The organism is Agromyces sp. NPDC004153 (assembly GCF_053603635.1).
Window position 1 is genome coordinate 2,023,660 of the sequence record NZ_JBSGFY010000001.1, and the last position, 111,050, is coordinate 2,134,709.

The 111,050-nt window shown below is 72.3% G+C and carries 114 protein-coding genes and 1 pseudogene (2 of these 115 only partly in view); 59 read left to right on the top strand and 56 right to left on the bottom strand.

Annotated features, from left to right (window positions below; all coding sequences use genetic code 11):
• The 4 genes in view from ACWEOH_RS09475 to fgd are tightly spaced (at most 25 nt apart) and all read left to right on the top strand, a layout consistent with a single transcriptional unit that may run on beyond the window.
• Nucleotides 1-381: the end of a coenzyme F420-0:L-glutamate ligase gene (locus tag ACWEOH_RS09475; RefSeq protein ID WP_452030329.1), read on the top strand. Its footprint begins 405 nt before the window's first position; 381 of the gene's 786 nt are visible here — the last part of the coding sequence; its start codon lies off the left edge, out of view; its stop codon occupies nt 379-381.
• 25 nt (nt 382-406) lie between these two features.
• The gene (locus tag ACWEOH_RS09480) at nt 407-1,405 is read left to right on the top strand and encodes a TIGR03557 family F420-dependent LLM class oxidoreductase (protein WP_452030330.1); all 999 of its coding nucleotides are present in this window, start codon (nt 407-409) and stop codon (nt 1,403-1,405) included.
• Complete coding sequence (gene cofC / locus ACWEOH_RS09485; RefSeq protein ID WP_452030332.1) at nt 1,402-2,079, top strand: 2-phospho-L-lactate guanylyltransferase; 678 nt, start codon at nt 1,402-1,404, stop codon at nt 2,077-2,079. The genes ACWEOH_RS09480 and cofC overlap by 4 nt, the downstream gene beginning before the upstream one ends.
• Complete coding sequence (gene fgd / locus ACWEOH_RS09490) at nt 2,076-3,092, top strand: glucose-6-phosphate dehydrogenase (coenzyme-F420) (RefSeq protein WP_452030334.1); 1,017 nt, start codon at nt 2,076-2,078, stop codon at nt 3,090-3,092. The genes cofC and fgd overlap by 4 nt, the downstream gene beginning before the upstream one ends.
• 63 nt (nt 3,093-3,155) lie before the next feature.
• Here fgd and ggt read toward each other — a convergent pair whose 3' ends face one another.
• On the bottom strand, nt 3,156-5,018 hold the full coding sequence (gene ggt / locus ACWEOH_RS09495) for a gamma-glutamyltransferase (protein ID WP_452030336.1): 1,863 nt from the start codon (nt 5,016-5,018) through the stop codon (nt 3,156-3,158).
• Nucleotides 5,019-5,189: 171 nt separating this feature from the next.
• Here ggt and ACWEOH_RS09500 point away from each other — a divergent pair, with 171 nt between their 5' ends.
• The 4 genes from ACWEOH_RS09500 (at nt 5,190) to ACWEOH_RS09515 (ending at nt 8,986) form a co-directional block, all read left to right on the top strand.
• The gene (locus ACWEOH_RS09500) at nt 5,190-5,792 is read left to right on the top strand and encodes a hypothetical protein (protein WP_452030338.1); all 603 of its coding nucleotides are present in this window, start codon (nt 5,190-5,192) and stop codon (nt 5,790-5,792) included.
• A 53-nt stretch (nt 5,793-5,845) separates the two neighbouring features.
• The gene (locus tag ACWEOH_RS09505; RefSeq protein WP_452030340.1) at nt 5,846-7,126 is read left to right on the top strand and encodes a LolA family protein; all 1,281 of its coding nucleotides are present in this window, start codon (nt 5,846-5,848) and stop codon (nt 7,124-7,126) included.
• An 11-nt stretch (nt 7,127-7,137) separates the two neighbouring features.
• Entirely contained in the window at nt 7,138-8,100 is a 963-nt protein-coding gene (locus tag ACWEOH_RS09510) for an ABC transporter ATP-binding protein (protein WP_452030342.1), read from the top strand.
• 85 nt (nt 8,101-8,185) lie between these two features.
• The gene (locus ACWEOH_RS09515; RefSeq protein ID WP_452031896.1) at nt 8,186-8,986 is read left to right on the top strand and encodes an ABC transporter permease; all 801 of its coding nucleotides are present in this window, start codon (nt 8,186-8,188) and stop codon (nt 8,984-8,986) included.
• A 25-nt stretch (nt 8,987-9,011) separates the two neighbouring features.
• Here ACWEOH_RS09515 and ACWEOH_RS09520 read toward each other — a convergent pair whose 3' ends face one another.
• From ACWEOH_RS09520 to cofD, 5 genes are all read right to left on the bottom strand, one after another.
• Nucleotides 9,012-9,521 carry a hypothetical protein gene (locus ACWEOH_RS09520; protein ID WP_452030344.1) on the bottom strand — a complete coding sequence of 170 codons (510 nt, stop codon included), beginning with the start codon at nt 9,519-9,521 and terminating at the stop codon, nt 9,012-9,014.
• 45 nt (nt 9,522-9,566) lie between these two features.
• Nucleotides 9,567-10,412 carry an ABC transporter ATP-binding protein gene (locus ACWEOH_RS09525; protein ID WP_452030345.1) on the bottom strand — a complete coding sequence of 282 codons (846 nt, stop codon included), beginning with the start codon at nt 10,410-10,412 and terminating at the stop codon, nt 9,567-9,569.
• A complete protein-coding gene (locus tag ACWEOH_RS09530; protein ID WP_452030347.1) occupies nt 10,409-11,569 on the bottom strand; it encodes a putative F420-0 ABC transporter permease subunit in 1,161 nt (386 codons plus the stop codon). Before ACWEOH_RS09530 ends, ACWEOH_RS09525 begins: the two co-directional genes overlap by 4 nt.
• Complete coding sequence (locus ACWEOH_RS09535; RefSeq protein WP_452030349.1) at nt 11,569-12,597, bottom strand: putative F420-0 ABC transporter substrate-binding protein; 1,029 nt, start codon at nt 12,595-12,597, stop codon at nt 11,569-11,571. The genes ACWEOH_RS09530 and ACWEOH_RS09535 overlap by 1 nt, the downstream gene beginning before the upstream one ends.
• 146 nt (nt 12,598-12,743) lie before the next feature.
• Entirely contained in the window at nt 12,744-13,808 is a 1,065-nt protein-coding gene (cofD, locus tag ACWEOH_RS09540; protein WP_452030351.1) for a 2-phospho-L-lactate transferase, read from the bottom strand.
• A gap of 227 nt (nt 13,809-14,035) precedes the next feature.
• On the opposite strand from cofD, the gene ACWEOH_RS09545 reads away from it, so the two are divergent.
• Complete coding sequence (locus ACWEOH_RS09545) at nt 14,036-16,123, top strand: elongation factor G (RefSeq protein ID WP_452030353.1); 2,088 nt, start codon at nt 14,036-14,038, stop codon at nt 16,121-16,123.
• Nucleotides 16,124-16,172: 49 nt separating this feature from the next.
• Here ACWEOH_RS09545 and ACWEOH_RS09550 read toward each other — a convergent pair whose 3' ends face one another.
• Nucleotides 16,173-17,582, bottom strand: coding sequence for an aminotransferase-like domain-containing protein (locus tag ACWEOH_RS09550; protein WP_452030354.1), 1,410 nt, complete (start codon nt 17,580-17,582; stop codon nt 16,173-16,175).
• Between the two features lie 261 nt (nt 17,583-17,843).
• On the opposite strand from ACWEOH_RS09550, the gene ACWEOH_RS09555 reads away from it, so the two are divergent.
• The 10 genes from ACWEOH_RS09555 to ACWEOH_RS09600 all read left to right on the top strand — a co-directional run bounded on the left by ACWEOH_RS09555 (nt 17,844) and on the right by ACWEOH_RS09600 (nt 28,743).
• Nucleotides 17,844-18,692 carry a nitrilase-related carbon-nitrogen hydrolase gene (locus ACWEOH_RS09555; RefSeq protein WP_452030356.1) on the top strand — a complete coding sequence of 283 codons (849 nt, stop codon included), beginning with the start codon at nt 17,844-17,846 and terminating at the stop codon, nt 18,690-18,692.
• A gap of 29 nt (nt 18,693-18,721) precedes the next feature.
• On the top strand, nt 18,722-20,158 hold the full coding sequence (gene hydA, locus ACWEOH_RS09560; RefSeq protein ID WP_452030358.1) for a dihydropyrimidinase: 1,437 nt from the start codon (nt 18,722-18,724) through the stop codon (nt 20,156-20,158).
• Between the two features lie 56 nt (nt 20,159-20,214).
• Entirely contained in the window at nt 20,215-21,231 is a 1,017-nt protein-coding gene (locus tag ACWEOH_RS09565) for a TIGR03842 family LLM class F420-dependent oxidoreductase (RefSeq protein WP_452030359.1), read from the top strand.
• Complete coding sequence (locus ACWEOH_RS09570) at nt 21,228-22,151, top strand: ABC transporter permease (protein ID WP_452030361.1); 924 nt, start codon at nt 21,228-21,230, stop codon at nt 22,149-22,151. Before ACWEOH_RS09565 ends, ACWEOH_RS09570 begins: the two co-directional genes overlap by 4 nt.
• Nucleotides 22,148-23,065, top strand: coding sequence for an ABC transporter ATP-binding protein (locus tag ACWEOH_RS09575; protein ID WP_452030363.1), 918 nt, complete (start codon nt 22,148-22,150; stop codon nt 23,063-23,065). Before ACWEOH_RS09570 ends, ACWEOH_RS09575 begins: the two co-directional genes overlap by 4 nt.
• The gene (locus tag ACWEOH_RS09580) at nt 23,062-23,904 is read left to right on the top strand and encodes an ABC transporter permease (protein ID WP_452030364.1); all 843 of its coding nucleotides are present in this window, start codon (nt 23,062-23,064) and stop codon (nt 23,902-23,904) included. Before ACWEOH_RS09575 ends, ACWEOH_RS09580 begins: the two co-directional genes overlap by 4 nt.
• 98 nt (nt 23,905-24,002) lie before the next feature.
• Nucleotides 24,003-25,145: an ABC transporter substrate-binding protein gene (locus ACWEOH_RS09585; protein ID WP_452030366.1), complete on the top strand. Its 1,143-nt coding sequence runs from the start codon at nt 24,003-24,005 to the stop codon at nt 25,143-25,145.
• Nucleotides 25,146-25,272: 127 nt separating this feature from the next.
• On the top strand, nt 25,273-26,601 hold the full coding sequence (locus ACWEOH_RS09590; RefSeq protein ID WP_452030368.1) for an aminotransferase class III-fold pyridoxal phosphate-dependent enzyme: 1,329 nt from the start codon (nt 25,273-25,275) through the stop codon (nt 26,599-26,601).
• A gap of 3 nt (nt 26,602-26,604) precedes the next feature.
• A complete protein-coding gene (locus tag ACWEOH_RS09595; RefSeq protein WP_452030370.1) occupies nt 26,605-28,137 on the top strand; it encodes a CoA-acylating methylmalonate-semialdehyde dehydrogenase in 1,533 nt (510 codons plus the stop codon).
• A gap of 72 nt (nt 28,138-28,209) precedes the next feature.
• Nucleotides 28,210-28,743, top strand: coding sequence for a hypothetical protein (locus ACWEOH_RS09600; RefSeq protein ID WP_452030372.1), 534 nt, complete (start codon nt 28,210-28,212; stop codon nt 28,741-28,743).
• A gap of 29 nt (nt 28,744-28,772) precedes the next feature.
• Here the strand turns inward: ACWEOH_RS09600 and ACWEOH_RS09605 are convergent, their stop codons facing one another.
• The 4 genes from ACWEOH_RS09605 to ACWEOH_RS09620 form a co-directional block, all read right to left on the bottom strand.
• A complete protein-coding gene (locus ACWEOH_RS09605; RefSeq protein ID WP_452030374.1) occupies nt 28,773-30,137 on the bottom strand; it encodes a hypothetical protein in 1,365 nt (454 codons plus the stop codon).
• 119 nt (nt 30,138-30,256) lie between these two features.
• Nucleotides 30,257-31,075, bottom strand: a complete 819-nt coding sequence (locus tag ACWEOH_RS09610) for an enoyl-CoA hydratase/isomerase family protein (RefSeq protein WP_452030376.1) — start codon at nt 31,073-31,075, stop codon at nt 30,257-30,259.
• A gap of 69 nt (nt 31,076-31,144) precedes the next feature.
• The gene (locus tag ACWEOH_RS09615; protein ID WP_452030378.1) at nt 31,145-31,858 is read right to left on the bottom strand and encodes a hypothetical protein; all 714 of its coding nucleotides are present in this window, start codon (nt 31,856-31,858) and stop codon (nt 31,145-31,147) included.
• 62 nt (nt 31,859-31,920) lie between these two features.
• Nucleotides 31,921-32,868: a LysR family transcriptional regulator gene (locus ACWEOH_RS09620; RefSeq protein WP_452030380.1), complete on the bottom strand. Its 948-nt coding sequence runs from the start codon at nt 32,866-32,868 to the stop codon at nt 31,921-31,923.
• 135 nt (nt 32,869-33,003) lie between these two features.
• Here ACWEOH_RS09620 and ACWEOH_RS09625 point away from each other — a divergent pair, with 135 nt between their 5' ends.
• The 5 genes from ACWEOH_RS09625 to ACWEOH_RS09645 all read left to right on the top strand — a co-directional run bounded on the left by ACWEOH_RS09625 (nt 33,004) and on the right by ACWEOH_RS09645 (nt 39,254).
• Complete coding sequence (locus ACWEOH_RS09625) at nt 33,004-33,126, top strand: hypothetical protein (protein ID WP_274379484.1); 123 nt, start codon at nt 33,004-33,006, stop codon at nt 33,124-33,126.
• Between the two features lie 144 nt (nt 33,127-33,270).
• On the top strand, nt 33,271-33,843 hold the full coding sequence (gene pyrE, locus ACWEOH_RS09630) for an orotate phosphoribosyltransferase (RefSeq protein ID WP_452030382.1): 573 nt from the start codon (nt 33,271-33,273) through the stop codon (nt 33,841-33,843).
• Nucleotides 33,843-37,352, top strand: a complete 3,510-nt coding sequence (locus ACWEOH_RS09635; RefSeq protein ID WP_452030384.1) for a hypothetical protein — start codon at nt 33,843-33,845, stop codon at nt 37,350-37,352. The genes pyrE and ACWEOH_RS09635 overlap by 1 nt, the downstream gene beginning before the upstream one ends.
• A 1-nt stretch (nt 37,353) precedes the next feature.
• Nucleotides 37,354-38,325 (top strand): ribokinase, encoded by a 972-nt coding sequence (locus ACWEOH_RS09640; protein ID WP_452030386.1) that lies wholly within the window; start codon nt 37,354-37,356, stop codon nt 38,323-38,325.
• The gene (locus tag ACWEOH_RS09645; RefSeq protein WP_452030388.1) at nt 38,322-39,254 is read left to right on the top strand and encodes a nucleoside hydrolase; all 933 of its coding nucleotides are present in this window, start codon (nt 38,322-38,324) and stop codon (nt 39,252-39,254) included. The genes ACWEOH_RS09640 and ACWEOH_RS09645 overlap by 4 nt, the downstream gene beginning before the upstream one ends.
• A 6-nt stretch (nt 39,255-39,260) precedes the next feature.
• On the opposite strand, the gene ACWEOH_RS09650 is transcribed toward ACWEOH_RS09645, so the two are convergent.
• The 4 genes from ACWEOH_RS09650 to ACWEOH_RS09665 form a co-directional block, all read right to left on the bottom strand.
• On the bottom strand, nt 39,261-40,055 hold the full coding sequence (locus tag ACWEOH_RS09650; RefSeq protein WP_452030390.1) for an HAD-IIA family hydrolase: 795 nt from the start codon (nt 40,053-40,055) through the stop codon (nt 39,261-39,263).
• 101 nt (nt 40,056-40,156) lie between these two features.
• Entirely contained in the window at nt 40,157-40,489 is a 333-nt protein-coding gene (locus tag ACWEOH_RS09655) for a UBP-type zinc finger domain-containing protein (RefSeq protein ID WP_452030392.1), read from the bottom strand.
• The gene (locus tag ACWEOH_RS09660) at nt 40,486-42,132 is read right to left on the bottom strand and encodes an FAD-dependent oxidoreductase (RefSeq protein WP_452030394.1); all 1,647 of its coding nucleotides are present in this window, start codon (nt 42,130-42,132) and stop codon (nt 40,486-40,488) included. Before ACWEOH_RS09660 ends, ACWEOH_RS09655 begins: the two co-directional genes overlap by 4 nt.
• 91 nt (nt 42,133-42,223) lie before the next feature.
• Nucleotides 42,224-42,877, bottom strand: a complete 654-nt coding sequence (locus ACWEOH_RS09665) for a metal-dependent transcriptional regulator (RefSeq protein WP_452030396.1) — start codon at nt 42,875-42,877, stop codon at nt 42,224-42,226.
• A gap of 112 nt (nt 42,878-42,989) precedes the next feature.
• Here ACWEOH_RS09665 and ACWEOH_RS09670 point away from each other — a divergent pair, with 112 nt between their 5' ends.
• Entirely contained in the window at nt 42,990-45,497 is a 2,508-nt protein-coding gene (locus ACWEOH_RS09670) for a rhamnogalacturonan lyase (protein WP_452030398.1), read from the top strand.
• A 162-nt stretch (nt 45,498-45,659) separates the two neighbouring features.
• On the opposite strand, the gene ACWEOH_RS09675 is transcribed toward ACWEOH_RS09670, so the two are convergent.
• Nucleotides 45,660-46,964 (bottom strand): Nramp family divalent metal transporter, encoded by a 1,305-nt coding sequence (locus ACWEOH_RS09675; protein WP_452030400.1) that lies wholly within the window; start codon nt 46,962-46,964, stop codon nt 45,660-45,662.
• Between the two features lie 354 nt (nt 46,965-47,318).
• On the opposite strand from ACWEOH_RS09675, the gene ACWEOH_RS09680 reads away from it, so the two are divergent.
• The 3 genes from ACWEOH_RS09680 (at nt 47,319) to ACWEOH_RS09690 (ending at nt 49,081) form a co-directional block, all read left to right on the top strand.
• Nucleotides 47,319-47,633 (top strand): hypothetical protein, encoded by a 315-nt coding sequence (locus ACWEOH_RS09680; RefSeq protein WP_452030402.1) that lies wholly within the window; start codon nt 47,319-47,321, stop codon nt 47,631-47,633.
• 121 nt (nt 47,634-47,754) lie between these two features.
• The gene (locus tag ACWEOH_RS09685) at nt 47,755-48,384 is read left to right on the top strand and encodes a TrmH family RNA methyltransferase (protein ID WP_452031898.1); all 630 of its coding nucleotides are present in this window, start codon (nt 47,755-47,757) and stop codon (nt 48,382-48,384) included.
• Nucleotides 48,385-48,454: 70 nt separating this feature from the next.
• Entirely contained in the window at nt 48,455-49,081 is a 627-nt protein-coding gene (locus ACWEOH_RS09690) for a hypothetical protein (RefSeq protein WP_452030404.1), read from the top strand.
• Between the two features lie 34 nt (nt 49,082-49,115).
• Here ACWEOH_RS09690 and ACWEOH_RS09695 read toward each other — a convergent pair whose 3' ends face one another.
• Nucleotides 49,116-50,507 (bottom strand): MFS transporter, encoded by a 1,392-nt coding sequence (locus ACWEOH_RS09695; RefSeq protein ID WP_452030406.1) that lies wholly within the window; start codon nt 50,505-50,507, stop codon nt 49,116-49,118.
• A gap of 54 nt (nt 50,508-50,561) precedes the next feature.
• Here ACWEOH_RS09695 and ACWEOH_RS09700 point away from each other — a divergent pair, with 54 nt between their 5' ends.
• The 3 genes from ACWEOH_RS09700 (at nt 50,562) to ACWEOH_RS09710 (ending at nt 52,709) form a co-directional block, all read left to right on the top strand.
• Complete coding sequence (locus ACWEOH_RS09700; RefSeq protein WP_148733275.1) at nt 50,562-51,200, top strand: TetR/AcrR family transcriptional regulator; 639 nt, start codon at nt 50,562-50,564, stop codon at nt 51,198-51,200.
• An 88-nt stretch (nt 51,201-51,288) separates the two neighbouring features.
• Nucleotides 51,289-52,305: a magnesium and cobalt transport protein CorA gene (locus tag ACWEOH_RS09705; RefSeq protein ID WP_452030409.1), complete on the top strand. Its 1,017-nt coding sequence runs from the start codon at nt 51,289-51,291 to the stop codon at nt 52,303-52,305.
• 35 nt (nt 52,306-52,340) lie between these two features.
• On the top strand, nt 52,341-52,709 hold the full coding sequence (locus tag ACWEOH_RS09710) for a nuclear transport factor 2 family protein (RefSeq protein WP_148733277.1): 369 nt from the start codon (nt 52,341-52,343) through the stop codon (nt 52,707-52,709).
• Between the two features lie 3 nt (nt 52,710-52,712).
• Here ACWEOH_RS09710 and ACWEOH_RS09715 read toward each other — a convergent pair whose 3' ends face one another.
• The 8 genes from ACWEOH_RS09715 to argG form a co-directional block, all read right to left on the bottom strand.
• Nucleotides 52,713-54,572 carry a YhgE/Pip family protein gene (locus ACWEOH_RS09715; RefSeq protein ID WP_452030411.1) on the bottom strand — a complete coding sequence of 620 codons (1,860 nt, stop codon included), beginning with the start codon at nt 54,570-54,572 and terminating at the stop codon, nt 52,713-52,715.
• Nucleotides 54,569-55,237 carry a hypothetical protein gene (locus ACWEOH_RS09720; RefSeq protein WP_452030413.1) on the bottom strand — a complete coding sequence of 223 codons (669 nt, stop codon included), beginning with the start codon at nt 55,235-55,237 and terminating at the stop codon, nt 54,569-54,571. The genes ACWEOH_RS09715 and ACWEOH_RS09720 overlap by 4 nt, the downstream gene beginning before the upstream one ends.
• Nucleotides 55,234-55,890 (bottom strand): TetR/AcrR family transcriptional regulator, encoded by a 657-nt coding sequence (locus tag ACWEOH_RS09725; RefSeq protein ID WP_452030415.1) that lies wholly within the window; start codon nt 55,888-55,890, stop codon nt 55,234-55,236. Before ACWEOH_RS09725 ends, ACWEOH_RS09720 begins: the two co-directional genes overlap by 4 nt.
• Nucleotides 55,891-55,940: 50 nt before the next feature.
• Entirely contained in the window at nt 55,941-56,609 is a 669-nt protein-coding gene (locus ACWEOH_RS09730) for a GAP family protein (protein WP_452030417.1), read from the bottom strand.
• 30 nt (nt 56,610-56,639) lie between these two features.
• Entirely contained in the window at nt 56,640-58,112 is a 1,473-nt protein-coding gene (gene cls, locus ACWEOH_RS09735) for a cardiolipin synthase (RefSeq protein WP_452030419.1), read from the bottom strand.
• Nucleotides 58,113-58,284: 172 nt separating this feature from the next.
• Nucleotides 58,285-59,586 carry an ABC transporter permease gene (locus tag ACWEOH_RS09740; RefSeq protein ID WP_452030421.1) on the bottom strand — a complete coding sequence of 434 codons (1,302 nt, stop codon included), beginning with the start codon at nt 59,584-59,586 and terminating at the stop codon, nt 58,285-58,287.
• Nucleotides 59,583-60,296 (bottom strand): ABC transporter ATP-binding protein, encoded by a 714-nt coding sequence (locus ACWEOH_RS09745; protein WP_452030423.1) that lies wholly within the window; start codon nt 60,294-60,296, stop codon nt 59,583-59,585. The genes ACWEOH_RS09740 and ACWEOH_RS09745 overlap by 4 nt, the downstream gene beginning before the upstream one ends.
• A gap of 127 nt (nt 60,297-60,423) precedes the next feature.
• Complete coding sequence (argG, locus tag ACWEOH_RS09750; RefSeq protein WP_452030425.1) at nt 60,424-61,851, bottom strand: argininosuccinate synthase; 1,428 nt, start codon at nt 61,849-61,851, stop codon at nt 60,424-60,426.
• A gap of 199 nt (nt 61,852-62,050) precedes the next feature.
• On the opposite strand from argG, the gene ACWEOH_RS09755 reads away from it, so the two are divergent.
• The 3 genes from ACWEOH_RS09755 (at nt 62,051) to ACWEOH_RS09765 (ending at nt 65,444) form a co-directional block, all read left to right on the top strand.
• Nucleotides 62,051-63,493 (top strand): S8 family peptidase, encoded by a 1,443-nt coding sequence (locus ACWEOH_RS09755; RefSeq protein ID WP_452030427.1) that lies wholly within the window; start codon nt 62,051-62,053, stop codon nt 63,491-63,493.
• 114 nt (nt 63,494-63,607) lie between these two features.
• Complete coding sequence (locus ACWEOH_RS09760; RefSeq protein WP_452030429.1) at nt 63,608-64,156, top strand: DUF3151 family protein; 549 nt, start codon at nt 63,608-63,610, stop codon at nt 64,154-64,156.
• Nucleotide 64,157: 1 nt separating this feature from the next.
• A complete protein-coding gene (locus tag ACWEOH_RS09765; RefSeq protein WP_452030431.1) occupies nt 64,158-65,444 on the top strand; it encodes an adenylosuccinate synthase in 1,287 nt (428 codons plus the stop codon).
• Here the strand turns inward: ACWEOH_RS09765 and ACWEOH_RS09770 are convergent.
• Complete coding sequence (locus ACWEOH_RS09770) at nt 65,441-65,887, bottom strand: SRPBCC family protein (RefSeq protein ID WP_452030433.1); 447 nt, start codon at nt 65,885-65,887, stop codon at nt 65,441-65,443. The genes ACWEOH_RS09765 and ACWEOH_RS09770 overlap by 4 nt on opposite strands.
• A 60-nt stretch (nt 65,888-65,947) precedes the next feature.
• Here ACWEOH_RS09770 and ACWEOH_RS09775 point away from each other — a divergent pair, with 60 nt between their 5' ends.
• A complete protein-coding gene (locus ACWEOH_RS09775; protein ID WP_452030435.1) occupies nt 65,948-66,763 on the top strand; it encodes a helix-turn-helix domain-containing protein in 816 nt (271 codons plus the stop codon).
• 70 nt (nt 66,764-66,833) lie between these two features.
• Here the strand turns inward: ACWEOH_RS09775 and ACWEOH_RS09780 are convergent, their stop codons facing one another.
• Nucleotides 66,834-67,055, bottom strand: a complete 222-nt coding sequence (locus ACWEOH_RS09780; protein WP_148733290.1) for an Rv0909 family putative TA system antitoxin — start codon at nt 67,053-67,055, stop codon at nt 66,834-66,836.
• Between the two features lie 99 nt (nt 67,056-67,154).
• On the opposite strand from ACWEOH_RS09780, the gene ACWEOH_RS09785 reads away from it, so the two are divergent.
• On the top strand, nt 67,155-67,793 hold the full coding sequence (locus ACWEOH_RS09785; RefSeq protein WP_452030438.1) for a GNAT family N-acetyltransferase: 639 nt from the start codon (nt 67,155-67,157) through the stop codon (nt 67,791-67,793).
• Between the two features lie 12 nt (nt 67,794-67,805).
• Here ACWEOH_RS09785 and ACWEOH_RS09790 read toward each other — a convergent pair whose 3' ends face one another.
• From ACWEOH_RS09790 to ACWEOH_RS09805, 4 genes are read right to left on the bottom strand one after another with little or no spacing between them, the layout of a single operon-like run.
• Nucleotides 67,806-69,287, bottom strand: coding sequence for a sodium/solute symporter (locus tag ACWEOH_RS09790; RefSeq protein WP_452030440.1), 1,482 nt, complete (start codon nt 69,285-69,287; stop codon nt 67,806-67,808).
• On the bottom strand, nt 69,284-69,667 hold the full coding sequence (locus tag ACWEOH_RS09795; protein WP_452030442.1) for a DUF485 domain-containing protein: 384 nt from the start codon (nt 69,665-69,667) through the stop codon (nt 69,284-69,286). The genes ACWEOH_RS09790 and ACWEOH_RS09795 overlap by 4 nt, the downstream gene beginning before the upstream one ends.
• The gene (locus ACWEOH_RS09800) at nt 69,664-70,407 is read right to left on the bottom strand and encodes a LytR/AlgR family response regulator transcription factor (RefSeq protein WP_452030444.1); all 744 of its coding nucleotides are present in this window, start codon (nt 70,405-70,407) and stop codon (nt 69,664-69,666) included. Before ACWEOH_RS09800 ends, ACWEOH_RS09795 begins: the two co-directional genes overlap by 4 nt.
• On the bottom strand, nt 70,404-71,651 hold the full coding sequence (locus tag ACWEOH_RS09805; protein ID WP_452030446.1) for a sensor histidine kinase: 1,248 nt from the start codon (nt 71,649-71,651) through the stop codon (nt 70,404-70,406). Before ACWEOH_RS09805 ends, ACWEOH_RS09800 begins: the two co-directional genes overlap by 4 nt.
• Before the next feature lie 204 nt (nt 71,652-71,855).
• On the opposite strand from ACWEOH_RS09805, the gene ACWEOH_RS09810 reads away from it, so the two are divergent.
• The 3 genes from ACWEOH_RS09810 to ACWEOH_RS09820 all read left to right on the top strand — a co-directional run bounded on the left by ACWEOH_RS09810 (nt 71,856) and on the right by ACWEOH_RS09820 (nt 74,408).
• Entirely contained in the window at nt 71,856-72,224 is a 369-nt protein-coding gene (locus ACWEOH_RS09810; protein WP_148733296.1) for a DUF485 domain-containing protein, read from the top strand.
• Entirely contained in the window at nt 72,224-73,837 is a 1,614-nt protein-coding gene (locus ACWEOH_RS09815) for a solute symporter family protein (protein ID WP_452030448.1), read from the top strand. The genes ACWEOH_RS09810 and ACWEOH_RS09815 overlap by 1 nt, the downstream gene beginning before the upstream one ends.
• Before the next feature lie 151 nt (nt 73,838-73,988).
• Nucleotides 73,989-74,408 carry a nuclear transport factor 2 family protein gene (locus ACWEOH_RS09820; RefSeq protein ID WP_452030450.1) on the top strand — a complete coding sequence of 140 codons (420 nt, stop codon included), beginning with the start codon at nt 73,989-73,991 and terminating at the stop codon, nt 74,406-74,408.
• A 25-nt stretch (nt 74,409-74,433) separates the two neighbouring features.
• On the opposite strand, the gene ACWEOH_RS09825 is transcribed toward ACWEOH_RS09820, so the two are convergent.
• The 3 genes from ACWEOH_RS09825 to helR all read right to left on the bottom strand — a co-directional run bounded on the left by ACWEOH_RS09825 (nt 74,434) and on the right by helR (nt 78,337).
• The gene (locus tag ACWEOH_RS09825; RefSeq protein ID WP_452030452.1) at nt 74,434-74,634 is read right to left on the bottom strand and encodes a hypothetical protein; all 201 of its coding nucleotides are present in this window, start codon (nt 74,632-74,634) and stop codon (nt 74,434-74,436) included.
• An 81-nt stretch (nt 74,635-74,715) separates the two neighbouring features.
• On the bottom strand, nt 74,716-76,116 hold the full coding sequence (gene lpdA, locus ACWEOH_RS09830) for a dihydrolipoyl dehydrogenase (RefSeq protein WP_452030454.1): 1,401 nt from the start codon (nt 76,114-76,116) through the stop codon (nt 74,716-74,718).
• Nucleotides 76,117-76,171: 55 nt separating this feature from the next.
• Nucleotides 76,172-78,337, bottom strand: a complete 2,166-nt coding sequence (gene helR, locus ACWEOH_RS09835) for an RNA polymerase recycling motor ATPase HelR (RefSeq protein WP_452030456.1) — start codon at nt 78,335-78,337, stop codon at nt 76,172-76,174.
• Between the two features lie 211 nt (nt 78,338-78,548).
• On the opposite strand from helR, the gene ACWEOH_RS09840 reads away from it, so the two are divergent.
• The 13 genes from ACWEOH_RS09840 (at nt 78,549) to ACWEOH_RS09900 (ending at nt 87,902) form a co-directional block, all read left to right on the top strand.
• Nucleotides 78,549-79,547 (top strand): DMT family transporter, encoded by a 999-nt coding sequence (locus ACWEOH_RS09840; RefSeq protein ID WP_452030458.1) that lies wholly within the window; start codon nt 78,549-78,551, stop codon nt 79,545-79,547.
• 111 nt (nt 79,548-79,658) lie between these two features.
• On the top strand, nt 79,659-80,018 hold the full coding sequence (locus ACWEOH_RS09845) for a GntR family transcriptional regulator (protein ID WP_452031900.1): 360 nt from the start codon (nt 79,659-79,661) through the stop codon (nt 80,016-80,018).
• Entirely contained in the window at nt 80,015-80,923 is a 909-nt protein-coding gene (locus tag ACWEOH_RS09850) for an ABC transporter ATP-binding protein (RefSeq protein WP_452030460.1), read from the top strand. The genes ACWEOH_RS09845 and ACWEOH_RS09850 overlap by 4 nt, the downstream gene beginning before the upstream one ends.
• Complete coding sequence (locus tag ACWEOH_RS09855; protein ID WP_452030461.1) at nt 80,920-81,687, top strand: hypothetical protein; 768 nt, start codon at nt 80,920-80,922, stop codon at nt 81,685-81,687. Before ACWEOH_RS09850 ends, ACWEOH_RS09855 begins: the two co-directional genes overlap by 4 nt.
• 144 nt (nt 81,688-81,831) lie before the next feature.
• A complete protein-coding gene (locus ACWEOH_RS09860; protein WP_452030463.1) occupies nt 81,832-82,524 on the top strand; it encodes an ABC transporter ATP-binding protein in 693 nt (230 codons plus the stop codon).
• Nucleotides 82,521-83,840, top strand: coding sequence for an FtsX-like permease family protein (locus ACWEOH_RS09865; RefSeq protein ID WP_452030465.1), 1,320 nt, complete (start codon nt 82,521-82,523; stop codon nt 83,838-83,840). The genes ACWEOH_RS09860 and ACWEOH_RS09865 overlap by 4 nt, the downstream gene beginning before the upstream one ends.
• A gap of 30 nt (nt 83,841-83,870) precedes the next feature.
• The gene (locus ACWEOH_RS09870) at nt 83,871-84,203 is read left to right on the top strand and encodes a chorismate mutase (protein ID WP_148733307.1); all 333 of its coding nucleotides are present in this window, start codon (nt 83,871-83,873) and stop codon (nt 84,201-84,203) included.
• Nucleotides 84,200-85,132, top strand: a complete 933-nt coding sequence (locus tag ACWEOH_RS09875; protein WP_452030468.1) for an SDR family NAD(P)-dependent oxidoreductase — start codon at nt 84,200-84,202, stop codon at nt 85,130-85,132. Before ACWEOH_RS09870 ends, ACWEOH_RS09875 begins: the two co-directional genes overlap by 4 nt.
• Nucleotides 85,129-85,323 carry a hypothetical protein gene (locus ACWEOH_RS09880; RefSeq protein WP_452030470.1) on the top strand — a complete coding sequence of 65 codons (195 nt, stop codon included), beginning with the start codon at nt 85,129-85,131 and terminating at the stop codon, nt 85,321-85,323. The genes ACWEOH_RS09875 and ACWEOH_RS09880 overlap by 4 nt, the downstream gene beginning before the upstream one ends.
• Before the next feature lie 208 nt (nt 85,324-85,531).
• On the top strand, nt 85,532-85,690 hold the full coding sequence (locus tag ACWEOH_RS09885) for a hypothetical protein (protein ID WP_452030472.1): 159 nt from the start codon (nt 85,532-85,534) through the stop codon (nt 85,688-85,690).
• Nucleotides 85,691-85,701: 11 nt separating this feature from the next.
• On the top strand, nt 85,702-86,859 hold the full coding sequence (locus ACWEOH_RS09890; RefSeq protein WP_452030474.1) for an alcohol dehydrogenase catalytic domain-containing protein: 1,158 nt from the start codon (nt 85,702-85,704) through the stop codon (nt 86,857-86,859).
• Nucleotides 86,860-86,931: 72 nt separating this feature from the next.
• Nucleotides 86,932-87,351, top strand: coding sequence for a pilus assembly protein CpaE (locus tag ACWEOH_RS09895; protein ID WP_452030476.1), 420 nt, complete (start codon nt 86,932-86,934; stop codon nt 87,349-87,351).
• Nucleotides 87,348-87,902 carry a hypothetical protein gene (locus tag ACWEOH_RS09900; protein ID WP_452030478.1) on the top strand — a complete coding sequence of 185 codons (555 nt, stop codon included), beginning with the start codon at nt 87,348-87,350 and terminating at the stop codon, nt 87,900-87,902. Before ACWEOH_RS09895 ends, ACWEOH_RS09900 begins: the two co-directional genes overlap by 4 nt.
• Before the next feature lie 43 nt (nt 87,903-87,945).
• On the opposite strand, the gene ACWEOH_RS09905 is transcribed toward ACWEOH_RS09900, so the two are convergent.
• On the bottom strand, nt 87,946-88,293 hold the full coding sequence (locus tag ACWEOH_RS09905; RefSeq protein WP_452030480.1) for a GntR family transcriptional regulator: 348 nt from the start codon (nt 88,291-88,293) through the stop codon (nt 87,946-87,948).
• A 41-nt stretch (nt 88,294-88,334) separates the two neighbouring features.
• Between ACWEOH_RS09905 and ACWEOH_RS09910 the strand changes: the two genes are divergently transcribed.
• Entirely contained in the window at nt 88,335-89,216 is an 882-nt protein-coding gene (locus ACWEOH_RS09910; RefSeq protein ID WP_452030481.1) for a hypothetical protein, read from the top strand.
• A gap of 22 nt (nt 89,217-89,238) precedes the next feature.
• On the opposite strand, the gene ACWEOH_RS09915 is transcribed toward ACWEOH_RS09910, so the two are convergent.
• The 6 genes from ACWEOH_RS09915 to ACWEOH_RS09940 all read right to left on the bottom strand — a co-directional run bounded on the left by ACWEOH_RS09915 (nt 89,239) and on the right by ACWEOH_RS09940 (nt 94,234).
• Nucleotides 89,239-89,670, bottom strand: a complete 432-nt coding sequence (locus ACWEOH_RS09915; protein WP_452030483.1) for a DUF2809 domain-containing protein — start codon at nt 89,668-89,670, stop codon at nt 89,239-89,241.
• Nucleotides 89,667-89,927, bottom strand: a complete 261-nt coding sequence (locus ACWEOH_RS09920; RefSeq protein ID WP_452030485.1) for a hypothetical protein — start codon at nt 89,925-89,927, stop codon at nt 89,667-89,669. The genes ACWEOH_RS09915 and ACWEOH_RS09920 overlap by 4 nt, the downstream gene beginning before the upstream one ends.
• Nucleotide 89,928: 1 nt before the next feature.
• Nucleotides 89,929-90,420 carry an NUDIX hydrolase gene (locus ACWEOH_RS09925; protein ID WP_452030487.1) on the bottom strand — a complete coding sequence of 164 codons (492 nt, stop codon included), beginning with the start codon at nt 90,418-90,420 and terminating at the stop codon, nt 89,929-89,931.
• A 34-nt stretch (nt 90,421-90,454) separates the two neighbouring features.
• The gene (gene purL / locus ACWEOH_RS09930; RefSeq protein WP_452030489.1) at nt 90,455-92,788 is read right to left on the bottom strand and encodes a phosphoribosylformylglycinamidine synthase subunit PurL; all 2,334 of its coding nucleotides are present in this window, start codon (nt 92,786-92,788) and stop codon (nt 90,455-90,457) included.
• Nucleotides 92,789-92,917: 129 nt separating this feature from the next.
• Nucleotides 92,918-93,733, bottom strand: a complete 816-nt coding sequence (locus ACWEOH_RS09935) for a shikimate 5-dehydrogenase (RefSeq protein WP_452030490.1) — start codon at nt 93,731-93,733, stop codon at nt 92,918-92,920.
• A 39-nt stretch (nt 93,734-93,772) separates the two neighbouring features.
• A complete protein-coding gene (locus tag ACWEOH_RS09940; RefSeq protein WP_452030491.1) occupies nt 93,773-94,234 on the bottom strand; it encodes a DUF3817 domain-containing protein in 462 nt (153 codons plus the stop codon).
• A gap of 117 nt (nt 94,235-94,351) precedes the next feature.
• Between ACWEOH_RS09940 and ACWEOH_RS09945 the strand changes: the two genes are divergently transcribed.
• Nucleotides 94,352-94,915 carry a hypothetical protein gene (locus ACWEOH_RS09945; protein WP_452030493.1) on the top strand — a complete coding sequence of 188 codons (564 nt, stop codon included), beginning with the start codon at nt 94,352-94,354 and terminating at the stop codon, nt 94,913-94,915.
• 41 nt (nt 94,916-94,956) lie between these two features.
• Nucleotides 94,957-95,322: a DUF1801 domain-containing protein gene (locus ACWEOH_RS09950; protein ID WP_452030494.1), complete on the top strand. Its 366-nt coding sequence runs from the start codon at nt 94,957-94,959 to the stop codon at nt 95,320-95,322.
• A 10-nt stretch (nt 95,323-95,332) separates the two neighbouring features.
• Here ACWEOH_RS09950 and ACWEOH_RS09955 read toward each other — a convergent pair whose 3' ends face one another.
• Together ACWEOH_RS09955 and ACWEOH_RS09960 are read right to left on the bottom strand one after the other, a co-directional pair.
• Complete coding sequence (locus tag ACWEOH_RS09955) at nt 95,333-95,875, bottom strand: tetratricopeptide repeat protein (protein ID WP_452030496.1); 543 nt, start codon at nt 95,873-95,875, stop codon at nt 95,333-95,335.
• A gap of 130 nt (nt 95,876-96,005) precedes the next feature.
• Nucleotides 96,006-96,299 (bottom strand): hypothetical protein, encoded by a 294-nt coding sequence (locus tag ACWEOH_RS09960; RefSeq protein WP_452030497.1) that lies wholly within the window; start codon nt 96,297-96,299, stop codon nt 96,006-96,008.
• A 317-nt stretch (nt 96,300-96,616) separates the two neighbouring features.
• Here ACWEOH_RS09960 and ACWEOH_RS09965 point away from each other — a divergent pair, with 317 nt between their 5' ends.
• Nucleotides 96,617-97,768, top strand: a complete 1,152-nt coding sequence (locus ACWEOH_RS09965) for a M14 family zinc carboxypeptidase (RefSeq protein ID WP_452030499.1) — start codon at nt 96,617-96,619, stop codon at nt 97,766-97,768.
• Between the two features lie 66 nt (nt 97,769-97,834).
• On the opposite strand, the gene purQ is transcribed toward ACWEOH_RS09965, so the two are convergent.
• From purQ to ACWEOH_RS09995, 6 genes and pseudogenes are all read right to left on the bottom strand, one after another.
• Nucleotides 97,835-98,533: a phosphoribosylformylglycinamidine synthase subunit PurQ gene (purQ, locus tag ACWEOH_RS09970; protein ID WP_452030501.1), complete on the bottom strand. Its 699-nt coding sequence runs from the start codon at nt 98,531-98,533 to the stop codon at nt 97,835-97,837.
• A 113-nt stretch (nt 98,534-98,646) separates the two neighbouring features.
• Nucleotides 98,647-98,880: pseudogene (gene purS, locus ACWEOH_RS09975) on the bottom strand (phosphoribosylformylglycinamidine synthase subunit PurS); the annotation flags it as partial.
• Between the two features lie 82 nt (nt 98,881-98,962).
• Nucleotides 98,963-99,592 (bottom strand): response regulator, encoded by a 630-nt coding sequence (locus ACWEOH_RS09980; protein ID WP_452030503.1) that lies wholly within the window; start codon nt 99,590-99,592, stop codon nt 98,963-98,965.
• Nucleotides 99,589-101,394: a sensor histidine kinase gene (locus tag ACWEOH_RS09985; protein ID WP_452030505.1), complete on the bottom strand. Its 1,806-nt coding sequence runs from the start codon at nt 101,392-101,394 to the stop codon at nt 99,589-99,591. The genes ACWEOH_RS09980 and ACWEOH_RS09985 overlap by 4 nt, the downstream gene beginning before the upstream one ends.
• Nucleotides 101,395-101,455: 61 nt before the next feature.
• Nucleotides 101,456-102,208: a hypothetical protein gene (locus ACWEOH_RS09990; protein ID WP_452030507.1), complete on the bottom strand. Its 753-nt coding sequence runs from the start codon at nt 102,206-102,208 to the stop codon at nt 101,456-101,458.
• A 107-nt stretch (nt 102,209-102,315) separates the two neighbouring features.
• On the bottom strand, nt 102,316-102,924 hold the full coding sequence (locus ACWEOH_RS09995; RefSeq protein WP_452030509.1) for a TetR/AcrR family transcriptional regulator: 609 nt from the start codon (nt 102,922-102,924) through the stop codon (nt 102,316-102,318).
• Between the two features lie 49 nt (nt 102,925-102,973).
• Here ACWEOH_RS09995 and ACWEOH_RS10000 point away from each other — a divergent pair, with 49 nt between their 5' ends.
• Nucleotides 102,974-103,438, top strand: coding sequence for a DUF2867 domain-containing protein (locus ACWEOH_RS10000; RefSeq protein WP_452030511.1), 465 nt, complete (start codon nt 102,974-102,976; stop codon nt 103,436-103,438).
• Nucleotides 103,439-103,486: 48 nt separating this feature from the next.
• Here ACWEOH_RS10000 and ACWEOH_RS10005 read toward each other — a convergent pair whose 3' ends face one another.
• Nucleotides 103,487-103,915: a hypothetical protein gene (locus tag ACWEOH_RS10005; RefSeq protein WP_452030513.1), complete on the bottom strand. Its 429-nt coding sequence runs from the start codon at nt 103,913-103,915 to the stop codon at nt 103,487-103,489.
• A gap of 182 nt (nt 103,916-104,097) precedes the next feature.
• Here ACWEOH_RS10005 and ACWEOH_RS10010 point away from each other — a divergent pair, with 182 nt between their 5' ends.
• Entirely contained in the window at nt 104,098-104,538 is a 441-nt protein-coding gene (locus tag ACWEOH_RS10010; protein WP_452030515.1) for a DUF1304 family protein, read from the top strand.
• Here ACWEOH_RS10010 and ACWEOH_RS10015 read toward each other — a convergent pair.
• The 3 genes from ACWEOH_RS10015 to kynA are packed head-to-tail and all read right to left on the bottom strand — an operon-like array spanning nt 104,513 to nt 107,671.
• The gene (locus ACWEOH_RS10015; protein WP_452031902.1) at nt 104,513-105,736 is read right to left on the bottom strand and encodes a kynureninase; all 1,224 of its coding nucleotides are present in this window, start codon (nt 105,734-105,736) and stop codon (nt 104,513-104,515) included. The genes ACWEOH_RS10010 and ACWEOH_RS10015 overlap by 26 nt on opposite strands.
• 32 nt (nt 105,737-105,768) lie before the next feature.
• Nucleotides 105,769-106,788 (bottom strand): amidohydrolase family protein, encoded by a 1,020-nt coding sequence (locus ACWEOH_RS10020; RefSeq protein WP_452030516.1) that lies wholly within the window; start codon nt 106,786-106,788, stop codon nt 105,769-105,771.
• A gap of 4 nt (nt 106,789-106,792) precedes the next feature.
• On the bottom strand, nt 106,793-107,671 hold the full coding sequence (gene kynA / locus ACWEOH_RS10025) for a tryptophan 2,3-dioxygenase (protein ID WP_452030518.1): 879 nt from the start codon (nt 107,669-107,671) through the stop codon (nt 106,793-106,795).
• Nucleotides 107,672-107,856: 185 nt separating this feature from the next.
• On the opposite strand from kynA, the gene ACWEOH_RS10030 reads away from it, so the two are divergent.
• The gene (locus ACWEOH_RS10030; RefSeq protein ID WP_452030520.1) at nt 107,857-108,510 is read left to right on the top strand and encodes a TetR/AcrR family transcriptional regulator; all 654 of its coding nucleotides are present in this window, start codon (nt 107,857-107,859) and stop codon (nt 108,508-108,510) included.
• Nucleotides 108,511-108,516: 6 nt separating this feature from the next.
• Here ACWEOH_RS10030 and ACWEOH_RS10035 read toward each other — a convergent pair whose 3' ends face one another.
• From ACWEOH_RS10035 to purD, 3 genes are all read right to left on the bottom strand, one after another.
• Nucleotides 108,517-109,365, bottom strand: coding sequence for a VOC family protein (locus tag ACWEOH_RS10035; RefSeq protein WP_452031904.1), 849 nt, complete (start codon nt 109,363-109,365; stop codon nt 108,517-108,519).
• A gap of 102 nt (nt 109,366-109,467) precedes the next feature.
• Nucleotides 109,468-110,409 (bottom strand): phosphoribosylaminoimidazolesuccinocarboxamide synthase, encoded by a 942-nt coding sequence (locus tag ACWEOH_RS10040; RefSeq protein WP_452030522.1) that lies wholly within the window; start codon nt 110,407-110,409, stop codon nt 109,468-109,470.
• 36 nt (nt 110,410-110,445) lie between these two features.
• Nucleotides 110,446-111,050, bottom strand: partial view of a phosphoribosylamine--glycine ligase gene (gene purD / locus ACWEOH_RS10045; protein WP_452030524.1) — the 3' end only. It continues 709 nt past the right edge of the window; 605 of the gene's 1,314 nt are visible here — the last part of the coding sequence; its start codon lies beyond the right edge, outside the window — the gene reads right to left on this strand; the stop codon is at nt 110,446-110,448.

A 111,050-nucleotide genomic window follows, 5' to 3' on the forward strand; every position in this document is an offset into this window, starting at 1 on the left:
CTCTCCGACACGCTCGGCCGGCCCTGGCGCGAGGGGCAGACCGACATCGCGATCGGCGCCGCCGGCGTGCACGTCTTCGACGACCTGCGCGGGTCGGCGGATGCCTCGGGCAAGCCGCTCGCGGTCACGATGCCGTGCGTGGCCGACCAGCTCGCCGGCGCGGCCGAGCTCGTGAAGGGCAAGTCGTCGGGCGTTCCCGTCGCCGTGGTGCGGGGACTCGGACGCTACGTCGGCGACCTCGACCTCCCCGGCGCGCGCAGCATCCTCCGCCCGGCGGAGCGCGACCTCTTCCGCGTGGGCGCCGACGAGGCGTACAACGAGGGCTACCGCGACGGGTTCGACGAGTCGCAGGCCGAAGGGGTCGCCGACTCCGCGGGGTGAGCCTCTCGTACGCGAGGATGGAGGGGTGTCAGCGCACATCGGCTACGCCGCCATGCTCGAGCGATTCCCGCCAGCCCAGGCGGTGGTGCTTGCCGCGCTCGCCGAGTCCCACGGGTTCCGGGGGGTCATGGCGACCGACCACTTCCAGCCGTGGGTGCCCGCGCAGGGCGAGTCGTCGTTCGTGTGGAGCGTGCTCGCGGCCATCGGCGAGCGCACGACGGGCGACCTCGGCCCGGGCGTGACGACGCCGACGTTCCGGATGCACCCGGCCGTCGTCGCGCAGGCGAGCGCGACCCTCGGCGCGCTCTACCCCGGCCGGCACTGGCTCGGGATCGGCTCGGGAGAGGCGCTCAACGAGCACGTCGTCGGGCAGTACTGGCCAGAGGCGCCCCAGCGCATCAACCGCATGTTCGAGGCGGTCGACGTGATCCGCAAGCTCTTCGCGGGGTCGCTCGCCGGTCGCGACGTGCGCCACTCGGGGCCGCACTTCCGGCTCGAGTCGACGCGGCTCTGGACGATGCCGCCGGTCGCCCCCGAGATCCTCGTCGCGGCATCCGGGCCCGTGACCGCGCGGCGCGCGGGTCGCAGCGTCGACGGGTTCATCACGCTCGGCGGACCCACCGACCGGCTCGCGCCGCTGCTGCAGCGATTCGCCGAGGGCGCCCGCGAGGTCGGGCGCGACGCGCGCGCGATGCCGAAGGTCGTGCAGCTGCACCTGTCGTGGGCGGCCACCGACGAGGAGGCGATGCGGAACGCGATCGTCGAGTGGCCGAACGGGGGCATGCGGTTCCCGCGCAGCGACATCCGATCCCCCTACGAGTTCGACCAGCTCGCACGCACGGTGCGCCCCGAGGACTTCGCCGGCCGCATGGTCGTCTCGGCCGACCCCGAGGTGCACCGCGCCGACATCCAGCGCCACCTCGACCTCGGCTTCACGCGCATCTACCTGCACAACGTCGGCCGCAACCAGGCCGAGTTCCTCGAGGTCTTCGGCCGCGACGTGCTGCCGGGGCTGCGGGCATGAGCGCTGCACCGGATGCCGCGGGGCCGACCACCTGGACCGTCGTGATCCCCGTCAAGGCGCCCGCCGCGGGCAAGACCCGGCTGTCCCCGGCGGTGGCGGATGCCGCGCGCGCCGAGCTGGCGCGGGCGTTCGCGCTGGACACCATCGCGGCCGCCCGCGCGGCGGCCTCCGTGGACCGGGTCATCGTCGTCGGCGACGACCCCGACCTCGCGGACGGCGCGGAATACCTCGCCGAGCCCGGCGCCGACGGCGACGCGACCGTCGAGCGGGGGCTCCTGCCCGCGATCCGCCACGGCATCGCCCACGCGCGATCGGCGTCGCCCGTCGCCATCGCGGTGCTGCTCGGCGACCTGCCCGGACTGCGGCCCGGCGAGCTCGACCGGGTGCTCGACGCGGCGTCGCGGCATCCGCTCGCCTTCGTGCGCGACGCCGACGGCACGGGCACGACGCTCGCGACCGCCGGTGCCGGCGTCGCCTTCGAGCCGCGCTTCGGGCCCGGGTCGGCCGAGCGGCACGCCGCAGCCGGCTTCGTCGAGCTCGCGGCATCCGATGCCCCAGGACTCACGCGCGACGTCGACACCGTCGACGGCCTCGAAACCGTGCTGCACCATGGAGTCGGCGACCACACCGCCGAAGCCGTGGCGCGCCTCGCCGATCGGAAGGAATCCCCATGACGCTTACACTCGGATACAAGGCCTCCGCGGAGCAGTTCGACCCCCGCGAGCTCGTGGAGATCGCGGTCGCCGCCGAGGGACACGGCATGGAGTCGGTGTGGACGAGCGACCACTTCCAGCCATGGCGGCACACGGGCGGGCACGCGCCGTTCTCGCTGACCTGGATGGCCGCGGTCGGCGAGCGCACGTCGAACGTGCGGATCGGCACCAGCGTGATGACGCCGACGTTCCGCTACAACCCGGCGGTGCTCGCACAGGCGTTCGCCTCGCTCGGCGTGCTGTACCCGGGCCGCATCATCGCGGGCTTCGGCACGGGCGAGGCGCTCAACGAGATCGCGACGGGCTTCCGCGGCGCGGGCGAGCAGGACTGGCCCGAGTTCCGGGAGCGGTTCGCCCGGCTGCGGGAGGCCGTGCGCCTGATGCGCGCCCTCTGGAAGGACGAGCGCGTGAACTTCGAGGGCGAGTACTACTCCACCCACGACGCGTCGATCTACGACCGGCCGGATGTCCCGGTGCCCGTCTACATCGCCGCCGGCGGGCCGACCGTGGCGAAGTACGCGGGCCGCGCCGGCGACGGCTTCATCTGCACGTCGGGCAAGGGAGCGGAGCTCTACGTCGACCAGCTCATCCCAGCGGTCGAGGAGGGCGCCGAGGCCGGGAACCGTTCCTTCGACGCCATCGACCGCATGATCGAGATCAAGCTGTCGTACGAGGAGACCGAGGACGCCGCCCTCGAGAACACCCGGTTCTGGTCGCCGCTGTCGCTGTCCAAGGAGCAGAAGCACGACATCACCGACCCGGTCGAGATGGAGCGCGCCGCCGACGCCCTGCCGATCGAGGAGATCGCCGGGCGATGGATCGTCGGGTCCGACCCCGACTGGGTCGTCGAGCAGATCGGGCAGTACATCGACTGGGGCTTCGACCACCTCGTGTTCCATGCGCCCGGCCACGACCAGCGGCGGTTCCTCGACCTGTTCGAGCGCGACCTGGCGCCGCGGCTGCGCGCACGATAGTCGCCGACGGGCGCCGCTGTCCCCGCGGCGCCCGTCGACCGTCCATCACCCCGGTCGCGGACCTCAGTCCGCCGGCTCGACCACGAGCCCCGTCCCGCCGCCGCGCCGCACCGGCTCGGCCACCGCGGTGAGCAGCCCGTCGTCACCGACCTCGATCGCAGCCACGGCGCCGATCTCCGCAGAGGTCGTGAACTGGTGCCCGAACGGCGTGAGCTGGGCCTCGTAGGCCGCGCGGAATGCCGGATCGGCGAAGACCGCCGCCGTGTTCCGCTGCGACGCGCGGGGCGCCGCAACGGCCTCAGCCAGCGTCATGCCGAGGTCGATGCGGTTGATGAGGACCTGCGTCACGGTCGTGATGATCATCGACCCGCCGGGCGAGCCGACGACGTAGCGCACGTCGCCGCCGTCGAGCACGATCGTGGGCGACATCGACGAGCGCGGGCGCTTCCCGGGCTCGACGATGTTCGGGTCGGCCGGGTTCGGCAGGAAGCTGAAGTCCGTGAGCTCGTTGTTCAGCAGGAAGCCGCGGTCCGGCACCGTCATTCCCGAACCGCCGGTCGACTCGATCGTGAGCGTGTATGCGACGGCGTTGCCCCACTGGTCGACGACCGAGAGGTGCGTGGTCGAGACGCCTTCGGTGTCCATCTCCTCGCCGAGCGCGGCTGCCTCGCAGCCGGCGGCGCTGAGCGGCGCGGGGGGAACGGGCTTCACCGACGCGGTGTCCGGGTCGATCACGCACGCACGGGCGTCCGCGAAGTCCTGGCTCAGCAGCGTCTCGGTCGGCACGTCGAAGAACGCCGGGTCGCCGACGTACGCCCCTCGGTCGGCGAAGGCGTGCGCCGTGGCCTCGAGGTAGAGGTGCAGCGCCTGAGCGGTCCCGGCGGCCGACAGGTCGAAGTTCTCGAGGATGTTCAGCGACTCGCCGACCGTGGTGCCGCCCGACGAGGACGGGGCCATGCCGTAGACGTCGAGGCCTCGGTACTGGATGCGCGTGGGGTCGCGGTCGATGACCTCGTAGCCGGCGACGTCCTCGGCGGTCAGGTAGCCGGGGTGCGCCGGAAGGGTCGCGTCGGGGGTCGTGATGGGGTCCTGCACGACCGCGGCCATCTCCTCTGCGATCGGGCCCTCGTAGAACACGTCGGTGCCCTTCAGGGCGATCTGCCGCATCGTCCGGGCCAGGTCGAGGTTCTTGAAGATCGATCCGACCTGCGGCGGCTCGCCGCCGGGCAGGAACAACTCGGCCGTGTCGGGGAACTGCTCGAAGCGCGCCGCGTTGGCCGCGGTCTGGTCGTGGAAGGTCTGGTCGACTGTGAAGCCCTTCGTCGCCAGCAGGATGGCGGGCTGCAGCATGTCGCGCAGCGACTCGGTGCCGTACTGCTCGAGCGCGGCCTCCCACGTCGCGAGCGTTCCCGGAACGCCGACGGAGAGGCCGGAGGAGACGGCTTCGCCGAACGGCATGGCGACGCCGAATGGCGCCGTATCCGAGACGCTCCCCTCGACGACGAAGGCATCACCGGGCATCGCGGCGGGCGCGGTCTCGCGGCCATCGATGGTGGTCACCTCGCCGCTCGCGGCGTCGAAGTACACGAAGTACCCGCCGCCCCCGATGCCGGCGCTGTACGGCTCGGTCACGCCGAGCGACGCGGCGGTCGCGACCGCTGCGTCGACGGCGTTGCCGCCCTCGCGAAGCACCTCAAGCCCGACGGCGCTCGCCGACGCATCGACGGATGACACGGCACCACCGAACCCGGTCGAGGTCGACGGTGCCGGTGGGGTCGGCCGTCCGCTCAGGACTGCCGCGGGACTCGACCCCGCCGGCGGAGCGGCTGCGGCCGGTGCGGCGATGCCGACGGCTCCGAGCGAGAGTGCGGCGACGACGGCGACGCCGGCGCGGCGGACGGCGGTGCGGCGATCCTCGGTGACCATGGAAATCCCCCCAAAGTGGTGACATCGGCCGGATGCCCTCACCGTAGACCCGAGTCGTCGTAGGAGGCAACGGGTTTGACAGCCACGCCCTCGGAAACCACGCTGGGAACAGGTGCCGACGATGGCGTCGAGCGTCGAGCATCCCTGCAACCCTCCAGAGAGGGGGATGCGATGAAGATCGGACTCAAGCAGGCGGCTGCGGCCATGATGATCGCGGGATCGGCCCTGTTCATCATCGGGTCGAACCTCCCCATCTCCGGCCGGGTGTTCCCCGAACCCGACTCGGCCGCGAAGCTGGCGAGCATCACGGACGCTCCCGGGGAGTGGACAGCGGCACAGGTGCTGTTCGCGCTCGGCCCGATCCTCACGACGACCGGCGTCGCGTTGCTCTCGTCCCACGCCCGCCGCCAGTCGTTCGCCCCGATCCTCTGGACCAGCACCGGACTCCTCGCGGCCGGCACCCTGCTCTGGATCTGGGTCGTCGCCGCGCGCACCGCCGACCCGGGGGCCTTCGCCGAGGGCTCACTCCCCACCTGGCCGGAGTTCCTCTTCCTCGTGCTCACCGAGGCCGGCCTGGTCATCCTCGGCGTGGCGCTCCTGCTCAGCTCGCTGGCAGCCTGGGTCGGATGGGTCGTGATCGTCGTCACGGTGCTCATGCTCGTCGCGACGCTCGTGTTCGGGGACATCGTCCCGTTCGCTCCGTTCCTCGTCCCCCTGCTGGTGGGGGTCGCCCTGCTCCTCCAGCGCGCGCCGCTGACGCGACGTCGTTCCTGAGCGTTCGCCGCCGACCTGGTCCCGGATGCCGCGGGGAGGCGTAGCCTGAGGGCATGCGCCCCCGCGACACCGGGGCGTCCCGCAGGTTCGCCCGCTGGATCCCAGCCATCGCCGCGCCCATCGTGGTCGGCGTCGCCGTTGTGCTCGTGCCGCTCCAGGCGAACGCCGCGGTCGACCTCCCCGACCTGACACCCGAGGAGCTCCTCGAGCTCGCGGCGTCGAGCGACGTCGAGGCGCTGTCGGGCACGGTCGAGCAGACGTCCGAGCTCGGGCTCCCCGACCTGTCGGGCCTGACCGGCGGCATGAGCGGTTCCGCCTCGGCCACGCCTGGATCGGGCGACGGCTCGGACACGGAGGGCGGCGACGCGGCATCCGGTGACGGCATCGACGAGATCCTCTCGCTCATCACCGGGAACCACACCGCGAAGGTCTACGTCGACGGCTCGAACGCGCGCCTGCAGGTGCTCGACCGCCTCGGCGAGCGCGACGTCTATGTCACGGCGGGCGAGGGCGCCTGGATCTGGGATTCGCGCGAGCAGTCGGCCACCCACGTCACGGTCGACCAGGCGGCGCTCGAGGCGCTCGAGGCCGAGGCCGAGTCGCACGCCGACGAGGCTCGCGCGAAGGTCGAGGCCGAGTACGGCACGTTGCCGACGCCCGAGCAGGTGCTCGACGACGCGCTCGCGAAGCTCGACGAGACGACCGACGTCTCCGTGGGCACCGACGCCCGCGTGGCCGGACGGGAGGCGTACGAGCTCGTGCTCGTGCCGCGCGACGACGCCACGCTCGTCGGCGAGGTGTCGGTCGCGATCGACGCCGACACGGGCGTCGCGCTCGCGGCATCGGTCACCGCTGCCGGCGCCGAGGAGCCGGCGTTCAGAGTGGCGTTCACCGACGTGTCGTTCGAGGCACCCGATGCCTCGGTGTTCGCGTTCACGCCGCCCGACGGCGCGACGGTGACCGAGCACGAAGTGCCGGTGCCGACCGTCGCCGAACTCGAGCAGTGGAAGGCCGAGGCGGAGTCGGGTGCCGCCGCCGAGGCCGAGGGGATGCCGCGGCCGATCGTGCACGGGTCGGGCTGGTCGACCGTCGTCGAGCTGCCCGCGGGCGCGGGCGGGGCAGCCGAGGGCGCCGCCGGAGCAGCCGAGGGCGCTGAGGGCGCCGAGGACTTCGCCGACGCGTCGACCCTGCTCGACTCGATCGCGCAGCGCGTCGACGGCGGACGCATCGTCTCGACGTCGCTCGTGACGGTGCTGTTCACCGACGACGGCCGCGTCTTCGCCGGAGCCGTGACCCCCGAGCACCTGCTCGCCGTCGCCTCGAGCGCGCGCTGACGGGCCGCAGCGTGGCCGCGCCGACGTCCGAGCTCGCCATCGAGACGCACGGCCTCACCAAGCGCTTCCGCTCGCAGGTGGCCGTCGACGGCGTCGACCTCGCGGTGCCGCGGGGCTCGGTGTTCGGGTTCCTGGGGCCGAACGGCTCGGGCAAGACGACCACGATCCGGATGCTGCTCGGCCTCGTCGCGGCCAACGCGGGCGACGCGCGCGTGCTGGGCGCCGACATGCCCCGCCACGTCGACGCGGTGCTGCCGCGGGTGGGCGCCCTCGTCGAGGGGCCGGCCTTCTCGCCGTACCTGTCGGGCGCGGCGAACCTGCGCCGCTTCGACGCGGCCGACCGGCACGCGCCGCGACGCAGCCGCGACCACCGGGTGGCGGAGGCGCTCGACCGCGTCGGTCTCTCGCACGCCGCCCGCAAGCGCGTGCACGCGTACTCGCTCGGCATGAAGCAGCGCCTCGGCATCGCGAACGCGCTGCTGATGCGACGCGAGCTGCTCGTGCTCGACGAGCCGACGAACGGCCTCGACCCGCAGGGCACGCGCGAGGTGCGCGCGCTCATCCGCTCGTTCGCCGACGACGGCACGACGGTGTTCGTGTCGAGCCACCTGCTCGCCGAGGTCGAGCAGGTGTGCACGCACGTCGGCGTGATGAGCGCCGGACGGCTCGTCGCGCAGGGCACGCTCGACGACTTCCGCGACGAGGGCGAGGCGCGCGTGCGGGTGCGCACGCCCGATGTCGCCTCGGCCAGGGAGGCGCTCGCCGGGCTCCTGGGCGACGGTGCGATCGAGCCCGATGCCCCCGCCGATCCCGACGGCGCGGTGACCGCGCGGCTCGGCGGCACGGCGCCCGAGGCGGTCGTGGCCGCGCTCGTCGGCGCGGGCGTGCGGGTGCGCGGCTTCGAGACCGTGCACGCGAGCCTCGAGCAGCGGTTCGTGGAGCTCACGGGGGAGGGATTCGACGTTGTCCAGTGAGGCCGCCGAGGAGCGCGTCGCCGCGGCATCCGTCGTCGACGTCGCCCACGCCGAGCCGGCCCGACGATCGGGCGGCAGCCTCTGGCTGCTCGGCTCCGAGCTGCTGACCCTCTTCCGACGGCTGCGCACGTGGGCCATGCTCGCCGCGCTCGCCGCCATCCCCGTGCTCATCGGCGTCGCGCTCATCATCGCCGGGCCGGCCCCGAGCGGCCGCGGTCCCACGTTCCTCAGCGAGATCACGAACAACGGGCTGTTCGTCGGCATGACGGCGCTCATCGTGGCGATCCCCCTGTTCCTCCCGCTCACGATCGGCGTCGTGGCGGGCGACACCATCGCGGGCGAGGCGAGCCACGGCACCCTGCGCTACCTCCTCATCGCGCCGGCCGGGCGCGTGCGGCTCCTCCTCGTGAAGTACCTCGCCGCCGCGGCGTTCTGCATGGCCGCGACGCTGACCGTGGTCGTCGTCGGGACGCTCGTGGGCTGGGCGCTGTTCCCGATCGGGCCGGTCACGCTGCTCTCGGGGGCGACGATCGACGTCGGCGAGGCGCTGCTGCGCTTCCTCGCGATCGCCGCCTACGTCACGGTGTCGCTGCTCGGCATGTCGGCGATCGGGCTCTTCCTCTCCACGCTCACGACGGTGCCGGTCGGGGCGATGGCGGCCACGGCGATCCTCGCGGTGGTGTCGCAGATCCTCGACGTGCTGCCGCAGCTCGAGTGGCTGCATCCGTGGCTGTTCACGCACTACTGGCTGGGCTTCGTCGACCTGCTGCGCGAACCCGTGGTCTGGGACGCGTTCGCCGACAACGCGCTCCTGCAGGCGGGCTACATCCTGGTGTTCGGCGCGCTCGCGGTCGGGCGGTTCCTCACGAAGGACGTGCTGTCGTAGGCCGAGCGGATGCCGCGTGGCCGGCTCACTCCGCGGCGGCGGGTGCCGCCTCCCGCCGCTCGCCGAAGCTCGGCGGCAGCCTGCAGTAGTCGTAGAAGTACCGCATCGGCTTGAACTCGTCGGTGTCGTCGACGATGACGTTCGCGCCCGAGTGGGGGAGTTCGTCGCCCACGAGCGTCCAGATCGAGAAGTGCCAGATGCCGCGCACGGAGTCGTTGAGCAGGCGCATGCCGTCGACGACGAGCACCGTGTCGGCGCTCTCGGCGCCCTCGAGCGCGCCTGCTCGGAACGGCTCGATCGTCTCACGGCGGAGGGTCGGCTCGTCGACCTCGCCCAGCGACCGTCGCACCACGACCTGCCCGCGCCCCGACAGCACGCCGGCCAGGTCGTCCGCGAAGCGCGCCGCCGGTCCCGTCGTCGCGCCCTCGACCGCAACGAGCCGTCGACCCGCCCACGAGTTGTGCAGGAACTCGTCGGCGATCCAGTCGAGCAGCACCCGCCGGTCGGTCACCTCGTTCATGGCCTCGGTGTCCATGCGGTCAAGGCTACGCCCGCGGTCAAGGGCGAGTCCGCGGTCGCGCTACGCCCGGGCGGATGCCCCGTCGCGGTCGGGCGTGACGGCCGCACGCTCCGCGACCTCCGAGTACGCGATGAGCGGGCGCCCCGTCGCCGGGTGCACGAGCACGGCCGCCTCGACGCCCCACACCGCGCGGATGAGGGCGGGCGTGAGCACGTCGCCTGGCGCGCCCGCCGCGCGCACCCGGCCCTCGGCGAGCACGACGACATGGTCGGCGTACGCCGCCGCGAGCGAGAGGTCGTGCAGCGCCGCGAGCACCGTGAGCCCGCCGCGCGCGAGCGCGCGCAGCAGCCCGAGCGCCGTGAGCTGCGCGTGCACGTCGAGGTGGTTCGTGGGCTCGTCGAGCAGCAGCAGCTCGGGCTCCTGCGCGATGGCGCGCGCCAGGTTCACGCGCTGCCGCTCACCGCCCGAGAGCGTCGCGTACTCGCGGTCGGCCAGGTCGACGAGCCCGAGGTCGTCGAGGGTCCGCCGCACGACGGCGCGGTCGTGCTCGTCGGGACCGGCGAACGCGCCGAGGTACGGCGTGCGGCCGAGGGCGACGACCTCCGCGACTCTGAGGCCCGGGGCATCCTGCACCTCCTGCTCGGCGAGCGCGACGAGCCGCGCACGGTCTCGACGACGCAGCGCGGCGAGGTCGCGATCGCCGAGGCGCGCTGCGCCGGCATCCGCGTGCTCGACACCGGCGATGAGGTGCAGCAGCGTGCTCTTGCCCGCGCCGTTGGGACCGAGGAGCGCGCCGACGGACCCGCCCGGAACGGTGCAGTCGACGTCGTCGATGATGAGCCGGCGCCCCCGCGTGAAGCGCACGCGGTCGGCGTGCAGGTCGGGGCGGTCGCTCGCGGCGGTCACGACAGCCTCCGGTTGCGGAGCATGAGCACGGCGAAGACCGGGCCGCCGACGAGGGCGGTGAGGATGCCGACGGGCAGCTCGCGCGGGTCGAACAGCGTGCGGGCGCCGGTGTCGGCCCAGACGAGGAAGATCGCGCCCGCGAGCGCCGACAGGGGGAGCAGCGCGCGATGCCGGGAACCGACGAGGAACCGCACGGCGTGCGGGAGGATCAGCCCGACGAACCCGATCGCGCCGCTCACCGCGACGAGCGCGCCCGTGAGCAGCGCGGTGCCGCCGAGCAGCAGCGCGCGGCTGCGGCCGACGTGCACGCCGAGGGCGGCCGCGGCCGTGTCGCCGAACGCGAACGCGTCGAGCGTGCGCGCGCTCGCGATGAGGGGGAGGCCGACGACGAGCATCGCGCCGCCCGCGATCGCGACCGAGGTCCAGTCGGTGCCGGCGAGCGAGCCGAGCAGCCAGTTGAGGATCTCGCGGTAGCTGTCGCCCGTGGCGCTCCAGAAGATGACGAGGCTCGTGATCGCGCCGAACACCGACGACACCGCGAGGCCGGCGAGCACGGTGCGGGTCGGCGTCAGGGCGCCGCCCGCGCCCGCGAGGGCGAGCGTCGCGACGAGCGCGACGAGGGCGCCGCCGAACGCCGCGAGCGGCAGCACGAGTCCGATCCCGAGCACGATCACGACCACCGCGCCCACCGACGCGCCCGACGAGAGTCCGAGCAGGTACGGATCGGCGAGCGGGTTGCGGGTCAGCGCCTGCATGACCGCGCCGCAGACGGCGAGGCCCGCGCCGACCGCGACGGCGGTGAGGACCCGCGGCATCCGCAGCTGCCACACGATGCCGTCGCGCAGGGGCGACAGCGTCGGCTCGCCGATGCCGAGGTGGGCGAGCACGCTCGCCCACACGTCGGCGGGGCTGAGCCCGGCCGGCCCGATGGTGACGGCCACCACGACGGATGCCGCGAGCAGCACGCCGAGCGTCGCCGCCCAGGCTCCGGTGCGGAGCCCGGAGGTGCGGCGTCCGGAGGAGCGGAGCCCGCTGCCGGCGCGGTCGAGCGAGGCCGAGGGCCGGGCGGGCCATGCGGCCGACCCGGATTCCGTGGGGGGAGCGGTCTCCGGGACGCGGAAAGCGTCCGCGGCCCGACCCTCGGCGGTCCGTGACATCAGGAGCCCAGCTCTCCGAGCTGGTCGACGAGCGATTCGACCGCGCCGACGTTGCGCACGCCGGCCTCGGTCGACGGGAAGTCCACGACGAGGTACCGCTGCTGCTGCACGGCGGGCAGCGCGGCCGTGGCGGGGTTCGCCTCGAGCTTGGCGATCTTCGACGCGGCGGTGTTCCACGGAGCGTCCACGAGCACGATCACGTCGGGGTTCGCGGCGACGATCGCCTCCCACCCCATCGACGTCCAGGAGTCGTGCACGTCGGCGGCCACGTTCTCGAGGCCCGCGGCCTCCATGATCATCTGCGGCGCGCCGATGCCGGCGCCGACGAAGGGGGTGTCGTCACCCGAGCTGTACCAGAGCGCGGTGAGGTCGTCGCCGTTCGGCTCGATCGCCTCGAGCGCCGCGCGCTGGTCGGCCACGAGGTCGGCCGCGGCATCCGGCACGCCGAAGACGGCGCCGGCCTCCTCGAATTCGGCGAAGACCTCGTCGAAGGTGAGCGGGTCGGGCATGTAGCCCGGCTCCTTGCACGCCGCAGGCGCGACGTACGTGGCGACGCCGAGCTGCTGCAGGGTGGCCCGGTCGCCGGCGCCCTCGGCCGACAGGTTCGACTCCCAGCCGGCGAACACGAGGTCGGGCTCGGCCGCGAGCGTGACCTCCTGCGACGGCACCTTGTCGGAGAGCACCTCGAGCCCGGATGCCGCTGCGGCGTACTCGTCGGGCACGGGACCATCGCTGAACGCGGTGCCGACGATGCGGTCCTCGAGGCCCAGCGCGAGCAGCAGCTCGGCCGTCGACGACTTGATCGCGACGATGCGCTCGGGGGCCGATTGGAGCGTGACCTCGGTGCCGCAGTTGTCGATCGTCAGCGGATAGCCGGTTGCCGCGGCATCCGCTGCGCCGTCGGCGGGGTCGGAACCCGTGCCGGAAGCACCGTCAGCGCAGCCTGCGAGCAGGAGCGCGGCGACCGGCACGAGGGCGAGGGCGGCGCGACGGGCGGGCCGATGGGTCGGGGAAGGGGATTCGGGCATGGCATCTCCGGGAAGGCAGGCAAGCGTGATTCCGACGAGGTCGGCGACTCGCGGCCCAATCCCGGGCTGCACGCATCGGTCAGATCCAGACCGAGGGGTCATCGTCATCCTACTGCCGCGGCGGTCGCGTGGCACCGCCGGTGCGATCAGGACGCGCGGAGGCGCTCGGCGAGGTCCAGCGCGGCGCCGGCGAGAGCGGCCGACGTGTCGAGGTCGCGCATCCAGAGGGGCACGGATGCCGCGACGAGCCCGGTTCCGGCGAGGGCGTCGACCGCGGCGGCATCCGACTCGTCGACGAGCCACCCGTCGAGCAGGCCGCCCGCGCTGCGCGCCCCGTAGTGGCGGCCGACCGCCTCGGCCGTGGTGTCGACGCCGATCGCGGGGAGGCACGCGTCGGCCATGCCGCGCACGACCTTGCCGCCGATGATCGGGGAGACGCCGACGACGGGTGCATGCGTCTGAGCGATGGCCTCGCGGATCCCGGGGATCGACACGATCGTGCCGATCGACACGACCGGGTTCGACGGAGCGAGGAGCACGACGTCGGCGCCGAGGATCGCCTCGACCAAGCCCGGCGCCGGCCGCGCGACGTCGAGGTTCCGCTGTCGGAACGCGAGGGCGGGCAGGCTCGCGCGGTACCGCGTCCACCACTCCTGGAAGTGCAGCTCGCGCTCGCCGTCGACCTCCTCGGGGTCGGCCACGAGCACGTGCGTGTCGACCTCGGTGTCGGTCGCCGGCAGCAGGTGCACGCCGAGCGGCCAGCGCCGCTGCAGGCGCTCGGTCACCTCGGACACGGTGCGTCCCTCACGCAGCCACGCGGTGCGCGCGAGGTGCGTGCCGAGGTCGAGGTCGCCGAGCGTGAACCACGGCCAGCCGACGCCCCATTCCCGCAGCTCGGCGGCGACGCGCTCGGTCTCCCCTGCGCGGCCCCATCCGCGCTCGGTGTCGTTGACGCCGGCGAGCGCGTAGAGCAGCGAGTCGAAGTCGGGCATGAGCCGCACGCCCGCGAGCCACAGGTCGTCGCCGGTGTTCACGACGACGTCGACGGATGCCGCGCTCCCGATCCTTCCGTCGGTCCCGGTGGTCTCGTCGCTGATGGCGCTCCCCGCGCTCCCGCCGTTCCCGTCGGGCCACCGCCGTCGGACCTCCTCGCGCACGCCGCGCACGTAGCGCGCGCCTCCGACCCCGCCCGCGAGCACCGTGATCCGCACCCCTCAACGCTAGTGCGGTCGTGCGGGTCGCCGTGGTCGCGTGTCGTCCGCCTCGGCCGTCCCCGCTGCATCGACTCACGAGTTCCTGCCGGATCGCCGCCGCGGAGGCGGCAAGAACACGTGACTCGATGCGGCGCGTCGCGAGGATCGGCGCGGACCCCCTCTGGTAATCCCGGGCCGACGGGTACACGATGGACGGACAGATCCGCACCGGCGCGGGAGGCCACATGAACTCGGCATCGACCCCGACCCATCGGACCATCGCCCTCGTGGGCGGGGCAGGCTCGGGCAAGACGACACTGGCGGAAGCCCTGCTGTTCCGGGCGGGCGCCATCGGCAGAGCAGGTTCGGTGGAGCAGGGGAACACCGTCTGCGACCACGAGCCCGAGGAGATCGCGCGAGGCACGACCCTCGGGCTCTCCCTTGCCCACTTCGACTGGACCGGCCCCGACGGCACGGCTCACGCGGTCACGCTCGCCGACACCCCCGGCCATCCCGATTTCGTCGGCGGCGTCGACACGGCACTGGCGGTGGCGGATGTCGCGCTCATCGTCGTGAGCGCGGTCGACGGCGTCACGGCGGGCACCCGGTTCGCCTGGGCGGCGGCCGAGGCCGCGGGCGTGCCGCGCATCGTGGTCGTGACGCAGGAGGACAAGGCGCGCGCGGACTTCCGCCGCGTGCTCGGCGAGCTGCACGCGGCGTTCGGCGACCGGCTCTGGGCGCTCGAGCTGCCGCTCGGCGAGGAGCAGGCGTTCCGCGCCATCGCCGACGTGCTGAGCGAGCACGCCCTCGTGTACGACGACTCGGGTCGCCACCATGACGAGCCGCTGCCGCCCGAGGCGGAGGCCGAGGAGCATCGGATGCACCTCGAGGTGACCGAGGAGATCGTCTCGCACGACGACGAGCAGCTCGAGGCCTACCTCGAGGGCAGGGAGCCGCCGGCCGAGGACCTCGAGCGCACCTTGGCCACGGAGGTCGCGACCGGCGAGGCGGTGCCCGTGGTCGTGGCATCCGGTGTCACCGGGACGGGCATCGACCGCGTCGCCGACCTGCTCTGCGCGCTGTCGCCGTCGGCGCTCGACCACGACGGCAGGATCGTGATCGGCGGCTCGGCGCCCGGCGACGACGATGCCGATGCCGCGGCGGGCACCGAGCACCGCGTCGCGCCGAGCCCGGGCGGGGAGACGCTCGTGCACGTGTTCCGCACGGTCGCCGACCCGTTCGTCGGGCAGGTCTCGATGCTGAAGGTGCTGTCGGGTGTGCTGCGCACGGGCGACAAGCTGCGCAACGCGACGACCGGCGCCGACGAGCGCATCCACGGGCTGTTCCGGCTGCGCGGTGCCGAGCACCTGCCCGTCGGCGAGCTCCGTGCCGGCGAGGTCGGCGCGGTCGCCAAGCTCACCGGATCGCCGTCGGGATCGCTGCTCTGGTCGCGTTCGAGCGGCACCGCGCGTCCGGCGCAGCTGCCGCGGCGCGCGCCCGTGTTCGCGGTGAGCCTCACGCCCAACTCCCAGTCCGACGACGAGAAGCTGTCGACCGCGCTCGGTCGCCTCCTCGCCGAGGACCCGACCCTCGTGGTCGAGCGCGCCGGCGGCCAGACGATCCTGCGCGGGCTCGGCGACACGCACGTCGCGGTGGCGGTCGAGCGCCTCGCCCGCATCTTCGGCGTCAACGTCACGACCGGTCCCGCGCCGGTGGCGTACCGCGAGACGATCGCCGGACCGGCCCAGGCCGAGGGCAAGCTCAAGAAGCAGTCGGGCGGGCACGGCCAGTTCGCGGTCGTGCAGCTGCGGGTGTCCCCGCTGCCTCCGGGCGACGGCTTCGAGTTCGTCGACAAGGTCGTCGGCGGTTCGGTTCCCCGCGCGTACATCCCGGCGGTGGAGAAGGGCGCACGCGACGCGCTCGCGCAGGGCGGGCCGCAGGGGCATCCGGTCGTCGACGTCAGGGTCGAGCTCTACGACGGCAAGTCGCACTCGGTCGACTCGTCGGAGATGGCGTTCCGCACGGCCGCCGCGATGGGGGTGAAGGCGGCGCTCGCCGAGGCCGGCACGGTCGTGCTCGAGCCGGTGTCGCTCGTGACGGTCACGGTGCCGTCCGACCTGCAGGGGACGGTGCTCACGGACCTCTCGGGCCGGCGCGGCCGCGTCAGCGCGACGGAGTCCGCCGAGGACGGACGCGCCCGCGTCGTGGCGACCGTGCCCGAGGCCGAGCTCGCCCGCTACGTGCTCGACCTGCGCTCGATGACGGGCGGCCAGGCCGAGCTCACGATCACCCCCGACCGCTACGCGAAGGCGCCCAGCACGGCGAAGGCCTGAGTCCCGCCGAGCGGATGCCGCCCCGCGACCGAGCCGATCGGATGCCGCGTCAGTAGCCCCCCGCGACGAGGTGCTGCGCGGCCGTCGCGAGTGCGTCCGCGACCTCTTCGGCGCCGTCGCGCAGCACGCCGACGGTGACGCGGACGAAGTCGCCGTCGCGGCGCGAGCGTGCGCCGTTGCCCGACGTCGCGGCATCCGATGCGGCGAGGAACGGCGTGCCCGCCGCCACCCGGATGCCGGCCGCGGCGAGCTGGACGAGCGCCGACCGCTCGCTCAGCACCGGCACCCACATGTTGATGCCGTCGGCCGGCGCGACGGCGACGCCGCGCTCGCGGAGTGCGTCGCCGAGCGCGCGCTGCCGCGTGTAGTACTGGCGCCGCGCCTCGGCCACGGCGTCGATCGAGGCGCCGTCGGTGAGCAGGTCGAGCAGGATCGTCTGGAGCATGCGCGACGTCCAGCCGGGTCCGAGCATGCGGCGCGCCATGATGCGCTCGATGAGCTGCCGCGGGCCGCCGAGCGCCGCGATGCGCAGGTCGGGCCCGTGCGACTTCGAGAAGCTGCGCACGTGCACGACGCGGTCGGGCAGCCACGCGCCGAGCGTCACGTCGCCCTCGGTCGAGATGAGGCCCGAGTGGTCGTCCTCGATCACGACGAGGTGGTCGGCGTCGTCGCTCGATCGGATGACGCGGGCGAGCTCCCCGGCCCGCTCGACCGTCATCGAGGCGCCGGTCGGGTTCTGCGCGCGCGGCTGCAGCAGCAGCGCGACCGGCCGTCGCGCGAGCGCCGACGCGAGCTCCCCGGGCAGCATCCCGTGCTCGTCGAGCGGCACGGGCACGGCCTCGGCGCCGAGCGCGTCGAGCAGGTCGAGGAACGGCGGGAACCCCGGATGCTCGACCACCACGAGATCGCCGAACCGCACGACCTGGTCGAGCGTACGGGAGATCGCGTCGAGCGCGCCGTCGACCACCACGATCGCCTCGGCGCGCGACGGCCATGACGTGGCGAGCACGCTCGCGAGGCCCGGGATGACGGGCTCGTCCTGATAGCTCCCGGTCTCCGCGCGCGCCGAGACGCGCGACAGCGCGGGGCCGAGCGCGGGCAGCAGCAGCGGGTCGGGCGTGCCGCGCGAGAGGTCGAGGCGCACCGGGTCGTGCGGCGCCGCCATGCCGCGCATCCGCGGGGCGAGCCGAGCGGATGCCGCGCCGCGAACGAAGCTGCCGGCCCTGCCGCGCGACTCGATGAGCCCGGCGCGCGACAGCGCCTGCCATGCCTGGCTCACGGTCGCGGGGCTCACGCCGAGCGCGCCCGCCAGCTCCCGGACAGTGGGCAGGCGGTCTCCGGCGCCGAGGTCGCCGGCGTTCACGAGCCGGGCGATGACCCCGGCGATGCCGCGGGGAGTCGTGTCGGGGAAGTCGGCGAGCGCGGTGAGCGCAGGGGCATCCACTCGGACCTCGGTCATGTGCGCACCACACGAATACCTGACACGAACCATTGCCTCCTCACGGAGCACGCGACATCATGATTAATCACAACGTCACAATGTGAAACATAAGAGAAATGTTCACGCCGAACAATAACAGAACGGGTCGCACGGTCCGTTCGGCAGTCCCTCGCACCACCACCCTCGGCGTCGACGCATCGCCCGGTGACCCCTGCGCACGAGTCCCATGCCAGGAGCACCGAGCGGACGGCAACGGCGCCGACCGACTCAGGAGGCAACATGACGATCGTCCGAGCGGCCATCACGCAGACGACCTGGACGGGCGACAAGGAGTCCATGCTCGACAAGCACGAGCAGTTCGCCCGCCAGGCGAAGGAGCAGGGAGCCCAGGTGATCTGCTTCCAGGAGCTGTTCTACGGGCCCTACTTCGGCATCACCGAGGACGTGAAGTACTACGACTACGCCGAGCCCGCCGACGGGCCCGTCGTGCAGCGCTTCGCGGCGCTCGCGAAGGAGCTCGGCATGGTCATGGTGCTGCCCATCTACGAGGAGGAGCAGCACGGTGTCTACTACAACACCGCGGTCGTCGTCGACGCCGATGGCACGATCCTCGGCTCGTACCGCAAGCACCACATCCCCAACCTCGACAAGTTCTGGGAGAAGTTCTACTTCCGTCCCGGCAATCTCGGCTATCCCGTGTTCAACACGGCCGTCGGCCCGATCGGCGTCTACATCTGCTACGACCGGCACTTCCCCGAGGGCTGGCGCGAGCTCGGCCTCAACGGCGCGCACATCGTGTTCAACCCGAACGCGACGAAGCCCGGCCTCTCGAACCGCCTGTGGGAGATCGAGCAGCCGGCGGCCGCCGCGGCGAACGGCTACTTCATCGGCGCCGCCAACCGCGTCGGGCTCGAGGACAACGAGTACGGCGACCTCGCCGTGAACTTCTACGGCAAGAGCCAGTTCGTGGACCCGCAGGGCAACATCGTGGGCGACTACGGCTCCGAGACCGACGAGGAGGTCGTGGTGCGCGACCTCGACATGGACATGATCCGCGACGTGCGCAACGCGTGGCAGTTCTACCGCGATCGCCGTCCCGACTCCTACAAGTCCATCCCGAAGCCGTAACCCGACGAGCCACGCGAAGGAGCGAACCAATGGCGACGACCCTCATCACCGGTGGCACCGTCGTGAGCGCCACCGGGCGCGCCGCAGCCGACGTCCTCGTCGACGGCGAGACGATCCGGGCGGTGCTCGAGCCCGGCAGCACGCTGCTGGGCACGGATGTCGCGGCATCCGTCGATCGCGTGATCGACGCGACCGGCAAGTACGTCATCCCGGGCGGCATCGACGCGCACACGCACATGCAGCTGCCGTTCGGCGGCACCGAGGCATCCGACACCTTCGAGACCGGCACGCGGGCCGCCGCCCACGGCGGCACGACGTCGATCATCGACTTCGCCGTGCAGACGTACGGCCAGCGCGTCGAGGACGGCCTGGCGGCGTGGCACGAGAAGGCCGCCGGCAACTGCGCGATCGACTACGGGTTCCACCAGATCGTCGGCGACGTGAACGAGGCCTCGCTCGAGGCCATGCGACGCCTCCCCGACGAGGGCGTGTCGAGCTTCAAGCTCTTCATGGCCTACCCGGGCGTCTTCTACTCGGACGACGCGCAGATCCTGAAGGCCATGCAGGTCTCGCGCGACACGGGCATGCTCACGATGATGCACGCCGAGAACGGACCGGCCATCGACGTGCTCGCGCAGCAGCTCGTCGACCAGGGCAAGACCGACCCGTACTACCACGGCATCGCCCGCGCCTGGGAGATGGAGGAGGAGGCCACCCACCGCGCGATCATGCTCGCCAAGCTCACGGGCGCCCCGCTCTACGTGGTGCACGTGTCGGCGAAGCAGGCCGTCGAGCAGCTCGCCTGGGCGCGCGACAAGGGGCAGAACGTCTACGGCGAGACCTGCCCGCAGTACCTCTACCTCTCGCTCGAGGAGCAGCTCGGCGCTGAGAGCGCGCAGTGGGGGCACTTCGAGGGCGCGAAGTGGGTGTGCTCCACGCCGCTGCGCTCGCGCGAGGAGCGGCACCAGGACGCGATGTGGCAGGCGCTGCGCACGAACGACCTGCAGATGGTCTCGACCGATCACTGCCCGTTCTGCATGAAGGACCAGAAGGAGCTCGGCCTCGGCGACTTCCGCAAGATCCCGAACGGCATCGGCTCGATCGAGCACCGCATGGACCTCATGTACCAGGGCGTCGTGACCGGCGAGATCACGCTCGAGCGCTGGGTGGAGCTCACGAGCACCACGCCCGCGCGAATGTTCGGGCTCGCCGGGCGCAAGGGCGTCATCCAGCCCGGTGCCGACGCCGACATCGTCGTCTACGACCCGAACGGGCACACCTCGATCGGCCTCGAGAAGACCCACCACATGAACATGGACTACTCGGCATGGGAGGGCTACGAGATCGACGGGCACGTCGACACCGTGCTCTCGCGCGGCAAGGTCGTGGTCGACGGCGACGAGTACCTCGGCGCGAAGGGCGACGGGAAGTACCTGAAGCGCGGGCTCAGCCAGTACCTCATCTAGTCCGGTGGTCGAGTAGCGAGCGCAGCACGCGTATCGAGACCTGGGAAGGGAACACCATGGAATTCGGAGCGGTCCTCCAGACCAACCCGCCGGCGTCGCGCACGATCCAGCTCGCGAAGCTCGCGGAGGTCCACGGCTTCTCGCACGTGTGGACGTTCGACTCGCACCTGCTCTGGCAGGAGCCGTACGTCATCTACAGCCAGATCCTCGCGCAGACCCAGCGCGTGAAGGTCGGGCCGTTCGTGACCAACCCCGCGACGCGCGACTGGACCGTGACGGCGTCGGTGTTCGCGACGCTCAACGAGATGTTCGGCAACCGCACCGTGTGCGGCATCGGGCGGGGCGACTCGGCCGTGCGGGTCACGAACGGGCGGCCCACGACGATGGCGGAGCTGCGCGAGTCGATCCACGTGATCCGCGAGCTCGGCAACTCGCGGTCGGTGGAGTACAAGGGCTCGACGATCCAGTTCCCGTGGAGCCGGGGCTCCGAGCTCGAGGTGTGGGTCGCCGCCTACGGCCCGATGGCGCTCAAGGTCGCCGGCGAGGTGGGCGACGGGTTCATCCTGCAACTCGCCGACGTCGACATCGCCGCCTGGATGATCAAGCACGTGCGGGATGCCGCGGAGGCCGCGGGCCGCGACCCGATGTCGGTGAAGTTCTGCGTGGCCGCGCCGTTCTACATCGGCGACGACTGGGAGCACATGCGCGACCAGTGCCGCTGGTTCGGCGGCATGGTCGGCAACCACGTCGCCGACATCGTCGCGAAGTACGGCATGCACGGCACGGTGCCCGACGCGCTCACCGAATACATCAAGGGCCGCGAGGGCTACGACTACAACGAGCACGGGCGGGCCGGCAACGTGCACACCGAGTTCGTGCCCGACGAGATCATCGACCGGTTCTGCCTGCTCGGCACGGCCGACCAGCACCTCGACAAGCTCAAGCAGCTCGCGGAGCTCGGCGTCGACCAGTTCGCCGGGTACCTCCAGCACGACAACAAGGAGGAGACGCTGCGCGTGTACGGCGAGACGGTGATCCCCGCCATGACCGAGCACATCACGGCGAAGGCATGACGACGGCGACCCCGGCGACCAGGCGCGCACGTCGATGGCGCGCGGTGCTCTGGGGCGCGCTCGGCATTCTCGCGCTCGCCGCGCTCTGGGAGCTGTACAAGCTCGTCGGGCCGGCCGACGGCTGGCTCGTCGGCGCGCAGGAGGGCGTGACCGGCAGCGGCATCCGCCTGCTGCCGCGCACGAGCGACCAGGCCATGCCGCACACCTGGGACATGCTGGCGCGGGCCGTCGAGCCGGTGACGCGGGCGCAGGGCGCACTTCCGCTCGGGGTCGTCGTGCTCCTCGCGGCACTCGTCAGCCTCGGCGTCGCGGCGCTCGGCTGGCTGGTCGGGGTCGTCGTCGGCTTCGCCCTGGCGCTGCTCATGCTCGGGTTCCGCATCGCCGAGCGGGCGGTGCTGCCGTTCGTCATCCTCAGCCAGACCGTTCCGCTCATCGCGCTCGCGCCGCTCATCCGCAACTGGGGATCGCGGCTGTCGTTCGGCGACTTCTCGTGGCAGAGCTGGATGTCGGTCGTGATCATCGCGAGCTACCTCGCGTTCTTCCCGGTCGCCGTCGGCGCGCTGCGCGGCCTGCAGAGCCCTGAGGCGGCGCACCTCGACCTCATGCGCAGCTACGCGGCGGGCTGGTGGACCACGCTGTTCCGGCTCCGCCTGCCGGCGAGCGTGCCATTCCTCATCCCCGCCCTCCGGCTCGCGGCGGCGAACGCCGTGGTCGGCACGGTCGTGGCCGAGATCTCGGTCGGGTTCTCGGGCGGCATCGGCCGGCTCATCCTGGAGACCGCCGTCGCCGCCTCGAGCGACCCCGCGAAGCCGTGGGCGCCCATCCTCGGCGCGGTGCTGCTCGGCCTCGTGGCCGCCGGCTTCGTCGCCCTCCTCGCCGCCTTCCTCAGCCCGTTCCGCCGACAGGAGACCGTCGCATGAGCACCCCCGCGCCCCAGCCGACCGCCGGCCCGACGCCCGCCGGCTCCGCAGCCTCCGCTGCCGACGCTGCCGCCGAGGCGACGACGACCGCCGACGCGGCCGAGGCCGTCGTCGTCCGCGGGGTCGAGCGCATCTTCGCCGGCGCGAAGGGCGCGACGGTCACGGCGCTCACGGGCATCGACCTCACGGTGCACGCCGGCGAGTTCGTCTCGCTCATCGGGCCGTCGGGCTGCGGCAAGTCGACGCTGCTCCGGCTCATCGCCGACCTCGACGAGCCGACCGAGGGCGACATCCGCGTCTTCGGCAAGACGGCGCGGCAGGCCCGCGTCGACCAGGCGTACGGCATCGCGTTCCAGCAGGCGGGCCTGCTGCCGTGGCGCTCGGTCGCGGCGAACATCGAGCTGCCGCTGCAGCTGCACGGGGTCGGCGCCGCCGACCGGAAGGCGCGCGTCGCCGAGCTCGTCGAGCTCGTCGGCCTCGCCGACTTCGCCAGGCACTACCCCGACCAGCTCTCGGGCGGCATGCAGCAGCGCGTGGCGATCGCGCGGTCGCTCGCCGAGCGGCCCCGCCTGCTCCTCATGGACGAGCCGTTCGGCGCGCTCGACGAGATGACCCGCGAGCGCATGCAGACCGAGCTCCTCCGCATCCGCGCCGAGACCGGCGCGGCCGTGGTGTTCGTGACCCACTCGATCCCCGAGGCGGTGTACCTCTCCGACCGCGTGGTCGTCATGTCGCCGCGGCCCGGTCGCATCACCGACGAGATCGACGTGCGGCTCGGCGAGGCGGCGGAGCGCGGCGAGGACCTGCGCGAGGACGCCGCGTTCTTCGAGGGCGTCACCGCCGTGCGCGAGGCGCTGCACGGACCCGAGGCCGCGGCCGCGGCCGGAGCCGCCCGAGGGGTGGACGTGCGATGACCGGACTGCCCGACGCCGCCATCGCGACCCAGCTCTCGCCGCCGTCGTCGGCCGCCGCGAAGCGCCGTCGCGGCCAGGACGGCCCGTGGCGGCGGTTCGCCCGGCTCGTGCTGCCGCCGATCGCGCTGTTCATCGTGCTCGTGCTGCTCGTCGAGCTCGTCGTGGTCGCGCTCGGGATCCCGCCGTTCGTGCTCGCCAGCCCGTCGGCGATCTGGGCGCAGCTCGTGCAGTACGCGCCGCAGGTGCTCCAGGCGACCCTCGCCACCGGGCTCAACGCGCTCATCGGGCTCGTGATCGGCGCGGTCATCGGCGTCGTGCTCGCGATCGTGGCGTCGTTCATCCGCGCGATCGACGGCATGCTCGCCCCCATCGTCGCGGCCGTCGCGGTCGTGCCGATCGTTGCCGTCGCGCCGGTGCTGTACACGATGTTCGGGTCGACCTCCGAGGTCTCGCGCATCATCATCGCGTCGATCGCCGCGTTCGTGCCGGTGTTCCTCAACACGCTCCGCGGGCTTCGGCAGGTGCGCCCCGTGCACCGCGACCTCATGCGCTCGTACTCCGCGACCCCGTGGCAGGAGACCCGGTCGGTGACCATCCCCTCCGCTCTCCCGCACTTCTTCACGGGCCTGCGCATCGCCTCGTCGCTCGCGGTCATCTCGGCCCTCGTCGCCGAGTACTTCGGCGGGCCGCGCCAGGGCCTCGGCTCGGCGATCACGACCGCCGCGGCATCCAGCGCCTACGCCCGCGCCTGGGCGTTCGTCATCGGCGCGATCCTGCTCGGCCTCGTCTTCTTCGCCCTCACCAGCCTGATCGAGAGGCTCGCCTCCCGACACCGTTGACCCAGCCACGCCGGGTGACGGAGCCCGGCCCACGCCACCGGCACCCCTGCCGGTCGGATCCGCACCACAGAGCACCATCACCAAGAGAGGGAACGCAGATGAAGCGCAACAGGATCACAGCGCTCGCGGCTGCAGCCGCGGCGACCGCGCTGGCGCTCGCCGGCTGCTCCGGCGGGGGCACCGACGGCGGCGACGCCACCGACGGCGGAGGCGGCGACCTCACGCCGGTGACCCTCCAGCTGCAGTGGCTCACGCAGGCCCAGTTCGGCGGGTACTACCTGGCGAAGGCGAACGGCTACTGGGAGGACCTCGGCCTCGACGTCGAGATCATCCCGGGCGCGGTCGACATCGTGCCGCAGGACGTGCTGGCCGCCGGCGACGTCGACTTCGCCATCGCGTGGGTGCCGAAGGCGCTCGCGTCGATCGAGGCGGGCGCGAAGATCACGAACATCGCGCAGATCTTCGAGCGCAGCGGCACCCTGCAGGTCGCCTGGGCCGACAGCGGGATCACGACGCCGGCCGACCTCTCGGGCAAGCAGGTCGGCAGTTGGGGCTTCGGCAACGAGTGGGAGCTCTTCGCGGGCCTCACCGAGGCGGACGCATCGGGCTACACGATCGTGCAGCAGAACTTCGACATGAACGCGCTGCTGAACAAGGAGATCGACGCCGCCCAGGCGATGACCTACAACGAGTACGCGCAGCTGCTCGAGGCCGTGAATCCCGAGACCGGCGAGCTCTACCAGCCCGACGACTTCTCGGTCATCGACTGGAACGAGGTCGGCACCTCGATGCTCCAGGACGCGATCTGGGCGAACACCGAGCGCCTGGAGAGCGACGAGGAGTACCAGGACACCGCGGTGAAGCTCATCCAGGGCGCCATCCTCGGCTGGATCGACCAGCGCGACGACCCGCAGGCCGCCGCCGACGCGGTGACCGCCGCCGGATCGACGCTCGGCACGAGCCACCAGCTCTGGATGGCCAACGAGATCAACAAGCTGATCTGGCCCTCGAGCGGCGGCATCGGGCACATCGACGAGATCGCATGGGATGCCACGGTCGAGATGGCGCTCGGCACCAAGAACCAGGACGGCGCGCAGGTCATCACGACCGACCCGCCCGACACGGCGTACACGAACGAGTACGTCGACCAGGCGCTGGACAACCTCGAAGGCGACGGCGTCGACGTGCTCGGCGAGTCGTACGAGCCGATCGAGGTCACCCTCGAGGAGGGCGGCAACTAGATACCACCGGTGATCGAGTAGCGCCGCCGTCAGGCGACGCGTATCGAGATCCACCACGGGTCTCGATACGCGTCGGGCTCCGCCCGGCGCTACTCGACCACCGGCCGACAAGAAAGGCACCGAAGCCATGACCGAGAACCTCGCCGAGGACCTCGACGAGCTCGCCCGCACCCTCGACCGCGACCACGTGTTCCACTCGTGGTCCGCGCAGTCCCAGCTCTCGTCGCTCGTGGTCGCGAGCGGGCGCGGATGCCGCGTCTGGGACCACGCCGGACGCGAGTACCTCGACTTCTCCAGCCAGCTCGTGAACGTCAACATCGGCCACCAGCATCCGGCCGTCGTGCAGGCGATCCGCGAGCAGGCGGAGCTCATCACCACCATCGCGCCGTCGACGGTGAACCTCGCCCGCGGCGAGGCCGCCAAGCGCATCATCGGCCACGCGCCCTCCGGCTTCCACAAGGTGTTCTTCACGAACGGCGGCGCCGACGCGAACGAGAACGCCATCCGGATGGCGCGACTGCACACCGGCCGCGACAAGATCCTCTCGACGTACCGCTCGTACCACGGCAACACCGGCGCGGCGATCGTCTCGACGGGCGACTGGCGCCGCATCCCCAACGAGTTCGCGCGCGGCCACGTGCACTTCTTCGGCCCGTACCTCTACCGTTCCGAGTTCTGGGCGACGACGCCCGAGGAGGAGTCGGAGCGCGCGCTGCACCACCTGCGCCGAGTGATCGAGGCGGAGGGCCCGTCATCGATCGCGGCGGTGCTGCTCGAGACCGTGCCCGGCACGGCCGGCATCATGCTCCCGCCACCGGGGTACCTCGCGGGCGTCCGCGAGCTCTGCGACCGCCACGGCATCCTGCTCATCCTCGACGAGGTGATGGCGGGCTTCGGCCGCACCGGCCGCTGGTTCGCGTTCGACGGCTACGACGTGCGGCCCGACCTCATCACCTTCGCGAAGGGCGTGAATTCGGGCTACGTCCCGGTCGGCGGGGTCATCATCTCCGACCCGATCGCCGCGACATTCGACGACCGCGTCTTCCCGGGCGGGCTCACGTACTCGGGGCATCCGCTCGCGATGGCCTCGATCGTCGCCGCGCTCGACGCGATGGAGTCCGAGGGCGTCGTCGAGAACGCGCGTGCCATCGGCGAGACCGAGATCGGCCCGGCGCTGGTCGAGCTCGCCGAACGTCACGAGGTCATCGGGGAGGTGCGCGGCGAGGGCGTGTTCTGGGCCGTCGAGCTCGTGGCCGACCGCGAGACCCGCGAGCCGCTGCCCGCGGCCGCCATGGGCCGCATCAAGTCCGGACTGGTGGCGCGCGGGCTGCTGCCGTTCATCCAGGACAACCGCATCCACGTGGTGCCCCCGTGCGTCGTCACGGTCGAGGACGTCGCCCAGGCGATGCCGATCTACGATGAAGTACTGAGCACCGCACTCGAAGGAGAGGGCTGACTCATGAGCCAGACACTGACCGAGAACCAGACGTCGGCCGCCACGACGACGACCGTCGAGCACTGGATCGACGGGGCATCCGCGCCGGGTGCCTCCGACCGCACGGGGCCCGTCTACAACCCCGCACGCGGCGTCGAGACGAAGCGCGTGCGCTTCGCCTCCACCGAGGACGTCGACCTCGCCGTGCAGGCCGCCGCCCGCGCGTTCCCTGCGTGGCGCGACACCTCGATCGCCAAGCGCCAGCAGGTGATGTTCAAGTTCCGCGAGCTGCTGAACGCGCGCTCCGGCGAGCTCGCCGACATCCTGACGAGCGAGCACGGCAAGGTGACGTCGGATGCCGCGGGCGAGATCGCGCGCGGACTCGAGGTCGTCGAGCTCGCCTGCGCGATGCCCGGCTACACCAAGGGCGAGTACTCCGAGAACGTCTCGACGGGGATCGACGTCTACACGACGCGCCAGCCCGTCGGCGTGGTCGGCATCATCAGCCCGTTCAACTTCCCGGCCATGGTGCCGCTGTGGTTCTTCCCGCTCGCGATCGCGACGGGCAACACCGTGGTGCTGAAGCCGTCGGAGAAGGACCCGAGCGCGTCGGTGTGGCTGGCGAAACTGATGCAGGAGGCCGGGTTGCCCGACGGCGTGCTCAACGTCGTGCACGGCGAAAAGGTCGCCGTCGACGCGCTGCTGCACCACCCCACCGTTCGCTCGATCTCGTTCGTCGGCTCGACGCCCATCGCGCAGTACATCTATTCGACGGCCACGGCCAACGGCAAGCGCGTGCAGGCGCTCGGCGGCGCGAAGAACCACATGCTCGTGCTGCCCGACGCCGACCTCGACCTCGCGGCCGACGCCGCCGTGAACGCGGGCTTCGGCTCGGCGGGCGAGCGCTGCATGGCGATCTCGGCCGTCGTCGCCGTCGACTCCGTCGCCGATGAGCTGGTCGACAAGATCGCCGAGCGGATGTCGCGGCTCACCACCGGCGACGGCACCCGCGGCTGCGACATGGGCCCGCTCATCACGCGCGAGCACCGCGACAAGGTCGCCGGGTACCTCGACGTCGCGGCATCCGACGGCGCCACCGTGGTGGTCGACGGACGCGACCCCGAGGTCGACGGCGAGCCCGACGGCTTCTGGCTCGGGCCGACCCTCGTCGACAAGGTGCCCACGTCGTCGGCGGTGTACCGCGACGAGATCTTCGGGCCGGTGCTGTCGATCGTGCGCGTCGACGGCTACGAGGACGGCCTCGACCTCATCAACTCGAGCCGGTACGGCAACGGCACCGCGATCTTCACGAACGACGGCGGCGCCGCGCGGCGCTTCCAGCGCGAGGTGACGGTCGGCATGGTCGGCATCAACGTGCCGATCCCGGTGCCCGTGGCGTACCACTCGTTCGGCGGCTGGAAGGACTCGCTGTTCGGCGACGCCAAGGCCTACGGCCCGCGCGGGTTCGACTTCTTCACGCAGGAGAAGGCGATCACCTCGCGCTGGCTCGACCCGAGCCACGGCGGCCTGAACCTGGGGTTCCCGCAGCACGACTGATCGACCGCGACTGCGGCCGGCTCCCGCGCGGGGCCGGCCGCATGCGATGATCTCGGCAAGGAAAGGACGTCCGTGAACGTGACCCTGCCGACGACGAGGGGCCTGGTCGGCTCAGCGGCGATCGCCCTGCTGACCGTCGTGCTCGTGGGTTGCGCCCCGGCAGGCTCCGGCGGCAGCCCCACGCCATCGAGCACCACGCCGGCCGAGTCCACCGAACCGTCGCAGAGCACGCCGTCGTCCGACGGTTCGGGCATCCGCATCACCTGCTTCTACCCCGACGGCACGGAGGTCGGCACGTTCTCACGACTCGAGGAGGCTTGGGCGTCCACGAACTACGTGCGCATCGACTCGTGCGAAGCGACCGCGTCCGGCGACGGAGAGCTGTCGGAGGAGCAGCAGGCCGTCGCCGACGTCGCCGCTGCGGACCTTCCCGGCGTCGATCCGACGGATGCCTACCTGGCGACGGTGGCCGCCTGCGTGCGCCTGAACGCCGATGACCTGGCCGGTGCCCCGAGTTCGGTCCTCGAGGCCACCACGCTGCTGTGTCCCGAGGCACCCCAGGCCGGCCTCATCCAGGACGAGCTGGCCGCCCGCGGATCCGGCTGACCGTTCGCGTCGGCACTCGACCGAGGCGCTCAGCCGAGCTGCTCTGTCAGCGCGTCGATGATCGCGGCCTCCACGCCCGCCGCGCCGGCCCGGAAGTGCGCGATCTGCGGGTAGATCGTCATGCTGCCGCCCGCGATGCCGGGTGAGTCGGGATCCCAGCCTCCTTCATAGCTGCCCCACGATGGCGCGAGCGGGAGCAGGAACTCGTTCGAGGGGATGTAGGAGTTCGTCTCGTTGGCGTACCCGCCGATCAGGAGTTCCTCGGCCCCGCCGTACCGCAGGCGGAAGTACGCGCCGTAGCCGCTCACGAGCTCTCCGCCCAGGAAGGCGAGCTGCAGGGCCGGGTCCCCCTCGATGCGCCAGACCTGCGACGGGTTCTGCACGCTCGTCGCGTAGGTCCCGGCGTCGATGCGTTCGATCATCGCGTCGGCGTGGCGCTGGTACCACGCGGGCAGGCCGAGGGGGTTCTGGGTCCGGACCACGAACGCATCCCGGACGGCGGCGAGGTTGGCCGGCGTCTCGTCGATGTCGAGCGGCAGGGTCGCCTCGCGGAGGTCGGTGCTGATGGGACCCGTCAGCTCCCGGCCGGGCGACTCGGCGGCGTCGAGCACCGTGTAGCCGAGCGTGTTGCCGTGGTCGTCGCGCAGGGGCCAGCTCGGCACATTCGCCACGCCCACCGGGTTCTGGTCGCCCGCGGGACCGGGGATGAAGAGCGCGAAGGCGCTCGACTCGTCCTCGACGACGTCGCAGGCCTCGGCCGGCCAGTCGCCGTCCCAGAGCTCCTGGTACCCGGCGCTGACCGGATGGCATCCGTAGCTGAAGAGCACGGCCCGGAGCGTGCCGTCGGGGCGGCGCGCCGTGAGCACCGGCACGTCGGTCTCCACGGTCGGGAGGCCCACCCGGTTCATCGCGAAGCCTGCCGACGACACCCGGTACTCGAGCGTCACATCCGTGCGCGGCGCCGCCAGCGCCTCGGCCACGACGGCGACGATGCGGTCCTGCAGCCAGGCCGTGTAGGCGTCGACGAACGCCAGCTCGGCCGGACCCATGTCGTACGTGATGACCGGATCGAGCGTGCGCCCGATGACCGGGCCGTTGTGCGTATGGCTCGCGAGCAGCACGACGTCCGACGAGTCCCAGGCGGCGAGCTGCAGGAGCCGCGAGCGCACGGCGAGATGGACGGCGCGCGGGATCCCCAGGATGTCGAGCGAGACGATGCCGAACGGCCGGCCATCGTCCCAGATGACCGCGCATCGGGCGAGGAGCGGCTGCGAATACGGATCGTCGCTCGACACCTCCCGTGGTCCGCTCTGCACACCGTACCCGCCCATGTACGGATTGACGCCGGGCAACGGAGTGATGTCCACCTTCGCCGTCGAGATCTTGAAGCCCATCGCGATCGCCCCCCAAGCTGAGCGCAAACTGGTCCCTCAGGGGGAAAGATAGTCCTCTCGGGGCGCGGCGGCACCCGTCAATTGCGTCGCGGCATCCGTCGATCCCGTCGCGGCATCCGTCAATCGGACGGAGCGTGATCGGCTCGTCGGCTGCTGCGGGCGGCGAATGCGGCGATCGCGGCCTGCGCGTCGGGCATCGCGAACGCCGCCCCGATCGTGGCCGCCTCGTCGTCGAGCGCCTCCTGGAAGCTGCGAGCGAGCCCCGATCGCACGAGGCGCTTCGCCTGGCCGAAGGCGCCGGTCGCACCGCGGAGCCAGGCCTCGGCGATGCCGCGGGCGCGCTCAGCGACCGCGTTGGGGGCGACGACCTCGGTCACGAGCCCCCAGTCCAGCGCCTCCGCGGCGCTGAGCGTGCGCGACGTCAGCGTGAGCTCGAGCGCGCGCCGTACGCCAACGGCCTCGGGCAGCAGCGTGCTCACGCCGCAGTCGGGCGTGAGGCCGACGTCCGAGTACCGGCTGGCGAAGGTCGCGCGATCGGATGCCACGACGAGGTCGGCCACGAGCATGAACCCGAGTCCGCCGCCCGCGACGGGGCCCTGCACGGCGGCGACGATCGGCTTCGCGCTCTCGCGCAGCGTGCGGTGGCCGTCGTGGATGCGGTCCGCCAGCGCCCGGATGGTGGCGCTGGCATCCCCCTGCTCCCCCGCGAGCTGCGACATCGCGAGCACATCGCCGCCGGCGCAGAACGCGCGCCCGACGGCGTCGAACAGCACCGCGCCGATGTCGTCGCGGTCGGCGACCTCGTGCGCGAGGCGCTGCCACCGCTCGATCGCGGCCGGGTCGACGGCGTTGAGGCGTTCGGGCCGGTTGAGCGTGATGCGGGCGAGCCCGTCGGACACGCGGAACAGGATCGGCTCGGACTCGGCTGCGCTGCTCATGTCCGTGGAGTCTAGTCACGACGGCGGGTCGGGGCGCACCGCCCTGACCCGCCTCACAACCGTCTCGGCTCAGACTCCCCAGTTGGCGGAGGGTGCGACGAGGTACGTCACCTCGTCGTCGTCTGTTGCTCCCACGACCGTGATCCCGAAACTGGGCGCGTCGCCGTATTCGCCAACCGGTGGAAGCGGGACGAGGCCGACCCGCGCGTTGGCCTTCGGGCGGCCGTCCGCGTCGGTCCACTCCACCACCGGCTCGTCGAGGATCGTGACACTCGTGAAGGGGTCGCCCACCCGGACGCCCGAGGGTGATCCGATGCCGGCCGGAGTGCTGACGGGGAAACCATTGGCGTCGGGCGTGGTCACGTGGACCCAGTACCCGGCGGAGTACGGTGCCGCCGCGTCCGGTTCGTCGGGATCCATGATACTGAGGCCGCCCCACTCGTGGACGGTGCCCGGGGCCGACTCCAGCCCGCCGGGGTACTGGCTGTCCACGGGAGCGCCGAGGTAGGTGCTCAGGCCCGCGATGACGTCGGTCGGTGGCGTGAAGTAGTCGAAGCTCACGAGCGTCCCGCCGCCTTCGTCCAGCACCGCGATCGCCTCGGCCGACACGGTGATCGAGGCGGCGACCGGCTCGGGCGACGGAGTCGGCGTCGGCTCGGGTACCGACGTCGCCGACGCGGTCGGGGTGGGCGAGCCACCGTCCGCCGCTCCGGGAACGCACGCCGACATGGTTATCGTCGCCGCGACGGCGGCCAGCGCGAACAGCGCTCTGCGTAGGGTCATGGCGAGAGCGTAGCGGCCAAGCACGGGGCGGGCGATCGGGGTGCGCCCTGATGTGCGGCGGGTCAGGAGTCGGCCGTGCCGCTGCCACCGCGCGAAGGATGCCCGTAGGCCTGCTCGAGCCGGGCGGCGCGCGCCACGAGCACGTCGAGCACGGTGCGCACGGCGAGGCGCTCCGCGACATCCGGCCGCACCAGCGCGACGATCTGGCGCGCCGACGCGACACCGCGGATCGGCTTCAGGACCATGCCGGGGGCGACCGGTCCGGAGGTGAAGCGCGGCACGAATGCGATGCCGAGGCCGGCCACGATGAACGCCTCCATGATGCGCATGTCGCTGAAGCGCTGGCTCACCTCCACCCGCTTGCCGCCCTCCTGCTCGATGGCGTGCAGGATGCGCTCGAACGGGAAGCCGGGCGGCACGCCGAGCCAGGTCTCGTCGACGAGGTCGGCGGGCGTCACGTGCGAGCGGCCGGCGAGGCGGTGGTCGGCGGGCAGCCCGATGTCGAGCGGCTCGGTGAGCAGCGGCACCGCCCGGAGCCCGCGACCGCCCCATGGGAGCACGCCCGGCATCGTGTGGGCGAGCACGATGTCGTAGTCGGCGGTGAGGTCGGGGAACTCCGCGAGCTCGGGGTCGAGGTCGGTGCAGCGCACGACGAGCCCGGCGACCGGCGCCAGGTCCTTGAGGACGCTGGGCAGCAGCGTTGCGCCGACGGTGGGGAAGGTGAGCAGCGTCACCTCGCCGCTCGGGTGGTTGCGGAACTCGTCCCAGAGGGCCGAGGCGCGCTCGAGCGCGATCGCGACGTCGGTCGCGCTGCGCGCCAGCGCATGGCCGGCGCTGGTCAGCACGAGCCCGCGTCCGCTGCGCTCGGTGAGCGGCATTCCCGCCTCGCGCTCGAGCACCTTCAGCTGCTGCGACACGGCCGACGGCGTGCGGCCGGTGGCCTCGGCGACGGCGGTGACGCTGCCCCGTTCGGCGAGTTCCCTGAGCAGGTCGAGGCGTCGTACATCCATGTAGCCAGACTACATCGTCATTGAAGTATTGTGCGCTTGTGCTGCAAGGTTTGGAACGTCACAATGGAGGAGTCGAACACGTGCAACGGCGCATCCGTCGCTCGACGAGCCACCTTCTCCTTGAAAGGAACCACCGTGTTCACGCTCCTCGCCATCCTCGGAACCGTCTCCGTCGCCGGCATCGTCGGCTCCATCGTCACCTCCGCTCGCGACGGCTACCGTCGCCAGCCGAAGGCGACCATCGCGCGCACCGCTTAGGTCGCGCGACACCCCGGGCATGCGCCCGGGTGCAGGGCCGCTGCGCGGGGGAGGGACACCCCGCGGGGCGGCCCTTCGTCGTTTCCGGGTGCCACCGGGGCATCCGAACCTTCCTCTCAGGCGGCGGAGTCGTAGAGTATTCGGGTGACACTCGCCTCCCAGGACGCAACGACCGACGCCCGCCGACAGCTCATCGAGTACATCTCGGCCGACGCGGTGTTCCACGGCGACTTCACCCTGACCAGCGGCAAGAAGGCGTCGTACTACGTCGACCTCCGCAAGGTGAGCCTCGACCACCGGGTCGCCCCGCTCATCGGGCAGGTCATGCTCGACCTCATCGCCGACGTGCCTGACGTCGCCGCGGTCGGCGGCATGACGATGGGCGCCGACCCGATCGCCACGGCCGTCCTGCACCAGGGCGCGGCCCGCGGCCTGGCCTACGACGCCTTCGTCGTGCGCAAGGAGCCGAAGGACCACGGCCGCGGCAAGCAGGTCGAGGGCCCCGACGTCGCGGGCAAGCGCGTCATCGTGCTCGAGGACACGTCCACCACGGGCGGCTCGCCGCTCAAGGCGATCGAGGCGCTGCGTGCAGCGGGCGCCGAGGTCGTGGCGGTCGCCGTGGTCGTCGACCGCGCCACCGGTGCCCGCGAGGTGATCGAGGGCGCGGGCGTGCCCTACCTGGCCGCGATCGGCCTCGAAGACCTGGGATTGGCCTGATGGAACGCGACGGACGCAACTCCGACGACGCCGCCGACTGGCTGCTCGCGCAACTCGCGGCGGGCCCGGCGGCGCGCGATGAGCCGCCCGTCGCTCCGCCACCTGCCACTCCGACCGCGGATGCCGCGCCGGCATCGCTCGCGCCCGTCGTCCCGCCGCGCTCCATCGAGCCGGGCCCGCGCCGCGAGGAGGTGCTCGACTGGTTCTCGGTCGCCGAGCCGCCCTCGGCGACGGATGCCGCGACGCGGGCGCTGCCCGTCATCGGCACCCCGCCCCCGGCTCCGTCGGCGCCCGACGTCGTCGAGCCGCCCACGGCGGCGTTCCCGCCTGCGGCTCCGCTGCCGCCCGCCGCGGCGTTCCCGCCTGCGGCTCCGCCTGCGCCGGCCGGGCCCGCCCCCGTCGCCGAGCCGACGTCGGGGCTCCCCGCCTGGAGCCCGCCGTTCACGGTCGGTCGACCGAGTGCGACGCTTCCCGTCGCTCCGCCGCCGTCGGATGCTCCGCCGTCGGACGTGTCGTCGTCGCCCGTCGCCGAACCCACGGATCCGCCGCCCGGCCCCGTGACCCCGACCGGCCCGTTCGCCCTCACCTGGGGCGGTGGCGACCTCGACTCGGAGGACGCCATCCGCGCCGCCTTCCGCAGCCTCTCGGGGCCGTCGAGCGACCTGGGCCCGGAGGCGTCCGAGCCCGAGTCGCCCGTGTTCGAGGCGCCTGCGCCCGAGGCGTCTGCGCCTGAGGCGTCCGCGCCCGAGGCGTCCGCTCTCGGACCGGCTGCGTTCGAGTCGGCGCCGGCGTCCGCTGCTCCCGAGTCCGCTCCGCTCGACTCCGCCGATTCCGGATCCGACGATTCCGAGTCGCCGTTCGCCGGGTTCCCGTCGCCGCCCGTGGCGCGGCAGTCGTTCACGCCCGCGCCGGGCATGGTGTCCGCCGAGGAGCCTCCCGTGCCGCCGGTCGTGCCGCCGCGGCATCCGATCGCGCCGTCGACCGCACCCGCCGGCTGGGACGAACTCGCCGCCCGCCCCGCGTCGACACCCGAGCCGCAGGCATCCGGGCCGATCGAGCCCGCTGCGCCGTTCGCCGCGCCGGAGCCGTTCGCCGCGCCGGAGCCGTTCGTCGCGCCGGAGCCGTTCGCCCCGCCGGTCCAGTCGGCGCAGCCCGAGCCGCCGTTCGCCGCGCCGGAGCCGTTCGCCCCGCCGGTCCAGTCGGCGCAGCCCGAGCCGCCGTTCGCCGCGCAGCCCGTTCCCGAGCCGGTCGCACCCGCGGCGCCCGCCGGCGGACGCTTCGGCGCGTTCGCCTCGGACACGTTCGGCGACGACGCCGCCGACCCCTTCCGAGCGCTCATCGAGGCGTCGACTCCGCATGACGCCGAGCCGGTGCCGCCCTCGCCGAGCGTCGGCGCGCCCGAGCCGGCACCGGGCGCGGTCACGCCGTCGATCCCGAGCGAGAACACGACCCCGCGCGGCTTCCCCTTCCTCGAGGTGCGCGGCGAGGCCGTCGAGCCCGCGTCCGAGCCGGTCGCCCATCAGGTGGAATCGGCCGCCAACCGTCGCGCGCCGTTCCCCGCCTTCGTGGCCGCGACGGGCGATGGCTCCGGCCGCGAGCCCGAGCCGGAGCCCGTCGACGACCTGCTCGCGGCGCTCGGCTCCGGCACGGCGCGTCCGTCGCGCGACGACGGGTCGGGCTCGGCCGACGGCTCGACTGACGCCGGATCCGGAGCCCCTCCCGAGCGCGGTGGCCCGCCAACGGGCGGCGGGTTCGATGCGCTCGGCTTCTCGTTCGGCGACGACGAGGAGGACGACGAGCCCGACGAGGCTGCCGACGACGAGCGCCCGGCCCGCCCGAGCATCCGCGAGCGGCTCTTCGGTCGCGGTCGAGACGTGGACGCCGACGAGGATGCCGGCCCCGAGCCAGGGCCGGAGCCCGAAGGGGACGATGCCGCTTTCGGCGCGCCCTTCGTGCCGCCGGCCGCGGCTGCGGCGCCGTTCGCACCCCCTGCCGCCCCGCCGCCCGCGCCTATGCCTGCCGCGGCGGAGCCGCAGCCCGAGTCGCCGATCGCGCGCGAGATCGCCGAGACCGGCTACTTCTGGAACCTCACCCCCGACCCCTCGGCCGCCGACCCGAACGCCGAAGGACCGGCGGTGGCCGACCGACCAGGCTCCTTCGATGAGGAGTGGGCCGAGCCCGAGCCGCCGTTCGCCTCCGAGCCGGCCCAGCCCGAGCCGGCTCAGCCCGCGCCCTTCCTGCGCGCTCCCCAGCTCTCCGCCGAGGAGCCCGAGCCGATCGAGCCCGAGCCGATCGAGCCCGAGCCGATCGAGCCCGAGCCGATCGAGCCCGAGTCGATCGCGCCCGAACCGATCGCGCCGGAGTCGATCGCGCCCGAGCCTGTCGCGCCCGAGCCCGTGACCCCCGAGCCGATCGCGCCCGAGCCTCCGGCCGAGCGTCCGACCTTCACGGCATCGCTGTTCGCGATCCCGCCGGCGACGCAGGCCGAGCCCTGGCCCGAGCCCGAGGCGGGCTCCGACGTCGATGCCGAGCCGAGCTGGTCGTTCGGCGACGATGCGCCCGACGAGACGGCCGGCGACCGCGAGGACGCGCCGACCGCGATGTTCCCGGCGCCGTCCGCCGGGCCGAATGCGACGGATGCCCCCGACGACGACCCGCTCGCCGCCCTCTTCGGTGCGCGCCCGGTGCCGCAGGATCCGCAGCCCATCGAGGACCCGTGGAACACGGGATCCCCGTTCGGCGCCTCGGCCGGAACGTCGGCGCCCGCCGATCGCTTCGCCGCCGATGCGGGCCCGTTCGCCGCCTACGCGGCGTCCGCAGCGGCACCCTCGCCGGCGCCCGCTCCCGCCGTGGCGCCCCGTCCGACCTCCGCACTGCGCACCGGCGGCGGCTCGGGCGGCGGCTCCGGCTCCGGCACGGACACGGGCGGATCGGGCTCGGGCGGCGGCAACCGCACCGTCCGCGTCCTCGCCTGGGTCGCCGGAGGCCTCGTGGCGGCGGTCGTGCTCGCGGGCCTGTTCTTCCTCGGCACCCAGCTGTCGGGCGGCGGCGGCGAGGCATCCGCCCCGTCGGCGACGCCGACCCCGACGGAGACCCCGGTCGCGGCGCCCACGGCCCCGCAGCCGGCCGGGGTGCATCCGTGGAACACGCTGTTCGGCGGCGAGTGCATCGACCCGTTCGAGTCGGCCTGGGCCGAGGAGTTCACCGTCGTCGACTGTGCGGCGCCGCACGCGGCCCAGCTCGTGTACCGGGGCCTGCTTCCCGGCGACGAGGCGGCGCCCTTCCCGGGTGAAGCCGAGATCGCGTCGCAGATGAACCTGCTCTGCACGGCGCCCGGCGTCATCGACGTGGCCGCGGTCTCGGGCGTCGAGGACCTGCAGGTGCAGGCCGCGTTCCCGGTGACCGAGGAGCAGTGGACCGAGGGCGAGCGCTCGTACTACTGCTTCGCGAACCGAGCGGGCGGCGAGCCGCTCACCGCGAGCATCGCCGGACCCGGGCCTGCGGTCTAGCGTGGGCTCGCCCGGTCGGGTCGTCGTCGTCGGCTCGCTCAACGTCGACTCCACGAGCTACGTCGAGGCGTTCCCCGAGCCCGGCGAGACCATCCGCTCGCACGGATTCCAGGTCGCGCTCGGCGGCAAGGGATCGAACCAGGCGGTCGCCGCGCACGTGGTCGGGGCATCCGTCGACCTCGTGGCCTGCATCGGCGCCGATGCCGCGGGCGACTTCGCCGTCGCGACGCTCGAGCGGTTCGGCCTGCCCACCGCTGCCGTCGGTCGAGCGGCGGACACCCCGACCGGCGTCGCCCAGATCACGGTCGCCGATTCCGGCGAGAACACCATCATCGTCACGAGCGGCGCCAACCTCGCCGTGACCCCCGCCGTCGTCGACGCCGAGCTCGAGCGGATCGCTGCGGCCGCGCTCGTGCTGACCCAGGGCGAGCTCCCCGTGACGACGATCGACCGGGTCGCCGACCTCGCGGCCGGGGCCGGCGTGCGGTTCGTGCTCAACCTCGCGCCGCCCGCGCCGGTCGCCGTCGCGACGCTCGCGTCGTCCGACCCGCTCGTCCTGAACGAGCACGAGGCGCGGGCGGTCGGCATCGGCACGGATGCCGCGGATGCCTCGCTCGACGCCTGGCGCGACGCCGCGGCATCCGCCGTGGGGCGCATCGCGCGCTCGATCGTCGTGACCCTCGGAGGGGCCGGAGCCGTCGCGGCATCCGAGCGCGGATCGTGGACCGCGCCCGCCCCGGCCGTCGACGCCGTCGACACGACGGGCGCGGGCGACGGGTTCACGGGCGCCCTCGCGGCGTTCCTCGCCGAGGGGCGGCCGCTCGAGGAGGCACTGCGGATCGCGGTCGCGGCCGGCGCGCTCGCCGTGCAGGCCCGCGGCACCGTCGACTCGTACGCGTCGCGGGCGGACGTGCTGCGCGCCGCGGGAGTGTCTGACCGCCCCGACCCCGATCACCCCGGAGCCACCGAATGACCATTCCCGTCATCCTCGACTGCGACCCCGGGCACGACGACGTGTTCGGCCTCTGGCTGGCCGCGGGGCATCCGTCGCTCGAGCTGCTTGCGGTCACGACGGTCGGCGGCAACGTGCCGCTCGAGCACACGAGCCGCAACGCGCGCATCGCGCTCACGGTCGCGGGCGTGACCGACGTGCCCGTCGCCGCCGGGGCGGCAGGGCCGCTCGCGCGGCGGCTCGAGACGGCGGAGTGGATCCACGGCGAGAACGGCCTCGGCGGACCCGAGCTCCCCGAGCCCGCGATCGACCTCGACCCGCGCAGCGCGCTCGAGCTCATGGTCGACACGCTGCTCGGCGCCGACGAGCCCGTCGCGATCGTCGCGACCGGGCCGATCACGAACGTCGCGATCCTGCTGCGCGATCGCCCCGAGCTCAGGGAACGGGTCCGCGAGGTCGTCTGGATGGGCGGGTCCACCGGGCGCGGCAACGCCACGCCCTACGCGGAGTTCAATGCGTTGGTCGATCCCGAGGCGCTCGCGATCGTGGTGGCGAGCGGCGTGCGGTTCACCATGGTCGGCCTGAACGTCACGCACACGGCGCTCGTCACCGCGGCGGTGCGCGAGCGGCTCGCGGCGGTCGGCACGGCGACGGCGGCGTTCGGCGACGAGCTGCTCGAGTTCTTCTGCCGCACGAACGCCGAGGTGTTCGGCATGCCCGACGGCCCGCTGCACGACCCGGTCGCCGTGGCGGTGCTCGTCGATCCCCACGCGGTGACGAGCGTGCACACCCGTCTCGACGTCGAGCTCGCGGGCACCGAGACCGCAGGCGCCACGAGCGTCGACCTCGATGGGATGCTGCGACGCGAGCCGAACGCCTGGGTCGCGATGGCGCTCGACGTCGACCGGTTCTGGGACCTGCTCGACGACGCGATCGGCCGCCTCGCCTAGGTCGCCCTACAGCTCGGACTCGGCCGGCTCATTGACGAGCTCGTGCACGCCGTCGAGGATCTCCTCGGGCCGGAACGGGTAGCGCTCGATCTCGGCCTGGTCGCTGATGCCCGTGAGCACGAGCACGGTGTGCAGGCCGGCCTCGATGCCCGCGACGATGTCGGTGTCCATGCGGTCGCCGATCATGGCGGTGTTCTCGGAGTGCGCGCCGATCTTGTTGAGCGCCGACCGGAACATCATGGGGTTCGGCTTGCCGACGACGTAGGGCTCCTTGCCCGTCGCCTTCGTGATGAGGGCGGCGATCGCCCCGGTGGCGGGCAGCGGCCCCTCCGCCGACGGGCCCGTGGCATCGGGGTTCGTGACGATGAATCGCGATCCGTTGCCGATGAGCCGGATCGCCTTCGTGATCGCCTCGAACGAGTAGTTGCGGGTCTCGCCGACGACGACGAAGTCGGGGTTCGTCTCGGTCATCACGAAGCCCGCCTCGTGCAGCGCCGTGAGGATGCCGGCCTCGCCGATGACGAACGCCGTGCCGCCGGGCAGCTGCTGCTTCAGGAAGTCCGCCGTCGCGAGCGCCGAGGTCCAGATGCGCTCCTCGGGCACGTTGAGCCCGCTCGCGCGGAGCCGCGCCGAGAGGTCGCGAGCGGTGAAGATCGAGTTGTTCGTGAGCACCAGGTAGGGCGTGCCGGCGTCCTCCCACTGCTGCAGGAGCTCAGCGGCACCGGGCAGGGCGTGGTTCTCGTGCACGAGCACGCCGTCCATGTCGGTGAGCCAGCACTCGACCTCTTCACGTCGTCCCATGCGTCAAGCCTAGGGCGCGCACATCACAGGCCGATGAACGGCGGATGCCGCGGGCGCTTCGTCGCGCGCAGGTCCACGGCCGTCCGGAGCGCGGCGCCGGCTCAGTGCAGCAGCGACTGCCAGTCCTCGGGAACCCGTCCCGCGGGTCCGGGTGCGGGCTGCTCCTCGGGCCGGGACAACGGCGGGCTGAGCGGCACGCGCCGCGCCGACGACTCCGTGACGTAGTTCCAGAACCAGTGCTCGCCGGGTTCGAACGAGGTGGCGACCGGATGCCCCGTCTGCTCCGAGTGGCGACGGGCGTGCTGCGCGGGGGAGGCGTCGCAGCATCCGACGTGGCCGCATTCGACGCAACGGCGCAGGTGGAACCACCAGCCGCCGCCCTCGTCGCAGTCGCCGCAGCCGGTGCCCGACGGCGGCGGCGCGAGGTCGCTCACGCGAAGACCTCGGCGGCGGCGAGCGCCCGGTGCACGGAGGCGACGGCGCTCGACCCCTCGCCGACCGCGGCGGCGACCCGCTTCATCGAGCCGCGCCGCACGTCGCCCGCCGCGAACACGCGCGGGACCGACGTCTCGAACGGCAGCGGCATGCGCCCGAGGTCGCGCCAGGCGTCATCGAGGGCGATGACATCGGCCCCGGTGTGCACGAACCCGTGCTCGTCGCGCTCCACGTCGGCGAGCCAGTCGGTCGCGGGCTCGGCGCCGATGAAGCAGAACAGTCCGTGGCAGTCCACCGTGTCGTCGATCGCGCCGCTCAGGGTCACGCGCTCGAGGTTCTCGTCGCCGTGCAGGCCCACGACCTGGGTGCCCGTGTGCACGTCGATGCGAGCGTCGTCGACGATGCGGTCGACGAGGTAGCTCGACATCTGGCGGCCGAGGTCGTCCGCACGCACGACGAGGCGCACGTGGCATCCGTTCGCGGCGAGCGCGAGGGCCGCCTGGCCCGCGGAGTTGGCCCCGCCGACCACGACGACCTCGGACCCCGCCACCTGGCGGAGCTCCATCGTGGAGGCCGCGTAGTGGATGCCGGCGCCCTCGAACTCCTTCCAGCGGTCGAGTCCGAGCGACCGGTAGGCGACCCCGGTGGTCACGATGACCGCGCGAGCGTTCACGACCGCGCCGTCGGTAAGCGTGAGGCGCAGCGCGCCGGGGTCGGACTCGAGCCGCACCGCCTCGCATGGCGCGACGACGCGAACTCCGAACTTGATCGCCTGCAGTGAGGCCTGCGCCGTGAGGTCGTCGCCGGACACGCCGAACGGGAACCCCAGGTAGTTCTCGATGCGTGAGGTGGCCGACGATTGCCCGCCGGGCGCGACGGCGTCGAGCAGCACGGTGTCGAGGCCCTCGGAGGCGCCGTAGATCGCTGCGGCAAGGCCGGCGGGCCCCGCACCCACGACCGCGAGGTCGACGGTGGCGTCGTCCTCGCCGGCGTATGCGAGGCCGAGCAGCTCGGCGAGCTGGCCGGGGGTCGCGCGTGGGATGTTCTCGCCCTGCACGATCGCGACCGGCAGGTCGTCGCGGGTGAAGCCGTGGCCGGCGAACGCCGCCGCCCGCTCGGGATCGTCGGCGTCGACCCAGGTGTGCACGAGGTCGAGGCGCTCGGCGTACCGTCGCAGCGCGACCGCCTCGCGCGAGCGCTCCGACCCGATGATCTTCAGCGTCCACGCGGCGGGGCCGCTGCGCAGCTCCTCGCGGCGCGCCCAGAGCGTGCGGAGCATGAGGTCGCAGAGCTCGTCGTCCTCGGCCATCATCCGCTGGAGCGCGTCGTGGTCGACGCGGAGCATCCGGCCGGGCTCCGCGACCCGGGCGGTGAGGAAGGCGTGCTGTCCGTTGAGCAGGCCGAGCTCGCCCACGAAGGTGCGCGGTCCGAGGGTCGCGATCAGCGTCTCGTCGATCCACTTCAGCGGCTCGCGCACGACGTCGACCGTGCCGGACTCGACGAGGATGAGGTCGTACCAGCGGTCGCCGGCCTTGAAGAGGACGTCGCCCTTCTCGGCGGGGATGGACACGCCGTAGCGCAGCATCCGCTCCCACTGGGAGTCGGTGAGTTCAGGGGTGATCTTGGGTGCCTTGTGTCCCATCACACCATCGTGCACGACGGAGGCGCGGAAGGGGAGGGCGTTCGTCAGGGGCGGACAGGCGAGCGCGATCGGCGAGGCGCGATCGTGCTCATCAGGCGGTGACCCAGATGGCCGCGGCGGCGTCGCGGGCGATGGCGCGCGTGTACCCGGCGACGGCCACGGCGACGGATGCCGCGTCGGCCGCGTCGACGGCGAGCTCGCTGCCCGGGCCGACGCCGGCCTCCTCGAGCTCGCGCAGCATGGCGGGGTCGCGGTCGCTGATGCGGATGACCCGGCCCGTGTGGCCCACGGGCGCCTCGTCGAGCCGGACGGCGGGCTCGGAGACGAGCGTGCCGTCGGCGGCCGGGATCGCGTCGCCGTGCGGATCGCGCACCGGGCGCCCGAGGCGGACGTCGATCGCCTCGAGCAGCCGGTCGGAGATCGCGTGCTCGAGCACCTCGGCCTCGTCGTGCACCTCGTCCCAGCCGTAGCCCATCTCCCGCACGAGCCAGGTCTCGATGAGCCGGTGCCGTCGCACGACCGCGAGGGCGCGCGCCAGTCCGGCATCCGTCAGCCGCACCGCGCCGTAGGGCACGTGCGAGACGAGCCCGGCGGCGGCCATCTTCTTCACCATCTCGGTGACCGACGACGGTGCGACGCCGAGCCGGTCGGCGAGCACCTTCGGCGTGATGGGGTCGGGCTGCCACTCGGTGTGGGCGTACACCGTCTTGAGGTAGTCCTCGATCGCGGGGCTGGTCGCTGGCATCGGCCTCAGGATAGCGGGGTCTTGACCGGACCCCCGCTCGGGGGATACGTTCGATTCCGCACGGAAAGCGCTATCCCAACCCCGGGCCATCCGCCCAGAGAAGGATTCGACGATGAATCTCGGACACCATCCGTTCCGCGCAGCGCTGGCGGTCGCCGCCGCCGGCTGCCTGATCGCCGGCGTCGCGCAGCCCGCGACGGCGGCGCCGCCCGACGCCGTGCCGTCGGGCGTCCCGCAGCTCGAGGCCCTCGACCGCGGCCTCGTCGCCGTGTCGACCGCCCAGGGCGTGTTCCTCAGCTGGCGCCTGCTCGCCTCCGAGGCGACCGGCGCCACCGACACCGGCCTGGCCGGTCCCGACTTCGCCGTCTACCGCGACGGCGAGAAGGTGGCGACCGTCACCGACAGCACGAACTACGCGGATGCCGCGGGCACCGCGACCGCGCAGTACGCCGTCGCCCCCGTGGTGAACGGCATCGAGCTCGAGGCATCCGCCCCCGTGACGGCCTGGGCGCAGGGCTACCACGACCTGCCGCTCCAGAAGCCCGCCGACGGCGTCACGCCGAAGGGCGAGGCCTACACGTACTCGGCCAACGACGTGTCGGTCGGCGACGTCGACGGCGACGGGCAGTACGAGTTCGTCGTGAAGTGGGACCCCTCGAACTCGAAGGACGTCTCGCAGCGCGGCTACACGGGCCCGGTGTACCTCGACACGTACGAGCTCGACGGCACGCTGCTGAACCGCCTCGACCTCGGCGTGAACATCCGCGCCGGCGCCCACTACACGCAGTTCCTCGTGTACGACTTCGACGGCGACGGCCGCTCGGAGACGATGCTGAAGACGGCGCCGGGCACGAAGTCGATCCGCTACGCCGCCGACGGCTCCGTCGCGAGCGAGGCGTACGTCACGATGCCCGAGGACGACGTCGAGGCGGGCTACGCGCACACCGACGACTACCGCCTGAGCGCCGCCGGCTACCAGGACCACCTCGTCGACGTGTTCCAGGGCTGGAGCGAGCGGCCGGAGGTCGTGTCGGGCCAGTGGCCGGCGACGCTCGAGGAGGCGTGGGGCGTCCCCGTGACCCACGAGTACCCGCTCACGCGCGAGAGCGCGGAGGAGCTCGCCGACTACTTCATCGACGTGTACGCGCCGAGCCGCAGCGCGAACAACCGCCTCCGCGAGTTCGAGGGCTTCATCGTCGACGGCCCCGAGTACCTCACGGTGTTCGACAGCGCCACCGGCGAGGAGCTGCAGACGATCCCGTACAAGCCCGGCCGCGGCGACGACGGCCTGCTCTGGGGCGACTACGCGATGGCCCGCATCGAGCCGGGCAACCGGGTGGACCGGTTCCTCTCGGGCGTCGGCTACTTCGACGGGCAGCATCCCACCGCCGTGTTCGCGCGCGGCTACTACACGCGCACGACGATCACCACGTACGACTGGGACGGCCGTCACCTGAAGGAGCACTGGTACGTCGACAGCGGCCACGTGCCCCTGACGAACCCGTTCAACGACTCGCCCCACGGCCGCGACGGCACGAACCCCGAGTACGCCACGATCACCACGCAGGGCGACCACTCGCTGAGCCTCGCCGACGTCGACGGCGACGGGAAGCACGAGCTCGTCTACGGATCGGCGACGATCGACGACGACGGCAGCCTGCTCTACAGCTCGTTCGGCGTGCTGCCCGCCGGCAGCGCGGCGCCCGGCCAGAACGTCCGCCTCGGCCACGGCGACGCCATGCACGTCACCGACATCGACCCGGCGCGTCCGGGCGTCGAGGTGTGGACCGTGCACGAGGGCGCGACGTTCGCGCCGTACGGCTCCGCGATGCGGGATGCCGCGACGGGCGAGGTGCTCTTCGGCGAGTACTCCGGTCGTGACACCGGCCGCGGCATGATCGGCGACATCCTGCCCGAGGTGCCCGGCATCGAGAACTGGGGCATGCGCCTGCGCGCCGCCGACGGCACGGTCATCCCGGGCGGCTCGCCGGGCACGAACATGTCGATCCGGTGGTCGCCCGACCTCACCACGCAGGTCGTGAACGGCAGCGGCAACCAGACGACGACGGTCGACGACTGGAAGCGCGGTCGTGTGCTCACCGCCACCGACACCCGAACGAACAACGGGACGAAGGGCAACCCGTCGCTCGTCGCCGACGTGTTCGGCGACTGGCGCGAGGAGCTCCTGGTGCGCACGGTTGACTCGAGTGCGCTGCGCATCTACACGCCGACCGAGCTCACGACGCACAAGCTGACGACGCTCATGCACGACGTGCAGTACCGCGCCGAGACCGCTCGCCAGCAGACCACGTACAACCAGCCGGCGTACACGTCGTTCTACCTCGCGAGCGACCTCGACTGGTCGGACGTGCCGGTGCTCACCACGCCGGCCACGCCGGGCGAGCCGACGTTCAAGGACCGACCCGGAACGGCCCACGACGAGGTGCAGGTGCCGACGAACGTCGCCGGCATCGCGTACTACGTCAACGGCGAGGAGGTGACGTCGGCGAACGGCAAGGTCCGCGTCACCGGCGAGGCGAGCGTGGTCGCCGTCCCCACCGCCTGGTACTCCCTCGCCGAGGGCGCCACCTCGCAGTGGAGCGCCGACTTCGACGACTGATCGTCGTCGGAGCATCCGGGTGACGGATGCGCGGCTCCCCTCAGTCGCATCCGTCGCCCGGCCCCAGACGACCGCCCCGGGTTCCGCAATTCCGTGCCGGCACCCGGGGCGGTCCCATGCCGTGCGGCGGCCGATCGAGGCGTCGCCGCGGCATCCGCTGGGCTACGCCCCCGTGAACACCAGCCAGAGCAGCACGGCGTTGAGCGTGATGAGGAACACGGATGCCGCGATGCCGGCCGCCGTCGTCGCCCAGTGGTTGCGCCACCGGCCGAGCACGCCCGCCTTCGCGGTGAGCGCCACGAGCGGCACGAGCGCGAACGGGATGCCGAACGAGAGCACGACCTGGCTGAGCACGAGCGAGAGCGTCGGATCGAAGCCGAGCCAGAGGATCGCGAGCGCCGGGATGAGCGTGACGAGTCGGCGGAGGATGAGCGGCACCCGCACGCGGAGCAGGCCGTACATGATCTCGGCGCCGGCGTAGGCGCCCACCGAGGTCGACGCGAGGCCCGAGGCGAGGAGCCCGACCGCGAACAGCGTGGCGATGGCCGGGCCGAGCGCGACTCCGAGCGCGTCGTAGGCGCCCTCGAGCGTGTCGGTGCCCTCGACGCCCGCGAGATTCACGGCGGCGAGCAGCAGGATGCAGAGGTTCACGGTGCCCGCGATCGCCATCGCGATGGAGACGTCCCAGCGCGTCGCCCGCAGGAGCCGGTTCGTCGGCACGGCCGTCGCGGTGCCGGGCAGCAGCTCGGGTGCGGCATCCGTTCCGCGGCGGATGCCGAAGCCGTGCCACGGACCGCCTGCGCGCGCGCCGACCTGCTCGCCGCGGTGGGTCGCGAAGCGGTCGCGACTGAGCGCCGAGTGGGCGTAGATGGCGTGCGGCATGATCGTCGCGCCGAGGATCGACGCCGCGAGCAGCACCGAGGTGGCGCCGTCGAATCGGGGGACGAGGCCCGAGAGGATGCCGGCGGGGCTCGGCGGCGCGATGAAGACGCCGACCGTGAACCCGATCGCGATGATCACGAGCAGCCCCATGATGACGAACTCGAACGTTCTCGGGCCGCGGCGCGACTGCAGCACGAGCAGCACGATCGAGACGGTGCCCGTGATGAGGCCGCCCCAGATGAGCGGGATGCCGAACAGCAGGTTCAGCGCGACCGCGCCGCCGATCACCTCGGCGAGGTCGGTGGCCATGGCGACGAGCTCGGCCTGCAGCCAGTAGGCACGTCGGCCCCAGCGGTTCCGGATGCGGCCGCCGAGCACCTCGGGGAGGCTCCGTCCGGTGACGATGCCGAGCTTCGCCGAGAGGTACTGGATGAGCCACGCCATCACGTTGCCGAGCACCACGACCCAGACGAGCAGGTAGCCGTACTGGGCGCCCGCGGTCATGTTGCTCGCGACGTTGCCGGGGTCGAGGTAGGCCACGCCTGCCACGAGTGCGGGTCCGATCAGCCACGCGAGGCGGGGCATCGTGAGGCGAGCGGGCGTGCGCGGCGCGTCGGTCGCCGGGCGCGGGGCCGTGGAGGCGGGGGACGGCGCCTCTGCGGGGCGCGCGGCGGGGGGCGCGTCGGTTCGGGTCGGGGTCCGCGTCGCTGCGGCATCCGGAGATTTCGGCATACCGAAAGATTACACATATTTCGGCGACCCGAAAACCCGCCGCGCCGTCCCGCGCGTGGCGCGAGGGTGTCACCCGGAAGCGGGTAACCGGCTCAGGCGGTTGAGGAGTAGGTTCCGAGGGGTCGGGCGATCTCCCGGGGGCCGCACGCCCTTGCCGAACGAGGGCGGGTCGATGGTCGTCCGTGACTCCACAGAGAGGTGAGATCCATGAAGCGAGCCGTGATCGGATGCATCGTCGCGCTCGGCCTCGTCGTCGGCGGTGGTGCCGGCGCCGCCTTCGCGGGCGAGACCAACGGCAAGGGCGACCCCATCCCGGGCGCCGACCGAGCGAACTCGGCCTGTGCCTTCTCGGGCCGGGACCTGCCCGACGAGATCGAGAACAACCCGGTACCCGAGGCGGACGACGACGCCGTCACGGGCGGACACGTGCAGAGCTATGGCCAGTACGTGCGTGCGGGGTTGAAGGGCGCCGTGCCGAGTCCCGGCGACGCCTGCGTCGGTGGCGTGGAGTTCGGGGGCTGATCGCAGCACCTCACGGCCTCGGCGGCTGCCGCCGGGGCCGTCGCCACGCCCGCGCGGGTAGCGTTGCAGCGTGACCCACGAGACCGACGCGCGCGGCATCGGCGCCGACGCGGCGCACGACATGCCGCACGAGGAGCCGACCGTGCCGCAGGGCGTCGGCCCGTGGCCCGGCGGACGCGACGCGTGGCCCGACGACCCGCGCCTCGATCCCGAGCTGCTCGAGCACGGCGATCGGCGCAACGTCGTCGACCGCTACCGGTACTGGCGCCTTGACGCGATCGTCGCCGACCTCGACACGCGGCGGCATCCGTTCCACGTCGCGATCGAGAACTGGCAGCACGACCTCAACATCGGCTCGATCGTGCGCACCGCCAACGCGTTCGCCGCCGAGACGGTGCACATCATCGGCCGCCGCCGCTGGAACAAGCGCGGCGCCATGGTCACCGATCGCTACCAGCACCTCGCGTACCACCCGGATGTCGCCGACTTCGTCGTCTGGGCCCGCGAGCAGGGGCTGCCGATCATCGCGGTCGACAACGTCGAGGGATCGATGCCGGTCGACGACGTCGAGCTCCCCGAGCGCTGCGTGCTGCTCTTCGGCCAGGAAGGTCCGGGACTGAGCGCCGAGGCGCTCGCCGCTGCCGATCTCGTCGTCGAGATCACGCAGTACGGCTCGACCCGGTCGATCAACGCGAGCGCGGCGGCCGCGATCGTCATGCACGAATGGGTGCGCCGGCACGCTCGGGGGTGATCCGCGGCATCCGACCCTGTCGCGGCCCCCGACCCCGGCCCTAGGATGAGCGCGGACTGGAGGAGGTCGCGTGGGTACTCGCAAGGTGACGGGGTTCCGTCGGTGGGCGCCGGCGGTGATCATCGGCGTCGTCGGCCTCGCCTTCCTGGGCATCCAGTTGATCCGCGTGATCGACAAGCTCGACGATTCGGCGTCCGCCGACCCGGGACCGATGATCGCGGGGATCGCGATCGCTGTCGTCATCACCGCAGCCGTCGTCTGGTGGTTCGTCCACCGTTCGCGAGCCCATCGCGTGCAGGTCGCCGAGGCCTTCCCCGACGCGTACCGCCTCGAGCTGGCCACGACCGCCGAGCTCGCGGCGGCGGCGAGTGCCCTCGGCGGGGAGCGGATCCCCGTGAACCGCACCGGAACGCTCGTGGTCGCCCACGGGACCCTCAGGGTCTACGTCGGTGGCGTCGACGTCCCTCGGATCGACGTTCCAGTGGAGCGCGTCCTCGAGGTCGGCACCGGGGAGGTCCGATCGGGGATGTACTGGCTCCCGTCGGTCGAGGTCATCGTCACGTCGGAGGCGGGTCCGGTCGAGCTGTCGCTCCTCCCGACGCAGAAGTCGCTGGTGCGCCCCGTCGGCCGAGCGGAGGTCGCGGCGATCGCCGAACGGCTCCGCGCGGAGCTGGACGCCGCGGCGCGGCCGGCCTGAATCCGCGACGGCACGACCGCCGGGTGATCGTTCGTCAGTCGGCGGTGGTCCCGCAGACCGCGACGGCGCTCGGCCTGCGGTCCTCAGCAGCCGCGACCTCGGCATCGACGGATGCCGCAACCCGCGGGACATCCGCGATCGCCGCGGCATCCGCCCGCGCCCGTCGCCGCGCCGCGCGGATCACCAGCAGGCCCGCCGCGACGATCACCACGACGACGATCGCCGTGCCGCCGAAGAGCGCGAGCGGGCCGCCGGATTCATAGGCGATGCCCGAAAGGGCGGCCGCGATCGTCGCCATGAGCAGGCCGAACGCGCGCATGAGCCCCTGCGAGGCGCCCGCACGGGCGGCCGGCACGGCCTGCGCCATCGCGGCCGCCGCGCCGATGAACGCGAGCGCCTGCCCGCTCGACTCGACGAAGCCGACGCCCGTGGCGACCCAGGGGTCGCCGATGACGCCGTAGAGGGCGACGATCGGCACGAGCACGACGGCCCCGCGCACGAACGCCGAGACGCCGCCGCGGCGGTCGGCCAGCCGGCCCGCCCAGCCGGCGACGAGCGCGAACGGCACGGCGAACAGCGTGTAGCTCAGCGCCGTGAGCCACTCGCTCGCGCCGATGTCGGCCATGAACCGCGGCCAGATGCCGTCGTACGCGCCCGTCGGCACCATGACTGCGCCGTAGAGCAGCAGCACGCCGACCACCGTCGGCGACCGCAGCAGGTCGAAGCTCACGCGCGGCGGTCGGGCCGCGGGGTCCACGGATGCCGCGGCGGAACCGCCCCCGGCTGCACGCGCCCCGGCGGCTCCCGCCGCCTGGCCCGCCGCCGCGGCATCCGGGTCGGTGCGCTCGCGGAAGGCGAGCAGGACCGGGGCGACGCCGATGACCACCACCGCGCCCGACCACGCGAGGATCGTCGAGGGCGACGCGAACGCGATCGCGATTCCCGAGGCGAGCGGGCCGAGCGCGATGCCGGCGAGCTCGGCGGCGCCGAGGCGTCCGAGGGCCTCGCCGGCGCGCGCGGGGTCGGCGCGCACGAGCAGCGCGCTCGCCGCGGCCATGAACACGCCCAGGCCGAGGCCGCCGAGCGCGCGGCCGGCCACGAGCTGCCAGGTCTCGGTCGCGAGCGCCGAGCCGACGAGGGCGGCGGTCATGAGCACGACGCCCGCGACGCCCATGGTGCGGGCGCGGCCGCGGTCGGCGAACGGCGCGACGAGGAGCTCGGCGGCGAGGGATGCCGCGAAGCCCGCCGCGGCGACGTAACCGATGTCGGCGGTGGAGATGCCGAGCTGCGACTGCAGCGTGGGCAGCAGGGGGAAGATGACCATGGCGCCCGAGGACATGAGCACGGTCGCGGCCACGACGCCGGCCGTGAGGCGGCGGCGGTGCCGATCGATCGCGTCGAGCGCTGGACCCCTTCTTGTCCACATGGATAACACGTTACCAGTCATTGTCCGCGTGGACAAGAGGGGTAGCATGGAGGCATGGCGAACCGGCTCGATCCCGCAGCGCGGCGGGAGCAGATCCTCGCCGCGACGCTCCGCCTCGTGGCGCGCGACGGCTTCGCACGCGTCACGCTGCGCGACGTGGCCGCCGAGGTGGGCGTCGTCCACGGCCTGATCCGGCACTACTTCGCCACCCGCGAGCAGCTCGTCGCCGCGGCCTTCGACGCCGCCGTGCTCGCCGAGCTCGAGGGCGACGAGGAGGTCGCCGAGCGCGTCGAGCCCGTCGAGGCGCTCGCCGACTGGCTCACCTCGACGCCACGCGAGCACTACTTCGTCTGGATCGACGCGTGGAGCGAGGCCCCGCGCAACCCCGAGTTGCACGCCTCGCTGATGCGCCACCACCGCGACTGCGAGCGACGGCTCGCGCGCATCATCGAGCGCCTCGACGAGGCCGGGCTCGGGCGCAGCGACGACCCCGCGGGCGATGCGCGCATGCTCACGGCGCTCGTCGACGGCATGGCCGTGCAGCACCACGCCATCGGCCTGGTCACGCGCGCCGAGGCCGACCACGTGGTCTACACCGCGGCCGAGGGGCGGCTCGGGCTCGCCCCGGGCACGCTCGAGCGGTCGCGGCCCACGGCGGTGCGCGGCCAGTGGGCCGTGAGCGACAGCGCCTGAGCCGCGCCGGTGCGGTCAGGGCACGCTGCCCACGACCCCGCCGCGTGTCGGATGCCGCGGCGCCTCCTCGCGCACGAGACTTGAGCCGATGCCCGTCGTCGACAACGCGATCTACCGGGGCGGCCGCCGGGTCGCCACGCCGGCGTCCCTCGCCGAGACCTTCGAGAGCCGCGAGGCCCACGGCGGCTTCGCCTGGATCGGCCTCTACCGCCCGACCGACGGCGAGATCGACGCGCTCGCGAACGAGTTCGGGCTGCATCCGCTCTCGGTCGAGGACGCGAAGAAGGGCCACCAGCGCGCGAAGCTCGAGCGCTACGGCGACACCCTCTTCGTGGTGCTCCGACCGGCGCGCTACCTCGACGACGTCGAGCAGGTCGAGTTCGGCGAGCTGCACGTGTTCATCGGCCCCGACTTCGCCATCACGATCCGCCACGCCGAGTCCCCCGACCTCGCCCGCGTGCGACGTCGCCTCGAGGGCAACGCCGAGCTGCTCGCGAAGGGCCCCGAGGCCGTGCTCTACGCCGTGCTCGACGAGGTCGTCGACGAGTACGTGCCGGTCGACCTGGGGCTCGAGAACGACATCGACGAGATCGAGGAGCAACTCTTCTCCGGCGACCCCGAGGTGACGCGGCGCATCTACGACCTCGCGAGCGAGGTGATGGAGTTCCAGCGCGCGACGCGCCCGCTCGTCGGCATGTTCGACGCCCTCGAGCGCGGCTTCGAGAAGTACGGCGTCGAGCTCGAGCTGCAGCGGTACCTGCGCGACGTGAAGGACCACGTCATCCGCATCGTCGAGCACGGCGACGGGTTCCGCCAGCTGCTGCAGAACGCCCTGCAGGTGCACTCCGCGCTCGTCGCGCAGCGCCAGAACGAGGAGATCCGCGTGCTCTCCGAGACGGCGCTCGCGCAGAGCGAGCAGACGAAGAAGATCTCGAGCTGGGCCGCCATCATCTTCGCGCCGAGCCTCATCGCGGCGGTCTACGGCATGAACTTCGTGTACATGCCCGAGCTCGACTGGCCGTGGGGGTACCCGTTCGCGGTCGCGCTCATGCTCGGCTTCGCCGCCGGCCTCTACGCCGTCTTCAAGCGCCGCGGCTGGCTCTGATCGAATTGCGTCGGTCCGGCGGGTAGCGTGGGGGCATGACCGAGATCACCGACGATCTGCCCGCCCGCCTCCTGCACGAGGAGCACGCCGGATGGAAGGCCATCCTCGAGGGGCATGGCGGCGAGCACTACCAGCGCGCGATGACGCGCGACGGCCTCATGGTGGTGGAGGGAGCGGTGCTCGGTCGCGACGAGGTGCGCGCGGCGTTCCGCAGCGCCCCTCCGTGGGAGTCGTACGAGCTGCACGAGCCCGCCGTCATCCGCCTCGGCGACCATGCCGGCGTGCTGGTGTACCGCGCGGTCGCGCGCCGCGGCGACGAGACGGCCGACCTGCGCATGTCGACGACGTACCTCTACGACGATGGCGCCTGGCGTGTCGCCGCGCACCAGCAGACGCCGGCCTGACTCCTACCCGATCAGGCTCGGCTGCAGGTCGCGCAGTGTGCGGTGGTGCGTCATCCGCGTCACGCCGAGCGCCGCGAACACCAGCCCGCCCGCGAGCCACGCGAGCAGCACCACTGCGTCGCTGCCCGCCCGCGACAGGTCGCCGCCGTACATGGACTGACGCATCGCGTCCACCACGTAGCCCATCGGCGGCCCCTGGTGCAGCGCCGCGAGCGGCGTGGGCAGCGTCTGCCACGGGAACGTGCCGCCCGCCGTGACGAGCTGCAGCACCATGAGCACGAGCCCGAGGAACTGCCCGACCGACCCGAGCCACACGTTGAGCGCGAGGATGATCGCCGCGTACGTCGCCGATGCGAGCACCATGACGCCGAGCGTCCCGACGGGGTTCGCCATGTGGAATCCGAGCGTCACCGCGAGCACGACGAACAGCCCGATCATCTGCACCGCGCCGAGGATGCCGGGCGTGAGCCATCCGGCGAGCGTCACGCGGATCGGCGAGTGCAGCGCCGTGACCGCGCGCCGTGAGATCGGCTTCACGATGAGGAAGAGCGCGTAGATGCCGATCCAGCCCGCGAGCGCGGCGAAGAACGGGGCGAGTCCGGCGCCGTAGCTGCCGGCCTGCGTCACCGTGCTCGTCTCGAGCGCGATCGGGTCGGCGATGGTCGACGCCTGGGCGTCGCGCGTGGCCTGGTCGGAGTCGGGGATCGCGTCGACGCCGTCCGCGAGCCCGTCGCGCAGGGTGCCCGCGCCGTCGCTGAGCTCGCCGAGCCCGTCGCCGAGCGTGCCGATCCCGCCGCGCAGCGCGGTCGACCCCGCCGCCACCTCGGCCGCGCCGGCGGCCGCGGTACGCGTGCCCGCCGCGAGGGACGCCGAGCCCTCGGCGACCTGCGCGCTGCCCGCAGCGAGTCGGTCGATCTGCCCCACGACCTCCTGCAGACGGTCGTTGCCGGCGGCGAGGTCGTCGCCGAGCGGGTCGAGGCGCGCGAGCGCGTCGTCGATCGTGGCCTGGTCGACGCCGGCCGCGGCGAGCCGGGCCGCGACGTCGTCGCGCACCTCGGGCAGTACGGCCGTCACCTCGTCGACGGCGGCGCCCACGCGATCGGCGGATGCCGCGAGCTGCGCGTTCCCGTCGGCGACCTGCTGCGCGCCAGCTGCCAGCTGTGCCGAGCCGTCGGCGAGCTGCGCGGTGCCGTCGGCGAGCTGCGTGCTGCCGTCGGCGAGGCGGGACGCCCCGTCGGAGAGCTGTCCCGCGCCCTCGACGGCCTGTCCGGCTCCGTCGGCCAGGCGCGCGGCGCCGTCGGCGGCGTCGGAGAGGTTCGTGCGGATGGTCGCGATCGAGTCGAGCAGCGTCGAGGCGGCCTCACGCCCGACCTGTTCGGCGATCACGGCGCGGATCCGCTCCACGGCCTGCTCGCCGATCGTGCCGGCCAGGTAGCTGTTGGCGTCGTTCGTCGACAGCACGATCTCGGCCTGCCGCGGGGCATCCGTGCCGACCGAGGCGAGCGCGTCGGAGAAGTCGGCCGGGATGGTGATGGCGAAGTCGTACGTGGACGCGTCGAGCCCGGTCGCCGCCTGCTCGGCCGGGACGCGGTGCCAGTCGAAGGCGCCGTCGGCGAGCAGCTCGTCGGCGACCTCGTCGCCCACGTTGCGCGCGGGCGCGTCGTCGGTGGCCGGCGTGCCGGCGTCCTCGACGACGAGCGCCACGGGCACCTCGCGGAACTTCGCGTACGGGTCCTGGTTCGCCCAGAGGTACAGGCCGCCGTAGAGCACGGGAACGGCGACGAGCGCGAGCAGCGCGACGACCGACATGCGCGTCGAGGTGAGCCGCCGGAACTCGGCGGCGATCATCCGGGGGACCTTCACGCCAGTCCCCCTTCGGCGATGGCCGCGTGCTCCGCGACCTCGTCGACGTCGGCGGCCTGCATTCGGTCGATCATCGCGGCGGCGCCGATCGCCGCGGCCGAGGCGTCGCCCGCGATGACGAGCACCGCGAAGCCGCGATCGGCGAGGCGCTTGGCGAGCTCCCACCACTCGAGCGGGTCGCCGCCGTGTCGGTCGGGGGAGACGAGCACGAGCCCCTCGACGTCGTCGCGGAGGATGGCGAGCTCGGTGAGCAGGCGCAGGCGCACGATCGGGTCGACGTTCGCGATCGGGATCCGTGCGACATCGCGCAGGCCGAGGTCGTCGAGCCATCGGGCGACCGAGACGGGGTTCGAGGGGACGCCGGCGAACATGAGCTCCTCGGCGGCGACGCCCGCGACGGTCACGTTCGGTGCGGGATCGGAGACGTCGGGCGCGTCGACGAGGGCGATCGCGCGGCGGATCGCGGCGGCATCCGCTCGCCCGTCGATGGTCACGGTGCCGGTGCCGGGACGCATGCGGCCCGAGGCGAGGAGGCCGAGGACCGTTGGGCGCTGCTCGGTCTCCGCGCGGGCGAGCGTGGCGCGGCCCGACTCGTAGCCGATGGTGGTCGCGGGCAGCGCCTCGGAGCGGCGCCCCTTTCCGACGCCGCGCAGCTCGATCCTCATGCTGGGGACTCCCCCGACGCGATTCGCGCAGCGAGCGCGGGTGCGGTGTCGATGAGCTCGGCGCTGTCCTGCCACGAGAGCCCGGCCGTGCCGAGCACGGCGAGCATCACGAGGCGGCGCCCATCGGCGTCGGCGATGCCGGTGACGGCCGCCTCGAGCAGCACGGCGATGGCGGCCGACTCGATGAGGCGGGCGAGCACGTCGGGCCGGATGTCGGGGCGGACGGTCCCCTCGGCGACGCCGCGCTCGACGAGGGCGCGCAGGCGGTCGCGCACCGGAGCGAGGGCTTCGGCGGCGTGCGTCGCGTAGGGCTCGCGCACGGCCATGCCGGCGAGGACGCGCACGTGCTCGACGGCGCCCCAGAGCCGCGCGCCGAGCAGCGCGATGGCCGTGGGGGCATGCGGGTCGTCGGTGTCGGCGGCGATCGCGTTCAGGCGGGCGGCGCCCACGTCGATGACGGCGACGACGAGCTCGTCGCGGTTGGCGAAGTGCCCGTAGAAGGCGCGCCGGGTGAGGCCGGCGGCACTCGTGATGCGCTCGAGCGGGGCGTCGGATGCCTCGCCGAGCGCGTCGGCCGCGGCGGCCAGGAGGGCTTCGCGGTTGGCCGTGGCGTCTCGACGAGGGCGACGGCCCGCGTCGATGTCGGACGGCATGGGACCATGCTATGAACTTGCACACCAGTGTGCAAGTTATCTCGGCGAGCTCACAGGCGGGCGAGTCCGGTGCCGATGATCACCACGCCGATCAGCAGCAGGATCAGCGCGCCGATCGTGCCGCTGTTCCGGCCGAGCCACTCGCGCGCCCGCACCAGCCGGGGCTCCATCCGGCGGTGATCGGCCAGCGTCGCGATGATCGGCACGGCGACCGTCGACGCCGAGATCACCGTGTAGATCCCGATGACGATCAGCGACTCCGTGGCCGAGACGCCGTCGCCGCGCAGGGCCAGTCCGGCGGCGATCGCGAGCAGGAAGGCCTTCGGGCGCACGTTGAGCAGCAGCGCCAAACCGAACGACGACCACGGACCGAGCCGGCTGACCCCGTCGAGCCACTTCGGCACGGCCGTCGACGGGTTCCGCCGCGCCCGCACCCAGGCGACCACGGCGATCACGACCAGCACCGCTCCGACCAGGATCTCGCTGTAGCCGACGGCGGTGTCGGGACGACGTTCCGATCGCGGCGTCGGGATCGCCTGCGCGAAGAGCGTGCAGAGCGTGACCACGAGCGCGAGCCCGAGCACGAATCCGATGAGGAAGGGCAGTGCCGAGCGCGTCCGGTTCGGCGAGAGCAGGATCAGGATGGTCGCCATGATCGGCACCGAGCTGATCGCCACGGCGATGGAGATCGGCAGGATGTGAGCGATCGCCTGCAGCATCCGTGTCTCCCGCGCGCGTCCGAGATCCGGCTACTGGAGCGCCGAGGTGAGGCGCGCGACGCCGTCGAGGAACGTCGCCGTCGCGGGTTCGCGCTCCCACTCCTCGAGCGTGAGCTCGCGACCCAATGCCCGGTACTCCGCTTCGACCTCGCGCATGTCGGCCACGAACGAGCGCCCGCGCACGAGCAGCGAGATCTCGAAGTTGAGGTTGAACGAGCGGATGTCCATGTTGCTCGAGCCGATCACCGCGACGTCGTCGTCGATCGAGAGGTGCTTGGCGTGCAGGATGAACGGCCCCGGGTAGAGGAAGATCCGCACGCCGGCTCGTAGCAGCGGGCCGTAGTAGGAGCGCTGCGCGTGCCACACCGAGCCCTGGTCGCCGATCTCCGACACGAACAGCTGGACCTCGAGGCCGCGCAGGCGCGCCGACGTGATGGCGTACATCATGGCCTCGTCGGGCACGAAGTACGGGCTCGTGATGATCACCTGCTCCTGCGCGGCGTTCACCAGGCCGAGGAAGAGGCGCAGGTTGTTCTCCTGCTCGTAGGCGGGACCGCTCGGCACGACCTGGCAGACGAGCGCATCGGGCGAGGGGTCGTCGGGCACGTCGGCCGCGGGCACGTGCTCCACGGCGAGGAGGTTCTCGTCGGTCTCGGCGTACCAGTCGGAGAGGAACACCGCGTTGATTGCGGTGACGGCCGATCCGGTGACCCGGGTCACGAGCTCCTGCCACTTGAGGCCCCGCTTGATGTTCTTCGGCGAGTCGTAATTGCGGTCGATCAGGTTCTGCGATCCCGTGTAGGCCACGAGTCCGTCGACGACGACGAGCTTGCGGTGGTTGCGCAGGTCGGGCCGCTGATAGTGGCCCTTGAACGGCTGCACGGGCAGCAGGTACCGCCAGATCACGCCGATGCGCTCGAGCTCGGCGACGGTCTCCTTGTGGATCGGCACCTTCGCCGAGGCGATGTGGTCCATCAGGAGCCGCACGGTCACGCCGCGCTGCACCGCCCGCTCCATCGCGGCGAAGAACCCGCGCGTGGTGTCGTCGAACGCGACGATGAAGAACTCGACGTGCACGAACCGCTCGGCGAGGTCGAGGTCGGCGGCCATCCGGTCGATCGACGCCTGGTAGTCGCCGATGAGCTCGGCGCGGTTGCCACCGGTCGCGGGCAGCGCGCCGAGACGGCGGTTCTGCTCCGAGATCGTGCGGAACCACGACGGCCAGGCCTCGGGATCGGTGTCGAGGTCGACGCCCTCGGCGCGCTGCTCGATGAGCGCGTTGATCTCCTTCTGCCGCTCCATCCGCTTCTTCGGCAGCTTCACGTTGCCGATGATGAGGAACAGGATGATGCCGACGAACGGGATGAGGAAGATCGCGAGCAGCCACGCCATCGCCGCGGTGGGCTTGCGGTCGCGCGGGATGATGATGAGCGCGGCGATCCGGATGGCGAGGTCGGCGAGGATCAGGATGCCGCCGATCAGGTTCGCCAGCTCGGCGCTCAACGCCCGGCTCCCGACACGAAGGGTCCACCAGCAGTCATCGCGTCCTCCCCAGTACGGTCGCGGAGCAGTTGACTGAGTATGGCACGGGGGTCTCGGGCTGGGGAGGCCCGAATCCGCGGGCCGTGCGCGCGCCTTGGGGAGGCCGTCTGGCCTCCCCAACCCGCGCCTCCCGCTACTCGTATCGGAGCGCGTCGATCGGGTTCAGCCGCGCCGCACGGGCGGCGGGCAGCGAGCCCGCGACGAACGCGATGCCCATCACCAGGAGCACGATCGTGAGGATCGACACGGGGTCGAACGCGATGAGCGTCAGCCCGGGCAGGTCGGCGAGCAGCGTCGACGACAGTGCACCGCCCACGACGGTGCCCGCGAGCATCCCGACGCCGATGCCGACGAGGCTGCCGAGCAGCCCGATGTACGTCGCCTCCGAGCTGAACAGGCCGAACACACGTCCGCTGCCCATGCCCATGGCCTTCATGAGCCCGATCTCGCGGGTGCGCTCCTGCACCGACATGAAGAGCGTGTTCACGATGCCGAAGCTCGCGGCGAGCAGCGCGATGATCGCGAACGCGTTCAGCACGAGCACGATGCCGTCGATGACGGTCTTGAACGCGCCGAGCGTGTCGTCGACCGTCGTCGCCTGGAATCCGGCGTCCGCGAGGTCCGTGCGCAGCGCCTCGACCTGCTCGGGCGTCGAGGCGGGGTCGAACCGCACCGTCGCCGAGCCGTAGGACTCGGCCTGCCCCGCCGGCGCGCCGACCCCCTGCGCGGCGTAGAGCGCGTCGGTCAGCGCGGTGTTGGGCGAGGCGCTGCCCCCGGCGCCGCCGAGGCCCGCCTCCGAGACGCCGACCACGGTCGCCGTGATCGTCTGCTCGACGCCGTTGCCGTCGGTCAGCCCGAGCACGACCTCCTCGCCGAGCGCGGCCGCGTCGTCGGCGAATCCGAGCGGCTCGACGTAGTCCACGGGCACGACGACCTGCAGGGCATCGGATGCCGCGTCGGGCTGCTCCCCGGCCGCGAGCTGCACCTGCATCCCCGGGATGAAGGAGCCCACGTCGATCCGGTACGCCGTGCCGTCGTCGTGCCGGATGTAGTCCACGTCGATCGCCTTCACCGGCTCCACGGAGACGACGCCGTCGATCGCGGCGAGCTCCTCGAGGTCGGACGCGGTGATCGGGTCGATCGACTGGCCCGTCGCTGGGCCGGGGGCGGTGCGCTGCTGCGCCACCTGGTCGGCGACGTACTCCTGCGGGCCGTCGCCGGCGTCCTCCTCGGGCGCGTGCGTCACGGTCATCACGTCGCCGGCGCCGATCTCGGCGACCGTCTGGTCGATGTACCGGTTGATGCCGGTGCCGAGCCCGGTCGTGATGGTGAGGGTGAACGCGCCGATGAAGATCGCGAGGATCGTCAGGATCGTGCGGGTCTTCGAGCGGAACGTGTTGGAGATCGCGCTCGCGATCACGTCGGTCGTCTTCACGCGGCGAACACCTCCTCGGCGGCGTCGGCGTGCTCCTCGACGAGGAGGCCGTCGCGCATGTGGATGCGCCGGTCGCAGCGGGCGGCGAGCTCCTCGTCGTGCGTGACGACGATGAGCGTGATGCCCTGCTCGCGGTTGAGGTCGAACAGGATGTCCTCGACGACGGCGCCGGTCGCCGAGTCGAGGTTGCCCGTCGGCTCGTCGGCGAAGATCACGCGGGGGCTGTTCACGAGCGCCCGGGCGATCACGACGCGCTGCTTCTGCCCGCCCGAGAGGTCGGACGCGCGGTTGCGCGCCTTGTCGTCGAGCTCGAGCTGCGCCAGCGCGGCCATGCCGCGTCGCCGGCGTTCCGCGCGACCGACGCCCGCGATCTTCAGCGGGAGGATGACGTTCTCGAGCACCGTCGCGTTCGGCGTGAGGAAGAACTGCTGGAACACGAATCCGAACGTGCGGTTGCGGGCGCGGTTGAGCTCCCGGCCCCGAAGGGTGCCCGCGTCGCGACCGGCGAGCCGCACGGTGCCCGACGTCGGCTGGTCGAGCAGGGCGAGCAGGTGCATGAGCGTCGACTTGCCGGAACCCGACTTGCCGACGATCGCGAGGGACTCGCCCTCGCGCACCTCGAAGCTCACCCCCTTGAGCGCGTCGAAGCGCGTCGCGCCTCGCCCGTAGGTCTTGTGCAGGTCGTCGACCTGCAGGATGGGGGTCGCCATGTCGAGTCCTCTCGGGGGTTCGGCGCGCACGTCGCGCACCGACCTCGAGTCTCGTCGGCGACGGTGCTCCGCGCGTCCGCCCCGGGAGGTAACCTCGCGTACCGCCGTCGCAGTACGCGGCGTCGCGTCAGTCGGTGCCGAGGTCGAACGCCGCGGCCTCGTTCGCGGCATCCGTGGCGGCCTCGAGCTCGGTCTCGGCCTCGCCCGCGGCGATCTGCGCCGCCTGGCCCGAGGCGATCTCGCCGACGAGCTGCGCCGTCGCGCCGCCGACGATGCCGAGGTGCGCGTACTGCTCGAGTCGTGCGCGCGAGTCGGCGATGTCGAGGTTGCGCATGGTGAGCTGGCCGATGCGGTCCTCGGGTCCGAACGCCTGGTCGCCGACGCGCTCCATCGAGAGCTTGTCGGGGTGGTAGCTCAGCGCCGGACCCGCGGTGTTCAGGATCGTGTAGTCGTCGCCGCGACGCAGGCGCAGCGTGACCTCGCCGGTCACGGCGGAGCCCACCCAGCGCTGGATCGACTCGCGCAGCATGAGCGACTGCGGGTCGAGCCACCGGCCCTCGTACATCAGGCGGCCGAGGCGGCGGCCCTCCTGGTGGTAGTTCGCGATCGTGTCCTCGTTGTGGATCGCGTTGAGGAGGCGCTCGTAGGTGATGTGCAGCAGCGCCATGCCGGGCGCCTCGTAGATGCCGCGCGACTTCGCCTCGATGATGCGGTTCTCGATCTGGTCGCTCATGCCGAGTCCGTGGCGGCCGCCGATGCGGTTCGCCTCGAGCACGAGCTCCACCGGGTCGTCGAACTCGACGCCGTTGAGCGCGACCGGACGGCCCTGCTCGTAGCGCACCGTGACGTCCTCGGCGTCGATCACGAGGGCGTCGTCCCAGAACCGCACGCCCATGATCGGCTCGACGATCGTGATGCCCGCGTCGAGGTCCTCGAGCTTCTTCGCCTCGTGCGTCGCGCCCCAGATGTTCGCGTCGGTGGAGTACGCCTTCTCGCCCGATGCCCGGTACGGCAGGTCGCGCTGCTGCATCCACTCGCTCATCTCGGCGCGGCCGCCGAGCTCGGTGACGAACGTCTGGTCGAGCCACGGCTTGTAGATGCGCAGGCGCGGGTTGGCCATGAGGCCGTAGCGGTAGAACCGCTCGATGTCGTTGCCCTTGTACGTCGAGCCGTCGCCCCAGATGTCGACGCCGTCCTCCATCATGGCGCGCACGAGCAGCGTGCCCGTGACCGCGCGGCCCAGCGGCGTGGTGTTGAAGTACGTCTTGCCGCCCGAGCGGATGTGGAACGCGCCGCACTGCAGCGCGACGAGGCCCTCCTCGACGAGCGCGGTCTTCACGTCGACCAGGCGGCTGATCTCGGCCCCGTACTCGAGCGCACGACCGGGCACGGCCTCGACGTCGGGCTCGTCGGGCTGGCCGAGGTCGGCGGTGTACGTGCAGGGGACCGCGCCCTTCTCGCGCATCCAGGCGACCGCCACGGAGGTGTCGAGGCCTCCCGAGAACGCGATGCCGACGCGCTCGCCGACGGGGAGGCTCGTGAGGACTTTGGACATGGCCTCCAGCCTACTTGCGCGAATCCTCGCGCGACGACGCGCACCGGTGTCAATGACCCCCGCTCGAGGGTCGGCATCCCATAGACTCGCGCCACCGGTCGCGCGGCTCCACCGATGCCGTCGCGCGTCGCATCCACTGGACGAGCCGGGTCGCCGCCTGACAGGGCGGCGACGCTTTTCGCACTGAACGGAGAAATGGATGAAGAACCGCAAGGTGATCGGCGTGGCATGTGCCGCCGCCCTCGCCGTCGGGCTCATCGGAACGGCCGCCGTCCCGGCGGCCGCAGCCGGACCCGACACCACCTACCTCGTGCTCGCGCCGCAGGGCAAGAGCACGGACAAGGCCGCAGCCCGCGTCGCCGCGGCCGGCGGCACCGTCGTCGCCGCCTACGACCAGATCGGCGTGCTCGTGGCGCGCTCGACGAACACGTCGTTCGAGACCGCCGTCGCGGGCGCGGGCGTCGAGTCCGTCGCCTCGACGAACGGGCTCGGCACGACCCTCATCGACGACGAGGTCGTCGAGGCCGCCGACGTGGCGTCGGTCGAGGCATCCGGCGACCCCACGGCGGAGCCGCGCTGGAACGAGCAGTGGGACATGCAGCAGATCGACGTCGCCGAGGCGCACACGATCACCACGGGTGACCCGTCGGTCGTCGTGGGCGTGCTCGACTCGGGCATCGACGCGAACCACCCCGACCTCGCGACCCAGGTCGCGAAGGACCAGAGCGCCTCGTGCCTCGGCGGCGTCGTCGACACGAGCCAGGCCGCGTGGAGCCCGACGAACTCGTCGCACGGCACCCACGTCGCGGGCACGATCGCCGCGGCGATCAACGGCGTCGGCATCGCGGGCGTCGCGCCCGGCGTGAAGGTCGCCTCGGTGAAGGTCGTCAACGACGACGGCTTCATCTACCCCGAGGCCGCGATCTGCGGCTACCTCTGGGCCGCCGACCACGGCATGCCGATCACGAACAACAGCTACTTCATCGACCCGTGGGAGTTCAACTGCGTGAACGACCCGCGCCAGCGGCCGGTGTGGCAGGCGGTGCAGCGTGCGCTGTCGTACTCGACCGCGAAGGGCACCCTCACGGTGGCCTCGGCGGGCAACAGCAACGTCGACCTGCAGCACAAGTTCACCGACTCGAGCAGCCCGAACGACGGCTCGTACCCCGTCGAGGACCGCACCATCACCGGTGCGTGCCGCGACCTGCCCGCCGAGGCGCCCGGCGTCGTGACGGTCTCGGCCGTCGGCCCGACCGAGCAGAAGAGCTACTACTCGTCGTACGGCCAGGGCGTCGTCGACGTGACGGCTCCCGGTGGTGACACCCGGTTCCGCACCGGAGGAGCGTCGTCCACCATCACCGACGCCGTGCTCTCCACGATTCCCGGCGGCGGCTACGGCTGGTCGCAGGGCACGTCGATGGCCGGACCGCACGCGGCCGGCGTCGCGGCGCTCGCGCTCTCGGCGCACCCGGGCATGAAGGCGGGCCAGCTCGCATCGTTCCTCGAGCGCACGGCGACCCCGATCGCCTGCCCCGACGGCGTCTACGAGCCGCGACCCGGCTGGCCGGCGACCTGCACGGGCGGCGAGCGCAACGGGTTCTACGGCGCGGGCAACGTGAACGCCCTCAACGCCGTGCAGTGATCCACTGAGGCGCAACGCGAGGGGTCGGACCGCACGGTCCGGCCCCTCGTCTCGTGTGTCGGGGCGTGTCCGCGCGTCCACGGGCCCCGAAATGGCCCCGCGATACACTCGAGTGTGACCCCAGACGATTCAGCACCCGAGGGCGAGGCGTCGCTCGCCGACGAACCCGAGGTGCGGCAGGCGCTCGCCGAGGCCGATCGTGCATCCGTCGCGTCCGTCGTGTCGGGGCATCCGTCGTCACCGCTCGCATGGGCCGAACTGGCCGACCTGGCCGACTCCGAGGGCCACTCCATCGAGGCGTTCGCCTACGCGGCCGTCGCCGTCGACCTCGCGCGCGAGCAGCTCGCGGCATCCGGATGGCAACTGGGACAGCCCGTGCCCTGGCGGGACGAGCCCAACCGCGCCTACCTGCGCGCGCTCGACGCCCAGCGCCGGGCCGCCCTCGCGCTCGGCCTCGACGACCGCGCCGCGCGTCTCGCCGACGAGCTGGCCTCGGCCGATGCCGAGGCGCCCGCCCGCATCGCGTCGGAGTTCACGCCCACCCAGCTCATGCCGATCGTGGCATCCGCCGCCGTCGTCACGCCCGCGACCGAGTTCGAAGCACGCACCGGCGAGCCGCTCGCCGAACCCACCGCCGCCGTCGACGCGGCAGGAGAGGACTGACATGCCCGCAGCCGTACTCATCGGAGCGCAATGGGGCGACGAGGGCAAGGGCAAGGCGACCGACCTACTGGGTTCCCGGCTCGACTACGTCGTGAAGTTCAACGGCGGCAACAACGCCGGGCACACCGTGGTCGTGGGCGAGGAGAAGTACGCCCTGCACCTGCTGCCGTCGGGCATCCTGACGCCGGGCGTCACGCCGGTCATCGCCAACGGCGTCGTCGTCGACATCGAGGTGCTCTTCGAGGAGCTCGAGGGGCTCGCGAGCCGGGGCGTGGATGTCTCGAAGCTGCGCATCTCGGCGAACGCGCACCTCATCACGCAGTACCACCGCACGCTCGACAAGGTCACCGAGCGCTTCCTCGGCAAGCGCCAGATCGGCACCACCGGGCGCGGCATCGGGCCGGCCTACGCCGACAAGATCAACCGGGTCGGCCTGCGCATGCAGGACCTCTTCGACGAGAACATCCTGCGGCAGAAGGTCGAGGGAGCGCTCGACCAGAAGAACCACCTGCTCGTGAAGGTCTACAACCGCCGCGCGATCGGCGTCGACGAGATCGTCGACGAACTGCTCGGCTACGTCGACCGCCTGCGGCCGATGGTCACCGACACGTCGCTGCTGCTGCACCAGGCGCTCGAGCGCGGCGAGACGGTGCTCTTCGAGGGCGGCCAGGCCACGATGCTCGACGTCGACCACGGCACCTACCCGTTCGTCACGTCGTCGAACGCGACGAGCGGCGGCGCCGTCACCGGCTCGGGCATCGCGCCGAACCGCATCGACCGAGTCATCGCCGTGGTGAAGGCGTACACGACGCGCGTCGGCGCGGGTCCGTTCCCCACCGAGCTCTTCGACGAGTGGGGCGAGTTCCTCAGCGAGCGCGGCTTCGAGTTCGGCACGACCACCGGCCGCCGTCGCCGCACGGGCTGGTACGACGCGCCCATCGCCCGCTACGCGTCGCGCGTCAACGGCGTCACCGACTTCGTGCTCACCAAGCTCGACGTGCTCACGGGCCTGGAGAAGATCCCCGTGGCCGTCGCCTACGAGGTCGACGGGCAGCGCGTCGAGGAGGTGCCGGTGTCGCAGTCGGACTTCCACCACGCCGTGCCCGTCTACGAGGAGTTCCCGGGCTGGCAGGAGGACATCTCGGGGGCCCGCGAGTTCTCGGAGCTCCCCGCGAACGCGCAGGCCTACGTGCGCGAGCTCGAGGCGATGAGCGGATCGCGCATCTCCGCGATCGGCGTCGGCCCCGGTCGCGACGAGATCGTCGAGCTCCACGACCTCCTGGACTAGCCCTCCACCCACTGCTTGAGCCGGGTGAGCTGGACGCCGTCCTCGCGCGCGATCGCGCCCCGGATAATCGGGGCGAAGAGCGACACGAGACCGCGGGTGGCCACGGCGGCGTCGAGGCGCACGCGGCTGCCCGCGGCATCCGTGGCGGGCTCGATCGCGTACGCGTAGTCGGCGGTCACGCCGCCCACCGCGCTGCGCATGGTGAGTCCGCGTCCGGGGTCGAGCGCCGTGATCGTCGACGTGCGCTCCTTGCCGCGGGCGACGAAGCGCAGCACGGTGCCGACCGCGAGCGGTCCGTCGGCGCGCATCGACTCGACGCCGGGCATCCAGTTCGGCGCGCCCGACCAGTCGGTGAGCCGGGTCCACACGGCGTCGGCCGGGGCCGCGATCGACTGCTCGTCGGTGAATGCGGTCTTCATGGGTGCTCCCGTCGTCGCCGTCATGCGGGCAGGCTAGACCGGCGCACGCGGCATCCGATTGGATGGATTTCACGGAGGTGGCGCGTGGAGGTCGCTGGTCGCCCGGCGCAGGGCCCGCTCGTCGAGGCGGTGCGCGAGCTCTGGTTCCTACGCGGCCCCGCGCCGACCCGCTACGAGCGCATCTTCCCGATGACCGACGTGCACCTCATCGTGAACCTCTCGCCCCGGCCCTACCGGGTGCTCGAGTCGGCGGATGCCCCGTGGCGCACGCTCGGGCCCGCGTTCTGCTCGGGCATGCGATCACGGTTCGTCGTGAGCGAGGCGCCCGACGTGATCGTGAACGCCGGAGCGGTGGTGCGCGCCGACGGACTCCGCGTGCTCGGACTCGACCCCGAGCGGCTCGCCGGCGCGGTGACGTCGCAGCCCTGGCTCGACGGGCCGGCGGCGCTCGGGCCGGATGCCGCGGCCGACGCCGTGCTCGACGCGCTCGAGGCGCTGCTGACGGGGCGCCTCGCCGCGGGCCGCGCGCCCGACCCGGTCGTGCGCGACGCGATCGAGCGGCTCGAGGCGGATCCCGCGCACCCGATCGGCGCGCTCGCCGCGGCGCACGGACTGCGGCATCCGGCGTTCGTCGCACGGTTCCGCCGGGCGACCGGCTCGACGCCCAAGCGCTACGCCGAACTGGTGCGGTTCCACCGGCTCATCGACGCGACGCCCGTGCCCGGCGCGGCGCCGTGGAGCGAGCTCGCCGCCGACGGCGGCTACTACGACCAGTCGCACGTCATCCGCGACTTCAAGCGGTTCACGGGCTACACGCCGGCCGACTACCACCGACGGGTCAGCGCCGCCGGCCCCGACGCCGTGCGGTTCGTTCCCGACCCCGAGGCTGCGTTCCGGTAGCCGCACATGACGAGGGCGGATGCCGCGACCACGCGGCATCCGCCCTCGAGGACCCGAAGGCCGGCGCGGCTCAGGGCTCGGTGCCGATCGCCTTGTCGATGTTCTCGCGGACGGCGTCGACCTTCTCGTCGTGCTCGTCGGGCGTGACCTTCTTCGCGGCGTCGGAGACCGCATCGAGGACCTTGTCGCTGATGTCCTCGGCCTGCTGGCTGTTCAGCGCCTCGTTGATGGTGTCCTTGTTCTCCTCGACGAAGTCCTGTGCCTTCTTCGTGAGATCGTCCAGCGCTCCCATGTCCCCCACCTTTCATCGTCGGACGGTGCTCCCGCCATCGTAGGGTCCGGGCCGGTGAACCGGAACCCTCGCCTCGTCCGCGCATGCCAGACTCGACGGGTGACCGCCACCCGCCCCGCCGATCGGCCGCTCGTCGGCCGGTTCATCAGCCTCACGCCCTACTCCGACGCCGATCTCCCCGAGCTCGAGCGCGCGGTGCGCCGGCCAGAGGTGTTCGCCGGCGGCTACGGCGGCGGCCCGGCCGGCCTGCCGGCCGACGCCGACGCGTTCGCGACGTTCGCGAGCGAGTACTACGCGGGCGGCCCGGCGGCGATGCCCTTCACCGTGCGCGTGGAGGGCGGACCCGACCACGGCACGGTCGTCGGCGCCACGAAGCTCGGCGACCTCGACCTCGGCAGCGAGTCGGCCCACATCGGCTGGACCGCGTACGATCCGCGCGTCTGGGGCACCGCGGTGAACCCCGAAGCGAAGCTCCTGCTGCTCGGACTCGCCTTCGACCACGGGTTCGGCCGCGTGAAGCTGCAGGCGGATGCGCGCAACGACCGCTCGCGGGCGGCGATCCTCAAGCTCGGTGCGCAGTTCGAGGGCATCGCGCGTCGGCACAAGCCGCGCGCCGACGGGTCGTGGCGCGATTCCGCGGTCTACGCCGTGACCATCGACGACTGGCCCGCCGTGCGGGCAGGGCTGCAGACGCGGCTCGCGGCGTGGGGCGAGGAGCCGGTGCGGCTCGGCGCCTGAGCGGCCCTGCGCTCAGCCGTCGCGGCCGTGGTGCCGTGCCGGCTCGGGCACGTGCAGGCGGGTGAGGAAGCGGTCGGTGCCGCGGGGGATGCCGCGGCGATCGCCGCGCGAGACGAGCACGGTCACGAGCACCGCGATCGGCACGGTCCAGGCCGCCGGCTGCTCGAGGAACGGGCGCAGTGCGGGCAGCCACGACGAGACGAGCGCGCCGCCCAGGATCGCGACCCCCGAGAGCACGGCGCCGGTGAGCATGCCGGCGATCGCGCCGCGGGCCGTGAGTCCGCGCCACCAGATCCCGAGCAGGAGCACGGGGCACAGCGTCGAGGCCGTGAACGCGAACACCAGCCCCACGCTGCCGGCGAGCCCCGTCGACTCGGTCGCGAGCGCGACGACGAGGGGCACGAACGACGACAGCACCGCCGCGATGCGGAAGCCGCGCACGCTGCCGCCGAGCAGGTCCTGGCTGATCACGCCCGCGAGCGACACCACGAGGCCCGACGACGTGGAGAGGAACGCCGCGAACGCGCCCGCGATGACGAGGGCCGTGAGCACGTCGCCGAGCGGCCCGGCGATGAGCCGGTCGGGCAGCAGCAGGATGAGCGCGTCCGCGTCGCCCGAGGCGGCGAGGTCGGGCGCGAACGCGCGGCCGAGCAGCCCGAAGGCGGTGGGGAACAGGTAGAACACCGAGAGCAGCACGAGCACGATGACCGTCGTGCGCCGGGCCGCGACGCCGTCGGGGTTCGTGTAGAAGCGCACGAGCACGTGGGGGAGCCCGAGCGTGCCGAGCAGCAGCGCCACCATGAGCGACACCGTGCGGTACACGTCGAGGTCGCCCGGGCCGGCGCTCGCGGGGAACGCCTCGACGGGCGGGAGGGCGGGCTGCACGTTGCCGACGAGGAGCAGCAGCGCGACCACCGGGATCGCGAGCGCCGTGAGCTTCAACCAGAACTGGAACGCCTGCACGAACGTGATCGAGCGCATGCCGCCCGCTGCGACGACGACGGCGACGATGACCGCGACCGCGAGCGAGCCGGCCCAGGCGGGCAGGCCCGTCGTGATCCGCACGGTGAGGGCCGCTCCCTGCAGCTGCGGCACGATGTAGAACCAGCCGATGACGATGACGAGGGTGCTCGTGACCCGACGCGCCCACACCGACTCGAGGCGCGCCTCGGTGAAGTCGGGGATCGTGTACGCGCCCGAGCGCCGCAGCGGCGCGGCCACGAACAGCAGCAGCATGAGGTACCCCGCCGTGTAGCCGATCGGGAACCAGAGCGCCGACGACCCGGTGAGCAGGATGAGTCCGGCGATGCCGAGGAACGACGCCGCCGAGAGGTACTCCCCGCCGATCGCCGACGCGTTCCACCACGGTCGCACCGTGCGGCTCGCCACGTAGAAGTCGCTCGTCGTGCGCGAGACGCGCAGGCCGTAGAACCCGATGAGCGCCGACGCGACCGCCACGGCCGCGATCGCGATGTAGCCGATCGCCGCGTTCACTCGTCCTCCGCGAGCGACCGGTAGCGCGCCTCGTTGCGCGACGCCGCGCGCACGTAGAGCCCGCCGACCGTGATCGCGAGCGGGTAGACCCCCGCGCCGAGCAGCAGCCACGACAGCGGCACCCCGAACACGAACGTCTCGTCGAACTGCGGCAGGAACGCGATCCCGAGCACGAACAGGGCGGTCGCGACGACGAAGCCCACCGCGAACACGATCCCTAGGCGCAGCTGCGACCGGATCAGCGAGCGCACGTAGACCCCCGCGATGTCGCTCGTCGGCGCCTCCGCGCCGTGGTGCGGCATGGGCCGGGCGGATGCCGCGGCCGACCCGGCGTGCGGCGCGGTCACGCGCACCCGGGGCGGCGGTTCCTCAGAGCTCATGGCCGCGGCCGGATCGTCGCCGACTCGAGCCGCTCGCGCAGCGCGGGCAGCAGGCGCCGGCTCACGGGCAGCTCCGCCGCGCCGACGGTCACGCTCGGGTGGTCGCCGCCGAGCCGGATGCGTGCGAGGTGCGGGATCGCCACGAGGTAGGAGCGGTGGATCCGCACGAACGCGTCCGACCACTGCCGTTCGAGGTCCGACATCGGCACGCGCACCAGGTAGCTCGCCTCCTCGGTGTGCAGCCGGGCGTAGTCGCCCTGGGCCTGCACGTACCGCACCTCGTCGCGGCGGATCATGCGGGTCGTGCCACCGAGCGTGACGGCGATCATCTCGGGCTGGGCGGATGCCGCGGCATCCGTCGCCGGCGTCGCCTGCGCCTTCAACGCCTCGACGATGCGGGTGATCGAGCGCTGCAGCCGCTCGGTCCGCACGGGCTTCAGCAGGTAGTCGACGGCGGCGAGGTCGAAGGCCTCGAGCGCACCCTCCTCGTCGGCGGTCACGAACACGAGCGCGGGCCGGCGTTCGAACCGCTGCATGGCCCGGGCGAGGTCGAAGCCGTTGAGTCCGGGCATGTGGATGTCGAGGAACGCGGCGTCGACCGGCTCGCGTGTGAGCAGCCGGATCGCCTCGGCGCCCGACGCGGCCTGGTGGATGACCCCGATGCGCGGGTCCTGCCCGAGCAAGAACGCCAGCTCGTCGATCGCGGGCTGCTCGTCGTCGGCGATGAGCACGGAGATCACGGTTCCAGTCTCCCATCGGCGTCGCGGAGGCGATCGGGGGTTGCCGCGAGGCGGTCGGGGCCGGCGGATGCCGCGACGCGACCGGGCTGCGACTTCGGCACGCGCATCCGCACGAGCGTGCCCGCGCCCACGTTGGTCTCGACGACGAGTCCGTGCTCGTCGCCGTAGACCTGCCGGAGGCGGGCGTCGACGTTGCGCAGGCCCACGTGCTCGCCCGGGGCGCCGCCCGCGAGCGCGCGTTCGAGCACCGCGGGGTCGATGCCGACGCCGTCGTCCTCGACGCTGATCTCGGCGAACGCGCCCTGGTCGGACGCCTCGATCGTGATGCGGCCGCCGCCCTCCTTGCCCTCGAGCCCGTGCCGCACCGCGTTCTCGACGAGCGGCTGGATCGACAGGAACGGCACCACCGTCGAGAGCACCTCCGGCGCGATCTGCAGCGTGACCGTCAGCCGGTCGCCGAACCGCGCGCGTTCGAGCTTCAGGTAGCTGTCGATCGAGCGGAGCTCCTCGGCGACCGTGGTGAAGTCGCCGTGCCGGCGGAACGAGTACCGCGTGAAGTCCGCGAACTCGAGCACGAGCTCGCGCGCCTTCGCGGGGTCGGTGTTGATGAACGACGCGATCGCGTTGAGCGAGTTGTAGATGAAGTGCGGGCTGATCTGCGCCCGGAGTGCACGCACCTCGGCCTCGGCGAGTGCGGCGCGCGAGGCGTCGAGCTCGCCGAGCTCGACCTGGGCCGCGACCCAGTCCGCCACCTCGCCCGTCGCGCGCACGAGCCCGGCACGGACGCGGGGCGCGAAGGCGACGATCGCCCCGGCCGGCACGCCGCTCGCGAGGATCGGGGCGGCGACGGCATCCGTCTCGCGCTCGCCGAGCTTGATGCGGCGCTGCACCTGCGGCCGACCCGACGCACGTGCTTCAGCGGCGAGCCGGCCCGCGACCGCCCGCACGACGTCGTCGCCCTCGACCGTCACGTCGCCCGCCGGACCGACGAGCGCGAGCGTCTCGCAGCCGAGCAGGGCGCGCAGGTGTCGCCCGGCCTTGACGGCGTCGCCCTCGGCGATGCCCCCGCGGAGGTGCTTCGCCGCCCGGCTCGCGAGGTGCAGCGTCTGGTAGGTCGCCTGCTCGACGTCGGTGCCCAGGTCCTTCGACGCGACCACGATGCGCCGGAGCAGGATGACCACGCCGACCGCGAGTGCCCCGGCGACGACGCCGGCGGCAGCGGCGAGCAGCATCGACTCGGGCATGCACGCCAGCGTAGCCGTCGTTCGTCGTCGCCGATCCGCCGTTCGTCGCACCGTGGGCGCCGTTCACCGACGACGAGCGGCGACCGCCCCAAGCGCTTCGAGCCGAGGGGAAGCATGGTCGCACTGCCGGGTCCCTCAAGGGACGAACTCGACGCAGCGGCGCGGCCGTCGGTCCCGCCGATCCCCCCTCGAAGGAGAGACGCCATGGGCAACGAGGCCCCGAGCGCCACCAGCACGACCCTCGCAGAGGTCGACTACGGCGCGGTCCAAGCATCACCCGAGTTCCAACGGCTCCGGCGCACGCATCGGAGCTTCGTCTTCCCGGTCCTGGGCGCCTGCCTCGCCTGGTACTTCGCCTACGTGCTGCTCGCGAGCTACGCGCACGACTTCATGTCGACCCGCGTGTTCGGCAGCGTGAACGTCGCGATGATCCTCGGCCTGGCCCAGGTCGTCACGACGTTCGCCGTGACCATGTGGTACGTCCACTACGCCAACAAGCGCCTCGACCCGCTCGCGGAGGAGATCCGCGACGAGATCGAGACGGGCGCGTTCGAGAACGAGGAGGCGCGCTGATGCTGCACTTCGAAGCGGCGAGCACCTCGCCCGGCGAGCCCTGGCTCAACATCGCCATCTTCGGCGCGTTCGTCGCCGTCACGATGGTCATCGTGTTCCGCGCCAGCCGGAACAACAAGACCGCGGCCGACTACTACGCCGCCGGGCGCTCGTTCACCGGCGGCCAGAACGGCTCGGCGATCGCGGGCGACTACCTGTCGGCGGCCTCGTTCCTCGGCATCGTCGGCGCCATCGCCATGACGGGCTACGACGGGTTCCTCTACTCGATCGGCTTCCTCGTCGCGTGGCTCGTCGCGCTCCTGCTCGTCGCGGAGCTCCTGCGCAACACCGGCAAGTTCACGATGGCCGACGTGCTGTCGTTCCGGCTCAAGCAGCGCCCGGTGCGCATCGCGGCGGCCACCACGACGCTCGTCGTCTGCTTCTTCTACCTCCTCGCCCAGATGGCGGGCGCCGGCGGCCTCGTGTCGCTGCTGCTCGGCGTGGGCGACCAGGTCGGACAGGCCCTCGTCATCACCGTGGTCGGCGCGCTGATGATCCTCTACGTGCTGATCGGCGGCATGAAGGGCACCACGTGGGTGCAGATCATCAAGGCGGTGCTGCTCATCGCGGGCGCCGGCGTGATGACCGTGTGGGTGCTCGCGCTCAACGGGTTCGACTTCTCGGCGCTGCTCGACAAGGCCGTCGCCGTGGCCGAGAACCCCGCGATCCTCGACCCGGGCCTGAAGTACGGCGTGTCGGATGTCTCGAAGGTCGACTTCCTCTCGCTGGGCCTCGCCCTCGTGCTCGGCACCGCGGCCCTGCCACACGTGCTCATGCGGTTCTACACCGTGCCCACGGCCAAGGAGGCGCGCAAGTCGGTCGTTTGGGCGATCTGGCTCATCGGCATCTTCTACGTGTTCACGCTGGTGCTCGGCTACGGCGCGGCGGCCCTCGTCGGCCCGGCGGTCATCGCCGCGGCGCCAGGCGGCCCGAACTCGGCCGCTCCGCTGCTCGCGTTCTCGCTCGGCGGACCGCTGCTGCTCGGCCTGATCTCGGCGATCGCGTTCGCGACGATCCTCGCGGTCGTGGCCGGCCTCACGATCACCGCGGCCGCCTCGTTCGCGCACGACATCTACGCGTCGGTCGTGAAGAAGGGCAAGCCCGAGCCGGGCGCCGAGGTCAAGGTGGCCCGCCGCACGGTGGTCATCATCGGCATCGTCGCGATCATCGGCGGCATCGGCGCGAACGGCCAGAACGTCGCATTCCTCGTGGCCCTCGCGTTCGCCGTCGCGGCATCCGCCAACCTGCCGACCATCGTGTACTCGCTCTTCTGGAAGCGCTTCACCACGAAGGGCGCCCTGTGGAGCATGTACGGCGGCCTCATCTCGGCGATCGTGCTCATCGTCTTCTCGCCGGTGGTCTCGGGCTCCGAGACGTCGATGCTGAAGACCGAGGCGATCGACTTCGCCTGGTTCCCGCTGTCGAACCCGGGCATCGTCTCGATCCCGCTGGCCTTCCTCCTCGGCTGGATCGTGAGCGTGCTCGACAAGACGATCGAGGACCCGAAGAAGCAGTCCGAGATGGAGGTGCGCTCGCTCACGGGCATCGGCGCCGAGAAGGCGGTGAGCCACTAAGGGGTTCCGGCGGTGGTCGGGGACCGGCCGCCGGGCAGCCATCGACGCGGCGGGAACGCCTGCCCATGCCGCGTGGATAGCACCAACGGGGGCGGATGCCACGAGCATCCGCCCCCTTCACCCTGCGCGTCGGCGTGGGTAGGTTGAGCCCATGACTGGGACATCCTCGCCGCAGCTCGACCTCGTCCATCGATTCATCCGGGCCATCGAGTCCGGAACGCACGGCGAGGCGCTCCTCGAGTTCCTCCATCCCGACGTCGAGCAGGTGGACCACCCCAGCCTCATGAACCCGCGGGGCGGTCGCCGCGAACTGGCGGAGATCCTCGCGGCGAGCACGGCCGGCGCGGGCATCATCGACGAGCAGCGCTACGACGTCCGACGGGTGGTCGCGTCGGGCGACGACGTCGTCGTGCAGGTCGACTGGCGGGGGCGGGTGGCGCAGTCGCTGGGCACCGTGCCCGTCGGCACGCGGTTGCACTCGAACAGCGTGATCAGCTTCGGCATCGACGGCGATCGGATCCGGCGGGTGGAGGCGTACGACTGCTACGACCCGTTCCCGACGACCGGCTGAGCGCGCCGCGGATCCGCCGGGGGCGCTAGCCGCGGGCGCGGCGTCGCCGCCGCGCGATGCCCCACGCCAGCAGGGCCACGCCGACGAGCGCCACGATCGGCCCGAGGATCGCCCAGAGGGCCACGCCGCTCATGACCGAGCCGGGCAGCACGCCGACGCCCTGCAGCGTCCAGACCCCGCCGACCACGATCATCAGGGCGCCGAGGCCGATCAGCAAACCGTTCATCTCCGCCCGCTTCCTTCACTGGGTGTTCGCGTCTCGATACGCGTCGCGCTTCGCGCGGCGCTACTCGACGACCGGTCGTCGCTACATGTTGATCATGTGGCCCGTGAGGCCGTGGAACGCCTCCTGCAGCGCCTCCGACAGCGTCGGGTGAGTGTGCACGTTGCGCGCGAGCTCGAGCGCTCCGAGGTCCCACTTCTGGGCGAGCGTGAGCTCGGGGAGCAGCTCCGAGACGTCGGGGCCGATGAGGTGGCCGCCGACGAGCTCGAGGTGCTGCTTGTCGGCGACGAGCTTCACGAAGCCCACCGGGTCGCCGAGGCCGTTCGCCTTGCCGTTCGCGGTGAACGGGAACTTCGCGACGACCACGTCGTAGCCCTCGTCGCGCGCCTGCTGCTCGGTGAGGCCGAAGCTCGCGACCTGCGGCGAGCAGAAGGTCGCGCGCGGCATCATCCGGTAGTCGCCGAGCTCCATGGTCTCGGCGTCGCCGATGGTCTCGGCTGCGACGACGCCCTGCGCCTCGGCGACGTGGGCGAGCATGAGCTTGGCGGTGACGTCGCCGATCGCGTAGATGTGCGGCACGTTGGTGCGCATCCGCTCGTCGATGGCGATCGCGCCGCGCTCGGTGAGCTGCACGCCCGCGTTCTCGAGCCCGAAGCCCTCGACGTTCGGGGCGAAGCCGACCGAGATGAGCGCCTTGTCGACCTCGAGCGAGCCGGGCTGCCCGTCGGCGCCGGTGTACGAGACGGTGACGGATGCCCCGTTGTCGACGACCGTCTCCACCTTCGTCGAGGCGAGGATCGGGATGCCGAGGTTGCGGTACTGCCGCGTGATCTCCTTCGAGACCTCGACGTCCTCGTTGGGAAGGGCGCGGTCGAGGAACTCGATGACCGTGACCTCCACGCCGTAGTTGCGCAGCACGTACGCGAACTCCATGCCGATCGCGCCGGCTCCGACGATCGCGATCGATCGCGGGAGGTCGCGGGTGAGGATCTGCGTCTCGTAGGTGACGACGTTCTGCGAGAGCTGCACGCCGGGCAGGAGGCGCACCTGCGAGCCCGTCGCGATGATCGCGTTCCGGAACGGGATCGACTCGACCGTGCCGTCGGCCTTTGTCACGTCGAGCGTGTTCGCGTCGCGGAAGGAGCCCCTGCCGTCGAACTCGGTGATCCCGTTCTTCTTCATGAGGAAGTGCACGCCCTTGACGTGCTTCTCCGACACCTGGCGACTGCGGTCGAACGCGGCGCCGAAGTCGAAGTGCACGTCGCCCGAGATGCCGAACGTCGCGGCCTGGGCGTGGAAGATGTGGGCGAGCTCGGCGTTGCGCAGGAGCGCCTTCGAGGGGATGCAGCCCACGTTGAGGCAGACCCCGCCCCAGTACCGCTCCTCGACGACGGCCACCTTCAGGCCGAGTTGTGCGGCGCGGATCGCGGCCACGTAGCCGCCAGGACCCGCGCCGAGGACGACGACATCGAACTGTTCGGTCATGCGCAAGAGCCTAGGACCGTCGGGGCCGTCGCGTCATGTGCGCCTCAGGGGGTCCTCAGGTGCTCGTCAGGATGACGAGCCGCTGGGTCGCCCGGGTCATCGCGACGTAGCGATCGACCGCGCCCTCGATGCCCGTTCCGAACCGCTCGGGGTCGATGAGCACGACCAGGTCGAACTCGAGCCCCTTCGCGAGCTCGGGCGTCAGCGATCGCACACGCGTCGTCGCGGGGAGCCGGTCGGCCTCGATCGCGGGCGAGGCGATGACGCAGGCGATGCCCTCGGCGTGCTCGGCGAGCCACGTGTCGAGCGTCGCGCCGAGCTCCGAGACGGCGCCGTGCGCCACGGGCACGCCGGTGCTGCGGATCGACGTGGGCACGTTGGCGTCGGGGAGCACCGCCCGGATGACGGGTTCGGCCTCCGCCATGACCTCGGTCGGCGTGCGGTAGTTGATGTTCAGCGTCGCGACGTCGATGCGGTCGAGGCCGATCCGCTCGAGCCGCTCCCGCCACGACTCCGTGAAGCCGTGCCGGGCCTGTGCGCGGTCCCCCACGATCGTGAAGCTGCGCGAGGGTGACCGGGTGAGGAGCATCGACCACTCCGCATCCGTCAGCTCCTGAGCCTCGTCGACGATGACGTGCGCGAACGGACCGGCGAGCAGGTCGGGATCGGCCATCGGCAGCGCGGCCTCGTCGACGAGCGTGTTCCGAACGTCCTGGCCGCGCAGCATCGACATGACGGCCATCTCGGAGTCGTCGGCCGCGATGAGGTGCTCGAGCACCAGTTCGCGCTGCTCGCGCTCGTCGGCGAGCGCCGCCTCGCGCAGCCGACGGCGGCGGGATGCCTCGGGGTCGCCGATCCGGCGTCGGGCCGCGTCGAGGTAGGGCAGGTCGGCGATCGTCCAGGCCCGGGCGTCCTCGCGCTGCAGCGCCGCGACGTCGGCGGTGGCGAGCCACGGCGCGCACCGCCGCAGGTACGCCGGCACCGACCAGAGGTCGGCGACGACCCCCGCCGGGTCGAGCACCGGCCAGGCCCGGCGGAACGTGCCGGTCAGCTCGTCGCTCTGCGCCAGCGCCCGACGCAGGAGGTGCGGCGACACGTCGTCGCGCTTGTCGCACAGGATCCGCAGCAGGTCCTCCCAGACCTCGTCGCGCGCCTCGTTGTGCGGCGTGCCGGCCTCGGGGGCCTCGAACGCCTCCGCCCAGTCCTCGGGGTCCACGTCGACGTCTGCCCACGGCGTGTCGATCGTGAGTTCGCCGCTCGGCGGTCGTTCGTAGTACGTGACCGCCGCCTCGACGGCCTGCACGAGCCGGGCGGAGGCCTTGAGCGTGGCCGCGCGGGCGTCGGCCTCGGGCAGGGCCCCTGCCCCCTCGGGCACGAGGTCGTGCAGCGTGCACGTCTGCACGCCCTCCTCGCCGAGCCCCGGGAGCACGTCGGCCACGTAGTCGAGGTAGGGCTGGTGCGGGCCGACGACGAGCACGCCGCCGCGGCGGTGGCCGAGGCGCGGATCGGCGTAGAGCAGGTACGCCGCGCGGTGCAGCGCGACGACGGTCTTGCCCGTGCCCGGGCCGCCGTCGACGACGAGCGCACCTCGGGAGCCGGCGCGGATGATCGCGTCCTGGTCCGCCTGGATTGTGGCGAGCACGTCGCGCATCCGATCCGAGCGGCTGCTGCCGAGGCTCGCGATGAACGACGACTGGTCGTCGAGCGCGGCATGGTGCTCGAGCCCCTCGGCCGTGAACACCTCGTCCCAGTAGTCGCTGATCCGCCCGCGGGCCCAGCGGTACCTCCGACGGCTCGTGAGGCCCATCGGGTCGCCGTGCGTGGCCGCGAAGAACGGCTCGGCGGCGGGGGAGCGCCAGTCCACGAGCAGCCGACCGCCCGTCTCATCGGCGAGGCCGATGCGGCCGATGTAGACGGGCTCGGGATCGTCGGCGTGCACGATCCGCCCGAGGCAGAGGTCGAGGCCGAAGCGACGGAGGACGCGCAGGCGACCGGTGAGCCGGTGCACCTCGAGGTCGCGGTCGAGCGCCGCCTGACCCTCGCCATCGCCATCGCCTTCGCGGCGTACCGCATCGAGGCGATCGGACACCTCGGCGATCGACCGCTCGAGGCGCTCCGCGATGGCGGCGAAGTGCCTCTCGTCGGTGGCGACGAGCGCGGGGTCGGCCTTCTGCGCGAGGCGCTCGGGCAGGTCGAACACGCTGGTGGTCAGGGGATTCACGACGTCGGCTCCGATCCGGGGGTTCGGCAGACCGACCATCATCCCCCACGACCCGGGCCTTGCGGCAAGGCCCCATCCCGGCCGTAAACTGGAAGTGGAGAGGCTGGCAGGGCCTCTCCGTTCTCGTGTCGGCTGCCGTTCTTCGGCGGATTCCGGACAAGCACCCCCGGAACGGTGACGGCGGCACCGGGGTCGGACGTAGCCTCGACCGGTGAGCGAACGCACCACCACCGTCGACGCCCCGCCCGCGGCATCCGTCAGCCGACCGAGCGCGGTCTCCGCGTGGCTGCAGTTCCTCGCGATGGGCGTCATCTGGGGTGCGAGCTTCCTGTTCATGAAGGTCGCCCTCGAGGGCGTCTCGTTCGGCCAGGTGGCCTGGTCGCGCACCGTGCTCGGCGCGATCGCGCTCGGCCTCATCGTGCTCGTGACGCGGCCGCGCGTCACCGCACCCGACGGCCGGCAGGGCCCCGTGCTGCCAAGGGAGCCCGTCGTGTGGGGGCACTTCCTCGTCGTGTCGGTCACGACCTGCGTGATCCCGTACCTGTGCTTCGCGTGGGCCGAGCAGTACGTGTCGTCGAGCCTCGCCTCGATCTACAACGCGACCACCCCGATCATGACGGCGTTGATGGCGACGCTCGTGTTCCGCGTCGAGCGACTCTCGGGCAGCCGCTGGTTCGGCGTCGGGCTCGGCATCATCGGGGTGCTCGTCGTGATCGGGCCGTGGCAGATCGCCGGTTTCACGGGCAGCCTCGCGGGGCAGCTCGCCTGCCTGGTCGCGACGCTCTGCTACGGGTTCACCTTCGGGTACCAGCGGAAGTTCCTCAGCCAGCGGCCGATCGCCCCGGCGACCTTCGCCTTCCTCTCGATCGGCGTCTCGGCCGTCGTCATGCTCGTGCTCACGCCGTGGCTCGCGCTCGAGCCGGTCGAGCTCGACTGGGCGATCGTCGGGTCGCTGCTCGCCCTCGGCGTGCTCGGCACCGGCCTCGCCTACATCTGGAACATCAACGTGCTGCGCGCCTGGGGCCCGACCAACGTCTCGACGGTGACGTACGTCACGCCCGTCGTGGGCGTCGGCCTCGGCATCCTGCTGCTCGGCGAGCAGCTCTCGTGGCACGAGCCCGTCGGCGGCGCATTGGTGCTCGTCGGCATCCTGTTCGCGCAGGGGCGCCTGCGGCTCGGGCGGCGTCGCGCCGCGGCATCCGCTGCCTGACCTCGATCACCGGGGCGGGTCTTGACATCGGCACGCGAGGATGGTTGGTTAGTTACACAAGTAATGAACCAACGAGGTTCAGACCACACGCACCGCACCGGATGGGCCCGAATGGACGAATCGCGACCGATCTTCATCCAGATCGCAGAACAGGTCGAGAACGACATCATCGCGGGGTCGCTGCCCGAGGGCAGCCAGATCCCGTCGACGAACGAATTCGCCGCGTTCCTCCGGGTCAACCCGGCCACCGCACTGAAAGGGGTGAATCGCCTTGTCGACGACGGAATCGTGGAGAAGCGACGGGGGATCGGCATGTTCGTGACCACCGGCGCACGCGAGCGTCTGATCGAGCGCCGCAGGGCCGACTTCGCCACCGAGTACATCCGACCGCTCATCATCGAAGCCGAGAAGCTCGGCATCGACATCGACGAACTCGCGGGACTCCTCCGCGCCGAAAGGATCCGATCATGACCGGCACCGTGGTCCGCGCTCGCGGGCTCACCAAGCGATACGGCTCGTTCACCGCCGTCGACGCCGTCGACTTCACGCTCGAGGAGAACCGGATCTACGGGCTCCTCGGCCGCAACGGCGCCGGCAAGACGACCGTCATGCAGATGCTCACCGGCCAGATCTTCCCCGACGGCGGCGAGCTCGACGTGTTCGGTCGCGAGCCCGCCGAGCACGCCGACGTGCTGCGCCGCATCTGCTTCATCGCGGAGTCGCAGCGCTACCCCGACAGCTTCAAGCCCTCGCACGTGTTCAAGGCCGCCCCGTGGTTCTTCGAGAATTGGGACGCCGAGTTCGCCGAGCGACTCGTCCACGACTTCCGTCTTCCGCTCACGCGATACGTCAAGAAGCTCTCGCGCGGCCAGCTCTCCGCGGTCGGCGTCATCGTCGGGCTCGCCTCCCGAGCGCCGCTGACGTTCTTCGACGAGCCCTACCTCGGTCTCGACGCCGTCGCCCGGCAGATCTTCTACGACCGGCTCATCGAGGACTACGCCGAGCACCCGCGCACGATCGTGCTCTCGACGCACCTGATCGACGAGGTCGCGAACCTCCTCGAGCACCTGCTCATCATCGACCAGGGGCGCATCCTGCTCGACCGCGACGCCGAGGAGGTGCGCGGCTCGGCCACGACCGTGGCCGGGGCGCGCGCAGCCGTCGAGTCGTTCGTCGCCGATCGCGCCGTGATCGGTCGTGAGGGCATCGGCGGCCTCGCATCCGTCACCATCGACGAACGCCTGAACCAGGCCGACCGCATCCGCGCCGCCGAGCTCGGCCTCGAGCTCGCGCCGGTCTCGCTCCAGCAGCTGATCGTCCACATGACCGGCGCCGATCTCCGGGCCGACTCGACCGAACAGGAGGTCGCAGCATGACCGCCGTCATCGACCGATCGATGGTCCGCACCGAGCCACGCTCCCGGATCCAGGAGATCTGGCGCATCGTCCGCCTGCATGCCGTGACGCCGTCGGTGTTCTTCGGGATCCCGTGGCTCATCCTGGGCGGCGCATGGCTGGTGATGGTCGTGATCGGGATCATCGTCGGTGGCGCAGGTGTGGACACCGCGAAGATGGGCGAGGGCATGCGGTACAGCTGGGCGGTCCTCTCGCCCCAGTGGTACCTCGTCGTCGTGGGCGTGCAGTCCATCGCCATGACCCTGTCGTTCGCCCTCGGCTTCGGGACCACGCGACGCGACTTCTGGCTGGGCACGAGCGCGATGTTCGTGTTCGTGTCGCTCGAGATGGCCGCGGCCATCGCCACGCTCGTGCAGATCGAGCAGGCGACCGGTGGGTGGTGGCTCGACATCTCGATGTTCGATGCGCTCTGGTACGGGCAGAACGGCTGGCTCGTCGACTTCTACACGACGTTCGCGCTCCAGCTCCTCGTGCTCTTCATCGGGGCGAGCGTCACGACCGTGTACCTGCGGTGGCGCATGCGCGGCATGATGATCCTCGGATTCGGTGCCGTCGCCCTCGCGCTCGCCGTCGTCGCCATCGCGACGTTCACCCAGAGCTGGACGGCGATCATCGAGTGGTTCCTCGGCATCGGCCTCGTGGGCGTGTTCACGATCGTGCTCGGTCTCGCCGCATGCTTCGCGGTCGGCGGCTACATCGTGATCCGGCGGGCGACACCCCGCTGATCCTCGAGCGCACAGACCGCGGCGCGGCATCCGGTGGGGGCTCGGATGCCGCGCCGCCACGTCATTCCCGAGGATGACGGATGCCGCGCGAGATCAGCCTCCGGCCCGACGCGCCGTTCGGCACGCGCCGGCAGGCTCGATGGCATGAGTTCCTACGTGATCGAGGCAGCAGGCCTCAGCAGGTCGTTCGGGTTGACGCGCGCGCTCGCGGGCGTCGACCTGTCGGTGCGCACGGGCGAGTCGCTCGCCATCATGGGCGCATCGGGTTCGGGCAAGACGACGCTGCTGCACTGCCTCGCGGGGATCACCCGTCCGGATGCCGGGACCGTCGGCTTCCGCGCCGGCACCGGACGGGTGGAGGTCACGGGGCTCGGCGAGCGCGAACGTTCCCGACTGCGCCGGGAGGCGTTCGGGTTCGTCTTCCAGCAGGGGCTCCTCATCCCGGAGCTCACCGCGGTCGAGAACGTCGCGCTCGCACTCATGCTCAACGGGATGCCGCGCGCCCGCGCCGAGGAGTACGCACGCGGCTGGCTCGCCGCCCTCGGCCTCGCCGGCATGGAGGACCGTCGCATCGGCCAGCTCTCGGGCGGCCAGGCGCAGCGCGTGGCGATCGCGCGGGCGCAGGTGACGGGCGCCGCCGTGGTGTTCGCCGACGAGCCCACGGGCGCGCTCGATTCGGCCACCTCGGCCGACGTGATGACGGCGCTGCTCGACTCGACGACCGGCCAGGGACGCACGCTCGTGCTCGTGACGCACGACGCCGAGGTGGCGGCCCGCTGCTCGCGGATCGTCGACATGCGCGACGGCCGGATCGTGGGCGAGCGGGTGGCCGCGTGATCGCCCGCATCGCGCTGCTGCTGGCTCGTCCGGGCTCGGCGGGCGCCGCGGCATCCGTGCTGCCCGTCACCGCCTTCGGCATCGTGACCGCGCTGCTGCTCACGCTGCTCGGCGGCGCGCAGACGTTCTGGACCTGGCAGGACGACGACGGGGTGCTCTACCAGGCGCTCGCCGTGATCGCCCTTGCGCTCCTCGTGGTGCCGCTGGTGTCGCTCGGGGGAGCGGCCGCGCGACTCAGCGCCCGGCGTCGCGACGACCGGCTCGCCACGCTCCGGCTGCTCGGCGCGACGCCGGCGACGGTGTCCGCGCTCGCCGTGCTGGAGTCGGCCGTGCTCGCCCTCGTCGGCGCTGTGCTCGGCGTCGCCGTGTACCTCGCCGGCGTGCCGCTGCTCGGGCTCATCCACTTCCGCGGCGAGCCGCTCGGGGCATCCGGGGTGCTGCTGCCGTGGTGGGCGCTCGTGGCGGTGCCGTTCGCGATCGGCGCGCTCGCCGCGGCGAGCGCCGTGCTCGGGTTGCGCCAGGTCGTCATCTCGCCGCTCGGCGTGCGCACCCGCCAGGAGGCGCCGCGCATGCACTGGCTGCGCCTCGTGGTGGGACTCGGCGTGGTCGCGCTCGCGTTCGGCCTCATGTCGCTGCTGCAGGTGGCGCCGTCGGTGCTCGTCATCCTCGGCATGCTCGCGCTCGCGTTCGGCGGCTCGATCGCCGTGCTCGACCTCGTCGGCCCGTGGGTCATCCGGCTGGTGGCGAAGGGACAGGCTCGGCGTGCGAGGACGCCCGCCCGGCTCATCGCGGCACGTTCGGTGCTGGAGTCGCCGAAGGCCGCGTGGCGGCAGGTGGGCGGCGTCGCGATGACCAGCTTCATGGCCGTGTTCGCCGGCACGGGCGTCGCGGTGCTCGAGGTCATGGGCACGTCGGCCGACGCGGACGCGGCCCTGCTGCTCGCGGACATCCGCACCGGCATCCTCATCACCGTGGTGGGCTCGTTCCTCATGGTCGCGTGCTCGGTGGGCGTGAACCAGGCGGTCGGCATCCTCGACCGCGGCGACCTCTACCGCAGCCTCGGCATGCTCGGCATGGCGACGGCCACCATGGATGCCGCGCGCCGCCGTGCGGTGATGTCGCCGCTGCGCATCACCGCGATCGGCTCCGCGGTCACGGCCGCGATCGTGATGCTGCCGCTCACCGGGGTGTCGCTCATCGTCGCGCCCGCGTCGCTGCTGGTCATCGCGGCGGTGCTCGCGGCCGGCATCGGCATCGTCTGGCTCGGGCTCCTCGCGACGCGTCCGGTGCTCGATCGGGCCGCCATCGCCGCGTGAGGGACGCCGACCCGCGGGTAGGGTCGAAGCATGACTGACGGGTCCATCGACGAACGGGATGCGGCGATGAGCGAGCTGCTCGGCATCCGCTCGAGCATCGACAACATCGACGCGGCCCTCATCCACCTGCTCGCCGAGCGGTTCAAGTTCACCCAGCAGGTCGGCCGGCTGAAGGCCGAGCACGGGCTCCCGCCGAGCGACCCCGAGCGCGAGAAGCGGCAGATCGCACGCCTCCGGGCGCTCGCGGTCGACGCGCACCTCGACCCGGCGTTCGCCGAGAAGTGGTTCAACTTCGTGGTCGCCGAGGTCATCCAGCACCACGAGGAGCTCGCCGGCAACGGCGGCCCCGGCGACGGCCTGTGACCCGGTACCCGCTCCCCCTTCCGCCCCAGGCGGGCCGCCGCTACCTCGTCACGGGCGCGAACCGCGGGCTCGGATTCTTCACCGCGGCGCGACTCGCGGCGGCGGGCGCGCACGTCGTGCTCAGCGGGCGGAGCCGCGAGCGGTTGGATGCCGCGACAGCGGCGATCCTCGGCGCCCGGCCCGCGGCATCCGTCGAGGCGCTCGTCATCGACCAGTCGTCGCTCGCGTCGGTCGACGCCGGCGCCGAGCGGCTGCTCCAAGGGGCACCGCTCGACGGAATCGTCGCCAACGCGGGCATGGTGCACACGCCGGAGCAGCGGCGGGAGTCGGTCGACGGCAACGAGCTCGTGCTCGCGACGAACGTGCTCGGCCACTTCGCGCTGCTCGGACGCCTGCTGCCGCACCTCGTTCCCGGCGCCCGGATCGTGTGGCTCGGGTCGCTGTCGACGATGCTCTCGACGTTCCGCGTCGACGACCTGCAGCTCGAGCGCGGGTACGACAGCTGGCGCGCCTACGCGCAGTCGAAGATCGCGTCGCAGTCGCTGGGGTTCGAGCTCGACCGGCGGCTCCGGGCGGCGTCCGTGCCGGTCGCGAGCGTGGTGGCGCATCCGGGCTACTCGATCTCGGGCCGTTCGCCGACGGTTCCCGGGGTCAACGAGCCGACTCGGGGCAAGCGGTTCGCCGACGCGCTGCAGTCGCCGTGGTCGCAGGGCAAGCACCGCGGCGCCGAGGTGCCGCTGCACGCGTTGACCGCCGCGGACGTCGAGGGCGGCCAGTTCTGGGGTCCGCGCTACCTGACGCACGGGGTCCCGACCCTGCAGCGGCCGACCCGGGCGTCATCCGACCCGGTGATCGGCGCCCGGGTGTGGGCGTTCGCCGAGCAGGCGACAGGCCGCGCGTTCCCGGTGCCGACGGGTGAGGCGCCATGACGCTCGAGCCGCAGAAGCGCCGTCGCCGGCTCTCGCCGCGGACGCGGCTCGTGCTCGCGCGCATCGTCGTGGTGGTCGGCGCCGTGCTGGGGCTCATCGGGCTCCTCACCGCCCGGTGGGGCCTCCTCTTCGCGGGCATCGTCGTGATCGGCCTCGGCGCCGCGATGGGACCGGCTCGGGCACGCGGCTGACCTCCTCCTGACGGCCCGGGACCGCACGGCGCGACCGCGCGTCGGCGCTCCACCGACGCCACCGCCGCCGCGCGTCGTTCACCTGCGCGCAACCCCCGCTTCGAGTGCCGTTGGCGACCGCTCCCTAGCGTCGAGGCAAGGTATCGCGGGCGGTCGCACCGCGTGGCGGAGCGGCCCCGATGGCGGGTCGTCGTGAGGAGGGCCCTGCATGTCCAGGCACAGCACCATCGTGGACCTGTTCGACGTCATCGACGACGTCGACGAGCACGACGTCGACCTGCTCGTCGACGCGCTCGGCCTCGGGTCGCGCGCCGACGCGAGCACCGGCCGTCGCGCCGGCACCGCCCGATCCACTCCGCGTCGCTAGGGGCGCCGGGAGTGCACACCGTGCAGCGCGTCGGGGCCCTCGACGTCATCGTGAAGCCCTCGCCCGTCGCCATGGTCTGGAACGAGCCCGGCCGTCCGCACGACGCCATCGCGGCGCCGGGCGTGCGTCTCTCGCCGGGCGAGGCGCTCGTCGAGGTCGAGCTCGCCACGATCTGCGAGTCCGACGTGCGCATGGTGCGCGGCGAGCGGGCGGTCACCACGCCCCTCGTGCTCGGCCACGAGCAGGTCGGTCGCGTCGTCGCGATCGGCGAGGGGGCCGTGCGGTCCGACGGCGTGCCGCTCGAGCTCGGCGACCGCGTCGTGTGGTCGGTCACCGTCAGCTGCGGCGAGTGCGACCGGTGCCTGCGCGGCCTGCCGCAGCGGTGCCGGTCGCTCGCGAAGTACGGCCACGAGCGCGTGCATCGCGGCTGGGAGCTCTCGGGCGGATTCGCCACGCACGTGCAGCTCCGCGCCGGCACCGAGGTCGTGCGCGTGAGCGAGGAGGTGCCGAGCCGGGTGCTCGCGCCGGCCTCGTGCGCGACGGCGACGGCGGTCGCGGCACTCGACGCGGCATCCGCCCGGGTCGACCTCGCGAGCACCGGGGTGCTCGTGACCGGCGCCGGACTGGTGGGCCTCACCGCCGCGGCGATGGCGATCGAGGCGGGCGCCCAGGTGATCGTGTCCGATCCCGATGCCGCGCGGCGGGCGTTCGCACGGGGGTTCGGCGCCCTGACGGCGGACCCGGCCGCACGTCCGCCGTCGCCGGAACGGCTGGCGACCGCGCTCGCGGCCCTCGAGGCGCGTGACGTGCCCGAGGTGCTCGTCGCCGTCGAGACGACCGGCATCCCGCAGTCGGTGCACACCGCGGTCGGCGCGCTCGGCGTCGGTGGCGTCGCCGTGCTCGTCGGCAACGTGCCGGCCGGTTCCGAGGTCTGCCTCGATCCCGCGTCGCTCACGCGGCGGCTCGTGACCATCTCGGCCGTGCACGACTACACGGGCGCGCAGCTGCGCCGGGCGGTCGCGTTCCTCGAGCGGTCGTGGCGCAACGTGCCGTTCGACGAGCTCGTGGGCGCGACGCATCCGCTCGCCGAGGTCGACGACGCGATCGCCGAGGCGGCGACGGGCGAGTTCGTGCGCGTGGGCGTGGCGCCCGGTCGGCGGCCCGTCTGAGTCGGGCACCGCGTCGGAGGCGCCGGACGTGTCCGGCGTGACGCGGCGGCCGGATCACGGCAGCATGGGGGGATGATCTCGAGGGAGCTGGCGCGCGAGCTGCGCGACGCGGGGCTCGTGTGGCATCCCGAGTCGGGCGACCGGTTCCAGCTCGACCTGCCCGAGCATGTCGAGCCCGAGATCGAGGCCGACATCTTCACGGTGAGCGAGATGACCATCGAGGCGCGCCGCTACCCCACGGGGACCATCCTCGCCTTCAACGGCACCACCGAATGGGCGCTCGATTCGGTCGCGCTCGTCGACGCGGTGTGGCTGCCCCGCGAGGACCAGCTGCGCGAGCTGCTGCGCGCCACGTTCCGCTCGCTCACCCGGCTCGACGACACGTTCGCGGTCGACGTGGAGCTCGGCGGCGAACGGCGGCGCTTCGAGCACCCCGAGGTCGCCGAGGCCTACGGCATGGCGCTGCTCGAGCTCATCGGCCGGTCGCGATGACGGATGCCGCGCGCCCCCCTGGCGAGGCACCGGACGCCGCGGCCGCCGTCGCTCGCGCCCGCGAGCTGCTGATCGAGGCCGCCGCAGCCCTGCGCGACGGGGACGCCCGCCACGAGACGCTCGCGGAGCTCGTTCCCGCACGACGCGTGCTCGGGATGCCCCGCGCCGCCCGCATGACCCCGATCGGGCCGGTGTGGCGACTCGGCGTGCTGCTCCTCGACGAGAGCGGTCGCGTGTATGCGACCGGACACGTGGTGCGGGCGGAGCGCGCCGCTCGCAAGAGCATCACCGCCGAGGCGGTCGCGCAGCAGCGTGCGTGGCGGGCGGCCGCGGTCAAGGGCGGGATCCCCGAGGGCGAGACCGTCGACTTCGACGCGCCCGCCGTGGACCTGGACGAGCTCGGCTCGGCCGGGGCATCCGGCCCGCTCGTGCTGCGCGACGGCGAGGTGCGCGTGCGCTGGAGCCCGGCGCAGCCCGACGCACTGACCCCGCTCGACGCCTACCTGCGCGACCGGGTCGACCTGCTCGTGCACCCGCCCGAGGGGACATAGGGCATGTCTCGCAATCGATCTTGCTCGGGGCTCGCCCGGTCGATCATCCGACGCTGCGGATGATCTCGATGAGCTCGTCCAAGCGGTAGCCGTGTCGTCGTGCGTAGTCGACGAGTTCGCGGGATCGGCGCACGACTTCGCCTCGCTCGGGTGAGGCGGCCACCGAGATACCGCGGCCCCTGCGGAACTCCAGCAGGCCCTCATCGCGCAGGGTGCGCAGTGCACGCAGCACCGTGTTGGCGTTCACGCCGAGGACCGCAGCGAGGTCCTTCGCGGGCGGCAGGCGGTCGCCGGGGTTGGCCTCGCCGTCGGCGATCGCGCGGCGGATCTCGCCGGCCACCTGCTCGTGCAGGTCGACGGGGTCGTCCTTGTCGACTTCGAGGTGCACCATGGTGCTAATGATGCTAGCATTATCCGCGGAAGGGACGGATCATGGCGGTCATCGCACCGCCGCGTCAGCCCGACTCCCGCGATGCCGAGTCCACCGTCGAGCCGGACCGGGGCGGCGAAGCCCTCATCGAAGAAGCGAAGCAGCACGCGAAGCTGCGCCGACGACGTGTCGCGATCACCACGACCGTGGCCTCGGCCGTGGTAGCCGGCGCGGCCACGGCCGCACTCGTCGCCGGCGGGGCGGGGACCTCGTCGAGCGAAAGGTCCTCGTCGCCTGCAGGCGCCGAGATTCCGGCCGCCGCCGATACGGCAGAGACCGAATACGTCGGCCTCGAAGCTTCCTGGGCCGCGCCGTTGCCCGCGTACGGCAACTTGGTGATGATCTTCAGCGACGGGCGGGTGCTCCGGCCGGGCCGGGGTGACGTGCTCCGCGAATGGTGGCTCACACCGGCTGGGCTCGACCTCATCCGAACAGGTCGCGTGACCGCCCACGACATCTACTTCGACACCTCGTTCGACGTTCAACCCGACGCTTCAACATTCCCCGACGATTCCTCCTTCGATCGTCGCGTCGCGTGGGCCGATCAGAGCGGCCGCGAGTACATCCCGACCGAATTCGCCGTCTGCGCAGACGCTGGGTGGATACCGGCGACGAGCGTCGTCGATCGATTGCCGGACGCGGTCCGCGATGTCGTGGCGGGGACGCAGCGGAAGGTTCCGTTCGCGGTCTTCGAACAATTGGAGGTCTCCGCCGACTGGGGCACCGAGATCGAGTGCTTCGTCCTGAACGCTCAGGATCTGGCCACGATCGCGAAGTTCAGTACCCCGGAGACATCCCGCGAGAGCGTCTTCGTCTTCAAGCGGCTGACGTTCACCGTCGAGCCGGTGCTGCCGGACGGCAGCGTCGTGCGCTGGGGTGGATGACCTGGCAATCCTCAGACATGCCCTAGTCGCGCGCGACCGCCGCGTTCCCCGGCCGGCGGATCAGCCCCACCAGCGGCACCACCAGCACGGCCCCGACGAGGTACGCCAGGAGGTCCATCGGGTCGAACGCGTTGCCGAGCACCAGTCCGGCCATCGGAACCGCCTCGACGACCGTGGCGTGGATCGCGGTGAGCTGCAGGAGCTCGACCAGCGTCGCGAACGCGAGCGCGATCGCGGCGACGGGCACCGCACGGAGCGACGGACGCACCAGCAGCACCAGGAGGCCCGCGAGCAGCACGTAGAGCACGCTGCCGAGCAGGTCGATCGCGACGGAGCGATCGAGCAGCTGCAGCCCGATGCCGAGCCCGAGGCAGGCGACAGCGCCGACGAGGGCGCGCACCCGCACCGCGCGCGGCGATGCGACCGCGAGTGCCGTCGCTGTGGGACGGCTCACCGGTCGTCACCGTCGGTGCGCGACGGGCGCACCTCCGACTCCTGGATCGACTCGATGACCGAGTCCTGCAGGCCCTTCTGGCCCGTGTGCAGCTCCTGGTACGTCTCGCCGGCGCCCATGATCGGCCCGAACGCGGCGCGCAGGCGCTGGCCTCGCGGAGCGAGCACCGCGCGGATCGTCATGCCGATGATGAGCGCGAGCACGAACAGGACGACGAACACCGTTGTCACCCAGAAGACCGCGACCGTGACCAGCACCTCAGAACCCGTACGCCGTGATCGCAGGGAGCCGCCCGGCCATCATGCCGTCGAGCACGAAGCGCTCGTGGTGCACGACGGTCTCGGGCAGGTCGTCGAGGTCGAACCAGCGCACCTCGTCGGCCTTCGGCTCGAGCAGGCGCGGCTCGCCGGTCCACGCCCGGCAGGCGAAGAAGAAGTCGACGCGCTGGTCGATCGCGGCCGAGGATCCGGTGCGATGCATGGTGGTGAGCGGCGTGAGCGCGTCGGGCGCGATGGCGACGCCGATCTCCTCGGATGCCTCGCGGATGAGCCCGTCGAACACCGACTCACCCGCCTCGACGTGGCCGGCCGCCGAGGCGCCCCACCAGCCGTCGTAGTACCCGGTGCCCGCACGCAGCTGCAGCAGCACGCGGCCCCCGTCGAGCAGGAACACGTACGCCGCCGGGATGACGGTGAACCGGCCGTGCTCCGCCGCGTAGCCCGCCGTGTAGTGCTGCCGCTCGTCGCTCATCGCCGGATCCGCGCGTCCCGCCCGTGCCGCCGCGTCAGTACCCGACGACCGGGCCGAACGCGTCGGCGAGCGGGGCGCGGTTGACCCGGCGCAGCTCCTCGACCGGCACGGTGAACAGGCCCTGCACCTCGAGGGCGCCCGACGCGGCATCCGTCACGCCGATGCGGCGCACCGGGTAGCCCCGGCCCTCGCACAGCCCGCGGAAGCGCACGTCGTCTTCACGGGGGACCGAGACGATCACGCGACCGGTCGACTCCGAGAACAGCGCGGCGGCGGCGTCGATGCCCGCGTCCTGCAGCACTTCGTCGAGCACGACGCGGGCGCCGACGCCGAAGCGGCCGACCGCCTCGGCGAGCGCGACCGCGAGGCCGCCGTCGCTGAGGTCGTGCGCCGAGTCGATCAGGCCTTCGAGCGCGGCCGCGTTGAGCAGCTCGGCCAGGGCCTTCTCGCGGCCCAGGTCGACGGCCGGCGGGCGACCGCCGAGGTGGTCGTGCACGACGCCGGCCCAGGCGGAGCCGTCGAGCTCGGCCGACGTGTCGCCGAGCAGGTAGATGTTGTGGCCGTCGTCCTGCCAGCCCGACGGGATGCGACGCGCGACGTCGTCGATCACGCCGAGCACGGCGATCACGGGCGTCGGGTGGATCGGCACGTCGCCGGTCTGGTTGTAGAACGACACGTTGCCGCCGGTGACGGGGATGCCGAGCTCGAGGCATCCGTCGCTGAGGCCCTCGACGGTCTCGGAGAACTGCCACATGACCTCTGGGTTCTCGGGGGAGCCGAAGTTGAGGCAGTCGCTGACGCCCATGGGCTTCGCGCCGGTGACCGCGACGTTGCGGTACGCCTCGGCGAGCGCGAGCTTCGCACCCTGGCGCGGGTCGAGCTGCGAGTAGCGGCCGTTCGCATCGGTGGCGACCGAGACCCCGAGGCCCGACTCCTCGTCGACGCGCACCATTCCGGCGTCGTCGGGTGCGCCGAGCGCCGTGTTGCCGAGCACGTAGGAGTCGTACTGGTTCGTGACCCACGCGGCATCCGCCTGGTTGGCCGACCCGACGAGCGCCATGAACTGCTCGCGCAGGGCGTCGCCCGACTGGGGTCGCTCGAGGTCGGATGCCCCGTCGGCCTGCAGCGCGTCGAGGTACGACGGGTAGGCGACCGGGCGCTCGTACACCGGGCCGTCGACCGCGACGGTGCGCGGGTCGACGTTGACGATCTCCTCGCCGCGCCACGTGATCGAGAGGCGGCCGGTCTCGGTGACCTCGCCGAGCACGCTCGTCTCGACGTCCCACTTCTCGACGACCTTCAGGAAGCCCTCGAGCTTCTCGGGGCGCACGATGGCCATCATGCGCTCCTGGCTCTCGGACATGAGGATCTCCTCGGGCGTGAGCGTGGGATCGCGCAGCAGCACCTCGTCGAGCACGATCGACATGCCGCCGTCGCCGTTGCTCGCGAGTTCCGACGTGGCGCACGAGATGCCGGCGGCGCCGAGGTCCTGGATGCCCTCGACCAGGTCCTGCTGGAACAGTTCAAGGCAGCACTCGATGAGCACCTTCTCGGCGAACGGGTCGCCGACCTGCACCGCAGGGCGCTTGGTGGGGCCGCCCTCGGCGAACGTGTCGGACGCGAGGATCGACGCGCCGCCGATGCCGTCGCCGCCCGTGCGGGCTCCGAAGAGCACGACCTTGTTGCCGGCCCCCTTCGCGTTGGCGAGGTGCAGGTCTTCATGGCGGAGCACGCCGACCGCGAGCGCGTTCACGAGCGGGTTCGCCTGGTAGGTCGGGTCGAACCAGGTCTCGCCGCCGATGTTCGGCAGGCCGAGGCAGTTGCCGTAGAAGCTGATGCCCGCGACGACGCCGTGCACCACGCGTGCCGTGTCGGGGTGGTCGATGGCGCCGAAGCGCAGCGCGTCCATGACGGCGACGGGGCGCGCGCCCATCGAGATGATGTCGCGCACGATGCCGCCGACGCCGGTCGCGGCCCCCTGGAACGGCTCGATGTACGACGGGTGGTTGTGCGACTCGATCTTGAAGGTGACGGCCCAGCCCTCGCCGATGTCGAGCACGCCCGCGTTCTCGCCCATGCCCACCATGAGGTGCTGCTTCATCTCGGGCGTGACCTTCTTGCCGAACTGGCGCAGGTAGATCTTCGACGACTTGTAGGAGCAGTGCTCGCTCCACATGACCGAGTACATCGCGAGCTCGGCGCTCGTGGGGCGGCGGCCGAGGATGTTGCGGATGCGCTCGTACTCGTCGGGCTTCAGGCCGAGCGCCGCGTATGGCTGCTCCTTCTCGGGCGAGACGGCGGCGACCTCGACGGTGTCGAGTGCCGGAGTCGTCGGGGCAGCGGTCGTGGCGGCGGTTTCGGTGGTCACGAGTGGCGAGCTCCAGGGAACAGCGGCGAGCGGATGCCGCGGGCGGATGCCGGACCCTCCGAGTCTACCCGGGCTGCTCAGGTGAGCAGTCCGGCGGCTCCTCGCCGCTCCCGGACACGCCGCGCGCGCTCACTCCGCGCGGGAGAACGCGGACGCGCGCTCGACCTGCTCGCGCGTGAGCGGCACGCCCGTGTAGCGCTCGAACTGCCGCGCGGCCTGCAGCGCGATGACCTCGGCGCCCGTGATCACGGGCTTCCCGGCGGCTCGCGCGGCGAGGATGAGCGGGGTCTCGGCGGGGAACGCCACCACGTCGAAGACCGTGTTCGCGCGCTGGATGAACTCGGGCGCGAACGCGAGCGCCGCGGCATCCGCCCCGTGCATGCCGAGCGGGGTGACGTTCACGATGACGTCGAAGTCGGGCTGGGGGTCGTCCCCCACCCAGTGGTAGCGGTACTTCTCGGCCAGCGCGCCGCCCGCGTCGGCGTTGCGCGCCACGATGCTGAGGTCCGTGAAGCCCGCGCCGCGGAACGCCGCCACCACGGCCTTGGCCATGCCGCCCGAGCCGCGCACGAGCACGCGATGCGCGGGGTCGAGCCGGTGCTCGGCGATGAGCTGCGCGATCGCCTCGTAGTCGGTGTTCGACGCCGAGAGCACGCCGTCGTCGTTCACGATGGTGTTCACCGACTCGATCGCCGCGGCCGAGGGCTCGACGACGTCGACGAGCGGGATGACCGCCTCCTTGAACGGCATCGACACGGAGCATCCGCGGATGCCGAGCGCGCGGATGCCGCGGACGGCCCCCTCGATGTCGTCGGTCGTGAACGCCTTGTAGATGAAGTTCAGGCCGAGCTCGTCGTAGAGGAAGTTGTGGAACCGCGTGCCGAGGTTCGACGGACGGCCGGCGAGCGAGATGCACACCGACATGTCCTTGTTGAGGATGGGCATGCGGTCCATTCTCGCGCCCTCGCGCGCGGGCGGCGACGCCTACGCCTCGCGGCCTCCGGGCGGGCCGATGACCAGCAGCGCGGAGAACACGACGGCGATGCCGACGACCGCGACCACGGTGAGCAGCACCGGGCGGGCGAGGAACCAGCGCAGCATCCGGTTCACCCAGTGGCCGTCTGCGGGGTGGTCGCCCGCCTCGCGACGCCACCCGCCCTCGAGGCGGCCCCGGCGCACGAGCCACACCTCGAACGGGATCGTGGCGTAGGGCACGATCGCCGTCAGCACGGCGAAGGCGATGAGGCCGAGGTGCCAGCGCTGGTTGACGCCGACGAGCACGGCGGCGAACGCGTAGGCGAGGAAGGCGAACCCGTGGATCGAGCCGCCGACGAGCACCGCGGCGTCGACGCCGGCGGCGTACTTCAGGATCATGGCGACGATGAGGATCGTCCAGGTGACGGCCTCGGCGAGGGCGAGGGCGCGGAAGAGGCGCTTCGGTGACACACGTGCTCCAGGGGTCGGGGTCCTCCCATGCTGCCAAGGCCCGCTGGGCGTGGCATCCGTCGAAGGATGGAACCGGCCCGCCGGCAGTACGATGTGCTCGCGACAGCGGGAGGTGCGATGGCCGGGATCGACGACGAGTCCCAGGCGGACGGCCCGCGCGCGAAGGCTCGACGCGACCCGCGCGGCGTCGTGCGCGATGCCTCACTCGTGCTGCGGGCGTACCGCAGCGAGTCCTCGATCTACGGCGTCGTGCTCGTGGGCTCGCTGATCGCGATCGCCTGGCGCGAGCAGACCGACCTCGAGGTGCTCATGTTCACGTGGGGCGCCGTCGTCGTGTTCTGGCTCGCGCACGTCTACGCGGGCACGGTGTCGCGCGAGGACACGGGCGAGCCGCGGCTCCGGGCGGTCCTCGCGGCAGCGCGCTCCTCGGCCGCGCACTCGTCGGGCATGCTGCTCGCGATGGTGCTGCCGACGGTCTTCCTGCTCCTCGCGACGCTGAACTGGATGGACGAGTACGTCGCGTACTACCTCGCGCTGTGGGCGGGCACGCTCGTGCTCGCGGTCATCGGCTGGTTCACCGCGCGGCGCCGCGGCGGGCACTGGGGCTGGTGGGTGCTGAGCGCGCTCGTCACCGCGACCCTCGGCCTGCTCGTGATCTGGCTCGGCTCGCTGGTGCACTGAGCAGCGGATGCCGCGGCGAACCCCGACGAAAGGAGACCCTCATGGCGAAGCACGACCCCGACGTCGACGCCTGGTTCGACCGCTACGACAACCCGCAGCGCGAGCTCGTGCTCGCCGTGCGGGAGGCCATCCTCGACGCCGACGACCGCGTGACCGAGGTCGTCAAGTGGCAGGCGCCGACGTTCGCCTACAAGGGCAACATCGCGTCGTTCTACCCGAAGACGAAGACGCACGCGAGCCTGATGTTCCATCGCGGAGCCTCGCTCCCCGATCCCGACGGCCTCCTCGAGGGCGAGGGCGACGTGTCCCGCGTGGCGCGCTTCCTCGACGCCGATGATCTCGCGGCGAAGCGGGATGCGCTGCAGGAGCTGATCCGGGCCTGGATCGCCCAGCGGGACGGCGCCTGACCCGCGACGGTCAGCGCCCCCGCTGCTGGTCGCGCCCGATCAGGTACCCGGCGTTGCCGCGCAACGCCGCCTCGTAGCGGAGCACGTCGGGCGTGCGGATCTCCTCCGCGACGAGCGCCAGCAGCTCGCCGACGGCGCCGTCGCTGCGGCCGGCCGCGTGCAGCCCGAGCGCGTGGAACGCCCGCACCGACGGCGACTCCGGCCACCCTGCGAGCGCGCGGTCGAGCGCGGCCACCGAGTCCTCGTGGCGGCCGAGCAGCCGCAGGGTGCTGCCGTACTGCAGGAGGCACTTGCGCAGCGTGTCGCCCGACAGGCCCGCGGCCATCGCGGCCTCGTAGTAGCCGAGCGCGGTCTGCTCCTGGCCGTCGGTGTCGTACGAGCCGCCGACCTCGTAGAGCACCTCGGGCTGGTTCGGGTGCTCATCGAGCAGGGCCAGGAACGCGTCGATCGTCGGCTGCATGTGCTCGCGGTCGCGCCGGCCGAAGATGTCGGCGATCGTGTCGGCGAGCTCGGGCGTGAGCGGCTCGGGGGCGGATGCATCGGCGGGAGTCATCCCCTCATCCTGCCCCGCGCGCCACCTCGCGCGCCGAACTTCGCGGCAGGAATCCCGTTGGTGCGCCGGAATCCCGTTCGATCGGGATTCCACGACACGACCGGGATTCCGCCGAGCCGCGAGGCCGCGATCAGGACCCGGTGCCGTCCGTCGTGCCGTCGCCCGGGAACTGGGGGATCTGGCCGTCGCCGGGGCGGACGCCGTCGGGGAAGCCCGGACCGTCCACGCTCATGCCCGGTCCGCCGAGCCGGTTGAAGAACGCCGTGGCGTTCCCTGCGACGAACCCGCTTGCGAACGAGAGCGCGGCGATGAGCACGGCCGACACGGCCAGCACCCAGGCTCGTCGATACCACGGGGTCCGGGGGGTTTCGGTGGATCGGTCGGGTGTCCACGCGGTCGGGTACTGGGGTGCGGTGGCGGTCATGATGCTCCTCCGGCGAGGCGGGGCGGATCCCTGCGTCTCCCCGAAGCATCCGGCCCGTCGCTGTGCGTCGCCCATCAACCGGCAATGGAGGGGCCACGAATGCAGATCGCGGCGAGGCATCCGTCGTCGGACTTGCAACGTTCGGCATCTCATGGACGAACGGCGCAGGATCGTTCCACAATGCGGACACCTGTCCATTGAGAAGCGGAGAGGCCCCTCCGTAGGCTCCCTGCAAGCCCTCGGGAAAGGCCATTCCGGCCCGATGCGAGGGGCTCGTGTCGCGACCGCGGCATGCCGTACCGAAGGGGGAGTCACCGATGACCATCAGCACGAGATCACCGAACCGCCGCCGCCGTACCGCTGCCGCGCTCGCGGCCGGGGCTGCCTTCGCCATCGCGGCACCGCTCGCGGCGACCGCACCGGCGGTGGCCGACGCGAACTTCCCGTCGACCGAGGGCGAGACCAGCACCGCCGGCATCCTCGATTACGCCGACATGATCGCCGAGCTCGACAAGCTCGAGCGCACGTCCCGCTTCGGCCTCGACGTCTTCACGCTCGCCGAGGCGGGCACCGCGATGTCCACCTCGGAGCAGGGTCGCGACCTCTACGTCGCGACGGTCGGCGACGGCCCCGAGGCCGTGTGGCTGCAGGGCCGCATCCACGGCAACGAGCCCTACGGCGCCGAGTCGCTCCTCGCGGTGCTGAAGGAGCTCGGGACGAACGGGTCGCCCGACTGGACGCTCCTCCGGGAGACCTACACGTTCCACGTCATCCCGATGTACAACCCCGACGGCTCGGAGCTGAACATCCGGCACACGATCCTGCAGGACGGCTCGGAGAAGCGGATCGACCTGAACCGCGACTGGGGCGTCGGCAAGTTCGAGGCAGTCGAGTCCGAGGCCTTCTACGAGTACTGGACGATGGTCGACCCGTCCTTCGCGGTCGACATCCACCACCAGGGCCTCAAGCGCGAGTACGGCACGGGCGATGACGTGACCCTGTCGCTCGGCATCTCGCTGGCACCCGGCGGCCCGACCCTCCCGGGCGTCGAGGGCGGCGCCTACGACGTGCTCACCCGCCAGATGCACGTCCACGTCTACGACGAGCTCGCGAAGGCCGGGTACGTCAACATGGACCGCTACCAGGTCGGCGGCAGCCTCGAGATCGACATCAAGGGCGGGGTCGTCTCGGCCATGATGCTCGGACTCGACCACGACGGGCTCAACCCCGAAGGACACAGCAACCCGGCGATCTTCTTCGAGACGAGCGGCAACACGTCCGACGGAAGCCTCGGCCAGAAGGCGCGCGGCAAGTCGATCAAGCAGAACGTCCTGGCGCTGCAGGAACTGCTGACCGGCATGGCGACCGGCGAGGTGCAGCAGGAGGACCCGGCGCGCTGGGAGGAGATCCCGCACGCTCCGGTGACCGGCTACCAGACCGACGACGGCATCATCCCGGCCTCGTTCTGACGCGCTGAACGCGAACGGCGGCAGGACCCGCATGGGACCTGCCGCCGTTCGACGTGTTCGGGGAGGCTACGCCTCGACGAGCGCGCGCTGCACCACCGAGGTGAAGAACCCGAGCCCGTCGACGCCCGACCGCATCGCGGCGGGGGTGTCGGGGCCGAAGCCCGGCTCGACGGCGTGCTCGGGGTGCGGCATGAGGCCGACGACGTTGCCGCGGACGTTCGTGATGCCGGCGATGTCGCGCAGCGAGCCGTTGGGGTTCACGTCGACGTAGCGGAACACCACGCGACCCTCGCCCTCGAGGCGGTCGAGCGTCTCGTCGTCGGCGATGAAGCCGCCCTCGCCGTTCTTCAGCGGGATCGTGATCTCCTGGCCGGCCTCGAAGCCGCTCGTCCAGTCGGTCGCCGAGTTCTCGACGCGCAGCACCTGGTCGCGGCAGATGAACGAGCCGTGGTCGTTGCGGATCAGCCCACCCTCGAGCAGGTGCGCCTCGGTGAGCATCTGGAAGCCGTTGCAGATGCCGAGCACGGGCAGGCCCCGGTTCGCGGCATCCACGACCTCGGTCATGATCGGGCTGAGCGAGGCGATCGCGCCGCAGCGGAGGTAGTCGCCGTAGCTGAAGCCGCCTGGCAGGATGAGCGCGTCGACGCCCTCGAGGTCGTGCGAGCCGTGCCAGAGGGCGACGGGCTCGGCGCCGGCGAGCCGCACGGCCCGCTGGGCGTCGCGGTCGTCGAGCGAGCCGGGGAAGGTGATGACGCCGATGCGCATGACGGCCGACCTCAGTGGGTCTCGCCCGCGGGCGCCACGTAGCCGGTGTCGGCGTGCTCGGCTGCCGCGTGTGCGGCCTCCTCGGCGAGCTCGACGTTCGACTGCTCGTAGTGGATGCCGACGACGTCCTCGATGACCGAGTTCGAGAGGATCTCCTCGGCGATCTGCTGGACCTGCGCCTTGAGCGCATCGTCGACGGGTCCGTCGACGGTCAGCTCGAAGCGCTTGCCGATGCGCACTCCGGTGAACCCGGTGCGGCCCGTTCGGGCGAGGGCGCCGGCCACGGCCTTCCCCTGCGGATCGAGCAGCTCGGCCTTGGGCATCACGTCGACGACGATGGTGGGCACCGCGGTTCTCCGTCCGGTGTCGAGGGTGTGGATGCCTCGATTCTATCGGTGGCGACGCGTTCCCCGATCCCGGGGTCGTTCCTCAACGATCGGTCGCGCGTCGGACGATGCGGATCGCGTCGGGTCGGTCCTCCGCCCCCAGCTTGAGCAGCACGTTCGACACGTAGTTCGCGACCGTCTTCCGTGAAACGCCGAGCCGCTCGGCGATGGCCTCGTTCGGCAGCCCCTTGCCGATCAGCTCGGCGATCGAACGTTCCCTCGGCGTCAGCCCGGGCAGGCTCTCGACGGCGGCTCGTGTCGCGGTGCCGGAATCGAGGAGCGGCCGTGGCACGCCGCTGTCGAGCCACTGCGCTCCCATGAGCACCGCCTGCACGGCCGCCACGACGTGGTCGGGGGAGGCGTCCTTCGTGACGTAGGCCGTGGCGCCGGCTTCGAGTGCGCGCCGGACCGTGTCGGCGTCGTCGTACATCGTGATGACCACGAACCGCGTCTCGGGCAGCGCGGCGGAGAGCTGCTCGGTCGCCGCGAGCCCGCTCCGATCCGGCAGCCCGAGGTCGATGAGCACCGCGTCGGGACGACGGGACATCACGACCTCCACCGCCTCGGCGGCACTGGCCGCCTCGGCCACCACGTCGAAGCCGCTCGCCTCGAGCAGTGCGACGAGCCCCTTCCGGAACAGCGGATGGTCGTCGACGACCACGAGCGTGGTCACGTCGACCCCAACTCGAGCGGGAGGCGAACGTGCACACGGCTCCCGCCGTCGGGGTCACGTCCGATCTCGGCGGTCCCGCCGAGCTCGCGCGCACGCTCGCGGATCGACGAGATGCCCAGCCCGTCGAGCACGCGCTCGGGCATCCCGATCCCGTCGTCGCGCACGGTGACGTCGAGGTGATCCGCTTCGCGGTGGAGCGAGACCGTGCAGGTCGTGGCGGCCGCGTGCCGCCGGACGTTCGAGACCGCCTCCTGCACGATGCGCAGTGCCGCCACGTCGACGGCGGCGGGGAGCGGCATCCGTTCGTCGTCGGCCTCGAGGCGGATCTCGATGTCGTCGGGACGCGGGGCGGTCACGCGCGACCGGATGGCGGCCACGAGGCCCTGTTCATCGAGCACGGCCGGCCGCAGGTCGTGCGAGATCTCGCGGGCTCGCACGATCACCGAGCGGATGTCGCGGTGGAGCTCGTCGGCGATCGCGACCAGCTGCGGGTCGCCGCCGGTCGCTGCGAGGCGTCGCGCGAGGGCGGCGGCACTCAGCGCGAGCCCGGCCAGGCTGGGGGACAGGTCGTCGTGCAGGTCGCGGCGCAGCCGGCGACGCTCCTCCTCGCGAGCCGCGACGAGCATCGCGTGCGACTCGGTGAGCCGGGCGAGCGCTCGCACCCCGTGCAGGGCGGGTCCGGCGTGGAGGGCCAGCGCCCTCGCGACCTCCCGGTCGCGCGCGGTCAGCTCCGACTCGCCTGGTCGTGGGGGGATCAGCAGGCGTGCCAGTTCTTCGCCGAGGTGCACGACCGGGAACTCCTCCGTCCGGCCCTCGATCACGCCGACCTGCGCGTCGACCTCGGTGCCGCGGAGGGCCGCACCGTCGAGGAACAGGCTGTCGACCACGCTGCGGAGGATCGCCTCGGGCACCCGCACCGCTTCGGGCTCGTCGGCGACGGCCCGTCCGAGGGCGTCGACCGCGGCGGCGGGGTCGACGCGACCGCGGTACACCACCCGTTCGGCGACCCACGAGGCGGCCCGGATCACGGGCACGGCCACGACGGCGACCACGGCAGCCCCGATCCATCCGGCCGCCTCGCTTCCGGGTGCGCCGACCGACCTGCCGGCCCAGTACGCGGCCGCGAGCACCGGCGCGGTCAACGTGAACACGAGCAGGGCGCGCAGCAGCGGATCGACGTTCCAGAGCCTCGGCCGTACGAGGCCGATGACGAAGCCCAGGAGCGCCGGCACGATGGCCAGGTTCGCGGCGGCCTCGAACCCGGGACCCCGCTCGCCGATCGGGCCGCCTTCCAGGACGAAGACGAGGACGAAGAGCTCGGCGCTCGTGAGGATGCCCAGGAGCGCCCACCGGAGGCTCTCGCGCTGCCGCGTGTCGGACCGGTACCGATATCGGTAGACCTGCCCGAGGACGAGGAGCAGGCCGGACGATCCGACGAGGATCCACCACGGCTCGTCGGTGATCGCGCCGCCGGTCGCGAACACGGCGGCCATGCACGCGATGAGCACGACGACCGGCGCGATGAACCACCGCGGGACGAATCGCCCGTCGGGGTAGGTCGCCGCGAGGAGCGGGAAGGCGCCGAACCAGACGGCCGAGGCGATCGTGGCGGCCGGGATCGCGGCGGCCACGGCCGAACTCAGGAGGATCGCGACGACTGCGGTCGCGGGCACCCATGCTCGACCGAGCGAGGGCCCACCTCGCGACGGGACGACTGCCACGACCACGAGGGCGGCACCCAGCAGGCCGACCGTCGCGACGACGGCCTGTGAAGCGAGGAGCGCGGCCTGCCCGCCCGTCATGACCCGATCCTGCCACCGCGGCGATCGGCCTGCCAGAGGCAGGGTGATCCGCCGGCTCGGGTCACTCGACCGCCGGCCGCCGGCTCCGGAGGAGGAACGAGACGCCGGCGACGAGCACGAAGCACAGGACGCCGATGAATCCCCACGGCACCGAGAACGGAACGAGGAAGGGCACGGCGAGTGCGGCGGCCGCCGCGAATCCGATCAGGGCCACCGGCCAGCCGATGACCCCCGCGCGGCGCCCGGTGGTCGCCAGGAACACCGCGTAGCCGCCGAGGCCGATCGCTCCGGTCAGCCCGAAGGCGGTGATGAGGAACGCGTTGGCGTACAGGACCGCCATCTGCGGGGTCGCGTCGGGCAATGTCTCCGCGAGTCCGAGCCCGACGGACGTGTACGGAACGAGGCTTGCGCTCGCGACCGCGATCCATGCAGCGGCACCCACATGCCCGAACGCTTCGCCCACCCTCGCCCAGGTGGGCTCGTCGGGGCCGGTCCGACGTCGGACGAGCCGCGATGACGCACGGACGAACGCGAACAGGCCGACGGCCATGCCGAGGAAGATCACCGCCTCGATCGCTCCGGAGTACGGCCGCTCCTGGAGGAGTGCCATGGTCGCGAACTCGTCGCCCGCGGCGGCGGAGGCCACAGCGACCACCACGGGCTGGCCGAGCCAGGCGCCGACGGCGATGAGGCCGCCGAGGCCGGCGGTGCGGTAGAGGCGCCGCTCCGGCCGGCGGGCGGCACGGGCTGTGCTCTCGGGTCCGGAGCCGGACTCGAAGCCGGAGGCGGACGCGGAGGCGGATGAGGTGGACATGTCGGCTCCTGTGGTTCGAGCGCCGCTCCGGCGCCGTGCCGTCAGGTTCGCGCGCCGTGATCCCGGGACGCCAGTGATCGCGGGTCCCGGGTCGAGCGCCACGGCGATCACAGCCCCCGGGTCTGCTCGCCGTAATCCGCATGGCGCGCTGCATGCCGGCCCCGGATGCCGCTGAGGCTCATGCCGAGGATCGACGCGGTGAGCTCGTGCGTGTCGACCTTCGGCCCCGCCTTCCATCCGCCGGCGGCGAGCTGCTGGAAGCCGATGACCGCCGCGACGACGGCAGCACCGCGGCGGCGCGCCTCATCCTCGTCGACCCCGGCGTCGTGGAGCAGCGCGGCGACGTACCCGACGCGGCGCTCGGTCACCCGCGCGACGGCGGCGTCGACCGACTCGGGTACGGCGTCGAGGTAGAGCGTTCGCTCGCCGCCGCGCTCGCCCATGCGGTCGACGATGACGTCGTACAGTGCGGCGAGCCGCTCCTCGGGCGTGCCCGCGCGCTCGACGAGGTCGATGACGAAGTCGGTCTCGCTGCGCTCCCACCGCTCCATGACGGCGTTCACGAGAGCGGCCCGATCGGCGAAGTGCCAGTAGAACGAGCCCTTGGTCGCGCCGAGGTCGCGCGCGACGGCCTCGACCCGCACGGCCGATAGGCCGCCGTCGTTGAAGCGCCGGTATGCCGCGTCCACCCAGTCGTCGGCCGAGAAGCTTGCCATGACTGTACGGTACCGTATAGTCTCCCATACGCCCCCGTATGGAGGAACGATGTCCACACCCGTCTTCTGGTCGATGGCGTTCGACGAGATCGCCGATCCCGACTACGCCGACGTCGCGGTCGGCGTGCTGCCCGCGCACGCCACGGCCGATCCGGCGGCGTGGGCGCGCAGCCTGTTCTCGCTGCGCTCGCTGCCGATGTGGCTCGTACTGCTCGTGCGCCTCCGCCAAGTGCTCGGTCCGCTCGTGGGCGTGCCGAAGGCGCCGCACGACCGCTTCGCCGTGCGGTGCGTGTCGGGCGACGAGGTGCTGATCGCCGTCGACCAGCGGCTGCTCGACGTGCGGGTGGGCGTGGGCGTCGACGAGCGGCACGGCATCGTGCGCGTCGTCACGGCCGTGCGCCTCAAGGGCCGGCTCGGCCAGGCGTGGTTCCTGCCGGTGCGGGTCGTGCACCCGCACCTCGTGCAGGCGATGATCGCGCGCTCGCGGCGGCGACTCTCGGGCGTGACCGCGTGAGGAGGCCCGGTCGGCGACGCGCGCCCGACCGGGCCTCCCACGTCGGGTTCAGCGCTTGAAGATCCCCCGCAGCACGAGCACGACGCCCACGGCGATCGCAGCGCCTGCGGCGATCACGGCCACCGGGTTCTCGCGGTAGCGCGCCTGCACGTAGGTCACGCCGTCGTCGGCGGCGGTCTTCGCGTTCGCGTACGCCTCCTTGGCCTGCGCGGTGACGGCCTCGGCGGCATCGGATGCCGCGGCCTTCACGTCGTCGATCACGTCGCCGACGACCGCGGCGACGTGCTCCTTCGCGTCGGTCCCGCCGTCGAAGAGCTCGTCGGCGGCGCTGCGGGCGGCCGCGCTCGCGTCGCGGACGGCGTCGCCCGCCTCGTCGAGCAGTTCTTCTCCGGCATCGCCGGCGGCATCCGTCACCTTGTACGCGGCTTCGCGTGCGGCCTGGGTCGCGTCGGCGATCTTGCGGTCCGTGTCGGTCATGGTTCCACCCTCCTCGTCGTTGCGATCCGGTCATGCTACGCGCGCTCTTCGGGAGCCGCCTGCAGGGACCGGAGGGCTTGCCAACGCGCCGACCGGGCTGCTAGTCGGGGTCGGGGCATCCGCGGTCGGAAGGTGGGGAAGGCCCCGATGCGGAGGCTGCGGCACCCGACGAGGATGCGCCCATGAATCGCGTCGCACAGGTATTCGCCGCCCTCGAGGCGCTGACGCTCATCACGGTCGGCCTGCTCGAGTCGTTCTTCTTCCGCAGCCCCGAGCTCTACCCGATCTTCCTCATCGAACCAGACGAGTACGACGCCGTGGCCCTGTGGACGCGCAACGTCGGCGTCTACAACATGCTCATGGGCCTGGCGATCGTCGTCGGCCTCGTGCTCGTGCACCGGGCGCAGGTCGCCGCGGGCCGCGCGATCATCCTCACGATCAGCGGCATGCACGTGGTGCTCGGCGTCTCGCTCGTGGTCACCGCGCCCGAGCTCTGGCTCTCGGCGGTGTTCGAGTTCGGCCTCGCGCTCGCCGTGATCCTCGCGATCGTGCTCCCCGACCGTCGGAGCACCGCCGAAGCACCCGACGAGCCCGTGGCTACGCCAGCCCGGCCCGCTCGGTGAGCACGGCCCGCAGTTGGTCGCGCGTGGCCGCGAGGCCGCGGTGCACCTCCTCGAAGCTCGTCGAGAGCGGCGAGAGGCCGAGTCGCAGGCCGCCGGGGTCGCGGTAGTCGGGGATCACGTCCTGCTGCCACAGCCGCGCCGTGACCTCGCGCATGGCCGGATGCTCCAGCGTCACGTGCCCGCCGCGCTCCTCGGAGTCGACCGGGGACGCGAGCTGCACGCCGAGCGGCGCCAGCCACTCGTCGGCGACCGTCATCGCGTAGGAGGTGAGCGCGACGGACTTCGTGCGGATCGCCCCGATGCCCGCCTCCTCGATCATCGCGAGCGTCTCCTCCATCGCGAGCATGCCCACGATGGGCGGCGTGCCGCTGATGAAGCGACGGATGCCGCGCGCCGGCCGGTACTCGGGGCCCATCGCGAACACGTCGGCGGTGCCCATCCACCCCTGGATGGGCTGGGCGAGCACGTCCTGCAGGTCGTCGCGCACGTACGCGAACGCGGGGGATCCGGGTCCGCCGTTGAGGTACTTGTACGTGCAGCCGACCGCGAGGTCGAACCCCCAATGGTCGGCGCGCACGGGCACCGACCCGGCCGAGTGGCAGAGGTCCCACAGCACGAGGGCGCCGGCGTCGTGCGCGATGCGCGTGAGCTCATGGGCGTCGGCGAGGTAGGCCGACCGGTACGCGACGTGCGAGAGCACGACGAGCGCGGTGTCGGGGCCGACAGCCTCGGCGAGGTGCTCGGGCGTCACGCCCGATGAGGTGTCGACCTCGATCCAGCGCAAGCGCAGGCCGCGCTCGCGCGCGATGCCGTCGAGCACGTAGCGGTCGGTGGGGAAGTTGTCGCTGTCGACCACGATCTCGCGGCGGCCGGGATCGCGGGCGAGCTGCGCGTCGACGGCGGCGCGCGCGAGCTTGTAGAGCAGCACGGTCGTGGAGTCGCCGATCACGGTCTGCCCGGCCTTCGCCTCGATCACGGCGCGGCCGATGCGGTCGCCGATCTCGAACGGCAGCTGCATCCAGGCCTCGTCCCACCCGCGGATGAGCCGCCCGCCCCAGTCCTCCCGCAGGAACCGGTCCATGCGCTCGATCGCCGCGACCGGGGGCCGTCCGAGCGAGTTGCCGTCGAAGTAGACGAGGTCGCTCTCGGCGCCGACGAAGCGCTTGCGGTAGTGCGCCAGCCCGTCGGCGCGGTCCATGCGCCGGGCGTACGCGAGGTGCGGGTCGAGGGTCACAGGGCCTCCAGGTCTTCCGTGGGCACGACGCACGCGGTCGCGAGCCACGCGGGCACGTCGTCGAGGATGTCGGGCACAGGGCCGGGCACGAACGTCGCGATGCCCTCCGCTCGCGCCGGGCGCGGCCACGGATCGGCGATCGCGGCGAGCAGTGCCGGCGCGTCGAGGCCCGCGCCGACCAGCAGGCTGAGCTCGTCGGGGTTCACGCCGAGCGGCTGGTCGCCGTTCCCGAGGTCGGTGCCGTAGAGCACGCGTCCGCCGGCGTCGAGGAAGCGCCGCAGGTTGTCGGCGGCACGCTCGGACTCGGGGGTGACCGTGCCGTAGCCGGTGACGAAGAGCGTCGAGATCCAGCGTTGGCCGATCGCGACGGCCCGGGCGACGAGGGCGTCGTCGACGTGCTCGGTGAACGGGGTGTGGGCCAGCGCGTCGACGCCGGCCTCGACCGCGAGTCGCGTCATCCCGTCGCCCTCGACGTGGGCGACCACGGGCATGCCCCGCTCGTGCGCCGCCCGCACGATCGCGTCCAGCGTCGACGCGTCGAACACGGGCCCGACGTCGGCGTTGAGCGCGACCTTGATGACGGATGCCCCGAACGCCTGCTGCTCGCTCACCGCCGTCTCGGCGGCGCTCGGCAGGGCCGACCGGCCGTCGCCGCGCACGGGCTCCACCTCGCGTGCGCACCCGGGCGCCGCCCACGGACGACCGATCGGGTATCCGCCCGGTGCGGTGAGGAACGCGCCGGCGAAGTCCGCGCGCGGCAGGCCGTCGCGGTGGACGCGGGCCGCCACGAGGTCGAGCGGCGCCCCCAGGTCGAGGATGCCGGCGATGGCGGTGTCGGCGAGCGCGTCGGCGCCCACGAGCATGAGGTGCACGTGGTGGTCGACGAGGGGCGGCAGCATGGTGCCCGTCTCGCCGGGGTGGTCGCCGTTGAGCGAGCGGCGCACGGGCACCGCGAGCGGACCGAGGTCGAGTGCGATCACGGGGGCGACGAACGGGTCCGCGGGGGCGTCGGTCATCGGCTCATCCCGGGATCTCGGTGCGTACCGCGTAGAGCTCGGGGAAGAACGTGAGCTCGAGCGCGCGCCGCAGGAACGGTGCGCCGCTCGACCCGCCCGTGCCGGTCTTCGAGCCGATGATGCGCTCGACGGTCTTCAGGTGGCGGAAGCGCCAGAGCTGGAAGTTGTCCTCGAGGTCGACGAGCTCCTCGCACGTCTCGTACGCGGCCCAGTGCTGGTCGGGATTCGCGTAGATCTCGGCGAACACCGGCACGAGGTCGGCCCGGAACGTCCAGGCGAGGGTGACGTCGCGCTCGAGCACGTCGGCGGGGATCGGGTAGCCCGCCCGTGCGAGCAGCCGCAGGAACTCGTCGTAGAGGCTGGGCGATTCGAGGGCCCGGCGGAGGATCGCGGTCGCCGCGGCATCCGACTCGAAGACCTGCATCATCTTCGCGTTCTTGTTGCCGAGCACGAACTCGACGGCGCGGTACTGGTAGGACTGGAAGCCGCTCGCGTTGCCGAGCACGCCGCGGAACTGCGCGTACTCGGTGGGCGTGAGCGTCGCGAGCACCGACCACTGCTCGGTGAGCGTCTTCTGGATGTGCTTGACGCGCGCGATGCACTTGAGGGCCGGCGCGAGCTCGTCGGCGCGGAGCAGCTCGCATGCCGTCTCGAGCTCGTGCAGCACGAGCTTCAGCCACAGCTCCGTGGTCTGGTGCTGGATGATGAACAGCAGCTCGTCGTGGTGCTCGGGCCGCGAGATCGGGCGCTGCGCGGCGAGCAGCGTCGACAGGTCGAGATACCCGCCGTAGCTCATGCGATCGCTGAAGTCGGTGACGACGGATGCCTCGATGCGGCGCGTGTTGGCCGCGACGGGCTGCTCGGGTTCGGGGGCTTCGGGCACGTGATCAGCCTAGCCCGCGGCGCCTCGCGCGGATCGGGCGCGGCGGGCGCCCCCACCCGGTCAGACCGGCCTGCTACCCGCCGCGCCGCATCCCTCTCCCCCAAGAGGGCCGTCCGCCAACGCCCCGAGATGAAGCGGAGGCGACCCTCCGAATGATAGCCGACATCCGGGCGTACAGTGAAGTCGTGAACCCGACCGCGTCGCCGCGTCGCGATGCACGGCGCAACCATGAGCGGCTCCTCGCCGAGGCGAGGGTGCTCTTCGGGGAGCGCGGCATCGACGCCCCGCTCGACGAGCTCGCGACGCGGGCCAGCGTCGGTGCGGGCACCGTCTACCGGCACTTCCCCACGCGCGACGCGCTCATCCGCGAGCTCTACGACACGGCGGTCGGCGACCTGCACGGCTTCGCGCCCGAGATCGTCGGCGCCGAGACCGGATGGCGCGCGATCGAGCTCTGGCTCGAGCGACTGGGGGCCTGGGTCGCCGAGTCGCCGTACCTCCCCGCCGTGATGCGCCGGATGGCCGAGCTCGATCCCGACTACAAGCCGGGCGCCGAGTTCGCGGACACGATGGACGGCATCGTCGCTCGGGCGAAGTCCGAGGGCGCGCTGCGCGAGGACGTCACGGCCGTCGACCTCGGCGTGCTCGTCGACATGCTCGGCTCCATCGGGCAGTACGGCGGCGCCTACCTGCCGTACTGGCGGCGCCAGCTGACGGTCGTGCTCGATGGCCTCCGCGCCCGGCCCGACCTCACGCCGCTGCCGGGCGCCGGGCAGTCGTTCGACGCGTTCCACGACATGTCGCACGCGAAGGGGCCGAAAGTGGCGCCGACGGGCTGAGCGGCGTCAGCGCCGCACCCCGGCGCGCACCTCCACGAGGTTCGACCACGGGTCGTCGAACGCGAGCGTGCGACCGTCGTCGCGCGTGGCGACGTCGTAGTGCGACATCCGCTCGCCGAGCTCGCCGAGGTCGTCGGCCGTGGGTACGACGATCTCGACCTTGCCGAGGCCGAGCGCGAGGCCGCGACGGCCGGCGCCGGCGCTGTTCCACGTGTTCATCGCCATGTGGTGGTGGTAGCCGCCCGCCGAGACGAACAGCGCGCCGGGCCAGCCGTCGGCGGTCGTCTCGAAGCCCAGGCGGTGCACGTAGAACTCGCGGGCGCTGTCGATGTCGCCGACCGAGAGGTGCACGTGGCCCACCACCGCGTCGCCGAGCCCGAGACCGGATGCCGCGGCATCCGCCCCGGCCTGGCCGAGGTGCTCGCGCAGGTACGTGTTCGGGTCGAGGAAGATCGTGGCCATCTCGATCCGGCCGTGGGTCCAGCTCCAGGTGGAGCGGTCGCGGTCGAAGTAGAGCTCGACGCCGTTGCCCTCGGGGTCGGTGAAGTAGAACGCCTCGCTCACGAGGTGGTCGGCGCTGCCGGTGAAGGTGCCGGGGTACTTCGACGCGACCGAGAGGATGGCGGTCGCGAGCGCCTCGCGCGAGTCGAACAGGATCGCGGTGTGGAAGAGGCCGGCGCTGCGCGGCGACGCGTGCTTCAGCTCGGGGGCGTGCTCGAGGATGACGATCGGCGTGGTGCCGCGTCCGAGTACGGCGACGGGGCCGTCATGGCTGAGCAGCTGCAGGGTGACGCCGTCGCGGTAGTAGCGGATCATCGCGTCGAGGTCGGCGACCCGCAGCGTCACCGCGCCCATGCCGGTGTCGGCGGCGAGGAGCCCGCCCGACGGCAGGTCATTGGTTGTAGTCACAACTAATGATAACCCGGGATCCTGAGGATCTGTTCCCCGGGTTGCCGCTCAGAGCCCGAGCGTCAGCCGGTCGAGCAGCGCCCGGTAGCGCTCGGCCGTCTGCTCGACGATCTCGTGCGGCAGCGTCGGCGGCGCCTCGAAGGCCGCCTGGTCCCAGTTCGCGGCGAGCCAGTCGCGCACGATCTGCTTGTCGAAGCTCGCCATGCGCTGCTCGGGCGTCGCGCCCGTGCGGTACGCGTCGGCATCCCAGTAACGGCTCGAGTCGCTCGTCAGCACCTCGTCGGCGAGCGTCACGATGCCGATGTCCCGGTCGGCGCCGAACTCGAACTTCGTGTCGGCGAGGATGAGCCCGCGCCGCTCGGCGATGATCGACGCGTGCGCGAACGTCTCGAGCGAGATGGCCCGGAGCTGCTCGGCGACGGTCTCGCCGACGAGCTCGACGGTGCGCTCGTAGGTGATGTTCTCGTCGTGCTCGCCCAGCGGCGCCTTCCACGCGGGCGTGTAGATCGGCTCGGGGAACCGGTCGCCGTTCTGCAGGCCCTCGGGCAGCGTTACGCCGCCGATGGCGCCCGTCGCCTGGTACTCCTTCCACCCGCCGCCCGTGAGGTAGCCGCGCACGACGCACTCGATGGGGAACATGTCGAGCGTGCGGGCCAGCGTGGCGCGGTCGGCGACCTCGGCGGGGATCGCCGGCAGGTGGAGGCGGTCGTCCTCGGCGTATGCGAGGTGGTTGGGCACGTCGGGCAGTTGGTCGAACCACCAGCGCGTGAGCGCCGTGAGCATGGCGCCCTTGCCGGGGATCGCCGGCTCGAGCACCCGGTCGTACGCGCTCACGCGGTCGCTCGCGACCACGAGCACGATGCGGCTCAGTTGCAGCGGGTCGCCGGTCCACGTGTCGTCGTCGGTCAGCGCCGAACTCGACACGTACAGGTCGCGCACCTTGCCCGAGTAGACGTGGGTCCAGCCGGGCAGGTCAGCCGTTCCGCTCATGTGTCCGTGCTCCTCACTCCGCGTCGTGCGCGGCGATCACTCCGCGACGCGCGCGGCGATGTCGGTGCGGTACTGGCCGCCCTCGAGGCGCAGGCGGCCGAGCGCGTCGTACGCGCGGCTGCGGGCCTCGGCGAAGTCGGAGCCGACGGCGACGACGTTGAGCACGCGACCGCCGGTGGCGATGAGGGCTGCCGCGACGCCCTCGCCAGCGGCGGCGCCGATGGCCGTCGCGGCATGCGCGACGTGCACGCCGGGCACGGATGCCGCGTCGTCGAGTCCTTCGATCACGCGACCGGTCACGGGGGCCTCGGGATACCCCTCGCTCGCGAGCACGACCGTCACCGCGGCATCCGACCGGAACTCGGGTCGCGGCAGCTCGCCCAGCCCGCCGGTGGCGGCGGCGAACAGGAGGCCCGACAGCGGCGTGGCGAGGCGCGGCAGCACCGCCTGGGTCTCGGGGTCGCCGAACCGGGCGTTGAACTCGATGACCCGGATGCCCTTCGACGTGAGGATGAGGCCGGCGTAGAGCAGCCCGATGAACGGCGTCTGCTCCTCGGCGAGCCGGCGCACGGTCGGCAGCGCGATGGTCTCGATCACCTCGTCGACGAACGCCTGCTCGCTGCCGAAGTCGTCGGCGAGCC

Coding starts and splice junctions, on each gene's coding strand:
- cofC (WP_452030332.1), top strand. CDS start 1,402: ATGAGCGCTGCACCGGATGCCGCGGGGCCGACCACCTGGACCGTCGTG.
- fgd (WP_452030334.1), top strand. CDS start 2,076: ATGACGCTTACACTCGGATACAAGGCCTCCGCGGAGCAGTTCGACCCC.
- ggt (WP_452030336.1), bottom strand. CDS start 5,018: ATGGTCACCGAGGATCGCCGCACCGCCGTCCGCCGCGCCGGCGTCGCC.
- ACWEOH_RS09500 (WP_452030338.1), top strand. CDS start 5,190: ATGAAGATCGGACTCAAGCAGGCGGCTGCGGCCATGATGATCGCGGGA.
- ACWEOH_RS09505 (WP_452030340.1), top strand. CDS start 5,846: ATGCGCCCCCGCGACACCGGGGCGTCCCGCAGGTTCGCCCGCTGGATC.
- ACWEOH_RS09520 (WP_452030344.1), bottom strand. CDS start 9,521: ATGGACACCGAGGCCATGAACGAGGTGACCGACCGGCGGGTGCTGCTC.
- ACWEOH_RS09530 (WP_452030347.1), bottom strand. CDS start 11,569: ATGTCACGGACCGCCGAGGGTCGGGCCGCGGACGCTTTCCGCGTCCCG.
- ACWEOH_RS09535 (WP_452030349.1), bottom strand. CDS start 12,597: ATGCCCGAATCCCCTTCCCCGACCCATCGGCCCGCCCGTCGCGCCGCC.
- ACWEOH_RS09545 (WP_452030353.1), top strand. CDS start 14,036: ATGAACTCGGCATCGACCCCGACCCATCGGACCATCGCCCTCGTGGGC.
- ACWEOH_RS09550 (WP_452030354.1), bottom strand. CDS start 17,582: ATGACCGAGGTCCGAGTGGATGCCCCTGCGCTCACCGCGCTCGCCGAC.
- ACWEOH_RS09555 (WP_452030356.1), top strand. CDS start 17,844: ATGACGATCGTCCGAGCGGCCATCACGCAGACGACCTGGACGGGCGAC.
- hydA (WP_452030358.1), top strand. CDS start 18,722: ATGGCGACGACCCTCATCACCGGTGGCACCGTCGTGAGCGCCACCGGG.
- ACWEOH_RS09565 (WP_452030359.1), top strand. CDS start 20,215: ATGGAATTCGGAGCGGTCCTCCAGACCAACCCGCCGGCGTCGCGCACG.
- ACWEOH_RS09570 (WP_452030361.1), top strand. CDS start 21,228: ATGACGACGGCGACCCCGGCGACCAGGCGCGCACGTCGATGGCGCGCG.
- ACWEOH_RS09575 (WP_452030363.1), top strand. CDS start 22,148: ATGAGCACCCCCGCGCCCCAGCCGACCGCCGGCCCGACGCCCGCCGGC.
- ACWEOH_RS09580 (WP_452030364.1), top strand. CDS start 23,062: ATGACCGGACTGCCCGACGCCGCCATCGCGACCCAGCTCTCGCCGCCG.
- ACWEOH_RS09585 (WP_452030366.1), top strand. CDS start 24,003: ATGAAGCGCAACAGGATCACAGCGCTCGCGGCTGCAGCCGCGGCGACC.
- ACWEOH_RS09590 (WP_452030368.1), top strand. CDS start 25,273: ATGACCGAGAACCTCGCCGAGGACCTCGACGAGCTCGCCCGCACCCTC.
- ACWEOH_RS09595 (WP_452030370.1), top strand. CDS start 26,605: ATGAGCCAGACACTGACCGAGAACCAGACGTCGGCCGCCACGACGACG.
- ACWEOH_RS09605 (WP_452030374.1), bottom strand. CDS start 30,137: ATGGGCTTCAAGATCTCGACGGCGAAGGTGGACATCACTCCGTTGCCC.
- ACWEOH_RS09610 (WP_452030376.1), bottom strand. CDS start 31,075: ATGAGCAGCGCAGCCGAGTCCGAGCCGATCCTGTTCCGCGTGTCCGAC.
- ACWEOH_RS09615 (WP_452030378.1), bottom strand. CDS start 31,858: ATGACCCTACGCAGAGCGCTGTTCGCGCTGGCCGCCGTCGCGGCGACG.
- ACWEOH_RS09620 (WP_452030380.1), bottom strand. CDS start 32,868: ATGGATGTACGACGCCTCGACCTGCTCAGGGAACTCGCCGAACGGGGC.
- ACWEOH_RS09635 (WP_452030384.1), top strand. CDS start 33,843: ATGGAACGCGACGGACGCAACTCCGACGACGCCGCCGACTGGCTGCTC.
- ACWEOH_RS09645 (WP_452030388.1), top strand. CDS start 38,322: ATGACCATTCCCGTCATCCTCGACTGCGACCCCGGGCACGACGACGTG.
- ACWEOH_RS09650 (WP_452030390.1), bottom strand. CDS start 40,055: ATGGGACGACGTGAAGAGGTCGAGTGCTGGCTCACCGACATGGACGGC.
- ACWEOH_RS09660 (WP_452030394.1), bottom strand. CDS start 42,132: ATGGGACACAAGGCACCCAAGATCACCCCTGAACTCACCGACTCCCAG.
- ACWEOH_RS09665 (WP_452030396.1), bottom strand. CDS start 42,877: ATGCCAGCGACCAGCCCCGCGATCGAGGACTACCTCAAGACGGTGTAC.
- ACWEOH_RS09670 (WP_452030398.1), top strand. CDS start 42,990: ATGAATCTCGGACACCATCCGTTCCGCGCAGCGCTGGCGGTCGCCGCC.
- ACWEOH_RS09675 (WP_452030400.1), bottom strand. CDS start 46,964: ATGCCCCGCCTCGCGTGGCTGATCGGACCCGCACTCGTGGCAGGCGTG.
- ACWEOH_RS09680 (WP_452030402.1), top strand. CDS start 47,319: ATGAAGCGAGCCGTGATCGGATGCATCGTCGCGCTCGGCCTCGTCGTC.
- ACWEOH_RS09685 (WP_452031898.1), top strand. CDS start 47,755: ATGCCGCACGAGGAGCCGACCGTGCCGCAGGGCGTCGGCCCGTGGCCC.
- ACWEOH_RS09695 (WP_452030406.1), bottom strand. CDS start 50,507: ATGTGGACAAGAAGGGGTCCAGCGCTCGACGCGATCGATCGGCACCGC.
- ACWEOH_RS09700 (WP_148733275.1), top strand. CDS start 50,562: ATGGCGAACCGGCTCGATCCCGCAGCGCGGCGGGAGCAGATCCTCGCC.
- ACWEOH_RS09705 (WP_452030409.1), top strand. CDS start 51,289: ATGCCCGTCGTCGACAACGCGATCTACCGGGGCGGCCGCCGGGTCGCC.
- ACWEOH_RS09710 (WP_148733277.1), top strand. CDS start 52,341: ATGACCGAGATCACCGACGATCTGCCCGCCCGCCTCCTGCACGAGGAG.
- ACWEOH_RS09720 (WP_452030413.1), bottom strand. CDS start 55,237: ATGAGGATCGAGCTGCGCGGCGTCGGAAAGGGGCGCCGCTCCGAGGCG.
- ACWEOH_RS09725 (WP_452030415.1), bottom strand. CDS start 55,890: ATGCCGTCCGACATCGACGCGGGCCGTCGCCCTCGTCGAGACGCCACG.
- ACWEOH_RS09730 (WP_452030417.1), bottom strand. CDS start 56,609: ATGCTGCAGGCGATCGCTCACATCCTGCCGATCTCCATCGCCGTGGCG.
- ACWEOH_RS09745 (WP_452030423.1), bottom strand. CDS start 60,296: ATGGCGACCCCCATCCTGCAGGTCGACGACCTGCACAAGACCTACGGG.
- argG (WP_452030425.1), bottom strand. CDS start 61,851: ATGTCCAAAGTCCTCACGAGCCTCCCCGTCGGCGAGCGCGTCGGCATC.
- ACWEOH_RS09755 (WP_452030427.1), top strand. CDS start 62,051: ATGAAGAACCGCAAGGTGATCGGCGTGGCATGTGCCGCCGCCCTCGCC.
- ACWEOH_RS09765 (WP_452030431.1), top strand. CDS start 64,158: ATGCCCGCAGCCGTACTCATCGGAGCGCAATGGGGCGACGAGGGCAAG.
- ACWEOH_RS09770 (WP_452030433.1), bottom strand. CDS start 65,887: ATGACGGCGACGACGGGAGCACCCATGAAGACCGCATTCACCGACGAG.
- ACWEOH_RS09780 (WP_148733290.1), bottom strand. CDS start 67,055: ATGGGAGCGCTGGACGATCTCACGAAGAAGGCACAGGACTTCGTCGAG.
- ACWEOH_RS09795 (WP_452030442.1), bottom strand. CDS start 69,667: ATGAGCTCTGAGGAACCGCCGCCCCGGGTGCGCGTGACCGCGCCGCAC.
- ACWEOH_RS09805 (WP_452030446.1), bottom strand. CDS start 71,651: ATGCCCGAGTCGATGCTGCTCGCCGCTGCCGCCGGCGTCGTCGCCGGG.
- ACWEOH_RS09810 (WP_148733296.1), top strand. CDS start 71,856: ATGGGCAACGAGGCCCCGAGCGCCACCAGCACGACCCTCGCAGAGGTC.
- ACWEOH_RS09815 (WP_452030448.1), top strand. CDS start 72,224: ATGCTGCACTTCGAAGCGGCGAGCACCTCGCCCGGCGAGCCCTGGCTC.
- ACWEOH_RS09820 (WP_452030450.1), top strand. CDS start 73,989: ATGACTGGGACATCCTCGCCGCAGCTCGACCTCGTCCATCGATTCATC.
- ACWEOH_RS09825 (WP_452030452.1), bottom strand. CDS start 74,634: ATGAACGGTTTGCTGATCGGCCTCGGCGCCCTGATGATCGTGGTCGGC.
- lpdA (WP_452030454.1), bottom strand. CDS start 76,116: ATGACCGAACAGTTCGATGTCGTCGTCCTCGGCGCGGGTCCTGGCGGC.
- ACWEOH_RS09845 (WP_452031900.1), top strand. CDS start 79,659: ATGGACGAATCGCGACCGATCTTCATCCAGATCGCAGAACAGGTCGAG.
- ACWEOH_RS09850 (WP_452030460.1), top strand. CDS start 80,015: ATGACCGGCACCGTGGTCCGCGCTCGCGGGCTCACCAAGCGATACGGC.
- ACWEOH_RS09855 (WP_452030461.1), top strand. CDS start 80,920: ATGACCGCCGTCATCGACCGATCGATGGTCCGCACCGAGCCACGCTCC.
- ACWEOH_RS09860 (WP_452030463.1), top strand. CDS start 81,832: ATGAGTTCCTACGTGATCGAGGCAGCAGGCCTCAGCAGGTCGTTCGGG.
- ACWEOH_RS09870 (WP_148733307.1), top strand. CDS start 83,871: ATGACTGACGGGTCCATCGACGAACGGGATGCGGCGATGAGCGAGCTG.
- ACWEOH_RS09880 (WP_452030470.1), top strand. CDS start 85,129: ATGACGCTCGAGCCGCAGAAGCGCCGTCGCCGGCTCTCGCCGCGGACG.
- ACWEOH_RS09885 (WP_452030472.1), top strand. CDS start 85,532: ATGTCCAGGCACAGCACCATCGTGGACCTGTTCGACGTCATCGACGAC.
- ACWEOH_RS09895 (WP_452030476.1), top strand. CDS start 86,932: ATGATCTCGAGGGAGCTGGCGCGCGAGCTGCGCGACGCGGGGCTCGTG.
- ACWEOH_RS09900 (WP_452030478.1), top strand. CDS start 87,348: ATGACGGATGCCGCGCGCCCCCCTGGCGAGGCACCGGACGCCGCGGCC.
- ACWEOH_RS09905 (WP_452030480.1), bottom strand. CDS start 88,293: ATGGTGCACCTCGAAGTCGACAAGGACGACCCCGTCGACCTGCACGAG.
- ACWEOH_RS09910 (WP_452030481.1), top strand. CDS start 88,335: ATGGCGGTCATCGCACCGCCGCGTCAGCCCGACTCCCGCGATGCCGAG.
- ACWEOH_RS09925 (WP_452030487.1), bottom strand. CDS start 90,420: ATGAGCGACGAGCGGCAGCACTACACGGCGGGCTACGCGGCGGAGCAC.
- ACWEOH_RS09935 (WP_452030490.1), bottom strand. CDS start 93,733: ATGCCCATCCTCAACAAGGACATGTCGGTGTGCATCTCGCTCGCCGGC.
- ACWEOH_RS09945 (WP_452030493.1), top strand. CDS start 94,352: ATGGCCGGGATCGACGACGAGTCCCAGGCGGACGGCCCGCGCGCGAAG.
- ACWEOH_RS09950 (WP_452030494.1), top strand. CDS start 94,957: ATGGCGAAGCACGACCCCGACGTCGACGCCTGGTTCGACCGCTACGAC.
- ACWEOH_RS09955 (WP_452030496.1), bottom strand. CDS start 95,875: ATGACTCCCGCCGATGCATCCGCCCCCGAGCCGCTCACGCCCGAGCTC.
- ACWEOH_RS09960 (WP_452030497.1), bottom strand. CDS start 96,299: ATGACCGCCACCGCACCCCAGTACCCGACCGCGTGGACACCCGACCGA.
- ACWEOH_RS09965 (WP_452030499.1), top strand. CDS start 96,617: ATGACCATCAGCACGAGATCACCGAACCGCCGCCGCCGTACCGCTGCC.
- purQ (WP_452030501.1), bottom strand. CDS start 98,533: ATGCGCATCGGCGTCATCACCTTCCCCGGCTCGCTCGACGACCGCGAC.
- ACWEOH_RS09985 (WP_452030505.1), bottom strand. CDS start 101,394: ATGACGGGCGGGCAGGCCGCGCTCCTCGCTTCACAGGCCGTCGTCGCG.
- ACWEOH_RS09990 (WP_452030507.1), bottom strand. CDS start 102,208: ATGTCCACCTCATCCGCCTCCGCGTCCGCCTCCGGCTTCGAGTCCGGC.
- ACWEOH_RS09995 (WP_452030509.1), bottom strand. CDS start 102,924: ATGGCAAGCTTCTCGGCCGACGACTGGGTGGACGCGGCATACCGGCGC.
- ACWEOH_RS10000 (WP_452030511.1), top strand. CDS start 102,974: ATGTCCACACCCGTCTTCTGGTCGATGGCGTTCGACGAGATCGCCGAT.
- ACWEOH_RS10005 (WP_452030513.1), bottom strand. CDS start 103,915: ATGACCGACACGGACCGCAAGATCGCCGACGCGACCCAGGCCGCACGC.
- ACWEOH_RS10010 (WP_452030515.1), top strand. CDS start 104,098: ATGAATCGCGTCGCACAGGTATTCGCCGCCCTCGAGGCGCTGACGCTC.
- ACWEOH_RS10015 (WP_452031902.1), bottom strand. CDS start 105,736: ATGGACCGCGCCGACGGGCTGGCGCACTACCGCAAGCGCTTCGTCGGC.
- ACWEOH_RS10020 (WP_452030516.1), bottom strand. CDS start 106,788: ATGACCGACGCCCCCGCGGACCCGTTCGTCGCCCCCGTGATCGCACTC.
- ACWEOH_RS10035 (WP_452031904.1), bottom strand. CDS start 109,365: ATGGGCGCGGTGACGCTGCGGGTCGCCGACCTCGACGCGATGATCCGC.
- ACWEOH_RS10040 (WP_452030522.1), bottom strand. CDS start 110,409: ATGAGCGGAACGGCTGACCTGCCCGGCTGGACCCACGTCTACTCGGGC.